Source organism: Trueperella sp. HMSC08H06, from assembly GCF_001808465.1.
Lineage (GTDB): Bacteria > Actinomycetota > Actinomycetes > Actinomycetales > Actinomycetaceae > Trueperella > Trueperella bernardiae.
In genome coordinates, this window is the sequence record NZ_KV793361.1 from 1 (window position 1) to 113,376 (window position 113,376).

110 protein-coding genes, 2 tRNA genes and 1 riboswitch (1 of these 113 only partly in view) are annotated in these 113,376 nt (G+C 61.4%); of the genes, 61 read left to right on the top strand and 51 right to left on the bottom strand.

What is annotated here, in order from left to right; translation table 11 throughout:
* The 6 genes from HMPREF3174_RS05750 to HMPREF3174_RS05775 all read left to right on the top strand — a co-directional run.
* Positions 1-330: 4Fe-4S dicluster domain-containing protein (locus HMPREF3174_RS05750; RefSeq protein WP_371440127.1), on the top strand; the 330-nt coding region annotated here is incomplete at its 5' end.
* Entirely contained in the window at positions 330-1,361 is a 1,032-nt protein-coding gene (locus HMPREF3174_RS05755) for a dimethyl sulfoxide reductase anchor subunit family protein (RefSeq protein ID WP_070448187.1), read from the top strand. The genes HMPREF3174_RS05750 and HMPREF3174_RS05755, both read left to right, overlap by 1 nt.
* 162 nt (positions 1,362-1,523) lie before the next feature.
* Positions 1,524-3,671: a prolyl oligopeptidase family serine peptidase gene (locus HMPREF3174_RS05760; RefSeq protein ID WP_210382936.1), complete on the top strand. Its 2,148-nt coding sequence runs from the start codon at positions 1,524-1,526 to the stop codon at positions 3,669-3,671.
* Between the two features lie 33 nt (positions 3,672-3,704).
* Positions 3,705-4,346 (top strand): TorD/DmsD family molecular chaperone, encoded by a 642-nt coding sequence (locus HMPREF3174_RS05765; protein ID WP_062614084.1) that lies wholly within the window; start codon positions 3,705-3,707, stop codon positions 4,344-4,346.
* A 69-nt stretch (positions 4,347-4,415) separates the two neighbouring features.
* Positions 4,416-5,471 (top strand): ABC transporter permease, encoded by a 1,056-nt coding sequence (locus HMPREF3174_RS05770; RefSeq protein ID WP_070448188.1) that lies wholly within the window; start codon positions 4,416-4,418, stop codon positions 5,469-5,471.
* A gap of 57 nt (positions 5,472-5,528) precedes the next feature.
* On the top strand, positions 5,529-6,467 hold the full coding sequence (locus HMPREF3174_RS05775; protein ID WP_070448189.1) for an ROK family glucokinase: 939 nt from the start codon (positions 5,529-5,531) through the stop codon (positions 6,465-6,467).
* Positions 6,468-6,759: 292 nt separating this feature from the next.
* Here HMPREF3174_RS05775 and HMPREF3174_RS05780 read toward each other — a convergent pair whose 3' ends face one another.
* From HMPREF3174_RS05780 to HMPREF3174_RS05790, 3 genes are all read right to left on the bottom strand, one after another.
* The gene (locus tag HMPREF3174_RS05780; protein ID WP_062614086.1) at positions 6,760-7,332 is read right to left on the bottom strand and encodes a molybdenum cofactor guanylyltransferase; all 573 of its coding nucleotides are present in this window, start codon (positions 7,330-7,332) and stop codon (positions 6,760-6,762) included.
* 237 nt (positions 7,333-7,569) lie between these two features.
* Complete coding sequence (locus HMPREF3174_RS05785; protein WP_062614087.1) at positions 7,570-7,998, bottom strand: cupin domain-containing protein; 429 nt, start codon at positions 7,996-7,998, stop codon at positions 7,570-7,572.
* Positions 7,999-8,088: 90 nt separating this feature from the next.
* On the bottom strand, positions 8,089-9,369 hold the full coding sequence (locus tag HMPREF3174_RS05790) for an MFS transporter (protein ID WP_062614088.1): 1,281 nt from the start codon (positions 9,367-9,369) through the stop codon (positions 8,089-8,091).
* 95 nt (positions 9,370-9,464) lie between these two features.
* On the opposite strand from HMPREF3174_RS05790, the gene HMPREF3174_RS05795 reads away from it, so the two are divergent.
* Complete coding sequence (locus tag HMPREF3174_RS05795) at positions 9,465-10,790, top strand: DUF4921 family protein (RefSeq protein ID WP_062614089.1); 1,326 nt, start codon at positions 9,465-9,467, stop codon at positions 10,788-10,790.
* A gap of 96 nt (positions 10,791-10,886) precedes the next feature.
* Here the strand turns inward: HMPREF3174_RS05795 and HMPREF3174_RS05800 are convergent, their stop codons facing one another.
* The 12 genes from HMPREF3174_RS05800 to dcd form a co-directional block, all read right to left on the bottom strand.
* Complete coding sequence (locus HMPREF3174_RS05800; protein WP_168160568.1) at positions 10,887-14,117, bottom strand: Cna B-type domain-containing protein; 3,231 nt, start codon at positions 14,115-14,117, stop codon at positions 10,887-10,889.
* A gap of 187 nt (positions 14,118-14,304) precedes the next feature.
* On the bottom strand, positions 14,305-15,009 hold the full coding sequence (locus HMPREF3174_RS05805) for an ABC transporter ATP-binding protein (protein WP_062614094.1): 705 nt from the start codon (positions 15,007-15,009) through the stop codon (positions 14,305-14,307).
* Between the two features lie 37 nt (positions 15,010-15,046).
* Entirely contained in the window at positions 15,047-16,669 is a 1,623-nt protein-coding gene (locus HMPREF3174_RS09265; protein WP_070448191.1) for an ABC transporter permease, read from the bottom strand.
* 3 nt (positions 16,670-16,672) lie between these two features.
* Positions 16,673-17,686, bottom strand: a complete 1,014-nt coding sequence (locus HMPREF3174_RS09270; RefSeq protein WP_062614096.1) for a thiamine ABC transporter substrate-binding protein — start codon at positions 17,684-17,686, stop codon at positions 16,673-16,675.
* 35 nt (positions 17,687-17,721) lie between these two features.
* Positions 17,722-17,822: riboswitch (TPP riboswitch) on the bottom strand.
* A 211-nt stretch (positions 17,823-18,033) separates the two neighbouring features.
* Complete coding sequence (locus tag HMPREF3174_RS05820; RefSeq protein ID WP_062614097.1) at positions 18,034-18,273, bottom strand: DUF4235 domain-containing protein; 240 nt, start codon at positions 18,271-18,273, stop codon at positions 18,034-18,036.
* 144 nt (positions 18,274-18,417) lie between these two features.
* Positions 18,418-18,777, bottom strand: a complete 360-nt coding sequence (gene mnhG, locus HMPREF3174_RS05825) for a monovalent cation/H(+) antiporter subunit G (RefSeq protein ID WP_068538540.1) — start codon at positions 18,775-18,777, stop codon at positions 18,418-18,420.
* Positions 18,774-19,211 (bottom strand): MrpF/PhaF family protein, encoded by a 438-nt coding sequence (locus tag HMPREF3174_RS05830; RefSeq protein ID WP_083200525.1) that lies wholly within the window; start codon positions 19,209-19,211, stop codon positions 18,774-18,776. Before HMPREF3174_RS05830 ends, mnhG begins: the two co-directional genes overlap by 4 nt.
* On the bottom strand, positions 19,208-19,873 hold the full coding sequence (locus HMPREF3174_RS05835; RefSeq protein WP_062614099.1) for a Na+/H+ antiporter subunit E: 666 nt from the start codon (positions 19,871-19,873) through the stop codon (positions 19,208-19,210). The genes HMPREF3174_RS05830 and HMPREF3174_RS05835 overlap by 4 nt, the downstream gene beginning before the upstream one ends.
* Complete coding sequence (locus HMPREF3174_RS05840; protein ID WP_062614100.1) at positions 19,866-21,446, bottom strand: Na+/H+ antiporter subunit D; 1,581 nt, start codon at positions 21,444-21,446, stop codon at positions 19,866-19,868. The genes HMPREF3174_RS05835 and HMPREF3174_RS05840 overlap by 8 nt, the downstream gene beginning before the upstream one ends.
* The gene (locus HMPREF3174_RS05845; RefSeq protein ID WP_062614101.1) at positions 21,443-21,970 is read right to left on the bottom strand and encodes a Na(+)/H(+) antiporter subunit C; all 528 of its coding nucleotides are present in this window, start codon (positions 21,968-21,970) and stop codon (positions 21,443-21,445) included. The genes HMPREF3174_RS05840 and HMPREF3174_RS05845 overlap by 4 nt, the downstream gene beginning before the upstream one ends.
* Positions 21,967-25,233 carry a Na+/H+ antiporter subunit A gene (locus tag HMPREF3174_RS05850; protein WP_070448192.1) on the bottom strand — a complete coding sequence of 1,089 codons (3,267 nt, stop codon included), beginning with the start codon at positions 25,231-25,233 and terminating at the stop codon, positions 21,967-21,969. The genes HMPREF3174_RS05845 and HMPREF3174_RS05850 overlap by 4 nt, the downstream gene beginning before the upstream one ends.
* Before the next feature lie 177 nt (positions 25,234-25,410).
* Positions 25,411-26,001: a dCTP deaminase gene (gene dcd / locus HMPREF3174_RS05855; protein ID WP_070448193.1), complete on the bottom strand. Its 591-nt coding sequence runs from the start codon at positions 25,999-26,001 to the stop codon at positions 25,411-25,413.
* Between the two features lie 199 nt (positions 26,002-26,200).
* Here dcd and HMPREF3174_RS05865 point away from each other — a divergent pair.
* The 4 genes from HMPREF3174_RS05865 (at position 26,201) to HMPREF3174_RS09030 (ending at position 29,902) form a co-directional block, all read left to right on the top strand.
* Positions 26,201-26,274 (top strand) — tRNA-Gly (locus tag HMPREF3174_RS05865).
* A gap of 275 nt (positions 26,275-26,549) precedes the next feature.
* Entirely contained in the window at positions 26,550-26,849 is a 300-nt protein-coding gene (locus HMPREF3174_RS05870; RefSeq protein WP_246783068.1) for a hypothetical protein, read from the top strand.
* A gap of 515 nt (positions 26,850-27,364) precedes the next feature.
* A complete protein-coding gene (locus HMPREF3174_RS05875; RefSeq protein ID WP_256359247.1) occupies positions 27,365-28,753 on the top strand; it encodes a helix-turn-helix domain-containing protein in 1,389 nt (462 codons plus the stop codon).
* Between the two features lie 3 nt (positions 28,754-28,756).
* Positions 28,757-29,902, top strand: coding sequence for a DNA methyltransferase (locus HMPREF3174_RS09030; RefSeq protein WP_083297697.1), 1,146 nt, complete (start codon positions 28,757-28,759; stop codon positions 29,900-29,902).
* On the opposite strand, the gene HMPREF3174_RS05885 is transcribed toward HMPREF3174_RS09030, so the two are convergent.
* The 4 genes from HMPREF3174_RS05885 to HMPREF3174_RS05900 all read right to left on the bottom strand — a co-directional run bounded on the left by HMPREF3174_RS05885 (position 29,872) and on the right by HMPREF3174_RS05900 (position 34,849).
* On the bottom strand, positions 29,872-31,191 hold the full coding sequence (locus HMPREF3174_RS05885) for an HNH endonuclease (RefSeq protein WP_148132180.1): 1,320 nt from the start codon (positions 31,189-31,191) through the stop codon (positions 29,872-29,874). The genes HMPREF3174_RS09030 and HMPREF3174_RS05885 overlap by 31 nt on opposite strands.
* A 244-nt stretch (positions 31,192-31,435) precedes the next feature.
* Positions 31,436-33,343 (bottom strand): ATP-binding protein, encoded by a 1,908-nt coding sequence (locus HMPREF3174_RS05890; protein WP_070448197.1) that lies wholly within the window; start codon positions 33,341-33,343, stop codon positions 31,436-31,438.
* A complete protein-coding gene (locus tag HMPREF3174_RS05895; RefSeq protein WP_270975971.1) occupies positions 33,340-33,801 on the bottom strand; it encodes an ABC-three component system middle component 2 in 462 nt (153 codons plus the stop codon). Before HMPREF3174_RS05895 ends, HMPREF3174_RS05890 begins: the two co-directional genes overlap by 4 nt.
* Positions 33,788-34,849, bottom strand: a complete 1,062-nt coding sequence (locus HMPREF3174_RS05900) for an ABC-three component system protein (RefSeq protein WP_070448199.1) — start codon at positions 34,847-34,849, stop codon at positions 33,788-33,790. Before HMPREF3174_RS05900 ends, HMPREF3174_RS05895 begins: the two co-directional genes overlap by 14 nt.
* A 398-nt stretch (positions 34,850-35,247) precedes the next feature.
* Between HMPREF3174_RS05900 and HMPREF3174_RS05905 the strand changes: the two genes are divergently transcribed.
* The 6 genes from HMPREF3174_RS05905 to HMPREF3174_RS05930 all read left to right on the top strand — a co-directional run bounded on the left by HMPREF3174_RS05905 (position 35,248) and on the right by HMPREF3174_RS05930 (position 40,362).
* Positions 35,248-35,910, top strand: coding sequence for an RNA polymerase sigma factor (locus tag HMPREF3174_RS05905; protein WP_246783069.1), 663 nt, complete (start codon positions 35,248-35,250; stop codon positions 35,908-35,910).
* A gap of 58 nt (positions 35,911-35,968) precedes the next feature.
* Positions 35,969-36,211, top strand: a complete 243-nt coding sequence (locus HMPREF3174_RS05910; protein ID WP_070448201.1) for a hypothetical protein — start codon at positions 35,969-35,971, stop codon at positions 36,209-36,211.
* Positions 36,208-36,627: a hypothetical protein gene (locus HMPREF3174_RS05915; protein WP_070448202.1), complete on the top strand. Its 420-nt coding sequence runs from the start codon at positions 36,208-36,210 to the stop codon at positions 36,625-36,627. The genes HMPREF3174_RS05910 and HMPREF3174_RS05915 overlap by 4 nt, the downstream gene beginning before the upstream one ends.
* Complete coding sequence (locus tag HMPREF3174_RS05920) at positions 36,614-37,750, top strand: DUF2800 domain-containing protein (protein ID WP_070448203.1); 1,137 nt, start codon at positions 36,614-36,616, stop codon at positions 37,748-37,750. The genes HMPREF3174_RS05915 and HMPREF3174_RS05920 overlap by 14 nt, the downstream gene beginning before the upstream one ends.
* 18 nt (positions 37,751-37,768) lie before the next feature.
* Positions 37,769-38,317, top strand: coding sequence for a DUF2815 family protein (locus HMPREF3174_RS05925; protein ID WP_070448204.1), 549 nt, complete (start codon positions 37,769-37,771; stop codon positions 38,315-38,317).
* A gap of 77 nt (positions 38,318-38,394) precedes the next feature.
* Positions 38,395-40,362 (top strand): DNA polymerase, encoded by a 1,968-nt coding sequence (locus HMPREF3174_RS05930; protein WP_070448205.1) that lies wholly within the window; start codon positions 38,395-38,397, stop codon positions 40,360-40,362.
* A gap of 3 nt (positions 40,363-40,365) precedes the next feature.
* On the opposite strand, the gene HMPREF3174_RS05935 is transcribed toward HMPREF3174_RS05930, so the two are convergent.
* Positions 40,366-40,548, bottom strand: coding sequence for a hypothetical protein (locus HMPREF3174_RS05935; RefSeq protein WP_246783070.1), 183 nt, complete (start codon positions 40,546-40,548; stop codon positions 40,366-40,368).
* Between the two features lie 250 nt (positions 40,549-40,798).
* Between HMPREF3174_RS05935 and HMPREF3174_RS05940 the strand changes: the two genes are divergently transcribed.
* The 8 genes from HMPREF3174_RS05940 to HMPREF3174_RS05965 all read left to right on the top strand — a co-directional run bounded on the left by HMPREF3174_RS05940 (position 40,799) and on the right by HMPREF3174_RS05965 (position 49,922).
* Entirely contained in the window at positions 40,799-41,581 is a 783-nt protein-coding gene (locus tag HMPREF3174_RS05940) for a phage antirepressor (protein WP_070448206.1), read from the top strand.
* On the top strand, positions 41,578-42,015 hold the full coding sequence (locus HMPREF3174_RS05945) for a DUF7768 domain-containing protein (protein WP_070448207.1): 438 nt from the start codon (positions 41,578-41,580) through the stop codon (positions 42,013-42,015). The genes HMPREF3174_RS05940 and HMPREF3174_RS05945 overlap by 4 nt, the downstream gene beginning before the upstream one ends.
* On the top strand, positions 42,012-44,273 hold the full coding sequence (locus HMPREF3174_RS05950) for a phage/plasmid primase, P4 family (RefSeq protein ID WP_070448208.1): 2,262 nt from the start codon (positions 42,012-42,014) through the stop codon (positions 44,271-44,273). The genes HMPREF3174_RS05945 and HMPREF3174_RS05950 overlap by 4 nt, the downstream gene beginning before the upstream one ends.
* Positions 44,274-44,407: 134 nt before the next feature.
* Positions 44,408-44,686 (top strand): VRR-NUC domain-containing protein, encoded by a 279-nt coding sequence (locus HMPREF3174_RS09035; RefSeq protein WP_083297698.1) that lies wholly within the window; start codon positions 44,408-44,410, stop codon positions 44,684-44,686.
* Positions 44,667-46,043: a DEAD/DEAH box helicase gene (locus HMPREF3174_RS05955; RefSeq protein WP_070448209.1), complete on the top strand. Its 1,377-nt coding sequence runs from the start codon at positions 44,667-44,669 to the stop codon at positions 46,041-46,043. Before HMPREF3174_RS09035 ends, HMPREF3174_RS05955 begins: the two co-directional genes overlap by 20 nt.
* Positions 46,034-46,492: a hypothetical protein gene (locus HMPREF3174_RS05960; protein WP_070448210.1), complete on the top strand. Its 459-nt coding sequence runs from the start codon at positions 46,034-46,036 to the stop codon at positions 46,490-46,492. Before HMPREF3174_RS05955 ends, HMPREF3174_RS05960 begins: the two co-directional genes overlap by 10 nt.
* Positions 46,493-46,647: 155 nt before the next feature.
* Positions 46,648-47,025, top strand: coding sequence for an HNH endonuclease (locus tag HMPREF3174_RS09040; protein WP_083297699.1), 378 nt, complete (start codon positions 46,648-46,650; stop codon positions 47,023-47,025).
* 407 nt (positions 47,026-47,432) lie between these two features.
* Entirely contained in the window at positions 47,433-49,922 is a 2,490-nt protein-coding gene (locus tag HMPREF3174_RS05965; protein WP_004007624.1) for a glycoside hydrolase domain-containing protein, read from the top strand.
* Here HMPREF3174_RS05965 and HMPREF3174_RS09050 read toward each other — a convergent pair.
* Positions 49,913-50,362: a hypothetical protein gene (locus tag HMPREF3174_RS09050; protein ID WP_004007623.1), complete on the bottom strand. Its 450-nt coding sequence runs from the start codon at positions 50,360-50,362 to the stop codon at positions 49,913-49,915. The genes HMPREF3174_RS05965 and HMPREF3174_RS09050 overlap by 10 nt on opposite strands.
* 222 nt (positions 50,363-50,584) lie before the next feature.
* Positions 50,585-51,151 carry a ClbS/DfsB family four-helix bundle protein gene (locus tag HMPREF3174_RS05970; RefSeq protein WP_004007622.1) on the bottom strand — a complete coding sequence of 189 codons (567 nt, stop codon included), beginning with the start codon at positions 51,149-51,151 and terminating at the stop codon, positions 50,585-50,587.
* 40 nt (positions 51,152-51,191) lie between these two features.
* Between HMPREF3174_RS05970 and HMPREF3174_RS05975 the strand changes: the two genes are divergently transcribed.
* The 9 genes from HMPREF3174_RS05975 to HMPREF3174_RS06010 all read left to right on the top strand — a co-directional run bounded on the left by HMPREF3174_RS05975 (position 51,192) and on the right by HMPREF3174_RS06010 (position 58,612).
* Positions 51,192-51,764, top strand: a complete 573-nt coding sequence (locus HMPREF3174_RS05975) for a P27 family phage terminase small subunit (RefSeq protein ID WP_004007621.1) — start codon at positions 51,192-51,194, stop codon at positions 51,762-51,764.
* A gap of 79 nt (positions 51,765-51,843) precedes the next feature.
* Positions 51,844-53,034 (top strand): methionine adenosyltransferase, encoded by a 1,191-nt coding sequence (gene metK, locus HMPREF3174_RS05980; protein WP_070448211.1) that lies wholly within the window; start codon positions 51,844-51,846, stop codon positions 53,032-53,034.
* The gene (locus tag HMPREF3174_RS05985; protein ID WP_070448212.1) at positions 53,006-54,256 is read left to right on the top strand and encodes a site-specific DNA-methyltransferase; all 1,251 of its coding nucleotides are present in this window, start codon (positions 53,006-53,008) and stop codon (positions 54,254-54,256) included. Before metK ends, HMPREF3174_RS05985 begins: the two co-directional genes overlap by 29 nt.
* On the top strand, positions 54,253-55,194 hold the full coding sequence (locus HMPREF3174_RS05990) for a DNA cytosine methyltransferase (protein WP_246783071.1): 942 nt from the start codon (positions 54,253-54,255) through the stop codon (positions 55,192-55,194). Before HMPREF3174_RS05985 ends, HMPREF3174_RS05990 begins: the two co-directional genes overlap by 4 nt.
* A 32-nt stretch (positions 55,195-55,226) precedes the next feature.
* Positions 55,227-55,658 (top strand): DNA cytosine methyltransferase, encoded by a 432-nt coding sequence (locus HMPREF3174_RS09570; protein WP_246783072.1) that lies wholly within the window; start codon positions 55,227-55,229, stop codon positions 55,656-55,658.
* A 75-nt stretch (positions 55,659-55,733) separates the two neighbouring features.
* Positions 55,734-55,922 (top strand): cell division protein, encoded by a 189-nt coding sequence (locus tag HMPREF3174_RS05995; RefSeq protein WP_070448258.1) that lies wholly within the window; start codon positions 55,734-55,736, stop codon positions 55,920-55,922.
* On the top strand, positions 55,919-56,566 hold the full coding sequence (locus HMPREF3174_RS06000) for a hypothetical protein (protein ID WP_070448213.1): 648 nt from the start codon (positions 55,919-55,921) through the stop codon (positions 56,564-56,566). The genes HMPREF3174_RS05995 and HMPREF3174_RS06000 overlap by 4 nt, the downstream gene beginning before the upstream one ends.
* Positions 56,567-56,654: 88 nt before the next feature.
* On the top strand, positions 56,655-56,978 hold the full coding sequence (locus HMPREF3174_RS06005; RefSeq protein ID WP_246783073.1) for an Nmad4 family putative nucleotide modification protein: 324 nt from the start codon (positions 56,655-56,657) through the stop codon (positions 56,976-56,978).
* Positions 56,979-57,007: 29 nt separating this feature from the next.
* Positions 57,008-58,612 (top strand): terminase large subunit, encoded by a 1,605-nt coding sequence (locus tag HMPREF3174_RS06010; protein ID WP_070448214.1) that lies wholly within the window; start codon positions 57,008-57,010, stop codon positions 58,610-58,612.
* Here the strand turns inward: HMPREF3174_RS06010 and HMPREF3174_RS09275 are convergent.
* Complete coding sequence (locus HMPREF3174_RS09275) at positions 58,609-59,154, bottom strand: hypothetical protein (RefSeq protein ID WP_148132182.1); 546 nt, start codon at positions 59,152-59,154, stop codon at positions 58,609-58,611. The two genes, HMPREF3174_RS06010 and HMPREF3174_RS09275, sit on opposite strands and share 4 nt — an antisense overlap.
* A gap of 48 nt (positions 59,155-59,202) precedes the next feature.
* Between HMPREF3174_RS09275 and HMPREF3174_RS06015 the strand changes: the two genes are divergently transcribed.
* The 10 genes from HMPREF3174_RS06015 to HMPREF3174_RS09405 are packed head-to-tail and all read left to right on the top strand — an operon-like array spanning position 59,203 to position 65,299.
* Positions 59,203-60,504: a phage portal protein gene (locus tag HMPREF3174_RS06015; RefSeq protein ID WP_070448260.1), complete on the top strand. Its 1,302-nt coding sequence runs from the start codon at positions 59,203-59,205 to the stop codon at positions 60,502-60,504.
* Positions 60,501-61,370, top strand: coding sequence for a head maturation protease, ClpP-related (locus HMPREF3174_RS06020; protein ID WP_070448215.1), 870 nt, complete (start codon positions 60,501-60,503; stop codon positions 61,368-61,370). Before HMPREF3174_RS06015 ends, HMPREF3174_RS06020 begins: the two co-directional genes overlap by 4 nt.
* Positions 61,371-61,395: 25 nt before the next feature.
* On the top strand, positions 61,396-62,610 hold the full coding sequence (locus tag HMPREF3174_RS06025) for a phage major capsid protein (protein ID WP_246783074.1): 1,215 nt from the start codon (positions 61,396-61,398) through the stop codon (positions 62,608-62,610).
* A 32-nt stretch (positions 62,611-62,642) separates the two neighbouring features.
* Positions 62,643-62,960, top strand: a complete 318-nt coding sequence (locus HMPREF3174_RS06030) for a head-tail connector protein (RefSeq protein WP_070448217.1) — start codon at positions 62,643-62,645, stop codon at positions 62,958-62,960.
* A gap of 3 nt (positions 62,961-62,963) precedes the next feature.
* Positions 62,964-63,302: a phage head completion protein gene (locus tag HMPREF3174_RS06035; protein WP_070448218.1), complete on the top strand. Its 339-nt coding sequence runs from the start codon at positions 62,964-62,966 to the stop codon at positions 63,300-63,302.
* The gene (locus HMPREF3174_RS06040) at positions 63,295-63,732 is read left to right on the top strand and encodes an HK97-gp10 family putative phage morphogenesis protein (RefSeq protein WP_070448219.1); all 438 of its coding nucleotides are present in this window, start codon (positions 63,295-63,297) and stop codon (positions 63,730-63,732) included. The genes HMPREF3174_RS06035 and HMPREF3174_RS06040 overlap by 8 nt, the downstream gene beginning before the upstream one ends.
* Positions 63,729-64,073 (top strand): hypothetical protein, encoded by a 345-nt coding sequence (locus tag HMPREF3174_RS06045; RefSeq protein ID WP_070448220.1) that lies wholly within the window; start codon positions 63,729-63,731, stop codon positions 64,071-64,073. Before HMPREF3174_RS06040 ends, HMPREF3174_RS06045 begins: the two co-directional genes overlap by 4 nt.
* A gap of 12 nt (positions 64,074-64,085) precedes the next feature.
* Complete coding sequence (locus tag HMPREF3174_RS06050) at positions 64,086-64,670, top strand: major tail protein (RefSeq protein WP_070448221.1); 585 nt, start codon at positions 64,086-64,088, stop codon at positions 64,668-64,670.
* An 18-nt stretch (positions 64,671-64,688) separates the two neighbouring features.
* Entirely contained in the window at positions 64,689-65,105 is a 417-nt protein-coding gene (locus tag HMPREF3174_RS06055; protein ID WP_070448222.1) for a hypothetical protein, read from the top strand.
* Between the two features lie 23 nt (positions 65,106-65,128).
* Complete coding sequence (locus tag HMPREF3174_RS09405; protein ID WP_155845676.1) at positions 65,129-65,299, top strand: hypothetical protein; 171 nt, start codon at positions 65,129-65,131, stop codon at positions 65,297-65,299.
* On the opposite strand, the gene HMPREF3174_RS09055 is transcribed toward HMPREF3174_RS09405, so the two are convergent.
* Entirely contained in the window at positions 65,296-65,913 is a 618-nt protein-coding gene (locus HMPREF3174_RS09055; protein ID WP_083297702.1) for an alpha/beta fold hydrolase, read from the bottom strand. The genes HMPREF3174_RS09405 and HMPREF3174_RS09055 overlap by 4 nt on opposite strands.
* 256 nt (positions 65,914-66,169) lie before the next feature.
* Between HMPREF3174_RS09055 and HMPREF3174_RS06060 the strand changes: the two genes are divergently transcribed.
* The 11 genes from HMPREF3174_RS06060 to HMPREF3174_RS06105 all read left to right on the top strand — a co-directional run bounded on the left by HMPREF3174_RS06060 (position 66,170) and on the right by HMPREF3174_RS06105 (position 78,149).
* The gene (locus HMPREF3174_RS06060) at positions 66,170-68,848 is read left to right on the top strand and encodes a phage tail protein (protein WP_070448223.1); all 2,679 of its coding nucleotides are present in this window, start codon (positions 66,170-66,172) and stop codon (positions 68,846-68,848) included.
* Positions 68,848-69,540 (top strand): hypothetical protein, encoded by a 693-nt coding sequence (locus tag HMPREF3174_RS06065; protein WP_070448224.1) that lies wholly within the window; start codon positions 68,848-68,850, stop codon positions 69,538-69,540. Before HMPREF3174_RS06060 ends, HMPREF3174_RS06065 begins: the two co-directional genes overlap by 1 nt.
* A 71-nt stretch (positions 69,541-69,611) precedes the next feature.
* The gene (locus tag HMPREF3174_RS06070) at positions 69,612-72,443 is read left to right on the top strand and encodes a phage tail spike protein (protein WP_070448225.1); all 2,832 of its coding nucleotides are present in this window, start codon (positions 69,612-69,614) and stop codon (positions 72,441-72,443) included.
* Positions 72,444-72,459: 16 nt separating this feature from the next.
* Entirely contained in the window at positions 72,460-72,882 is a 423-nt protein-coding gene (locus HMPREF3174_RS06075) for a DUF1617 family protein (protein WP_070448226.1), read from the top strand.
* Positions 72,879-73,100, top strand: coding sequence for an acetyl-CoA carboxylase (locus tag HMPREF3174_RS06080; RefSeq protein ID WP_070448227.1), 222 nt, complete (start codon positions 72,879-72,881; stop codon positions 73,098-73,100). The genes HMPREF3174_RS06075 and HMPREF3174_RS06080 overlap by 4 nt, the downstream gene beginning before the upstream one ends.
* 79 nt (positions 73,101-73,179) lie before the next feature.
* On the top strand, positions 73,180-73,644 hold the full coding sequence (locus tag HMPREF3174_RS06085) for a phage holin family protein (protein ID WP_070448228.1): 465 nt from the start codon (positions 73,180-73,182) through the stop codon (positions 73,642-73,644).
* Positions 73,644-74,465: an N-acetylmuramoyl-L-alanine amidase gene (locus HMPREF3174_RS06090; RefSeq protein WP_070448229.1), complete on the top strand. Its 822-nt coding sequence runs from the start codon at positions 73,644-73,646 to the stop codon at positions 74,463-74,465. The genes HMPREF3174_RS06085 and HMPREF3174_RS06090 overlap by 1 nt, the downstream gene beginning before the upstream one ends.
* 202 nt (positions 74,466-74,667) lie before the next feature.
* On the top strand, positions 74,668-75,081 hold the full coding sequence (locus HMPREF3174_RS09280; protein WP_148132183.1) for an RNA polymerase subunit sigma-70: 414 nt from the start codon (positions 74,668-74,670) through the stop codon (positions 75,079-75,081).
* Positions 75,078-75,266 carry a hypothetical protein gene (locus tag HMPREF3174_RS06095; protein ID WP_006680346.1) on the top strand — a complete coding sequence of 63 codons (189 nt, stop codon included), beginning with the start codon at positions 75,078-75,080 and terminating at the stop codon, positions 75,264-75,266. Before HMPREF3174_RS09280 ends, HMPREF3174_RS06095 begins: the two co-directional genes overlap by 4 nt.
* A gap of 82 nt (positions 75,267-75,348) precedes the next feature.
* Positions 75,349-76,587, top strand: coding sequence for a recombinase family protein (locus HMPREF3174_RS06100; protein WP_070448230.1), 1,239 nt, complete (start codon positions 75,349-75,351; stop codon positions 76,585-76,587).
* The gene (locus tag HMPREF3174_RS06105) at positions 76,584-78,149 is read left to right on the top strand and encodes a recombinase family protein (RefSeq protein ID WP_070448231.1); all 1,566 of its coding nucleotides are present in this window, start codon (positions 76,584-76,586) and stop codon (positions 78,147-78,149) included. The genes HMPREF3174_RS06100 and HMPREF3174_RS06105 overlap by 4 nt, the downstream gene beginning before the upstream one ends.
* A 254-nt stretch (positions 78,150-78,403) precedes the next feature.
* Here HMPREF3174_RS06105 and HMPREF3174_RS06110 read toward each other — a convergent pair whose 3' ends face one another.
* The 5 genes from HMPREF3174_RS06110 to HMPREF3174_RS06130 are packed head-to-tail and all read right to left on the bottom strand — an operon-like array spanning position 78,404 to position 84,635.
* Positions 78,404-79,795, bottom strand: a complete 1,392-nt coding sequence (locus HMPREF3174_RS06110) for an ABC transporter ATP-binding protein (RefSeq protein ID WP_070448232.1) — start codon at positions 79,793-79,795, stop codon at positions 78,404-78,406.
* Entirely contained in the window at positions 79,792-80,478 is a 687-nt protein-coding gene (locus tag HMPREF3174_RS06115) for an energy-coupling factor transporter transmembrane component T family protein (RefSeq protein WP_070448233.1), read from the bottom strand. Before HMPREF3174_RS06115 ends, HMPREF3174_RS06110 begins: the two co-directional genes overlap by 4 nt.
* On the bottom strand, positions 80,471-81,067 hold the full coding sequence (locus tag HMPREF3174_RS06120) for an MptD family putative ECF transporter S component (protein WP_016444300.1): 597 nt from the start codon (positions 81,065-81,067) through the stop codon (positions 80,471-80,473). The genes HMPREF3174_RS06115 and HMPREF3174_RS06120 overlap by 8 nt, the downstream gene beginning before the upstream one ends.
* Before the next feature lie 35 nt (positions 81,068-81,102).
* Positions 81,103-82,851, bottom strand: coding sequence for an ABC transporter ATP-binding protein (locus tag HMPREF3174_RS06125; protein ID WP_070448234.1), 1,749 nt, complete (start codon positions 82,849-82,851; stop codon positions 81,103-81,105).
* Complete coding sequence (locus HMPREF3174_RS06130) at positions 82,848-84,635, bottom strand: ABC transporter ATP-binding protein (protein ID WP_070448235.1); 1,788 nt, start codon at positions 84,633-84,635, stop codon at positions 82,848-82,850. Before HMPREF3174_RS06130 ends, HMPREF3174_RS06125 begins: the two co-directional genes overlap by 4 nt.
* An 89-nt stretch (positions 84,636-84,724) precedes the next feature.
* Here HMPREF3174_RS06130 and HMPREF3174_RS06140 point away from each other — a divergent pair.
* Positions 84,725-85,950 (top strand): IS3 family transposase gene (locus tag HMPREF3174_RS06140; RefSeq protein WP_101923944.1). Its coding sequence is split into 2 segments (ribosomal slippage): positions 84,725-85,004 and positions 85,004-85,950, totalling 1,227 coding nucleotides; the frame shifts between segments, so codons are not numbered across the junction.
* 799 nt (positions 85,951-86,749) lie between these two features.
* Here HMPREF3174_RS06140 and HMPREF3174_RS06145 read toward each other — a convergent pair.
* From HMPREF3174_RS06145 to cysS, 6 genes are all read right to left on the bottom strand, one after another.
* A complete protein-coding gene (locus HMPREF3174_RS06145) occupies positions 86,750-88,294 on the bottom strand; it encodes an ATP-binding protein (protein WP_070448237.1) in 1,545 nt (514 codons plus the stop codon).
* A 207-nt stretch (positions 88,295-88,501) separates the two neighbouring features.
* Positions 88,502-89,077: a LytR C-terminal domain-containing protein gene (locus HMPREF3174_RS06150; RefSeq protein WP_062613087.1), complete on the bottom strand. Its 576-nt coding sequence runs from the start codon at positions 89,075-89,077 to the stop codon at positions 88,502-88,504.
* 299 nt (positions 89,078-89,376) lie between these two features.
* Positions 89,377-90,738: a uracil-xanthine permease family protein gene (locus HMPREF3174_RS06155; RefSeq protein ID WP_062613177.1), complete on the bottom strand. Its 1,362-nt coding sequence runs from the start codon at positions 90,736-90,738 to the stop codon at positions 89,377-89,379.
* Between the two features lie 286 nt (positions 90,739-91,024).
* Positions 91,025-92,293, bottom strand: a complete 1,269-nt coding sequence (locus HMPREF3174_RS06160; protein WP_062613085.1) for a hypothetical protein — start codon at positions 92,291-92,293, stop codon at positions 91,025-91,027.
* A gap of 64 nt (positions 92,294-92,357) precedes the next feature.
* Positions 92,358-93,344 (bottom strand): 23S rRNA (guanosine(2251)-2'-O)-methyltransferase RlmB, encoded by a 987-nt coding sequence (gene rlmB, locus HMPREF3174_RS06165; RefSeq protein WP_236698648.1) that lies wholly within the window; start codon positions 93,342-93,344, stop codon positions 92,358-92,360.
* Positions 93,328-94,752 (bottom strand): cysteine--tRNA ligase, encoded by a 1,425-nt coding sequence (gene cysS, locus HMPREF3174_RS06170; RefSeq protein ID WP_070448238.1) that lies wholly within the window; start codon positions 94,750-94,752, stop codon positions 93,328-93,330. Before cysS ends, rlmB begins: the two co-directional genes overlap by 17 nt.
* 231 nt (positions 94,753-94,983) lie before the next feature.
* Here cysS and HMPREF3174_RS06175 point away from each other — a divergent pair, with 231 nt between their 5' ends.
* A complete protein-coding gene (locus HMPREF3174_RS06175; RefSeq protein ID WP_062613082.1) occupies positions 94,984-96,339 on the top strand; it encodes an MFS transporter in 1,356 nt (451 codons plus the stop codon).
* Between the two features lie 138 nt (positions 96,340-96,477).
* Here the strand turns inward: HMPREF3174_RS06175 and ispF are convergent, their stop codons facing one another.
* The 5 genes from ispF to HMPREF3174_RS06200 all read right to left on the bottom strand — a co-directional run bounded on the left by ispF (position 96,478) and on the right by HMPREF3174_RS06200 (position 100,199).
* The gene (gene ispF, locus HMPREF3174_RS06180; protein WP_062613080.1) at positions 96,478-96,945 is read right to left on the bottom strand and encodes a 2-C-methyl-D-erythritol 2,4-cyclodiphosphate synthase; all 468 of its coding nucleotides are present in this window, start codon (positions 96,943-96,945) and stop codon (positions 96,478-96,480) included.
* A 1-nt stretch (position 96,946) separates the two neighbouring features.
* Positions 96,947-97,708: an IspD/TarI family cytidylyltransferase gene (locus tag HMPREF3174_RS06185; protein WP_070448239.1), complete on the bottom strand. Its 762-nt coding sequence runs from the start codon at positions 97,706-97,708 to the stop codon at positions 96,947-96,949.
* Positions 97,708-98,244, bottom strand: coding sequence for a CarD family transcriptional regulator (locus tag HMPREF3174_RS06190; RefSeq protein WP_062613078.1), 537 nt, complete (start codon positions 98,242-98,244; stop codon positions 97,708-97,710). Before HMPREF3174_RS06190 ends, HMPREF3174_RS06185 begins: the two co-directional genes overlap by 1 nt.
* A gap of 90 nt (positions 98,245-98,334) precedes the next feature.
* Positions 98,335-99,033, bottom strand: coding sequence for a response regulator transcription factor (locus tag HMPREF3174_RS06195; protein ID WP_062613076.1), 699 nt, complete (start codon positions 99,031-99,033; stop codon positions 98,335-98,337).
* Positions 99,030-100,199: a sensor histidine kinase gene (locus HMPREF3174_RS06200; protein WP_062613075.1), complete on the bottom strand. Its 1,170-nt coding sequence runs from the start codon at positions 100,197-100,199 to the stop codon at positions 99,030-99,032. The genes HMPREF3174_RS06195 and HMPREF3174_RS06200 overlap by 4 nt, the downstream gene beginning before the upstream one ends.
* Positions 100,200-100,387: 188 nt before the next feature.
* Between HMPREF3174_RS06200 and phoU the strand changes: the two genes are divergently transcribed.
* A complete protein-coding gene (gene phoU / locus HMPREF3174_RS06205) occupies positions 100,388-101,062 on the top strand; it encodes a phosphate signaling complex protein PhoU (RefSeq protein WP_062613074.1) in 675 nt (224 codons plus the stop codon).
* 347 nt (positions 101,063-101,409) lie between these two features.
* Positions 101,410-102,438 (top strand): hypothetical protein, encoded by a 1,029-nt coding sequence (locus HMPREF3174_RS06210; protein WP_148132185.1) that lies wholly within the window; start codon positions 101,410-101,412, stop codon positions 102,436-102,438.
* A gap of 136 nt (positions 102,439-102,574) precedes the next feature.
* Here HMPREF3174_RS06210 and HMPREF3174_RS06215 read toward each other — a convergent pair whose 3' ends face one another.
* On the bottom strand, positions 102,575-103,315 hold the full coding sequence (locus HMPREF3174_RS06215; protein ID WP_062613072.1) for a phosphoglyceromutase: 741 nt from the start codon (positions 103,313-103,315) through the stop codon (positions 102,575-102,577).
* Between the two features lie 68 nt (positions 103,316-103,383).
* Positions 103,384-104,436: an FMN-binding negative transcriptional regulator gene (locus HMPREF3174_RS06220; protein ID WP_070448241.1), complete on the bottom strand. Its 1,053-nt coding sequence runs from the start codon at positions 104,434-104,436 to the stop codon at positions 103,384-103,386.
* 90 nt (positions 104,437-104,526) lie between these two features.
* Here HMPREF3174_RS06220 and HMPREF3174_RS09600 point away from each other — a divergent pair, with 90 nt between their 5' ends.
* Positions 104,527-104,649, top strand: a complete 123-nt coding sequence (locus tag HMPREF3174_RS09600) for a hypothetical protein (protein WP_256359245.1) — start codon at positions 104,527-104,529, stop codon at positions 104,647-104,649.
* A 50-nt stretch (positions 104,650-104,699) separates the two neighbouring features.
* On the opposite strand, the gene HMPREF3174_RS06225 is transcribed toward HMPREF3174_RS09600, so the two are convergent.
* The 7 genes from HMPREF3174_RS06225 to HMPREF3174_RS09410 all read right to left on the bottom strand — a co-directional run bounded on the left by HMPREF3174_RS06225 (position 104,700) and on the right by HMPREF3174_RS09410 (position 111,792).
* A tRNA-Thr gene (locus tag HMPREF3174_RS06225) sits at positions 104,700-104,772 on the bottom strand.
* A 63-nt stretch (positions 104,773-104,835) separates the two neighbouring features.
* Positions 104,836-106,389 carry an alpha/beta hydrolase gene (locus tag HMPREF3174_RS06230; RefSeq protein WP_148132186.1) on the bottom strand — a complete coding sequence of 518 codons (1,554 nt, stop codon included), beginning with the start codon at positions 106,387-106,389 and terminating at the stop codon, positions 104,836-104,838.
* 134 nt (positions 106,390-106,523) lie between these two features.
* Positions 106,524-107,708, bottom strand: coding sequence for a DNA polymerase III subunit delta' (locus HMPREF3174_RS06235; RefSeq protein WP_062613066.1), 1,185 nt, complete (start codon positions 107,706-107,708; stop codon positions 106,524-106,526).
* Positions 107,705-108,460, bottom strand: coding sequence for a dTMP kinase (tmk, locus tag HMPREF3174_RS06240; RefSeq protein ID WP_070448242.1), 756 nt, complete (start codon positions 108,458-108,460; stop codon positions 107,705-107,707). The genes HMPREF3174_RS06235 and tmk overlap by 4 nt, the downstream gene beginning before the upstream one ends.
* 69 nt (positions 108,461-108,529) lie before the next feature.
* Positions 108,530-111,259, bottom strand: a complete 2,730-nt coding sequence (gene topA / locus HMPREF3174_RS06245) for a type I DNA topoisomerase (protein ID WP_070448243.1) — start codon at positions 111,257-111,259, stop codon at positions 108,530-108,532.
* Positions 111,260-111,308: 49 nt separating this feature from the next.
* On the bottom strand, positions 111,309-111,569 hold the full coding sequence (locus HMPREF3174_RS06250; RefSeq protein WP_068539062.1) for a hypothetical protein: 261 nt from the start codon (positions 111,567-111,569) through the stop codon (positions 111,309-111,311).
* A 46-nt stretch (positions 111,570-111,615) separates the two neighbouring features.
* Positions 111,616-111,792, bottom strand: coding sequence for a hypothetical protein (locus HMPREF3174_RS09410; RefSeq protein WP_168160569.1), 177 nt, complete (start codon positions 111,790-111,792; stop codon positions 111,616-111,618).
* Between the two features lie 47 nt (positions 111,793-111,839).
* Between HMPREF3174_RS09410 and HMPREF3174_RS06255 the strand changes: the two genes are divergently transcribed.
* The gene (locus HMPREF3174_RS06255) at positions 111,840-112,187 is read left to right on the top strand and encodes a hypothetical protein (protein WP_068539061.1); all 348 of its coding nucleotides are present in this window, start codon (positions 111,840-111,842) and stop codon (positions 112,185-112,187) included.
* Between the two features lie 15 nt (positions 112,188-112,202).
* Here HMPREF3174_RS06255 and HMPREF3174_RS06260 read toward each other — a convergent pair whose 3' ends face one another.
* Together HMPREF3174_RS06260 and HMPREF3174_RS06265 are read right to left on the bottom strand one after the other, a co-directional pair.
* Complete coding sequence (locus HMPREF3174_RS06260; RefSeq protein ID WP_062613056.1) at positions 112,203-112,844, bottom strand: ABC transporter ATP-binding protein; 642 nt, start codon at positions 112,842-112,844, stop codon at positions 112,203-112,205.
* Positions 112,845-112,852: 8 nt separating this feature from the next.
* A protein-coding gene (locus HMPREF3174_RS06265; protein ID WP_210382937.1) for an FtsX-like permease family protein crosses the window boundary here: on the bottom strand, positions 112,853-113,376 show its final stretch. 763 nt of this gene lie beyond the right edge of the window; 524 of the gene's 1,287 nt are visible here — the last part of the coding sequence; the start codon falls outside the window, past its right edge — the gene reads right to left on this strand; its stop codon occupies positions 112,853-112,855.

Sequence of the window (113,376 nt, forward strand, 5' to 3'; positions counted from 1 at the left end):
TCCAAGTGCGTGGGCTGCCGCTACTGCGAGTGGGCCTGCGCCTATGGCGCCCCGCAGTTCAACGCGGAGCAAGGCCACATGTCCAAGTGCGACCTATGCTACGACTACCGCTCCACCGGGCAAGACCCGGCGTGCGTGGCGGCCTGCCCATCGCGCGCGCTCGGCTGGGGCCCGATCGACGAGCTACGTAGCGAGCACGGCACGAACGACGCCGTCGCCCCGCTCCCCGACCCCTCGATCACCAAGCCGCGCCTGGTCATCCACCCACACAAGGACGCCCAGCCGTGGACCTCCACCGCCGGCTCGATCGCTAACCCGAAGGAGATCTGATGAATCTTCACGAACTGCCGATGATCATCTTCACGGTCATCGCCCAGATGTGCGTGGGCATGTTTATCATCCTGGGTCTTGTGCAGATGTGGCTCGCTGCCCGCACCGACGATCGCACGGCCGACCGGCTGACCACCCCGATCGTCTACCTCATCGGCCCGGTGATGGTGTTCGGCCTGGTCGCCTCCATGTTCCACATGAACGACGTCACCCACACCCTCAACGTGATCCGCAACGTGGCCACGTCATGGCTGAGCCGCGAGATCGTGTTCGGCGTGGGCTTTGCGGGCCTGGGCTTCGTGTTTGCCTTCATGCAATGGTTCAAGATCGCCTCGTTCCGGCTGCGCCAGGGCGTGGCGGCGCTGGCCGCGCTATTCGGCGTCGCGCTCATCGTGTCGATGTCGATGATCTACGCGAGCCTGCCCACCGTGCCCGCCTGGTACACGTGGGTGGTGCCGTTCCAGTTCTTCGCCACCGCGATCGTGCTGGGCAGCGCCGGGGTGACCATGGCGCTCGTGCTCATGACGCTCGTGCGTCAGCGGCCCGCTAAGGACGCGCCCGTGGAGGTGCCGGTGCGCAATACCACCGACCCCGCCGCCGGCAAGACCTGGAAGGAGACCCTCGGGTTCACCCCCAACAAGCGCGAGATCAACGCCGCGCCCACCGCCGAGGAGTGGCGTTGGACCGTGTCGATCATCCGGCTGTGTGCCGCGCTCGCCGCGCTGGCGGCCGTGGGCGTGCTCATCTCCTACGTCGCTCACCTGCAGAACCTCGCGATGCACCCCGAGCCGGCCGCGGCAATCTCCGCCGCCACGTTCACGGGCGCGTTCTTCTGGACCCGGCTAATCCTGCTGGGCGTGGGCGCCGTGGCCGTCGGTTTCGTTGCCTACAAGATGGCCGACGACGCCGCCCTCGCTCGTCTCACACCCCTCGCGGCCTGGGTGACACTCGGGTTCGTGGTACTGCTCGCCGCCGAGTTCATGGGGCGCTCGCTCCACTATGACTCCCAGCAGCTGATCGGTATCGGATAAGGCTGAGCGGCCGCGCGCAGTCGGACGCTGGCCGAGCGGTCGTGAGTCGACTGGGCGGTCGTCGTCGGCAAAACGGCAAGACGTCAGCAGAGGTGCCCCCGGTTTTTCGCCGGGGGCACCGTGCGTTCGAAAACTGTCGGAGGGCGCTCGTAGGATGGAAGCATGAAGATGCCACAGGCTACGGCCACAGATTTTTCGGACCCTTACCTGCACTTGGAGGACATCGATGCCTCGCTGGAGTGGGTGAGCGAACAGTCCGGTCGCACCCTCGCCGAGTTTGACGGCGGGGCGTTTTCCGCGTACCGCGATGAGGTCGCGGGCATTCTCTCTGCCACGGACAAGCTCGATACCGGCACCAAGCGCGGGGAATGGATTTACAACTTTTATACGGACGGGGATCACCCACGCGGCCTGTGGCGGCGCGCCCGGCTTGAGGAGTACCTGAGCAAGGAGCAGGCGGAGATCGCGTGGGAGGTGTTGCTCGACATCGGGGCGCTCGGCGAGGCCGAGGGCGAATCGTGGGTGTTCGGCGGGGCCTCGTTGCTCTACCCCAGTTATGACAGGGCGCTGATCACGATGTCGAAGGGCGGGTCGGATGCGAACGTCGTGCGGGAGTTTGACGTGGAGGCGCATGCCTTTGTGGAGGGCGGCTTTGAGAAGTCGGAGTCGAAGGGCTCAATGAGCTGGGTGGATCGGGACACGGTGGTGATCGGCGCGGACTTCGGACCGGGCACGCTGACCGACTCGGGCTACCCCAAGAGCGCCCGGCTGTGGCGGCGCGGGCAGGATTTGGCCAGCGCGCCCGTCATCATCGAGGGTGCTGCTACCGACGTGCTGTCGGGGGCGTACTTCGACCACACGCCGGGGCATGAGCGGCTGGTTGCCTTCCGCTACCCGGACTTCCGCAGCACGATCTCGTTTGTTGCAGACCTGGAGGGCGTGCTGGCCGGTGGTGGCGGGGCCGTGGTGGGGCCGGAGGGCGAGGCGCTCGGGGCGGGCCTGCCGAGTGCGCTGACGCAGGTCAACATGCCGCTGTCGGCCGAGGTCGGCTTCGTACGGGACTGGCTGCTGGCCACCCTCCGCCATGATTGGGAGCTCGATGGGGCCACCTTCCCTGCGGGGGCTGTGGTGGTGATGCCAGCATCGTCGCTCACGGAGCCGCGGGCGCAGGACGTGCAAGTGCTGTACTCGCCCTCCCCCACGTCGTCGTTCCTGGACCTCACCGTCACCCGCACGGGCCTGGTGATGACCATCCTCGACAACGTCAAAACCAAGCTGTTCTTCTGTGCTGAGGGGCGGGCGGCCGCAGGCGTCGTCGAGCCGTGGCAGATCGCGGAAGTCACGCCGAAGGCGGCGGAGTTCGCCGCGGTGGGAATCGCGGCGGTGGATCGGCTGGAGTCGGACGAGGTGTGGCTGACGGTCGCGGGTTTCGTCACGCCCACCACGTTGTATATGGGTGAGATCGGGCGTGAGGAGCTGGCGGTGCGCAAGCTACGCTCGGCACCGGCGCGCTTTGAGGCCGCGGGGCTGGGGATCCGGCAGCTGTGGGCCACGTCGGCGGACGGCACGGAGATTCCCTACTTCGTGGTGGGGCCGGAGGAGGCGCTGCGGGGCGGGCGTCCCACCCGCGCGTTGCTTGACGGGTACGGAGGGTTCGAGGTCTCGCGCCTGCCGTCCTACCTGGCCACCTACGGAAAGGTGTGGTTGGAGCGGGGCGGGGTGTACGTCGTCGCGAACATCCGTGGCGGCGGCGAATTCGGGCCGGCCTGGCATCAGGCGGCGCTCAAGGAGCGCCGTCACAAGGCGTATGAGGACTTCGCGGCGGTGGCGGCGGACCTGGTGGAGCGCGGCATCACCACGGTGGCGCAGCTCGCGGCGATCGGCGGCTCGAACGGCGGGTTGCTCATGGGCAACATGTACACCACGTACCCTCACCTGTTCGGGGCGATCGTGTGTCGGGTGCCGCTGCTGGACATGAAACGCTACTCGCACCTGCTGGCGGGGGCGTCATGGATGGGGGAATACGGCGATCCGGACACGGAGGACTGGGCCTACATGGAGCAGTACTCGGCCTACCACAACGTAGGCGAAGAGCCGCACCCGCCAATCCTGCTCACCACCTCCACGCGCGATGACCGGGTGCACCCGGGCCACGCCCGCAAGTTCCACGCGCTGCTGAGCGCCATGGGCCACGAATCGTGGCTATACGAAAACACCGAGGGCGGGCACGCGGGTGCCGCTGACATCGAACAGGTGGCGCTCATGACCGCCCTCATCTTCTCCTTCCTTGACCACAAGCTCGCCAAGTAGAGCACAAAACACCAATAGAGCGGAAAGACCATCATGATGAACGAAGATCGTATCGACGCCCTCGCGGCCGCCTTCCTCACCCTGGGGCGCCTGCACCTCGACGCGCCGGATGAGGCCACACTCGGCCAGTTGCGCCAGATGTACACCGAGTGGCCGCTGGCCGGCACAAAGTCGCCGCACACGGCGGCCGGCCTGCTCGACTGGGCCGAGTCGTTCGAGAAAGGGGAGAGCACCGACCAGCTGCGCTCGGACATCAACGCCCTCTACGGCCGTACGGCCACCGCGCTGGTGCCGCCATTCGAATCAGTGCACCGCGGCAAGGACGGGCTGGTGTTCGACGAGGAGACGCTGCAGGTCCGCGCCGAATACCGCCAGCTGGGGCTCGAAGCCCCCTACCTGCACAAGGAGCCGGACGATCACGTGGGCCTCGAGTTCGACTTCGTAGCCCAGGGGCTCGTTCGCACGCTCGGTGCGCTCGAGGTCAGTGCGCTGACGGACGCGAACCGGTACATCGACGTCGTGGGCAGGTTCTACCGGGAGCACCTGGAGCTGTGGGCGCCGCAGATGCTCGCCGCCGCACGGGAGCACGCCGCCACGGCCTTCTACCGCGGGGTGCTGGCGCTCTCGCTCGGGGCGCTCGAAGAGCTCGGCGCGCTGCTGGCCGATCAGGAGTAGCAGCGATTTGTGGTGTGAAGGCGCGCGTCGGCGCGGCTGGCGTGGACTAGTGGGTGCGGGGAGGTCAGTGTGAACGAAACGGCGTGGCTGTTCGTCACCACCGGCATCGGGCTGGTGGTGACGGTGGCGGCGATCCTTGGCCTACAGCGATGGGCCGGTGTGAGGGCCGGGTGGCAGCCGATGGTGGCAACCATCCGAGCCGTGGTCCAGCTCGCGGTGCTCGCACTGGTGTTGCACGGGGTGTTCACGTATGCGTGGACAGCCGCGCTCATGCTGGCCGTGATGATGACCGTGGCCTCGCTGACCGCCGGGAAGCGACTCCACGAGCTGCCCTATGGCAGGCGGGCGGCGGCGATCGGGATCGTCGCCGCCGCGGGTACCACCATCGCCCTGGTGTTCGGGGTGCGGATGATGGAGTTGACGGTCTCGAACTTCATTGCCGTGGGTGGGATCATCACGGGCAATTCGATGTCGGCGGCCACGTTGACCGGGCGGCGCTTCCTTGCGAGCTCGCAGGCGCAACGCGGGGAGGTTGAGGGCTGGTTCGCGCTCGGGGCGCCGTCGAGCACGGCGTTTGGGCGGGTCAGCCGCACGGCGATCGAGGAGATGTTGCTACCCACAATCGACCAAACCAAGGCCACCGGCCTGGTGACCATGCCGGGCGCCTTCGTGGGCGCGCTAATCGGCGGGGCCTCGCCGCTGGAGGCCGCGCGCTTCCAGGTGGTGGTGCTGGTTTCCATCATGCTGGCGCAGACGATCTGCGGCATCATCGTCACGCGCGTGCTCTCGCGCGCCACGGTGATCGTCTCGGACGAGCAGCCGGCGGCTCCCACATCCGACCACAAGCGGGACAAGGCCACGCACGCGAAAGGCGAGGCGCCGAGGCAGGCCGATGCTGCCAACTCCGGGGCCGAGCCAGAGAAGTCCGGGGCCGAGTCGGACACCTCCGGGGCGTCCGTAGAGCCAGATTCCGGCGATTCCGACCCCGCCGGCCCTGCCGGCTCTCCTACGTCCGACACTCCCGAATCTCCCGAGCCGGCCGAGGCCGAGGGGGACGCGGAAGACGACGATCGTCGTCGTGCGGAGGACGCACTCCCGCGCCGGAAACGCAACCTGGGAAAGTAGCCCTTCCATCCGTCGTACTCGCCTGAATTCCGTGAATGATCATGCAAAAATAGAGGTATGAGCGAGATTATTGGCGTAGATGTTGGCGGCACGAAGATTGCTGCCGGTGTAGTCGACCAGCATGGCAACATCCTCAAGATGGCCCGCAAACCTACGGATACGCGCACGGCCGACTCCGTGGTTGCCACAATCCTAGAAGTGATTGAGGAGCTCGGCGCCCACGACGCCGACGCGATCGGCATCGGCGCTGCCGGCTTCATCGAGGAAGATCGCTCAACAGTCACGTTTGCGCCGAACGTCAACTGGCGAAACGAGCCGCTTGGCCAGCGTGTGGAGGAGGCGACCGGCCTACACACAGTGGTTGAGAACGACGCGAACGCGGCCGCCTGGGGCGAGTTCCGCTTCGGCGCGGCGCGAGAGTACAACTCGGCGGTGGTGGTCACGGTCGGCACCGGCATCGGCGGTGGCATCATTCTTGACGGCAAGCTGGTGCGCGGCTCGCGCGGGTTCGCGGGCGAGATCGGGCACATCAACATGGTCGAGGGTGGCATCCCGTGTGGCTGTGGCTTGCGCGGATGCTGGGAGGTTTACTCGTCGGGCGGTGCGCTGCTGCGTGCGGCACGCAAGATTGCCCGCCAGGATCGCGAGCGCTCCGCCGGCATGCTCGAGCTCGCCGCCGGGGACCCGGAGGCGATCACCGGCCTCATCATCACCGAGGCCGCAAAGAAGGGCTGCAAGGGAGCGAACGACGCGTTCGCGGAGATCGGGCGCTGGCTCGGCCAGGGCATGGCCGACCTGTCCGCGTTGCTCGACCCGGAGGTGTTCGTTCTGGCTGGCGGCGTGTCGGAGGCGGGCGGGGTCCTGCTTCGCCCGGCGCGTGAGGCCTTCCTTGAGCGCCTCACGGCCCGCGAGTACCGCCCCGAGCCCGCCGTGCTCCTGGCTTCCCTCGGCAACGACGCCGGCATTATCGGCGCGGCCGACCTGGCACGGGAGTAGTTCGGGCCGCGCGAGCGGGTGGGCTCGTGCGCATTTGAATTTCCTGGACGTTTTCGGGGCGATCTTCTATGTGGGAAGATCGCCCCGAAAACCTCCAATCTCTTTTAATCTCCGCGTGCAAGGGAGCCGATAATCCGGACTTCCATGGTTCCAGTATCAGTATGCGCCAACTGGTCACTGCCCCGAGCGCCGACACAACTCGTGAACCTAAGCCCTACCGGGCCCCTCTAGCAACCGGCAGCCAGCATATTCACGACTTCCGCCCACGCCTCGCCACGCTCGCCTTGCACTCTCACAGTCGTGCCAGTGTTGCCGCGAGCGCCTCCGCATCCTCGGGGGTGTCAACATCGATGCACCAGCCCTCGCGGTCCTCGACCCGCGCCACGTCAAGCCCGCCGAACGCGCCCCGGATCGAACCGTGCCGCTCGAAGGTCAGCGCGCGCAGGGCACTCAGCCGGTACACGCCATGCAGGTATTGCGGCCAACCCTCGCAGTTCGCGGGAACCACACCGTCACACTCGACGCGCTCGAGCAACCACGGGTAGAGCCGCGGCGCGAGGGGAGCATCGCACGTGGCCAGCCCGACCACGGCGTCGTCGCCGAGATCTAGTTCGGCAAGGCCGGCGGCGACTCCCGGTAGGGGGCCGCCGCCGGGCGGATCCTCCAACGTGCGCACGACTCCCTCCGGGACTTTCACGCCGTCCGGCGCGATCACCACCGCTTTGCCTGAGAAGCCGATTCCGGCGAGCTCGTCAAAAAAGATGTCAAGCAAGCGCCGGCCGCCCACCACATAGTCAGGTTTGGAAGCACCCCCGAGGCGCGCCCCCGTTCCCCCAGCTTGAACGATGACTGCGGCTAGTTCCATACCCTCCAGCCTACCCGGCCGCCGGGCTATCGGCGCCCCCCCCGACACAATTCGTGAACCTAAGACCCACCACGCGCCTATAGCAATCGCCAGCCGATATATTCACGACTTCCGTCGGCCAGGCCGGCCGGAACAGGTACCGGCGCCCGCGGGCACACAAATGGCGGGGAGCGCCCGCTCCCCGCCATTGCCATGCCTATGCGCTGAGGCGTACCCTAAGCCCTCGGTCTGTGAGTCTTAGTCCTCGTTCGGATCGGCCTCGGCATCGGCCTGAGTCTGGTGGACCGTGCCCGGTTCGTGGTCCGGCACCGCGTAGATGGTGTACAGCTTCAGCGGCTCGTCACCAATGTTGGTGACGTTGTGCCACACGCCGTCGGGCACGAAGATCGCGTCGTCATCCTCCACGATGCGCTCGAAGTTGAGGTCATCCTCCGCGGGACCCATCTGGCATTTGCCCTTGCCCTGCTCGATGCGCAGGAACTGGTCAATGCCGTGGTGGACCTCCAGGCCGATGTCACCACCCACCGGGATGGACATCACGGTCATCTGGAGGTGCTTGCCGGTCCACATGGTGGTGCGGAAGGTGTCGTTATTGAGGGTCTCGCCCTCCATGTCGATCACCCATGGCTTCTTACCCTGATCGTCGTAAACGCCTGCGTACTGCATTGTGCCCTCCTTAAAGGCTTGATTGCTTCCATTATCCCGCAGGCGCCGCTCCCCGGCCGCGCACTTCGCTAGCAAAGTAATTAGGTGAGCCTAAGGCTTCCGCCGCCCGACTTCCCTCACGCCCATGACCCACACCAACGCCACCACCAGCAAAATCGCCCCCGAAAAAGCGTAGGCGAGCAGGTATCCGGAGTGATCGATCATCACCCCGGCGGCGATCGGCCCGAGGATCTGCCCCAGGTCCGAGGACTGCTGGAAGAAGGACACCACCTTCGACCCCGGCCGCTCCCCAATAATGTCGGCAACGGCTCCCTGCTGCGAGGGCTGGATCGCCCCGGACCCGAAGCCTCCCATGAACGACGCCACCAGGATCAGCGCCGCCGAATCCCACACGCCCATGAGCACGGTGAACACGCCCGAGATCGTCAGCCCGGCCACCACCAGGTACTTGCGCCCGTACAGGTCAGACAGGTAGCCGGACCTGGTGAGGGCGAGCCCGTTGCCCGCCGCGAACGCCATGAGCGCGGCGCCCGGCAGCCACGTCGGCGCGCCGGGGATCGCGGCCGCCAGCAGCGGCACCACCGCCACCCGCACCCCGAAGTTCGTCCACCCCTGCGCGAACGCGGTCAGTAGCACGATCTTAAACCGCCGCAGTTGCAGCGCTTCGGCGATCGTCATCGGCTCCGGCGCACGCACGTTTTCTCCGACGACGCCGTCGCCCGGCTCGCGCAACACATCCCCGGCTGCGTCCGCCGCGGCTCCCGCGAGCGCCGCCCGCGCCTCGCCCTCAGACCCGCCAGCCCCTCGCTGCCCTTCCCTCGGGATCAGCACGAACACGATCGTTGCCGCGATCAACAACAGGACCGCGTAGATGGCGAACGGCCAGCGAAACCCGAGCGGTGCGAGCACCCCGCCCACAGCCGGCCCTAGGATCGAACCGAGCAAGAACCCGGAGCCATACGCCGCCGAGGCCCGCCCCCGTGCATGCACCGGCGAAAGCTTGATGATGAGCGACATCGCCGCCACACTGAACATCACCGAGCCAACACCGCCCGCCGCCCGCACTACCAGCAACTGCCAGTAATTCTGCGCCAACGCACTCGCCGCCGAAGACGCTGCCACAATCACGATCCCCACCATGTACATCGACCGCTCGCCGAACCGGGCCGCGAGCGCACCAGACACCGGCGCAAAACTGAGCCGCATGAAAGCGAAGGCGGACACGACAACGGTGGCGAGCGTCGTCGTGACACCAAAGCTCTTTGCGAACTGGGGAAGGACGGGGGCCACAATGCCGTATCCAAGCGAGACGACCACCGCGGCCGCCACCAAAACCCAGATTTCGCGGGGAAGTTGAACGCGCTCACTCACTCCGCCTTTCTACCACCTACCCGGGTAGGGTCAAGCCCGATGTGAAGACCGCCACCGCGCTGATAGAATAGGGCGGACGCTGAAAGGATATATGGATGCAGCCGTACGAAACCTTCGCTGAACCGCTGACCATCATGGCCGATGGCACAATCAAGCAGCTGAACCCATTTTCTGGGACGGAGGTATGGACTGTACCTGGGCGCGGCAACCGCCCGCTCGGGATCAAGTATCCGGACCCTCAACCGCTCGACCCGGCACACGACGGCCTCCACTGCGCCTTTTGCACCCAGCGCGTGCTCGAGACCCCGCCGGAAAAGTCACGCCTGATCCGCAAGGGCGACGACGCCGAGATCGTCCAGACCGACTCCGTGGACATGCTGTCGAAGCAGTGGGAGTTTCGGCGGGTGCCGAACCTGTTCGAGATCCTGTCCTTCGACTATTGGGCCGCGAACTACGACTACAAGCTGTCGCCGGCGGCCCAGCGCCGGATGGACCACTACATTGCCGACCCGGCCGGGCGCGCGCACGTCATGCGCGTGCTACGCAACAAGTATTGCTCGAGCATGACCCCGGAAGAGTTTGAGGAGCTACCGGAGGCCGACAAGATCAAGGGCGCCTACTCCTTCTTCGGGGGCGGCCACGACCTCATCCTCAGCCGTCGCCACTTCGTGGACGGGGCGACGGACGACACGCAGCTGGCGGCGTCGGGAACACTGACCCCGCAAGAACACGAGTGGTACATGCGCATGACCGTGGAGGCGATGCGCGACCTGTATGAGACGAACCGGTACGTTCGCTACGTGCAGGTGTTCCAAAACTGGCTCAAGCCCGCAGGCGCGTCCTTCGACCACTTGCACAAGCAGCTCGTGGCGATCGACCAGCGCACGGTCAATGGCCGGATGGAAGTGGCGAAGGTTCGCCGAAATCCGAACCTGTACAACGAGGCCGGGGTCAACTACGCCAGCTACCACAACCTGGTGATCGCGGAGAACAAGCACGCGGTGGCGATCGCAGGCTTCGGCCACCGCTACCCCACGCTGGAGATCTGGTCGAAGTCGCCGCGAATCCAGCCGTGGGAGCACACGCGCGAGGAGCAGCGCGCCATGTCGGACCTGGTCCACGCAATGCACGCCGCCACCGGCGCGCACGTGCCCACCAACGAAGAGTGGTACACGAAGCCCATGGATTCCGACGTCAACATGCCGTGGAGGATCCTCCTCAAGTGGCGCGTGTCCACCCTGGCCGGCTTCGAGGGCGGCTCGAAGATCTACGTCAACACGATCGACCCGTGGACCTTGCGCGACCGCGTGGTCCCCCGTCTGCTCGAACTTCGCGCGGAGGGCAAGCTCGCCGGCGGCATCTCGGTGGCTACCGAATGCTCCTGCGAGGTCAACTGCCTCAAGTACAACCCGACGCTGTAGCCACCGGGGCGCCCGGCGTGGCATGGACCCAGGCTGCACCTGTAGCAGTGGGCCCGGTTCTGCCGAACCGGGCCCACTATTTCTTGCTACCGCGTGCTACCGCCTGCGCGCGTAGCGCAGGAACGCCACACCGAGTGCCATCGCTCCCGCAGCAACGACCATGAGCGCGTACGTCTGCGCACCTGTCAGAGGCAGGGGCTTATCCGGCTTGGGTGTCGGCGTGGGAGTGGGCGTCGGGTCAGGCGTCGGGTCAGGTGTCGGGTCCAGCTCGGCCGTGTTCGTCACGATAACCGAGTAGTTCTCGCCAACCTTATCCACAGCCACCTCCGAGGTGAAGTCCTCCACCTCGTCCTCGGCGATCGTGTAGCTCACCGGCTCGCCGTCCACCATCGCGGGCAGCTTGGTGAAGGTGTACTTCCAGTCGTTCTCAGCCGATAGATCGACCTTCTCACCCACCGGCTCGATCTTCTCGCCCTGCGTCCGCATGAGCTGGACCTTCACCGCATCCGGAGTGTCGGTGAGTGCCTCACCCTCGGCATCCTTCCACACCTTCTTCACGGTGAGCTCGACCGGGGTGAGCACCACGAACTGGGCGGACGTGCGCATGCGCATCTTCGTATGGTCGGCGCGCCCCACGGCCTTGTTCACGACGACGTCTCCCCACTTCGCGTCCTTCAGCTCCGTCTTCACCGTGATGGTCTGGGTGTCGCCGTATGGGAAGTCGGCCTTCGTGACCACGCGGATCGCGGTCGCGTTCTCCTGCACGCCCTTGGTCCACATGTCCGAGGGCTCGCCGGTCTTGCCGTTCACCTTGGCGTTCGGGTCCTCATCGATCGTGAAGGCCTCGGCCGTCGTGCTGTAGACGGTCGCGCCTTCCCCTGCCTCGACACCCTTCACTACCAGCGTGCCGCTGAACTTCGAGCCCTTGTCGTCGCCGTCGTAGGGCAGCACATCGATGACGTCGGTGACGGTCGACTTCTCCGGGTCCTTTGAGGTCAGATCAATGGTCCAGGTGTTCGCCGCGACACCGTTGGTCAGGGTGTCGACAACCGGCTTCTCCACATGCTTCTTGATGGAAGTGTAGCCGGCTCGCGGCACCGTCACCTTGACCTCAGCGCGGCGCGAGTTGCCCTGGCTCGAAGCGACCACGGTGTTGGTGAACACGGCACCTGCCTTGGCGTCCTTCGGCATCGTGGCCTTGTAGTTGATGGTGTACGGGTTGTTCTTGAGCACGTCAATATTGGGCACGACGTCCTCAACCGTCCAGGTCAGCACCTGGCGGCCCTCCGCGTCCTTCGAGACCGTCGGCTCGGTGGCGGCACTACCTTCCACATAGGTCATGCCGGGCGCGAGGGTATCTTCGATCACCACGGTATCGTTCGGCATGTTCGCGATCTCGGACTCAAGGCCAAATCGGATGGTGTAGTCCGCCTCGTCGCCGGGGCCATATTCAGGCTGAGCGACATCCTTGGCGACCACCGGCAGCGAGCCGACCACGCGTAGCAGGTCACGGCCCGGGCCGGTGTAGGGGTAGCGGACGCCGTCGGTAAGGACGCCGGGCGAAGCGTACTGGGCATCAATCACGTCGCCGTCTTCAAAGGTGGTGCGGTCGTAGTAACGTTTCGCAGGCAGGTCTAACTCCCATCCCGCATCATAGATGCCCGTCCAGGGAACCGATGTCCAAGTCCACACGTCATCGCCGATCTGGACGTCATCGTGAATACGCTGCTCGACCACCAGGTAGAAAAACGACTGCGGCAGACTCGACAGATAACCATTCTCACGGGAAACACGGACTTTGACGGCTTTCACCGTCGACAGATCAGCGGGCCTTGTATAGGTCCACCCGTCCTTCTCATCCGTACCCTCGTCGCGTCTCGTCTCGACGGTACCGCATTCAAACAGGTTAGGATCTTTGACCTCGCCCGTGTAGTAGAGGATCTTGAGCTCCTCTACCGGATCACCGTAATACACATTCGGCTTGGCATCTACATCGGCCACGACGCGCGCATCCACAAAGTCGACACGCTCCGTATCGAGGGTGTTGCACACCCAGGCGTCCGCCGCTGCCTCGGTGCGTTGCGGCACAATGCCAGACACCGACATCACGGTCGCACCCTTGGGGGCCCGCGAAGTATCCGACCAACCGATGCCGGGGTAGGCCTTCGGGTACTGCGAGGCTACCACCCAGGCGCCTGTCCAGTTACCGCGGACGATCGGAGCGCGGTTCTGATTGTTCGACGCGTCCTCAACCGACTCGGAGCCATCTGCAGCGACGTAGGTGGGTGTCGACGCTTTCAGCGTCACATTCGTGTTGTCATTCGCGTTATTACCGCTCCGCACATAGGGCACCTTCACGCGAAGCTCGCCGGCGGCGATCACCGAGTTCGGATAGTTCGGCTTCACCTGCGGCAGGCGCACACCGTTCGAGTCGAAGTAAGGACGATCACCGGAGTAATCGAGGTCCGAGAGCGTCAGGCGGAAGGTATTGGTATTCGGGTCCACCAGTTCGAACTTACAGGTGGGGAAACGCGCGGTCTGATTCGCGGGGAAGCCGTCGGCCGAGTAAGGGTAGCCGGAGTGCACGCGGTCGATCGGAGCACACGCAACATCCTGCAGCGTCACGCGCTCGTTGCGCACACCGTTAATCGTGATGTCGTAGCTGACCTCCGACGGGCCCTTGGAGGACCCCGCCGAGTGCACCAGCGAGAAGGGGAAGTTCAGGTCCTGGAAGTTGGGGTCCACGGCCGTCAACGACGACGGGCCACCGCCGTCAAACTTCGCATCCATGATGAAAGGCGCGATGATCGGGATCTCGGGCAGTGTAGCCTCAAGGCCACGGAACTGCGCCTTGGCCTTCACGTTTGATCCTGCCGGGCCGTCCACCTCGACACCCGAGAGGACCATTTGGGCGGTGCCCTGGTCGCGCGTGCCGATGTCGCAGGTCAACGTGCGGGCGTCTTCAGACAGCGCCGACTTACCGGCATCGCCACTCAGACACTGGCTCGGGATCTCGCCAAAATGAGCATTCTCCACTGTCACAACCAGCAGGTTGTCGGTGGTCGGTTCGTTTCCAGGGGCGGGGGCAGAATCGTTGATGTCCATCCACCAGATCATCGACAACACGTCGAGCCCGGAGGTCACCTGTTCCGGTTGGTTTTTCCATTGGCCTGCGATTTCGTAGGCCTTCGTGCCGCCAGCGCTCTCTTCCTCGCCGTCGAGCGCGAAGCTCACCCGCGGGAACACCAGGAGCATACTGACCGTAAAGGCAAACAGGGCGAGCGCCCACAGGCGCACATGCGACCTCAACCAAGCTAGATCTATCACGACGATCACAAGTCCTTCCTTTTCCAACAATCAGAAACGCAAGCACTCATCGGTGACCTCATCGTTCTCACCGGGGCAATCCTACAGGTACTCGCCAGGTGCACGAAGCACAAGCCCATTAAACCACAGACCACCCCCGCGACGTTTCACACTAGCCAAACCGGACCTCACATTCGGCAGTTCCGGCCTAGGAAATCAGCCGGCGGACCGTGTCCGACGCCGGGCTCTCGCGTAGCTCGTCGGCCGTGCCGAGCTGGATGAGGCGGCCGTCCTCCATGACACCGATGAGGTCGGCGACGTTGAAGGCCTCGTCGCGGTCGTGGGTCACGTAGATCGCAGTGGCCCCCACGGCGGACAGGATCTCCCGCAGTTGGGTGGATAGGCGTGTGCGTAGGATGCGGTCGAGCGCGGAGAGCGGCTCGTCGAGCAAAATTAGGTCGGGGCGCGGGGCAAGCGAACGGGCGAGCGCCACGCGCTGGGCTTGGCCACCAGACAGCGTGGAGATCGGGCGGCCGCCATAGTCGGGCAGGCCCACCAGCTCGAGTAGCTCGGCCACGCGCTCGTGCCGCTCGGCCTTAGCCACCTTTTGCACTTCGAGCCCGTAGGCGATGTTGCCCTCAACCGACCGGTGCGGGAAAAGCTGGCCGTCTTGGAACACCATCCCGATGTTACGCAGATGGACCGGCACCCCGGCCAAATCGCGCCCGCCGAGCGACACCTCGCCCGTCGCCGGCTCCAGGCCCGCCACGGCGCGCAGCAACGAGGACTTCCCCGAGCCAGACTCACCCAGCAACGCCAGGATCTGGCCGGTCTGCAGCGTCAGCGACACGCCGTTGACCGCGTGCACCGGCGGCTGATCGTAGGACAGGTCAAGGTTGACGAGTCTCAGCATTCTCTCTCCTTCACTCGCACCTAGAAGGCACTTGCACCTAGAACGCACCCCGGGTGCCGCTTGGCCGCACCAGGTCGGTGACGAACATGATCACGCCCGTGAGCCCTGCCAGGATCACGGACCCGGCTAGCGCCATCCCATAGTTGTCGACGCCCGGCCGGCCCAGCAGCTTCGAAATGAGCACGGGCAGCGTCTGGTAGTCGGGGCTGGCCAGGAAGGATGTGGCCCCGAACTCCCCCAGCGAGATCGCGAACGCGAACCCGAAGGCGATCCCCAGCCCGCGCGCCATGATGGGCAGGTCGATGGTGGCGAGCACGCGCGCCGGGCTCGCGCCCAGCGTGGCGGCGGCCTCCCGCATCCGCGGGTCGATCGCGCGCAGGATCGGCACAAGCGAGCGCACCACCAGCGGCAACGCCACCACGGCCTGGGCTAGCGGCACGATCAGCCCGGTCGGCACGGACTGCACGCGCCCCCAGGTGACGAGGAAGCCAAAGCCCACGGTCACGGCCGAGATCCCGAGCGGCAGGAGCACGACGCCGTCCAGCACCCGCTGCCCCGTACGGACGAGGCGCGTGCGAGGCCGGCGTGACAGCGCGAAGGCGAGGATCACGCCGACCACCAGCGACAGCGTCGCCGCATCGAGCGCAATTTTCACCGAGTGGTCGAGCGCGTCAAGAATAGAGGTGCCACCGGCGAAGCCGGCGCCGGGCTGAGCCAACACCCGGTAGTTGTGCAGGGACCACTGGCCCTGCGAGCGCAACGACCCGGCCAACAAGCCCAGCAGCGGCGCCGCCAGGAAAACCAACACGGCCGCGGTCACCACGATCGCCGGAATGGCCGCGCGCGTGGGCCGCTTCGCCGGCCGTTGCGTCACGTCCAACGCGCGCTCCGTCCGCGCCGACAGCGCAGTGGACACGATCAGCGCCACCACCACAATCACCAGCTGCAACACGGATAGAACGGCCGCGTGCCCCAGGTCGAGGTAGGCGGTGGACTGGACGTAGATCTCCGACTCCAACGTGCCGTACCCGGGCCGGCCCAGGGTCTGGACGATACCGAAACTCGTGGAGCAAAACAGGAAGACGAGCCCACCACCCGCCGCGATCGACGGCCCAAGCTGTGGGAGCGTCACCGTGAAGAATGCGCGCGCAGGGCTCGCGCCGAGGGTGCGGGCGGCGTCGGTGAGATCGGCGATCCCCGCCCACATCGACCCCACCGTCCGCACCACCACGGCGTAATTGAAGAAGACCATCGCGGCCACCACGGCCGCCGTCGTCTGGCCAAGCCCAAGAAAGCCGAGCGGGCCGGCGTCGTCGAGCAGCGCACGGAAGGCCACGCCCACCACCACGGTCGGCAGCGCGAAGGGAGCCGTGGCGAACGCGCGCGCCACCCGCGCTCCCGGGATCTTCAGCCGGTAGAGCACGTAGGCGCCCGGCACGCCCAACACCACGGAGATCGCGGTAGCCGCGAGCGCCATGCCGAGCGTCTGCCCGACAATCCGCCACGTCCGCCCCTGGCCGAGGACCTCGCCAAACATGGCCGCGTCTCCCAGGCCCATGCTGAGCATGCGCCCCACGGGCCAGAGGAAAAAGAGGATGAGGAAGAGCGCTGGCACTGCCAGCGCTGCACCCCACCCCAGGTGGGCGACTCTTCCTCTCACGCGTTAGCGGCCTTCGCGCAACGCAGACCATTCCTTCTGCCAGGTCTCACGGTTCTCCGCCACTTTCTTCGGGTCGGGCGTGAGCGAGTTCGCGGGGCGCTGGGCGTAGGTCTCCCACTCGGCCGGCAAGGCGACGTCGGCCACGGGGTACATGTACATCGTCTCCGGGATCTCGGACTGGACCTGTTCGGAGAGCATGAAGTCGATGAACTTCTCTGCGCCCTCGGCATTCTTCGCGCCCTTCACGACGCCGGCGTACTCGGTCTGCGCCACGCAGGTGCCGGGCACGTTGACGAAGGCGCCCTCACCGTAAGCGGGCGAAGAGGCGTAGGACAGCACGAGCGGGAAGGCACCCTTGCCGTCGGCAGCGGAGAAGTCGGTGTAGAAGGCGTCCGACCAGGAGTCAACCACCTTGGTGCCGTTGTCGAGTAGGTCGGTCCAGTACTGCTTCCAGTCATTGCCCGCCTCCTCGATCGTGCCCACGAGGAACGCCAGGCCCGGGCTAGAGGTGACCGGGTTCGTCACCACCAGCAGGTCCTTGTACTCCGGCTTGGTCAGGTCCGCGAACGACGTCGGCAGCTCCAGTCCGTGCTCCTCGAAGTAGGCCGCGTCCGCATTGAGGCAGACGTCGCCGTAGTCGATCGCGGTGAAGTCGCCAATGCGGCGGTCCGCGCCCGGGTCCGAGGCCGGGGTATACGGCGCGATGACGCCCGCGTCCAGCGCGCTCTGCGCGGAGAAGTTATCGATGCCGAACACGGCGTCGACAGTGGGGTTGTCCTTGTTGAGGATGAGCTGGTTGAGCACCATGCCGGCGTCACCGGGGGCGGTGGTCTTCAGCGTCATGCCCGTCTCCTTCTCGAAGGCCGCCTTGGCCTCGTCGGAGATCGAGAACGAGTCGTGGGTGAGCACGGTGACCGTGTCGCCCGTCGTCTTTGCCTGGTCAACGGCCGAGCATGCGGCCATCGTCGCGGTGAGCGTGGCGCCAAGCGCCACAACGAAAAGGCTCTTCGTCTTCATTTTTCCTCCCATGTGTTCGGGAGGGCCCGGGCGCACCCGGGGAGAGCTCGACTTCCTTCGCCGGTGCTAACCGGAGCAGGTTCGAGGGTCTGCGTTTCCGCACTCTCAGCGCATGTGCGCTCCCCTGTCGTACGCCTTACCGTACCAAATCGCCCACGACGACGTCGACCACGCCCGCGCCGCCCCCGCGGGCGCCTGCTATCGCAAATGCGGCACTAAACTAACAGATGCGGCACTAAATAACGGTAAAGTAGTGCCGCATCTTGCCGAGTAGTGGCGCATCTTGCCGAGTAGTGCAGCATCTGCGTCCGAAGGCCCGAGAGGGCGAGGGCGCGAGAAGGGGAACGTTACGCCCCGTACCACTCCGCGGCTTTGCGCTTGAGCGCAGTGGACACCACGGCCGACACCACGGCGGTGACGGCGGTGAAGACCACGACGTCGCGCATCGGCATCTGCATCATCTCCGCCTCGTCAGTGGGACGCTGCTTGCCCAGTCCCTTCTCCCACACCTGGTTGACCACCAAGTTCGACGCCGCGCCGGCCGCGCCAGCGATTCCGACCGTGATCAGTTTCCAGCCGATGTTCATTGATCCTCCAAAAACCTAGTTGGTCTCATCCTAGTCTCTGGCCAGCGCGTTCGCCCGGGCAGGCGGAATTGTCTGCGGCCAGGACCATTCCAGCCACCAGATCCTGCGGTCAGATCCGGCAGCCAGATCCGTCGGGCGGCGGGCTCATCCGTGGTCGTCGCCAACAGTCATGTCCTCGCCGAGCTCGTCGATGATCAGCGCGCTCTTGTCGATCCGGTCCGTGCGATACCCCGCCCGCGACATCATGTGCGCCGAGATCGGCGCCGTAATCAGCTGGAAGCCGATCACCAGCATCATCGTCCACGTCATGGTCGCACTGCGCACGATGAGCGAGACCCCCACCATCAGCATGATGAGCGAGAACGTCTGCGGCTTGGTGGCCACGTGCTGGATCGCCAGCAGGTCGCGGAAGCGGAACACTCCGATCGCGGCGATGAGGGTAAACAGTGAGCCTGTGACGATGAGAGTGATCCCCACCCAGTCGGCGATTTGTGCCCAGTTCACGGCTGCCTCCCCTCTTCGACGACGCCCGAGCCGCCAGCCGCGCCATTTCGCCCAGTAGCGCCCTGCGCGGCGTCATTCAGCCCACCGACGCCGCTCGGCCCAGCCACGCCGCTCTGCCCGGGGGCGTTCGGGGCGGCACCCCGCCGGGCGTCGTCGCGGCGCTCGGGGTAGCGCTTGGCCACCCCGGGGGTGATGAAGCGGGCGAGCGTGGTCGAGCCGACGAAGCCGACCAGGGCCAGGGCCACGAACAGGGCGAGTAGGTCCTCGCGGCGGGTGAGCGCGGCGAGAAGGGCCACCGCGCCGATGACCACCGAGGTCATGACGTCAAGCGCCACCATCCGCTCCAGGGCCGTGGGCCCGCGGAAGATCCGCATGAGCACCAGCAGCGACGCGATAAATAGCAGCGCCATGCAGAATCCGAGAACGTACGTCATGAGCTCCCCTCCCGGACCTCGCGCGGCTCACCCGTGGCCGGCGCGTAGGGGACGGGCAGGCGCCCGTAGCGGCGGGTGGGGCCGGGCACGTAGCCGGCGTCGACAAGCTCGTCGTGCGAAGCGAAAGCCCGCAGCACCCGTTCCTCGAGCTCGAGCACGGTTCGGTGCACGCCCTCCACACCGCCAGCCAGCTCGGTGTCGAACACGTGGACGTAGAGCGTGCCGCTCACGCGGTGCGCCTCGACCACCACAGAACCCGGCACTAGCGCCGTCATGCCGGCGATCGTGGCGAGGTAGACGTCGGAGTGGGAGCGCAGGTGGACGCGAATGATCGCGGCCTGCGGGTGCTTGCCGCGCAGGATGAACGCGGCGATCTGCGCGGAGGAAATGACGATGTCGATGAGGAAGCGCGCGACCAGCACGACGACGGCGATGGGCCGTGAACGCCCGTCGAACGGCGTGTAGGGGAAGGGCGCAACGGTGGTGATCCCGAGCGCCACAATGAGGCCGGCCAGTACGTTGCCCGCCGAGAACTCGCCCCACAGCAACACCCACACCGCAGTCAGCCAGGCGAGCATGCCCACCGAGGCATGCGGGAAGCGGCCAGGGCGGCGGGCGACGCGGTAAATGGCGCGCGCGGATGGCGTGTAGTCGTTAGCCACGACGGCCTCCTTCCTCGGTGCTCGCGGGCGCGGGCTGCCTCACGGCTTCGGGAACCTTCGACTCCCCGCTGCCGCGCCCGCCCTCGGGCAGGACGGCCACGATGTAGGGCGAGCGGGCCTTGAGCTCGGTGGCGGCGCCTTCGGTGAAGTTGTAGATCGGGCCGGCGAAGAAGGAGATGATGAGCGAGAACGTCACGAGCGCGCCGGCGGCGCCGGTCATCCCCCACGGGATCGGCTTGGCGGAGAGCGGTTCGGGGGCGGTCTGCCAGAAGGCCATGTTCCACGCGCGCGACACGGCGTAGAGGGTGAGCAGCGAGCAGACGATGCCCGTGATGATGAGCCCCCAGTCGATGATCGCGCCGCGGTCGACGGAGGCCTGAATGAGCCCCACCTTGCCGAAGAATCCCGACCCCGGCGGGATGCCCGCCAGGTTCAGGGCCGGCACGATGTAGAGCGCGGAGATGATCGGGGAGAGCTTGGCAAGCGAGCCGAGGCGGATGAGCGAGGTGGTGCCGCCGCGTCGTTCGACCAGGCCCACCACCAGGAACAGGGCGGTCTGGACGGTGATGTGGTGGACGGCGTAGTAGATCGTGGCGCCCAGCCCGTGCACGGAGTACAGCGAGATGCCCCAGATCATGAAGCCGATGTGGGACACGAGGGTGAAGGACAACAGGCGCTTGATGTCCTGCTGGGCCACCGCGCCGAGGATGCCCATGAGCATCGTGAGGATCGCGACGACGCCGATCACCAGCGTGAGCCGGTTGTAGGGGAAGAGGAGGGTCTGGGTGCGGATGATCGCATACACGCCCACCTTCGTGAGCAGGCCGGCGAACACGGCGGTGACAGGCGCGGGGGCGGTGGGGTAGGAGTCGGGCAGCCAAGCCGACAGCGGAAAGACCGCCGCCTTGATACCGAAACCGACCAGCAGCATCACCTGGATCGCGATCCGTACGCCCGGGTCGATCTCGGGTAGGCGCAGCGCCAGCTGGGCGAGGTTGACCGTGCCCGCCGCGGCGTACGTCATCGCGATGGCAATGAGGAAGACCACCGAAGAAATGAGCGAGACCACCACGTACACCGTGCCTGAACGGATGCGGTCGCGCGTACCGCCCAGGGTGATGAGCACGAACGATGCCGTCAGTAGCAGCTCGAATCCCACGTAAATGTTGAACAGGTCCCCGCTGAGGAACGCGTTCGACACGCCCGCCGAGAGCAGGAGAAAGGCGGGGTGATAGACCGCGATGGGGGCGGCGTCGTCGCCGTCGGCCGCGCCCTGGGCCAGCGAATACAGCAGAACCGTGAGCGTGACCGTGACCGAGGTGAAGAGCATGATGGCGCTCAGGCGGTCGGCCACCAGCGAGATGCCGACGGGGGCCGCCCAGTTCGCGACGTCAAGCACAACCGGGCCCGACGCGGACATCACCAGTAGCGTGCCTGCGACCAGCCACACGATGCCAAGGATGCCGGCCGAGAGGATGCCCTGGAGGCGGCGCACAGAGGCAAACGCCAACGACAGGCCCGCGCCGAACAACGGCAGCACCACGGGCAGGGCCACGAGGAAGTCCCAGGTCATGAGCGCCTCCCCTCGTGAGGGCCGGGGTGGGCCGCGGGGGCGGCGTCGACGACGGCCGGGCCAGGCTCGTCGGGAGAGGCCGGGTCGTCGTCGGTCTCGTCGCGGATGTCGGGGGCGTCGAGCTCGAGGTCGGCGGGCTTGTCGGTGCGGGCCTCGAACTTGGCGTCCTCGGTGCGGTCGGCGATGCGGCGATCCTCGAGGTCGTCTTGGACCTCGTCGGAGGCGTTGAGCTGCCAGGAGCGGTAAGCGAGCGCGAGGAGGAAGCCGGTGAGGGCAAGGGAGATGACGATCGCGGTGAGCATCATGGCTTGGACCAGCGGGTCGGCCATGTCTTCTTGCGCGGCCTCCCCCACCATGGCCGGCGCGCCAGAGGGGCCGCCCGCGATGAGCATGAGGATATTGACCCCGTTGGTGAGGGCCGCGAGGCCCAGCACGATGCGCGACAGGGAGCGCTCAAGCACCAGATAAATACCGACGGCGACGAGCACGCCGGACACTATCGCGAGCGCAAGGGAGGAACTCATCGGGTTTCCTCCCGTCCGGTCAGGGCCGTGGAGGTGGTGGCCGGGTCGGAAGCGATGGTGGTCAGGCCCGTGGTGTCGATGTCGAACTCGCTCTCTGTGTGGGGCGGGTGTGCGGGGCCAGGCGCCGGGGCATACTGGGCCACAGCAGATTGGGCTGGGCCGGCCGTGGTGGGCTGGGCCGCGGGTGCCACTACCGGCGCACCCGCGGGAATCGGCGCGTCGGGCGCAACGCCTGGGACGGCGTCGTAGGAGCGGGCCTGCTCCGCGTCGGAGGTGTCCCGGCGGGAATCGGCGGAGGGGCGTAGCTGGTAGTGCGGCTCGTCGGCGGCTTCGACCTCGCCGTGGCGGTCGATTTCGGCGCCGAGGGAGCGCAAGACGTCGAGCACGAGGCCGACCACCACCAGGTAGACGCCGATGTCGAAGAAGATCGCGGTAGCGATTTTGACGTCACCGAAACCCCAGAGCATCAGCTCGATCTTCGCCGACTGTAGGATCGTGCCGCCGAGCGCCACCGGCACCAGCGCGGCCACGCCGGCGGTGGCTAGGCCCGCGCCCATGAGGTGACCCGGGTGGAGGGGGACGGCCGCGCCCAGCTCGTAGCGCCCGCCCGCCACGTAGCGCAGTACCAGCGCGATGCCCGCGAGCAGGCCGCCCGCGAATCCGCCGCCGGGGGCGTTGTGGCCTGCGAAGAGGAAGAAGACCGACACGGCCACGATCGTGTGGAAGACCAGGCGCGTGCCCACCTCTAAGATCACCGAGCGGCGCCCGAAGGGCACCTGGTCCGTGCCGACCAGCCAACGCCGGTTGCGGGCCGGCGCCACCACCGACGACTCGATCACTCGTGCCCGGGTCCGGCGCCAGGTGGGGCCGGCGTCGTCGCGCGCGGGGGCGATGAGCTGGCCGGCCACGTTCGTGCGCGGAGCTTGGAGGTTGCGGAAGCGGTCGATGCGCCCGCCGCGGTCGCGGATAAAGAGGAGGGAGGAAATGCCGATCGCGCAGGCCACTACCACGGCGATCTCGCTGAAGGTGTCCCACGCGCGGATGTCCACAAGCGTCACGTTGACGATGTTTTTGCCGTACCCGTAAGTGTAGGCCTCGTCGTGGAAGTTTACCGAGATCGGGGTGTGGATGCGGGCGCCGGCGGCGACGACGCCGAGGACCGCCGTCATCGCGCCGAACGCGGTGGCCACGATGATGCGCCACGTGCGCGAAAAGCGCAACGGGCGGTGGGAGAAATAAGCGGGCAGTCGGCGCAACACGAGGATGAACACCACCAACGACATGGTCTCCACCAGCACCTGGGTAAGCGCAAGATCCGGCGCGCCGTAGAGCTCGTAGAGGAGGGCCACCCCGTAGCCCGACGCGCCGATCAGCAGCACGGCCTTCATGCGGTGGCGGGCGCGGGCGCCGAGGATCGCGGCCACGATTGTCACGACGCCGACCAGGGCCTGGGACACCGAGTCGTACGGGCGCAAGCTGATGCTTCCCTGCCAGTCGCCCACACTGAAGACGAGCAGGACCGCGAAAGCGGTGAAGGTGAAGATCGTGGAAAGGTAAGCCGGGAGCGAGCCACGCTGGGTGAAGGCCGTGACCGAGCCCGACAGGTCCTCCAGGCCGGAAACGATCCTGTGGTAGACCCGGTCGGCTGAGACGGGGAAGTCGTGGGCGCGAAGGCTCGGCTCGATCGTGGTGCGCGCAGCAAACAGCACGACGCCGGCCGCGAGGATCACGGTCGTGACCAGGAACGGCGCGCCGATCCCCGGCCAGGACGCGAGGTGGCCCGAATCTCCCGGGAGGGCGCGGACGTAGGGCTGGAAGACGGCGTCGAGAAGCCCGCCCGCCAGGCCGAAAACGAGGCCGGCGAGGGAGAGGACCACGATGGGCGCGGTAAGCATGGGCGAGCGGCGCTTGACCGGGGTGCGGGCGCCGGGCTTGTCCGCGAAGGCGCCCCACCAGAAGCGCAGGGTGTAGGCGACCGTGAAGATCGAGCCGGCGGCGATCGCGAGCCAGGTGAGGGTATCGGCAGTGGTGCCGCCGATGAGCGCGTGGAGGGCGGCCTCCTTCGCCACGAAGCCCGCGAACCCGGGCACGCCCGCCATCGACAGGCCCGCGAGCGCGGCGGCCGACGCCGTGACCGGCATCTGGCGGCCGACCCCGGAGAGCTCGCGAAGGTCGCGGGTGCCGGTGGCCCAGTCGACCTGGCCGACCGCGAGGAAGAGCGTGGACTTGAACATCGCGTGGGCGACCAGCATGCCGAGACCCGCGAGCAGCATCGCCGGGGTGCCGTAGCCGACCATGAGGAGGATGAGGCCCAGCTGGGAGACGGTGCCGAAGGCGAGGACGAGCTTGAGGTCGTACTGCTTGAGCGCGCGGTAGCCGCCGAGGACCAGGGTGGCGATCCCGCCGGCAAGGATCATGTAGCGCCAGGCCGCGAGGTCGGAGAAGCCGGGGGCAAGGCGGGCCGCCAGGTAGACGCCGGCCTTCACCATCGCCGCCGCGTGCAGGTAGGCGGAGGTAGGCGTGGGGGCGGCCATCGCGGCGGGAAGCCAGAAGTGGAAGGGGATGATCGCGGATTTGGCCATCGCGCCGATGAGGACTGCCGCGACGGCGACGACGATGACGGCGTGCGGGGTCGACTCCGCGCCGATCGCCGCGACGCCGAGGGTGCCACTGCTGGCGGAGGCCACCAGCTCCGAGATCACATACGAGCCGCCCGGGATGTTACCCAGCGTGATGAGGCCAGCGAGCATGGCGAGGCCGCCCGCAGTGGTCACAATGAACGCCTGCATCGCGGCGCGGCGCGATGCCTGCTTGTCGAACTGGAAGCCAATGAGGAGGAAGGAGAAGACCGAGGTCAGCTCCCAGAAAAGGTAAAGGGCAAGCGTGTTGTCGGTGGTGACCAGGCCCAGCATCGCGCCCGCAAACGCCACGAAGACCCCCGCGAAACGGCCCATGCCGTGGGCCGAGGCGGAAAAATAGCGGGCGCAATAGAAAAGGACGGCTGTACCCACGCCCGTGACGATCAGGGACATCATCCACGAGAGGTGATCGAGGCGGAAGGTCAACTCCAGGCTCACTTGCGGCACCCACGCGTAATTCTCCGACGGGAAGTCACCGCGCATCACCGCCGGGCCCTGGGCGGCAAGGTAGACGAAAGAGAGCGCCGGAATCGCCGCGAGGTACACGTAGCCGCGTCGGCCCGCCTTCATGATCGCGGGCGCCGCGAGCGCACCCATCGCGAAAGCGGCCAACAAAATCAGCATACGTCTCCCCAGACCATGGCAACGAACAGGTGCTTTTCTCCCCTACTAATCCTAGAGAAAGAAATAAGAAATGTCGCGGTGCAGCCTGAGAGCAAAGCCGGAGTAGGGATGTGGGCGGCGGGTGCGGGCGGGCGTGAGTCCGCCCGCCGGTGCAGCAGGCCCGCTCTTGGGCTGGCCTTAAAAGTTGTGGTCCGAGACGTCGATCCTGTGGAAATTCAGGTCCGAGCGGGAGGCAGTCGGGCCGCGCTGGCCCTGGTAACGCGAGCCCCTCGCCCCTTGACCGTAGGGAGCCTCCGCCGCCGACAACAGCTGGAAGAAACAGAACTGCCCCACCTTCATCCCCGGCAGCAACATGATCGGCATGGTCGCCGTGTTCGACAGCTCCAGTGTCACGTGACCGGAAAAGCCCGGGTCGATGAACCCCGCCGTCGAGTGCGTCAGCAACCCGAGTCGCCCCAAACTCGACTTGCCCTCGAGCCGGGCGGCGACGTCGTCGGCAAGCGTGATCTGCTCGTAGGTGGAGCCGAGCACGAACTCGCCCGGATGCAGGACCAGGCTGCTGTCCGCCGAGACTTCCACCAGGCGCGTGAGCTCCGGCTGCGCTTGCGACGGGTCGATCATGGGGTACTTGTGGTTGTCGAAGAGGCGGAAGAAGCGGTCCAGGTGGATGTCCACCGACGACGGCTGAACCATCTCCGGATCCCACGGGTCGATGGCGATCCGCCCGTCAGCGACGTAGGCCCGGATGTCACGATCAGAAAGAAGCATGTCCCAATTCTTTCACGGCCCGCGGTGGCGGGCGGCGGATTTCACCAAGTGGGTGGGCGCGGTCTTGGGGCGGGCGACGGTCTGCGGTCCAGGATCGGCCCGTGCGGCGGTAGCAACGCGGCCGGAGGGCTTGGAGGCGGAGACGGGGATGGGCCGATTGGCGTCGGAGGCGATGGATGGATAAGATGGGGTCACCCTCGCGGGCGTAGTTCATCGGTAGAATGGCAGCTTCCCAAGCTGCAGAGGCGGGTTCGATTCCCGTCGCCCGCTCCACTAGGACGCTCATTTTGATACAAAAGTATGAGTGCGAACAGAACCCCTCGGGTTCCGAGTTTTACTAGGTAACACAAGGAATTCGAGGGGTTTGTTGTGCTTCTGGCACGGTTTGGATCGGGCGTGGAAGCGGGTGTCCGAGCAGGTTTTGGGTGCTTCGATTGGGTCGCGAATAGTGCTCTCAGGGGGTAGTGCCAAAAAGTGTGGGTTCCGCCGAAAAGTATGAGTGCCGCCGAAAGGTATCAGATAGACAGAGAAGTGCGGGATCCATCGGCGTGCTCGCTGGGCACAACAGCACGGCAGTCGACCAGGTCGTGGACAGCCTGCGCGCAACTGGTGCACGGCGACGTTCCTCGGCTCTACGTGCCGCGATCGACAAGCTCCTCACCGCGCCGCCGACGCAACTCGCCCTCCACATCCCGGACTTCCTTGCCGTGCTGGAGGGCGGGTGCATGCTCACCGATGGCAGGCTCGGATTCGTGTTCATCACCGGCGAGGCCGTCACCCTCAACCTGCCGCAACGCTGGAGCCCCGTGATGCGCGCCGGTAAACTCGCGGCCACAGAGCGTAGCTGACCGGAGACACACGCGATCCTCGTCATTACTTTGGAAAAAGTTCGACATGACAATAAGGGTGAGCAGGGACCTAATGCGGAGCGCTCACAGGCAAGACGGGCAAGGTGAAGCAGAAACCGGTTCACTTCTCGCAGGTTCCACCATTTGTACTCACTTTTGGATAAAAAGCGCGGGTACGTTGAGAACCCCTCGAGTTCCGAGTTTTACTAGGTAGAACGCGGAAAGCGAGGGGTTCCGTGCGTTCAGGGTGGGTTCGGGAGTAGAGGACGGGAGCCCAGTTGAGAGCCATTAGGGGTGTCTTACCGGCGGCCTGGCAGCCTGAGCGCCCGAGGGTGTCAAATAGTGCAGGTCGCCGACAAAAAGTACGGGGTGGGCGCCAAAAAGTGTCGGTGCGGCGTCATAAGGTGCGACATACAGCCAGACGCATCGGTTCCAGATGTGCTGAACTACCCCGCGTTTGGACTTGGTTGTGACCTACAAGTAACGGTAAATTTACTTCTGAGGTGATTCAGGTGGTGTCGTATCAGCCCCTTTGGGAGACGCTAGCGCGTCGAGGCATGAGCAAGACTTCACTGTCAGAGGCATCAGGCATCACCCCTTCCACGATGGCGAGGCTGGCTAGGAATGACAACGTCTCCCTAATAACAATTGAAAAGATTTGTAAAACCTTGAACGTTGAGATTGAAGATGTAGTGACTCGCGACGAGCAGCGCCCGTTGTCGGGTACTTTCAGGCCGAATAAGAATGAGCCGGTCCACCGTTGGTTTCCGTACTTGGAAGGGTATTCTCGGCAACTTGTCGAGTATGAGCTACGGAATCGCCAGGCCGGAGAGGTGGTCTACGACCCGTTTGGGGGTTCTGGTACCACTCCTCTGACTGCGGTAATGAATGGGCTTGACGGTCTGTATTCAGAGATCAACCCGGTGATGAGCCTCATTGCGCAAACAAAGATGAAATCCACGGCACTTGCGATGGATGGCGAGCTGGACTTGTCGAGGCTGCGCAACTGGCAAGAACGGTTCAGAGGGCTGGATGTGGTGGGACTAAAAGCTCATGAAAACCGCAGTCTTGGAGATTTCGACCGCTTTTTCGATGAAGATGCACTACTTGGAATTCACGTCATGCGGGAGTTCATCGAGGAAGAATCAGACGATCTTATCCGTGACTTACTGAAAGTTGTGCTTGCTTCGATCGTTGTTCCGGTATCACGCATGATCCGACGCGGCGATCTAAGGTTCGCAAACGACCGAGAGCGTGCGAAAAACGTCTATCCGTTTAAGGAGACGGCGATCGCCAAGTTCGGTGAACTGATTAACGATCTCTCTGGTGTACCTCGTGCACGGCCCGGATATTTCGCTTTTGTCTCAGAAGACGTACGAGATTCTGATCTAAGGGAGTGCGTAGATGTTGTGGTGACGTCGCCTCCGTATCTCAACGGCACGAATTACTTCCGCAACACTAAACTTGAGATGCGAGTTCTAAACATCATCGAATCAGAGAAGGAGCTCGGGGGCTTTTATCAACAGGGCATCACGGCAGGTATCAACAATGTGTCTTCGCGCCGTGAATATGAAACGGTTGAGTTTCCCGCTTTCGAGGAAATAGTCAGCGCACTTGAGGCAGATGCGTATGACTCCAGAATCCCCGTCATGGTGACCGGCTATTTCGCAGACATGCATAAGGCGATCAGCAAGATACATGAGGCGCTGAAATCCGGGGGAGTTTTGTCCTTTGACATTGGTGATTCACAGTTCGCTGGTGTTCATGTGCCGACCCATACGCTTCTGGATGTAATGATCCGTGAGGCCGGTTTTGAAGCATTGGATCAGACAGTTCTCCGAACGAGACGTTCGAGAAACGGGATGACTTTGACACAGCGTGTCATGAGATACGTCAAGGAGTGAAATATGGGTGACTATCTTGAGGGAGCTAAGGCACTTGCTGAGCTTCCGTACACAAGGTCTCCGTACTCGAGCCGAGCATGGGGAAACCCTCTACATTCGTTGTGTTCTTACCAGGGGAAGCTAAAGCCCTCAATCGCCCACTTTTTGGTCAAATTGTTCACGCAACCGGGAGACACAGTTCTCGACCCATTCTCCGGTTCCGGAACGATCCCGCTGGAAGCGAGGCTCCAGGGACGGATTGCCATTGCGAACGATTTGCAGGAACTCGCATATATCTTGTCGTTCGCCAAAGTCTCACCGATTGATAATGATGTCCTTAATGAGCGGACCGCTGAATTTCTGGAGTACGTCACTACTGCTACTCCGGATCCTGCGGTTCTCGAAGCTGCCTCGGGCTTCGGTTTGAATGGGACGCTCAGCGAGTATTTCCATCCACAGAATCTTGCCGAGATCGTGAATGCACGTACCTATATCAAGCAGCATATCCACGACCTTGACCGTGAGCATGCTCTCATTTTCTCTGCCTTTCTGCACATTCTGCACGGAAATCGCCCTTATGCGCTGTCGAGAACCTCGCATCCGGTTACGCCTCTCAAGCCGAAGGGCGAATTTGAATACCGGGAGATGTCTTCACGAATCGTGGCCAAACTGGACAAGTCCGTAGCTGCAGGGGGGCTGCCTATCGAGCTAGGTGGCGATTTACTAGACGGCAGGGCTTACTGGGGATCATACGAAGCCATCCCGGAAGTGGGGTCAGTTGATGCCGTCATCACTTCACCTCCCTTTGCAGGATCCACGAGGTTTCATTCATCCAATTGGATGAGGCTATGGGCAGCTGGATGGGATCCAGAGGACTTTCGTGCGAAGAAACCCGAGTTCTTGGAGGAACAGCAGAAAAAGGGGCTAGGGGTATACGGCGAATTCTATGACGCAGCACACCGATGGCTTAAACCGGGCGGACGGCTAATCCTTCATTTGGGCAAGACAGCCAAGATCGACATGCGAAGCGAACTCCAAGAACTGGCCGCCGAAAAGTTTGAGTACGTCTTTGGATTCGATGAATCAGTCGAAGGAGCAGAGAAGTTCGGCATCCGGGACCAAGGGGCGACAAAGTTCCATCAGTTCTTATTCTTAAGGAAAGCAGCGTAGGCACCGGAGAAGTCGTATCGATGGCCTTCAGGGGCACGCTGCGCAGCCTTGTCCAGAGCCTTGACGATCAGGTTCCGTGTGTCTTTCCCTTGACGGATCTTCGCGAAGTTGGAATCTTCGAAGAATTCTCCAAACACCCAGTCGCGTCGATTCCAAATTAAGTCCAGGATTTTCACATTGGGGTGCGGAGACTTGAGCTCATCAAGACTCAACCCCGTGATCTGGGCCAGCTTTTCTAGTTCCTTTGAGGTGTAAAACTCTGCGGGCACCCGATCTCGCTTGTCGGTGTTGCAGTCCTTACATAAAGCAGTCGCTGTTGCGTCGAGTGGCCAAAGAAGCGCTAGAGGACGTGTGTGGTCTAGATTCACGTCTTGGAGCTTCAATTGTTTCTGGCACTTGAAACATTTCTTGTCGAATCGCTTCCAAGTGTCATCCGAGAGTTCACGTCCCTGGTTCTCCTCGCGATACTGAACCACCGGGCTTCGACCGATTGCCTTGTTAACGAGCAATTCGAATGCTCGTCGCCGTTGGCCATCCTCTCGCATCTGGCCGACTGTCCTCTGTGGATTTAGAGCTGCGTTCACGTAGAACTTCTTGCAGAATCGGCACTCGAGTTGGAATCCATTACGGAGTATTAGAGAGGGGCTTTTCTCGCCGGGCCGCTTTAGTTTGCTGAACGTTGAATCCTGACACGGCACCTTGTGGAGTGCGGTGCAGTGATTGGAGAAAGACAAGTGCTGGCGTTCATTACTCGTGTTGATTGGGAGGTACCGACCGCAACGGTTGCAGTTCTTTAGGGTGATTTCCTTTGTGGCGTCAATCTCGGTCGCATCAATTTGAATGCTACCTTGTTCTACGACAAAGAGTGCTTCAGGTGCGAACATGTACATGTTCTTCGTAAGAGCTGAAGGTGCGACGTCGAGCTCTGGCTCGGAGACGGTTCCTGCAAGCGCCTCATACACGTAGAAGTTCGTTGGCTTGGCCGTTGTGAACTCGAATGTGATCTCTGCTGGATCTTCTGTATCGCCGAGCCACATCGACCCCAACTTGCTCCAATTTGGCTCTGGAAAGATCTTGTTCGTGAGTGGGTATTTTACACCAGAGATCTGGCGGATCTTGACCTCGCTAGGCTCCTCAGTATCGACCGCGTACCAGATTCCGAAACCCGAGAACACATCAATTCCTTGGGGTACCGAGAAGGTAATTCGAACTGGGCTTTCTGGGCTCAAAGCGTAGGCCGACATCGACTCCTCGACTTCGTAAAGACCTCCGGTGTTGCCCTCTTTCACGCCAAATCCAGATCTTCTAGTCGTGGGGCGTCGAGTAGTGATGATTGTGCGAGATTTACCGGAGAGTTTTCCTCCGCCTGAGAGAAGCGCCATAAGATACCACACCCACTTCGAACGTTGCGACCCTCTCTTTCTATCACTCCAGAACAAGGGGCACCACCGGTTGTCGTGGTCAACGGCCCAGCTTTGGAGGAACGAGTGTCGAGGAATGCGTATGTGTGGGCGGAGGGATGCTGGGAATCGGTTAGTCCGCGCGGGTCTCTAGATCATCAAGCAGGCTTGGCTGCTCGATGCCGTCGAGGTCTTGAACTTCGTCACCCTCGCGTAGGTCGACTAGTAGTCCGGAGCGGTCCGCTTCGTCGTGCTCTCCGAAGACGAGTTCTGTGGAGTCGATGCTGCCGAAGTCAGTCGTCGGGGTGACGTCGGTATTGTTGAGGATGATGAGTTGGCCGAATTCTCCTGTGTCGACCATGTGGTCGAACAGGTTTCGCAGTAGACCCAGCCTCGGGCGACCGTTCTCGTCTCTGCTTGTTACTAGGCCGTCGCCACTCTTTTGGTGTTCCAGGCCCAGGGTGGGGGTGTCGAGCACGACGACGTTGGGCTTGTGGAGTGCGTGCTCGTGAATGTACTGGCGTAGTGCGAGTACAAGGATGGTGTTGAAGAAAGCACGGTAGCCCTTGCCGTGTGAGCGCTTGGCTTTGTAGCCGATCTTGATGTCGAAGGTGTCCGGGTCGAAGAAGGCCTTGTCGGCATCGCCGAAGTGGGTCTCGGTGAGGATCTCGCGGATGTAGCGAGTCATCTCCGTGTAGAACTCGCGTGGGAAGTGCGCTGCGGGCTCGAACTCGGTGTCAAGTTCGACCGGATTGAGGATATCTGTGAGCTGCTCGCGGATGTCTTCATGCTCGTACTCGAGCATCTTGTACTCAGTGACGGCTGCCTGGTGGCTTTCGAGTGAGCGGATTTGGTCCCGAACTCGTGTGATCTGGGGGAGCACCGCCTGGGCGAGTTGACGTTCGATGTCGCGTTGCTTCTCACGGAGCGCTTCGAGACGCTGCTCGAGTACATGTACGTGCTGGTCGAGTGAAGCTCGAACAGTGCTGAGCTCCTCAAGGTCTTCAGCGATCGTTTCTGCTTCTGCTTGAGCTGCGTGCCGATAGTCAGTTTCTTGATGCGCTTCGAGTGGGCTATCGCAGAATGGGCAGGCCGCTGGTGGCTCGGTTCCTTCGATCGCGGTTTGAGCGTCGGCTATGAAGGTGAGGCGTTTGATGTTGCCGACGTAGACCGAGGCGAGGTCGTCGTAGTGTCGTGCCGACATAGACCGCACCGTTAGTTCCTGCTCGGCCTTGGCGATCTTGTCAGTGACATTAGCGAGTTCGAACCTCGCGGTGTCTTGGATCTGGTTGAGCTGCTGGAGCTGAGTGGTGAGGGACGTGATCTCTTGGCTGACGTCACGATCCCCAGTCTCCTGTAACTGATCCTGGAGAATACCGAGCCGGGTCTCGATCTCGCGGAGTCGTCGGTCCAGGTGCGGGGCGAGGATGTCTTTGCGGACCTTTTGATCTGCGGGGTCTTCATGTTCGGGGAGAAGGCTGAGATTTTGGTCGTAGAACAAAGTGAGGAACGCCGAGAGTGTTGCGAACTTGGCTGTGGAGAAGATGGATTCCTCGGAGGTGATGCGACCTTCGGAGCGGTGGAGGGTGTCGGAGAACGTCTTCCAGGTCAGGGGCTTGCGACTGCCATACTGGTTGGTCAGTACGACGCGGCGTTCCTTGATGCCCATGAGGCGTAGCAGAGCGTCGGAGACGGTGTATTCGTTCTCGTTGTTCTCGGTGGGCTGGGCGGCATACTCGTCAGTGACGATGCCGAAGACATGGTCTGCGGAGATGGTGGTTTTGGATGAGCCGATGGTTCGGGTGAGTTTGACCTTGCCCTCGTCGGTGCGCAGGGTCATCGTAATAACGGAGTAGCCGGTCTCGGTGGGGAAGGGCCTGGTTGATCCGGCGAGCATGTACTTGATGGTTTTGGCCAGGTAGGTCTTGCCGGTGTCGGAGGGGCCGTGGACGATGTTGACGCCGGGCTTGAACTCGACGGTGGTAGGAACAACTTTCTCGCCTGTGTAGTGGATGCTTTCGATCCAGAACCCGTTGGTCATGGGCGATCCTCCTTGATCGGCTCAATGCCGTGTTGCTCGATACGGCGCATCACTTCGCGGTCGGTTCGAGAATCAACGTATGCAAGCACTGGGTTGAGTGCCCGTTGGTAATCGGTCAGGTACTGGCTGGCCAGTTTGCTGACGAAGCTCTTGCCGTTGTCGTTGATTGTGAACCTGATGCCGTTATCGTCTTTGACTGGGGTGATGAGCTCGTGGGTGACAGCGTACCGGAGACCTTTGGTGATGTTCTTGCTTCGGGCTGCGAACTCGGTGGCGACGAAGATGGAGTCGCCATGAAGGTTGGCCGGGTAGAGGCCGAACTGGCCAGCGTTCGTAGTCAGCAGGTCGATTGCTGCCAGTCCTCGTTCGGTGCGCATCACTTGCGGACGTGCAGCGAGGATAACAGTGATTCTGGTGGCTATCGCCAAAGCGGAGTTGTAGGGGCTAGTTGTCATCATCGACCCACTTCAGTCGTTCATCGTTGACCAACATGTGGGTGATCCCGTGCCGGTGCTCGGTGTGGAACAGCCCGGTCGCCTCGGGCACGTGCGACTTGGTTAGCGGGACGTTCGCGGCCTGCTCGAGTGTTGCCTGCATCCTCTCGTAGGGGGATGCATGCTTCTTTCGATGTGTGGGCCGAACACCTGAGTAGGTGTCGTCCTTGATCTTTTCGAACTCGGCCTCACCATCGAGGCTGGAATCCTTCATGACCTCGCGCAGTCCGTCGGCGAGGTAGTAGTCCTGACGGGCAATGTTGAAGTCCTCGAGGTAGTCGCCGCCGTTCTCGCGAAGCGAGTCGATCGAGACCTCGATCCCGCATTCCTCGCACAACAGCCGGATTAGCTGGTTGGTGTACTTGCGCTCGAAGGCGCTCGGCTTTGTGGGAACCGTCTTCTGGGCGGGCATCTGCACACGATAGGCGCCCACGACAAGCTCGTTTCCTTCCACATAGATGTCAGCGGGCTTGAGGTCTGCAAATCGCTGTTTTTGAAGCACTTCTTTCACGGGCTCTTGGGAAGTCGCGTTGATCAAGGAAGTGTCCCACGGGCGATCGTCGATGAGGTCCCTTCCTTCTGCCAGGTTCGCCAATCCCGTTGTGAACAGGTCGGCCAGTGTTTCGGGCAGGGTTGTGATGGAAACGTCGTATCCGTTGGCTCGCAGGATCGGGAGCCAGTCCTGGCGAACTCCGATTTTGATCTGACGGTCCACGTAGCTCATGAAGCCTTCTCGGTCGAAGTTCGCGTGCCAGAACTTGGCGATGTAGGCGGGCATCGGGCGTGTGGTGGCTGTGTACCAACGTTGACGGCGCTCAGCGTAATGAGCGTAGGACTTCTCATCATTGTGGCCGAGGAGATCCTTTGGCTTCCCGTAGAGCAGGTTCAGCCCTGGACCTCGTTTGTCGTCTGTGAGGGATTCGTCGCTGAGCGTCAGAAGGAAGTGGCCACCGCCGTCATCGGCATCTGCTGCACCCACGTGAAGGAAATGGATCAGCTCAGACATCTGCATCGCTATCCTCCTTCACCATTTGGACGTTCATGGACGGTGTTCGGACGGATAGGGACGGTGCGATCGTTCAGCGTTCATCGAAATTAGAGAAGCTTTAGTCAGACCCGGTTGTACGCAGCCGTCCGACCCTTCGATTCTACTTCTGGGTTGAAGGATTGCGCGGTTGAACACGACCGGATCTGGGCAGAGCCAGAGCAAGACGTCAGCTCAGCACTACTCATACGCCGAGCTGTGATCGAGCACGGTGGTCCACCGTTCATCGGGAGATCCGTTCGAGGCGCGTCGGCGGGCATCTATTCGTAGGTGCCCGCCTTCGCTGTCCCTTGAACGCCTCCCTGCTGACCGGCACAACTTCATACCTCTGAACGGGTCTCCCTTCATTTCGAAGGGAGCCCACCGTGGCTACACCTACTTTCCAACCACAACCTCGCCCGTACGCCAGCCGTTGCAAGACCGACTCTCAGGGTCATAACCATTGGCAGGTTTACCTGCCATCCAAGCGCGGATACGCCTGGGTCGAACTCATCGACTTCCCAGACGATCAAGAGTTCCGCGACCAGATCCTTGACCCAGATTTCCTCCCGGCATGGAAGGTGATGTGGCTGGAGGACGCCTACCAGCGCTTTCGTGACCGTGAGAACGACCGCAAGCGTCGGGGCAAGGGCAAGCAAGCCGAGTTCGGGAACGAGGACGACCTCCTCGACCCTCAACTCCACGTTAAGCGGCTACGGCGTGACTACGTGCGGGCGATGGTGCGGGAGGGCGAGGTGTTCGACCCCGAATTCCAATTGATTTGCCAGACGGATATGGAGGACGCTGAGAAGCTGGTCGCCGAGATCCTGCTGCCGCTGACTGATCAGCAGCGCAAGTACCTCACGTTGTCGCTAGGTGAAGATCTCTCCTACGCCGACATCGCCCGCCTGGAGCATCCCGAAGCTGACCAGGCCGAGATCAACAAACTGGCTGATGCGGTGCGTAAGAGCGTCACCCGCGCGCTGAACCGGATCCATAAGAAGTTCGGGCACGCCCGTCCGGATTCACCCCGCCCCGAGGACGTATGAGTGCAAGCCCCACACGGCGGCAAGCACTGTTTCGAATCCTCCAGAAAGGGGAAAACTTATGGCAAAGCACAAGCTTCGCATCAACGTCACCGACGATGCGCCAGATGACTCGCTGGTTTCCGCCCGTACCGTCAGTCTGCGCGAACGCCTCGTGGCCAAGCTCCTGGGCCGCAAGCAACGGGTCACCGTGCTCGTGCCCGGCAACCAAGTCGGCTCCGTCGAGATCGTGGAGCCAGCCGATGACTTGATGGCGCTGGCCGAGGTGGTCGGTGTCATAGCTAAGGGCGGTGATGCGGCGTGAACGTCACCGACTCGAACAAATATATTCTCGCGCTGAATCGGATCGCCGAAGGCGTCACGATGCTGGCGGCTGCGATTGAGGAGACCGCGTGGGAAGGCTTTGAAGATCACGCCGGGATGCTAGGTAGCCGTCCAATCGCCGCCGCCGAGCTCGCACAGCCCGACTTGGAAGAAGCGTCTGCTGAGTACGAGGCTACCCATCAGCAGGCACCGGAACCGGTACCTGAGCTGGAGCTGGAGCCTGTGTCGTTGGAGGACGTGCGCGGCGTGCTTGCCGGGCTCTCCAGTCAGGGTCTGACCGAGCAGGTGCGCGAGCTGATTGTTGCCACCGGCGCGGACAAGCTCTCAGCGGTTGACCCGGCGAAGTACGGCTGGTTGCTCGATCGGGCGAAGGAGATTGCTGATGGCACCGTCTGATCACGCACTCCTCTCGGCGTCGGGTGCGCATCGGTGGCTGAACTGCACCCCCTCCGCTCGCCTCGAATCCGATGAGCCAGAATCTACGTCTGCTGCTGCCGAGCAAGGCACCACCGCCCATGCACTGGCTGAGCACAAGCTCCGTCGCACTTTGAAGCAGCGCTCGAAGCGGCCAGTCTCAACTTGGGTTGATGACGAGATGGAAAACCTCACGGACGACTATGTGGCGTTCGTCCAAGAACGCATCTCCATCGCCCAAGAATCCTGTGGTGATCCGCAGGTGCTGATCGAGCAACGCCTGGATTTCAGCCATGTGGTTCCGGGAGGTTTTGGCACCGGGGATTGCGTGATCATCGCCGAACCCACACTCCAGATCATCGACTTGAAGTACGGGCAAGGCGTGCTGGTCCAAGCCGAGCACAATCCGCAGCTCATGTTGTACGCGCTCGGAGCGCTCCACACCTTCGGCGACCTGTACGACATCGAGACGGTATCATTGACGATCTACCAGCCCCGGCGCGGCAACGTCGACACCTGGGAGGTGCCGGTCGCCGACCTCCTCGCGTGGGCCAAGACGGAGGTCAAGCCGAAAGCCGAACTGGCAGCGGCGGGTGGGGGCGAGTTCTGTCCCGGCTCGTGGTGCCAGTTCTGCCGTATTGCACCGACGTGTCGGGCACGAGCCGAAGCCAACCTCGCTCTCGCGAAGCACGAGTTCGCCCCACCAGCAGAACTGAGTGATGCAGAAATCGCTGACGTGCTGGCCCGGATTCCGCAGCTCAAAACATGGGCGTCGGATGTCGAAGCCTACGCACTCTCAAAAGCCGTCAACCAGGGCGTGGTCTTTGAGGGCTTCAAGCTCGTCGCAGGTCGGTCGGTACGCAAATACACCTCCGAAACCGACGTGGCTGCGGCGGCGGAGGCAGCAGGTTACAAGGACATCTATGACCGCAAGCTCATCACCCTCACAGCCATGGAAAAGCTCATGGGCAAATCCACCTTCAACGAGATCCTCGGCGATCTCGTGACCAAACCTGCAGGCAAACCCACATTGGTTCCTGCATCCGATAAACGGCCAGCACTCGAACTGGTGAGTGCGGCCACCGATTTCAGTAACGACAACTAGAAGAAAGAAGAAAGAAACATGACAACCGCTACTAATCCAACTCGCATTGTTACCGGCGAAGTACGCCTCAGTTATGCCCATATTTGGGAGCCGAACTCCATCCAGGGCGGCAAGCCCAAGTACTCCGTGTCGCTGATCATCCCGAAGACGGACACGGCCACCATCACCGCCATCGAGCGCGCGGTGGATGCGGCGATCGACGCCGGGACGGCCAAGTTTGGTGGCAAGCGACCCAACAAGGCCGCCCTCAAGTTGCCGCTGCGTGATGGGGATATCGAGCGTGACGACGAAGCCTACGCGAACGCCTACTTCCTCAACGCGAACTCCCTGACCGCTCCCCAGATCGTCGATCAGAGCGTCTCCCCGATCCTGGACCGCGCCAAAGTGTACTCGGGCTGCTACGCACGCGTATCCCTGTCCTTCTATGCGTTCAACACGAACGGCAACCGTGGTATCGCCTGCGGACTGGGCAATATCCAAAAGACCCGCGACGGCGAAACCCTTGGCGGTGGACGAGTTTCCGCTGAGACCGACTTCGGTGCACCGGCCGACGACTTCTTGAACTAACCATCCCCACACGTGGAGGGAATCAGCACATCTTGTTGGTTCCCTCCACTTTTCCTCTATGTGAAAGGAACCTCGTCATGCGCATGCTCTCTATCGATATTGAGACTTTCAGTCCAGTTCAGCTCGCTAAGACGGGTCTTTACCCGTATGCCGAGCACTCAGACTTCGAGCTGCTCCTGTTCGGCTATTCGATTGACGGCGGCCCGATCGAGGTGGTGGATCTCGCCAACGGACAATCTATACCCGACGAGGTTCTGGCGGCTTTAGTTGATCCGTCCGTCGTGAAGTGGGCGCATAACGCCGCCTTCGAACGTGTCTGCTTGTCCGCTTGGCTACGAGCGCATCATCCAGAGCTTCTCGCTGATGGGTTTCTTGGCCCAAGGCAGTGGCGGTGCACCATGATCTGGTCGGCCTATCTTGGTCTGCCGATGAGCCTCGATGCGGTGGCCACGGTCCTTAAACTCGACGTCCAAAAAGACACAGTAGGCAAGAAGCTGATCAAGCAGTTTTGCACGCCCGCCGCACCCTCCGTTCTCAACGGCGGTAAGCGTCGTAATCCGCCATCAGCGGATCCGACCGGCTGGGCACAGTTTATCGACTACAACCGGCGCGATGTCGAGGTTGAGCTCGCCATCTACGACAGACTGGCTTGTTTTCCGATGCCGGAGTCCGAATGGGACACCTACGCTCTTGACCAACGCATTAATGATGTCGGGATTCTTCTCGACCACACGCTCGTGGACAACGCTGTCGCCGTTGACGATTACCACCGCAACGCGACACTCGCTCGGGCACAGACATTGACTGGGTTGGAGAATCCGAACTCGCCCATCCAGCTCAAACAATGGCTCCACAACCACGGCTGCGAACTCGAATCACTAGCGAAAGCCGACGTCCATGCCGCCCACGATACCGTGACCGGTGAGGTGAAGGAAGTCCTCGAACTTCGCGGCGACTTGGCGAAATCTTCGGTGAAGAAATACCAGGCGATGCAAAATGTCGCAGGCAGTGACGGCCGGGCACGCGGGCTGATCCAGTTCTACGGAGCAGGGCGTACCGGGCGCTTCGCAGGACGCCTCGTCCAAGTACAAAACCTGCCAAGGAATTACCTGACAGATCTCGACCAAGCACGCACGCTCGTTAGAACGGGCAACCTGGACGCACTTGAGCTGCTCTACGAGTCCGTGCCCGACACCCTCAGCCAACTCATCCGCACCGCATTCATCCCCAGCACCGGCCACAGGTTTATCGTTGCGGACTTTTCCGCAATCGAAGCGCGCGTTATCGCATGGCTCGCCGGAGAAACAACCACCCTGGCCGCCTTCCGTGAGGGCAAAGACCTCTACTGCGAAACCGCATCGCGCATGTTCGGCGTCCCAGTAGAAAGACACGGCGTTAATGGCGAGCTACGCCAGAAGGGGAAAATTGCGGTGCTCGCCTGCGGTTATGGCGGCTCCGTCGGTGCTCTCAAAGCCATGGGAGCCCTCACCATGGGACTCGCTGAACACGAACTCAAACCAATCGTGGACGCATGGCGGCAAGCTAACCCACACATCGTCCAACTCTGGGCAGACGTCGGAGAAGCCGCGATCGCCGCGATCACGTCGCGCCAGCCGATCCGGCTGCGCAACCTGCGCTTTAGCGTTGAGTCTGGGATTCTCTTCATCGAATTGCCCTCCGGAAGACGACTTGCCTACGTCCAGCCGCGTCTAGGTGAGAACAGGTGGGGTGGAACGTCTATCACCTACACCGGCACCACCACTGCACGGCGCTGGGGACAGCTCGAAACCTACGGTGGAAAACTCGTCGAGAATATCGTCCAGGCGATCGCTCGTGACCTGCTCGTCACTGGCATGCACGCAGTCGCCAAGACGGGGCATCGGATTGTGATGCATGTTCACGACGAGATCGTCATCGACGAACCCGAAAATTCCGGCTTCACCGTGGCTGATGCTTGCGAGCTCATGTCCACGCTCCCGGCCTGGGCTGAAGGCCTGCCGCTGGATGCGGACGGGTACGAGTGTAATTACTATCGCAAGGACTAACTCCTACTCGTCGCCGAGCAGCAGCTTCGGGTCGGTTGTCATGAACTCTCGAAGATACTCGGCGATCTGCTGATTCACAGCCGAGGGTGCGGGGTCGTTGTCGAGGTCGCGCAGATATTCCATGAAGGCGAATAGGCGCATGTTTTTCGCCATCGTCCACACCTTTCCCTTATCAATCTCACTCATGCCATCCATGTTCACTCGCACCGCCCCGATTTGTCTGCGGGGTATACACGGCATCTCGTGTGAAGCAATTTTCATGGCACCCGTCCGGATTGAGTGGTGCTCAAGGACGTATGTGCGAGAGTCCCAAAGCTCAGTGACCACAAACCCGTCCAGGGGTTAACTCCTGGAAGGTTTGCGGCCTACCACTGAGAGCTGCTCGCACCAACCGGTGCACATTCGTCTATTTGGCTCTCAGAACAGGAGCCTTGTTATGGGCAACACCATCCAAACCTTCACCAACGACCGTTTCGGGCAGGTACGCAGCTTCACCGCTAATGATCAGACATGGTTCATCGCCGCCGATATCTGCCAGACCCTCGATCTCACGAACCCCTCGGTTGCCGTTTCTCGTCTCGATGCCGATGAGAAGGCTAAGTTCAACTTAGGGTTCTCTGGCGGTGCCACATGGTGCGTCAACGAACCCGGCCTCTACGCGCTGATCATGGCATCACGCAAACCAGAAGCCCGAGCATTCAAACGTTGGGTCATCCACGAGGTGCTGCCGTCAATCCGTCGCTATGGCCTGTATGCCACCGACGAGCTGGTCACTAATCCCGAAGCGCTCCTCAAAGTGCTCGATGCGTACGTCGCTGAACGCCGCAAAACCGCAGAGCTCACGTTGCAGAATCTTGCGCAAGCTCAAGCCCTGGCTGAAGCGAAACCGAAACTGTCTTACTACGACATGGTTCTCGAAGCCAAGGACGCTTTGCCAATCACGGTGATCGCGAAGGACTATGGGCTTTCTGGTCGCAAGCTCAACCAGCTCCTTCACGAACTCGGTATTCAGTACAAGCAATCGGGGGTGTGGCTGCTCTACGCACAGCACGCAGGCAACGGTTACACCGACACCAAGACCCACGTCATTGACGACGGGAACCGCACCCGGATCCACACCTACTGGACGCAGAAAGGTCGCCTGTTCATTTACGAGGTTCTCAAGAACCAGCTTGGCATCCTCCCAGTGATTGAGCGCGAAGGTCAGGTGCAAGCATGAGCGCCACGACACTCGATATTGGGTTTTCGAAGAAGAACACCGAAGGCTATCTGGACCTGACGAGTTACCACGCGCTTAAGAAGCTGCAGCGTGAACTGTTCGGTTACCGTCCGCTCGTTTACATCTGTTCGCCCTACTCGGGCGACGTGCAAGAGAACGTTGAGCTCGCCCGCCAATTCTGCGGGCTCGCAGTGAGCGCGGGCAAAATCCCATTCGCCCCGCATCTGTTATTTCCGCAGTTCATGGATGACGCCGACCCAGATCAGCGAGAGTTGGCGATGTTCTTCAATAGGGTGCTGCTCGCTAAGTGCGAAGCCCTGTGGGCATATGTCGGACGCGTGAGCCCTGGTATGCGCTTAGAGATCGGGTGGGCGCGCGACCTCGAGTTGCCGATTAAGTACTTCGATCAAGATTTTCAGGAGGTCACCCCATGACCGCGCCCTTCACCCTGTACGCCGCGACCGTTACCGGCGTACAGAATAACAACCACTACCCGAACAAGCACACCATCACGGACGCGGCTTCGCTGTCGGCGGTCGCCGGGTTTGATCATGTGGCAGCCACCTATGTGAATGACCGCCGCTCCAGCGCAGCCTTCATCTCCTCGAATTGCGTGGTCATGGATATCGACAACGATCACACCGAAACACACACCGACTGGATCACACCAGAGAAGCTCGGCGAGCTCATGTCCGGGGTGGAGTTCATGACCGCCACCTCCCGTAACCACATGAAGCCGAAGGGCGCGCTCTCAGCCCGACCGCGTTTCCACGTCTACTTCCCAATCCACGAAGTATGCGACGCAGACGAATACGCAGGATTGAAGCATCGTTTAGCGTCGCGGTTCGCGTTCTTTGACCGTAATGCCCTGGACGCAGGACGCTTCATCTACGGCACCACCAACCCACAAGTTACGGTGCACGAGGGCGATCAGCTCCTCGATGCGTGGCTCGATAACGCTGACGAGATCGACGTGTTCGCCGCCTTTGATGCCTCCACTTTCGTGATTGGCGAGGGTTCACGCAACGCCACGCTCTCTCGCTTTGCCGGGCGGGTCCTCATCCGCTACGGCGAGACCGACCAGGCCCGGGACTTGTTCGACCGTAAAGCGAATCTATGCGAGCCGCCGCTCAGTGACAGCGAGCTGACGACGATTTGGAACTCGGCGTGCCGGTTCGCAACGAAAGTTGCAGCCAACCCCGACTACCTGCCACCGGAGGCGTATGCGCAGTTGACGAGTCTGCGGCCTGACGACTTCACTGACGTAGGTCAGGCAGCGATGCTCGCCTCGGAGTACTCCGCCCGGTTGGCATATACGGAGGCGACCGACTGGCTCGTCTACACCGATGGTGTGTGGAGTGAGTCTGGGCCTGGTGCGCAAGGCATCGCCCAAGAACTCACCGACCGCCAGCTCGCTGAAGTCGCTGACCTGATCGCTGGGGCACGTGAGGAGATGAACGCCACTGGTGCGGACGTCGTTCTCGCTGCGGCATCGTCGAAAGCGAAAGCACAACGCACGTTCACACCCATGCAAGCAGCAGCGTATCGGCGGTTTGAGGAAGCGAAAGCATACGAGACCTTCGCGCTCAAACGCCGCGAATCACGAGCCATCAGCGCCGCCTTGAAAGAGGCACACCCGATGCTGCTCACCACGCCCGACCAGCTCGACGCCGACCCGTACCTGCTCAACACGCCATCTGGGACGTGGGATCTGCGGGATGGCACTCGTCGCGAGCACGACCCAGCCGATCTGCTCACGAAACAGACCGCCCTCGACCCCACAGAAAACGGAGCGCAGGTGTGGCAGGATGCCTTGGACGTATTCTTCCAAAGCGACCCTGAGTTGATCGCCTATGTACAGCGCATCGTCGGGCTAGCTGCGATCGGGCAGGTCTTCGTGGAAGCCCTCGTGATCGCCTACGGGGATGGACGAAACGGCAAATCCACGTTTTGGAACACCATCGCCAGAGTGCTCGGCACGTATGCGGGCAACATGTCCGCCGATGTCCTCACAATCGGTGGGAATCGCAACGTCAAACCTGAGCTTGCCGAAGCGAAAGGCAAGCGGCTCATCATCGCGGCCGAGTCTGAGGAAGGCGTAAGACTGTCGACTTCGACGGTTAAACAGCTCGCCTCGACCGATCAGATCTATGCGGAGAAAAAGTACAAGGCACCCTTCGCCTTCACTCCCTCCCACACCCTGATTCTCTACACGAATCACCTGCCGCGTGTAGGAGCCATGGACGCAGGAATCTGGCGCAGGCTCATCGTCATCCCGTTCAACGCCACTATCGAAGGTGATACGGATGTGAAGAACTACGCCGACTACCTCTACACCCACGCCGGTGGAGCGATCCTTTCGTGGATCATGGACGGCGCGCGCCTCATCCATGCCGAGGACTATAAGCTCACCCCACCAGCCCTAGTTCAGTCGGCTTCGCAGGCGTATCGGGAAGAGAATAACTGGTTTGGCCAGTTCCTCGAGGACCAGTGTGACGTCGGCCCTGCCCTGTCCGAGCGTGCGGGTGATTTGTATCAGGCCTACCGTGCGTGGGCGCAATCTACCTCCGGGTGGGCGCGACCCATGGTTGACTTCAACGCCACCTGCGAGCAGGTAGGTTTCACACGTAAGAAAACCAAGTCCGGCATCCGCGTCTACGGACTGGCATTGACCAGCGAATTCACCCTCTAAACCTGTGAGGGTGCAGACCGGTGCAGAGCGGTATTGAACTATTACTAAGGGCCGAAAAATAATCCCCTATAGAAAAGTCCATATGCACCCTGCACTGGTCTGCACCCCTTGAACAAACCACTCAAGGAAAGACCATGAACGAACACGCAATCGAAACGAAACTCAAGAAAGCCGTCGAAAACAACGGTGGCTTGTGTTGGAAGCTCGTCTGCCCTGGAACCAGCGGCGTACCGGACCGGATATGCCTGATGAGAAACCGGGCTGTCTTCGTCGAATTGAAAGCACCAGGACAGAAACCTAGGCCAATCCAATTACGTCGGATGAATCAACTGCGCCAGCAAGGCTTTGTCGCATTGGTTGTTGATTCGGTTGACGGTATCAAGGGGGTGCTTGATGCGCTATCAGCCGCATAACTACCAAACCACCGCAACCCAGTTCATCATCGACCATCACGAGGCGGCGATCTTCCTTGGCATGGGACTCGGCAAATCGGTGATCACCTTGAGCGCGATCTGGCAGCTCATGCTCGACTACTTCACCATCCACCGCGTCCTCGTCATCGCACCATTGCGGGTAGCCCGCGATACGTGGCCAACCGAAATAGCGAAGTGGGATCACCTGCGAGGTTTGACCGTATCGGTCGCTGTCGGCACCAAACAAGACCGGCTCAACGCTCTCGCGGCGTCTGCGATGGTGACCATCATCAATCGGGAAAACATCCCCTGGCTCGTGAACCAGATGGGCGGTAGCTGGCCGTTCGACATGGTCATCATCGACGAGCTCTCCAGCTTCAAAAACCACCGGGCAAAGCGGTTCACTGCGCTGGTGAAAATGCGGCCGCACGTTAAGCGCTGGGTCGGACTGACCGGCACGCCTGCAGCGAATGGACTGATGGATGTGTGGGCGCAATTCCGTCTTCTCGACGGCGGCGAGCGTTTGGGCCGTTTCATTACTCGTTATCGCGAGCGCTGGTTCGTGCCCGATAAGCGCAACGGGATGCAGGTGTTCACTTACAAGCCCCGTGTGGGTGCGGAGGATGAGATCTATGGAGCGATTGGGGACATGACGTTGTCGATGCGAACCACTGACCACTTGCAGCTACCAGAGCTGACGGTCACGACGATGCCTGTGAAGTTGGAGCCGGAAGAACGACGCGTGTATGAGCAGTTGAAATCTGATCTTGTCCTTCAACTTGGTGAGGCGACGATTGATGCTGCGAATGCTGCTGCGTTGTCGGGCAAGCTCCTGCAGTTAGCGTCGGGCGCGATCTACACCAGCGATGGTCAATGGACGGCGGTTCATGAGAGGAAGCTCGACGCTCTCGAAGACCTTGTTGAGGCAGCCAACGGCAACCCGTTGTTGGTGGCCTACTGGTTTACCCATGACCGCGAACGTATCACCGCGCGATTCCCACATGCTCGCGAGCTGAAAGCCTCGGTCGATATCGAGGCATGGAACAGAGGCGAGATTGCGCTTGGGCTGATTCACCCCGCGAGCGCTGGCCACGGATTGAACCTCCAGAGCGGTGGGCATCTGCTGGTGTGGTTCTCGCTCACGTGGAGTTTAGAGCTTTATCAGCAGACGAACGCCCGGCTTTATCGGCAAGGACAGTTAGAGCCGGTGACGATCACGCATCTTGTTGCTGAAGGGACGCTCGATGAAGCCGTCTTGCGTGCGCTTGATGCGAAGGATGCTACGCAGGCTGCGTTGATTGACGCGGTTGCACATGAAATCCACACAACCACTAGGAAGGAACGCTCATGCATGTGATGACCAAATACCTCGACACTCGTAAGGCAGCGATTGCTGCGTTGCAGGATTATGCGGTGATGGAACAAATAATCGAGAGTACCGACGACGCCATCAAAACCGCCTATGCGGATGCGGCTAGCCCCGCATCCCCACGTATGGATGGCACACCGCCCTCGGGTGATCTGCACGCGTCGGAGAACAGGATCGTTGCAACGATCGAGCGTATCGACACTTACAAGGCTCGGTATGCGGAAGCATGCCAGTACATGGACTGGTTCTTGCCCGCATGGGAGATACTCTCCGAGGATGACCGCTTGGTGTTGGAGGCGTTCTTCCTCGGCGGGGGTACCCAAGATGATGCAGTCCAGCAGGTCTGTAACCACTTCTATGTTGAGCGCACGACCGCCTACCAGAAGAAGTCGCGCGCGCTGGCTCGGTTAGCGACCGCTCTGTATGGTCGTTTGTGAGGGTTTTGCACCCTCGCGCCAAAAGGTGTCAGGAATAGCGGATGCATTTGCCCCGTTTCCTTTGAGATGATGTAAGTGGTTGAAAAGTAGGACAAGCCCCAAGAACCCACACGGGAACTTGGGGCTTCACCACATCCAGTGGGAAGGAGTCAGCGATGCCAGTCAAACCCGCCTCCCCGTGCTCCCATCCTGGTTGCCCTGAGCTTACCCACGAACGTTTCTGTGAGCAGCACGCGAAGGCGGAAGACGCGCGGTATCGGAAGTATCAACGGGATCCGAAGATTAACCGCCGCTACGGCGCGCGTTGGCGTAAGATCCGTGCCGCCTACATTGCACAACATCCTTTGTGCGAGGACTGCCTAGAGCAAGGCAGGTATACGCCTGTGCAAGAGGTTCACCACGTTCTCCCGCTCGAACACGGCGGCACCCACGACTTTGATAACCTCCGCTCGCTGTGTAAGCCCTGCCACTCGCGCCAGAGCGCGCTCGATGATGACCGATGGAGGCAACAACCTCGGGTCTACTCGTATTGACGAGCCCACACGTTGCCCGCTGTCGCGTCGATCATTTAGAACTTCAAAGATGCCCACCTCGATGGTGTTTGCCGAACACGAGCCACCGTCGAAAGCCTGACGAGGGGTAGGGCCGTCGAATCTCTACGACCTCGGGACAGGTCAGCGGGCGGGGCCAACCGTGCGCAAAGTCCCCGAATCAAACAAGGTATTAACACTTCGGGCTTCGTCGGCAGTACCAGTGAGGGGTGAAATCCCGCTGAGTGTTGCTCGGTTTTCTTGCGCTTTGTCCGTCCGGATTTGGGTTTCCCAGGGACGTACAGGTGAGGGCAAAAAACTCGGAGCTTCTCATCCGGTGTTCTGGATCCCTCTCTGGCAGGTGTTCGCCTGTCTTGAGTTAACAAACTGGTTTCTAAAAAGGAGGAATCATGACAGATCAAATGGTGCTAAAAACACAGCAATGGCTCAATCGCACCTATAGGAGCAAGGCTGGATTCGGTTCAGTCGTAGAGGACGGATATACCGGCTGGGGCACGGTCAACGCTTTGATTCGGGCCCTGCAAATCGAGCTGGGTATTACGACAACGGCGAACAATTTCGGACCGGGAACTATCAGTCGCTTCCAGTCTCGGTGGCCTAACGGCATCCACCAGCAGGATGACGGTGCGCAGGAGACTTCTAATGTGTACGGCATTATCCAAGGCGCTTTGTGGTGTAAGGGATATTCTGCTGGTGCCAGCGATATCACTACGCATTTCTATAGCGGAACTGGAAAGGCCATCAAACAGCTTAAGAGCGACATGGGCATTGGTGGAGATTCCACTGTGACGCTCGACGTCATGAAAGCGCTGTTGTCAATGCAGCAATTCGTCCTGCTTCGCTCTTATGGGGGCATTTCAGCGATTCGGCAAGCACAGCAACAAATCAACCAACAGTATCGCGCTTATACCGGAATCATCCCAACCGATGGACTCTACGGTCGGGAAATGAACACTGCTCTGATTCAGGTCTTGCAAGCCATTGAAGGATTTAGCCCTGCGGAAGCCACAGGTAATTTCGGCAATGGCACCAAAGCGCGTCTAACAATAGTTACACCCAGCAATGCGGCAAGTTTACCGAAGTGGGCTTGGCTAGCTCAGGTTGCTCTAGTGTGTAACCGGATTTCTCCCGATATCTATCCTTCTGCACAAACCGCACTGTCAACGTTCGTTCCGCAATTCCAAGCAAAGTATCAGCTCCCACGAAGCGGGGTGGTCGACTCGACTACATGGATGAGCCTGTTGACCTCGAAAGGTGATCCGAATCGCGCCTGCAAAGCATGCGATACACGCTTCGAGATTACGGCTGAGCGACTCAACCTACTTAAGGCGAACGGCTATGAGATTGTGGGGCGTTACCTGACTGAGCCGAATCAGGATTCAAAAGATCCGTCTGACTATTTCAAAGCAATTCGCCCCGGAGAACTTGAACGCATCACCAACGGAGGAATGAAGTTCTTCCCGATTTTCCAGGAGTACTCAACCAAGCTTCGACACTTCACGCGGGAAAACGGCGCTCGGCACGCGACGCTCGCAAGGCAAGCAGCCCAAAGACTTGGCATTCCGGGAACGTATATCTATTTCGCAGTTGATTTCGACGCGACCGACCCCGAGGTCACAAGTCACATTCTTCCGTATTTCCAGGGTGTGCGTGGAAGCCTGGGAGGCGGATACAAAGTAGGCATCTACGCCTCGCGTAACATTTGTAGCCGCATCATTAAAGCCGGCTACGCTGGAAGCGCGTTCGTCTCGGACATGTCTACAGGATTTTCTGGCAACCTTGGCTTCCCTATTCCTGACGATTGGAACTATGACCAGTTCACTGAAATCAGTGACTACAAGGGTGCTGGTTTTGACCTAGACAGGGTCGCCTATTCAGGACAAGCAGCGGCAGTTGATCATGTTGCTCCTTCGAGTGCCGGTGGCGCTGCGCCCGACACCAGCATTGATTACACCAAGCTGGCTCCGATTGATCTGATCTGGCATTTAGAGAAACGCTTCGAAGAACTTCGTGCCAGTGGCAAGGTTGGAAAAGACTACGTTGCGGGTTCTCATGGTGCGGGAACGCGGATTGCCGTTCCGACTTGGCGTTGCATCCTCAACTATTTAGCAAAAGCCTACCTGCGTGACGGTGGTAGTGGATCTGCGGTGAATTGGTCCGTGTCTGCCGAAAGTTTCAGGAGTGCTGACGCGAGCGTACTCGAGAAGGACGCTGTAGGCAAGAAGATCATCGCTGCCTTGAATCGCTATATTGATAACACGTGGCGGCAATCCATGACCGACAAGACCGGAGAATCGGTTGATCTGGCGCATCTGGCGGCAACAACACTTGGATACACCAACTGGAATGTTATCCCTGATGCGTGGACTGGCTGGGCCGGAGACCTAGCTACTGCCATGGAGAATATTCAGAAAACACTTGAGTGGAATCCCAGTGCGAACCTGGATCAGGTGGCCACAGCCCTAATCGGTCAAGGTAACGATTACCGTCAGCATCCTGGCTTGAAGGGGCTAGTACTTGACAAGAAAAACGACAAGGGAAAATGGGAATCGGTAGGAAACAACTGTAACCGTGACGATCTCTGCTGTGACGGAGATGCCATCGTTATCGCTAACACGCTAGAAAACGGCAACGACTCCAACGCTCATCTTCTGTCAGCAACATTGCGAGAGTACTACAACAATTCCAGCAAACTTGCCAACAGATTCAAGCAGATTGGCTGGAGCTTGGGGGCGAATAATTCCACTGAGGCATATCAGAAAATAAGTGAATATGCCGACTTGGATAGCGCCGTTTTAGGATGGTTCCTGGCTGGATACGTCAAGGAAGAGATTCGTTTGACAGCTTGCCGAAAGCTAGCTGAATTCATCTACCGATAATTGATTTGGTCTTTTCCTTGGTGTGGCGCTTGGGTAAAAACGCTAAACCCAAGCGCTACACCACCAGCAACAAGAGCGCCGATGGCGGGAACGGAAAACTGGCTCAGCAGTTGAGAAAAAGAATCACTATGAACTAACGAGCCGACACCATCGAGTGAAAAGAGAAAAGCTGAGAGTCCGATAAAGGCTCCTGCTGAAAGTTGCAACGCGCGGGCAGATTGAATACCGATGAAATGCTTATTAAAAAGCAGAAGAAGAATCGTGAAACACACATACATGAGTGGCATCAATAAGAAGACCACAAAAAATCTCTGATCCTGATCCTTGCACCGTAGAAAGATGGCGGCGAAAAGCCACGCGCCGACAAAATATGCCAGAGCGGATACAAGAAACACAGATATTTTTTTGATGACCAGTCCCTTCAACTTTTCGCTACACATTTTGATACGGCAACGGCATCAGGAGTTGTATGCCCCAATAAGTTCACATTCTACAAGAAGGGTTTCCCTGCATTGCTAAGGATAGCGCTGATCGGGCGGATGTTGCGTGAATGCAGGCACGAGGCCTGGTGCGTTGAACCCGACAGTCACGAAAAGGCGCACGGGAGCGCCTATACCAGAGGCTCCCGAGTATCTGTCTGTGGTGTACAGCGTGGTAAGAAGCTACTGGGGGGCGGCTTGGTTATGGGGTTGTTCTGGCGGCTTTCTGGTGAATGCACGGAGCTTTTTGATTGCCCATTCGTAGTGGCTTGATGTGGCTGACACGCAGTAGGAGCCGAGCGAGGTTGTGCCCGTCCACGGGAAATGCGCCTTGGTGAATAACTCCTCGTTGGTGAACTCGCCGATGAGAGCCACTACTGCGGTGTGGCTGTCAGCGAGGTTCTCGCGGATAGCCTCAAGCTCAGTGCCCTGATATTGAGTCCAAATCTCTTGGTTGAGCGTTGGCGTGGTTCGCCACGTGTGAGGAAACGGAAGAAACGGTCGAGGCTGACCCTGGCGGTTGGCGTCGACGAAGCCAAGCAACATGCGCTGCCACTCGTGCAGGTGGGCAAGGACGTCGCGCAGGTTTTTGTCCCGCGCCCAGTGGGCTTCTTTACCGATTTGAGTGATGCTGGGATCAAAATTCGTATGCTGATCGTCGGAACTCATGCCCTCAATGAGGCTGTCCAGTTTCGCATACTGCGCCTCGGCGGCATCCAATAGTTCAGTTTTCGTCTTCGGTCTCGGCACGCCACTAATTGTCTCACAGCAGGAAAGCAGATGAAAACCTATGGCGAAAGACGGAACGAACCGGGGTGGCCGCCGTGTGCGGGCAGGTGCGAAACCCGATCCGCTGAATGCGAAGCTCGCAGCTGGCCGCCCAGCCACGCGGCTTGATGATCCGCTGGGTGAGCCGTTTGACTTTGAAGGCTCAGATATCGGGGATGGTGCGGTGCTTGCTGGTGAGGTGATGCCGGAGCCTGCCGAGTATCTGTCGGAGATTCAGCGTGATGGTAAACCCCTCGGCGCTGACCTCGTCTACCGAGAAACATGGCAATGGCTCGATCAACGTGGCTGTTCCCAGTTCGTCGCACCGCGCTTGATCGAATCCTATGCGCAGGCGTTCGCGCGTTATGTGCAGTGTGAACAGGCGATCTCCAAGTTCGGCTTGCTCGGCAAACACCCAACCACAGGGGCTGCGATCGCATCCCCTTTCGTTGCTATGTCCCAGTCTTTCGGGAAGCAAGCGAACGTGTACTGGTACGAGATTTACGAGATAGTGCGCGCCACCTGCACCAGCGACTACTCAGGTTCGGCGCCGGGTGATGACGTGATGGAGCGCCTGCTGCAAGCCCGCTCCTAACACCCCTTTGATTCTCGTGTGCCTGCCCGAGATGGGTGGGCACTTTTCTATGTCCCGATTCTTTGGAAAGTGAGTGTGTATGTCTGTTACGAAGACTGCTGAGGCCGTGTGTATCGGCCATCCCGATAAGCTCTGTGATTTGATCGCTGACACGATCCTTGACGATATCCTCTACGAGGATCCTGCTGCCCGCGTTGCAGTAGAAGTGATGGCATCTGGCCGCAGGATCATTGTGACTGGCGAGATCACTTCGAAGGTTCGTCCGCGTATTCGTGAGTCGGTGCGTTACGCGCTGGTGAAGGCGGGTTATGTGCCGTGGAAGTTCCTCGTTTTCGTCTGGACACGCCGCCAATCCCCAGACATCAACGCAGGAGTTTCCAAGTCCTTGGAGGCTCGCTTCGGAGACACGAGTGAGTTTGCGTTGCAGGGCGCTGGCGATCAAGGCACCGTCTACGGATACGCCACCAACGAAACCCCGCAGCGTTTGCCATTGCCGCTCGTACTCTCGCATGAGATCTGTGGGCGTCTTGATGACGCCCGCAAGGACGGCACGATCAGCGGTATCAAGTCCGATGGTAAGGCGCAGGTGACGGTTCGCTACGACGCCGCCGGACAACCCGTAGCAGTCGAAACCGTGGTGGTGTCGATCCAACACGACGCTACGAAGACTCTGGACGAGCTTGCGGCTGAGGTCAAAACACTGATCGTCGCACCCGCGTGCAAACCGTACCTGCCGATTAGCGCTGATACCGAGATTCTCGTCAACCCCTCCGGATCTTTTACGGTTGGTGGGCCGAAGGCGGACACTGGACTGACGGGTCGCAAGCTCATGGTCGACACCTACGGTGGGCTCGCCCCTCACGGCGGCGGAGCATTCTCGGGCAAGGACGCCTCGAAGGTTGACCGTTCGGGTGCCTATATTACGCGCCTGATCGCCCGCACGATCGTCGACGCTCGTCTGGCTCATGAGTGTCAGGTGGCGATCAGTTATGCGATTGGGAAAGCTGATCCGGTCGCCTTCACCATCGACACCCTCGGCACCGGGGAATATTCTGACGAGATCCTCACTGCTGCTGCACGGGAAGTGTTTCCGCTGCGCCCCGGTGGAATCATCGATGCCTTGAATCTTCGCAAGCCTGGTTTTACACAGTATTCAACCTACGGTCACTTCGGCCATGACGGTTTGCGCTGGGAGAGCTCGTTCGCTCACGTTAATGCTTTAGGGAAGGCGGTGAAGAAGCATGCTCATGAAAACAATGCCAATAGCTGAGCTGAAGCCCGCTGACTACAACCCTCGTAAAGACCTCCAGCCCGGCGATCCCGAATACGAGAAGCTCAAGCGATCCCTGACCGAGTTTGGCTACGTCGAGCCCGTCATCTGGAACTCCACCACCGGGCATGTCATTGGTGGTCATCAGCGCTTGAAAGTGCTCGAAGAACTCGGCCACAACACCGTGGATGTGATCGTCGTGGAACTGGATGAGACGCGCGAGAAAGCACTCAACATCGCGCTCAACAAGATCAGCGGCGAATGGGACAACGACAAACTCGCCCTCCTCATCGCCGACCTCGACGCGAGTGATTTCGACGCCGAACTCACCGGTTTCGACGACGCCGAAATCCAGCAGTTGATCGGCTCCTTGGATGAGAACGAGGTTGAGGACGACGACTTCGACCTTACCGCCGCACTCGAAGCAGCCGCGTTCGTGGAGCGTGGGGATATCTGGACGCTTGGCCGCCACCGACTCGTGTGCGGCGACGCCACCAGCGCCGAGGACGTCGAGTTGTTGATGGATGGTAAGCGTGCGAATCTTGTGTTGACCGATCCGCCATATAACGTCGCCTTCGAATCAGGATCCGGATTGTCCATCAAGAACGACAAGATGGATGGCGATAAGTTCTACGATTTCCTGCTATCAGCGTTTTCGAACATGGTGGGCGTGTGTGAGAAGGGCGCATCCGCGTATGTGTTCCACGCTGACACTGAAGGATTGCACTTCCGTCGCGCTTTTCAAGATGCTGGTTTCTACCTGTCGGGCTGTTGTATTTGGGTTAAAGATTCCCTCGTATTGGGACGTTCCCCGTATCAGTGGCAGCACGAGCCGGTACTATTCGGGTGGGTGAAGACGGGTAAGCACAAGTGGTACGCCGACCGGAAACAAACCACGATCTGGAACTTCGCCAAGCCCCGCCGCAACGCTAACCACCCCACCTCCAAACCGCTGGATTTGTTGGCGTATCCGATCGGGAACTCCACCCAGGCGAACACGATCGTGCTCGACACCTTCGCAGGCTCAGGCTCCACACTCATGGCAGCTGAGGCAACCGACCGCATCGCCTACTGCATGGAACTCGACGAAAAATACGCCTCCGTGATCCTGCGCCGCTACGCCGACGCCACCGGAGACGCCGCAGGAATCACGTGTCTCCGCGACGGCCAGCAGCTCGCCTACCTGGATGTCGTGAAGGCAGTGGATCGAGGCACCACATGACCGCGTTGACGCTTGGCTCTCTGTTTGACGGGTCGGGCGGCTTCCCACTCGCCGCCCTCAACGTCGGTATCCGCCCCGTCTGGGCGTCCGAGGTGGAGCCGTTTCCGATCCTCGTCACCACCACCCGTCTGCCCGCGGTCACCCACCTCGGCGACGTCAACACTATCGACGGCACCGTGATCGAGCCGGTGGACATCATCTCGTTCGGGTCGCCGTGCCAAGACCTGTCGGTCGCAGGACGGCAGACCGGGCTGGCAGGTTCACGTTCCGGCCTGTTCTTTCAGGCTGTTCGCATCATCAAGGAAATGAGGGAGGCGACTAATGACCAATATCCCCGATTTGCTGTCTGGGAGAACGTGCCGGGAGCCTTCTCCTCCAACCAAGGGGTGGATTTCGCCGCCGTCCTCACGAGCCTCATCCAGGTCGTCGCGCCGTCCGTCCCTGACGTGCCTGTTCCTGACACGCGGTGGGCCGACGCTGGGACCGTCGTGGCAGGCGGATGCTCGGTTGCGTGGCGTGTACTCGATGCGCAACATTTCGGCCTCGCCCAACGCCGCCGCCGCATCTACCTTGTCGCAGATTTTGCAGGCCGATCCGCACCCGAGATTCTTTTTGAGCCCGAGAGCTTGCCAAGGAATCCTGAATCGGGCGGCACGCAAGAACAAGACCATGCCCACACCCCTGAAGCAAGCCTTGGAGGCCGTAGCAGCTCGGTGATGTTGTTGGATCATCATCCGCAGGACTCGAGGTTGACCGTCAACTCCTCGGGGGTGGTGCAGACGCTGACTGCCCGGATGGGCAACTTACCCACCAACGTCCCCATCCTCCTCGACGCCCCAGAGGAACGCAGGGTGTTTGGCCTGAATTCGATCCACCAGTCCCGCAGCGGTGGCGGCCACTACGGCTACGAAGCGGAAGTGTCGAAACCCTCGACCTGAAAGGCGGAGAGCCGACCTGCAACCAAGGCGGCATGGTCATCTTGGAACCCGTCTATGCCGCATCCAAGGCCGACTATTTCACCCGCACCACCAAGGATCAGGCAGGTGCGCTGCTGGCCACGGATTACACCGACCCGCCCATGGTCGCCAGCTCGTCGCTGCGCCCCAGGCGGTTGACGCCGGTCGAGTGCACCCGGTTGCAGGGGTTCCCTGACGACTGGTGCGACCAGCTCGCCATCACCGACCCCACCGATGCCCAGCTCGACTACTGGGTGGACGTGTGGGCCGAATGGAACCGCCTCCGAGGCGTTAGGCCGCGCTCCCGCAAGCAGGTCGCCAGCTGGCTCGCAGACCCGACGTCGGATTCGGCGCAATACAAGTTGTGGGGCAACGGGATCGCTTTGCCCGTGGCTCGCCACGTCCTTGAAAGACTGAAGAATTTTGCTCGCGCAAGGACTGGATAAGCGCTCGCACCTATGGCTGTATGTACATGACCAAACGACCCCCTAACTAGGGGAAAGAGGAGATGGAGGATGGGCATGAGTGATTTACATATTGAGATCAGCGAGATGCTCGAAGCGGGCATCAATATCTGGGACGTCGAGGAAGCCCTCGACATTGCACGAAAGTGGAACTTCCCGCTGGTTGCCGGGGCAATCGAACACGACGCAACCGGCTACCTGCAACTGGTCGAGTCTTGGTTTGACGGTGAGGGTGTGGCGGCATGAACCAAATTTCGTTCGTCCCGAACAAGAGCGGGCGTAAGAAACTCGCCAACACCATCGCCGCTCACCTTGGTCTCACGGCAGTTTATGCGGGAGCACCCACGTTCGACTACCAGATCGGAGATGCACGGTTGGACCGGGACTGGACCCTTCACCTCCCAGAGGACATCGACGCCGAAGCGCTCATTGAAGCCACACAGAAGGCCGGGTTCGCGCCCACGAGCGAGGAGTACGGGCTGACGCTTGCTTTCCCCACGACAGGTTGGGACGAAGCCACAGCCGCGAAGCTCGAAGCCCTGCTCGCCGCCAAGGGAGAACTCATCGCTAAGGCGCTGGGCATTCCGGCCACTCCGATGAATTTGAATGCGGTGGAGGGAACGGTTGAGTTTGCCTGGTTCGAACAACTTCCTGACGCGGAGGTGATCGAGGCGGCCAGTGTGCTCCTTCAGCTCATGATCGAGCAAGCCAAGACCTCCACCCGCATCTCACCGAAACCACCTGAACCAGGGAATGATAAGTATGCGATGCGCTGCTGGCTCCTACGCCTGGGCATGATCGGTGACAGCTACAAGCACGTGCGCCGAGTCCTGCTGACCAACTTGGAAGGGAATGCGGCGTGGAAAACCACGCCCACACAGGCCGAATAAACGGGAAATATGCAAGAGATCAGAATCTCTATTCTTCCTGTGTAAATACGCCGAAAACGGCTGGATAACCGCGCACACCTATGGCTGTATGTACATGACCGAACAAGAGGACAAGGAGAAAGTCATGAACAACGGCAAGACCACGATGGAGCAGCTGCAGATGGCGACCGACAGCTACGGCACGGTGATCACCTACGGAGACTTCGTCCTCGCCTCGGCATACCGGCACCTGGGCAAAGGCTGGATCGGAAACGACGCCCGCGTCTACAAGCTCGCCGAGCAGCCGATCGGCGGCTGGGGACCGGACGCTCGCAGTTTCATTGAATGCGAACTTACCCTGGTCACCGAGGCTGACGAACTGTTCGAAGACGCCGGCCACGCCATCGCCTGGGCGCTTGCCCACACCAACTAACCAGCACAGGAAGGAGCCTGAAGGGTGTGATGCGCACTCTCGACACCTACACGCCGACCCGATTCATGGCCACAGGCTCACGCTACGACAAGCGTAAAGCCGACTTCGCGGTCGCGTTCATCCAAGCCCTGAAACACACCAAAGGCCGCTGGTCAGGACAGCCCTTCCAGCTCATCGACTGGCAAGAGCAAATCATCCGCGACCTGTTCGGCACTGTCAAAGAAGACGGCTACCGTCAATTCACTACCGCTTACGTTGAGATTCCGAAGAAGATGGGCAAAAGTGAGCTCGCCGCCGCAGTTGCGCTCCTGCTCACCTGCGGGGATGGTGAAGAACGCGCTGAAGTGTATGGGTGCGCGGCTGATCGTCAGCAAGCCTCGATCGTGTTTGAGGTGGCAGCTGACATGATCCGCATGAGCCCGGCGTTATCTAAGCGTGTCAAGATTCTTGCCTCGCAGAAGCGGATCATCTACAAGCCCACCAACTCCTTCTACCAAGTCTTGAGTGCGGAGGCGTATTCGAAGCACGGGTTCAACATTTCTGGTGTTGTCTTCGACGAGCTGCATACCCAACCCAACCGTGCCTTGTTCGACGTCATGACGAAAGGCTCCGGCGATGCCCGCACCCAACCCCTGTACTTCCTCATCACCACCGCAGGAACCGACACGCACAGTATTTGTTATGAGCAGCATGAGAAAGCCGAAGACATCCTCGCAGGCAAAAAGTTTGATCCTACGTTCTATCCGGTCATTTACGGCGCGGACCGCGAGGATGACTGGACCGACGAGGCCGTGTGGCATAAGGCTAACCCGAGCTTAGGGATCACTGTTCCGATCGAGAAAGTCCGCCAAGCCTGCACGAGCGCGAAGCAAAACCCAGCCGAAGAAAACACATTCCGCCAACTACGACTCAACCAATGGGTCAAGCAGTCGGTGCGATGGATGCCCATGCACGTGTGGAACCAAAACAACGCACCCGTCGACCTGTCAGATTTGGAAGGACGCGTGTGTTACGGCGGGCTTGACCTTGCTTCGACGACGGATATCACCGCGTTCGTGCTCGTCTTTCCGCCCGAAACAGGTGATGAAGCGTATGTGATTGCCCCATGGTTCTGGATACCGCAAGACAACCTCAAACTGCGCGTGGCTCGTGACCACGTGCCCTACGACCTATGGCAGAGCCAAGGCTTCCTGCAGACCACCGAGGGCAACGTCGTCCACTACGGCGCAATCGAAGCCTTCATCGAAACCCTTGGTGAGCGGTTTGATATTCGGGAGATTGCTTTCGACCGGTGGGGCGCAGTCCAAATGAGCCAAAACCTCGAAGGACTCGGCTTCACCGTCGTTCCCTTCGGGCAGGGCTTCAAAGACATGAGCCCGCCGTCGAAGGAGCTGATGAAGCTCGCGCTTGAAGGACGCCTTGCTCATGGTGGGCACCCAGTCCTGTCATGGATGGTCGACAACATTCACATACGAACTGACCCAGCAGGAAACATCAAACCTGACAAACAAAAGAGCACCGAGAAAATCGACGGCGTGGTCGCCACCATCATGGCTCTCGATCGCGCCATTCGAAACGGAACCGGACATGTGAGCGGCAGCGTCTATGACGAGCGCGGATTATTCGTTATTTAGGCGTGACAGCATCGCGTTCGGATTATCTGCTCGAGCTTATGAAGTTTGATTTCATCCAGCGGGAGGTCAATATCCGTATGGAACTGATCGTTGAGAACTGCGTTCTTAACCCACTTATCGGCCTCGAGGTTGCATGTCGGGAATTTTAATTCTGAATGCGCACCTGGTCGAAGCTTCGGATGCGGAGCATCGCAAAAAGGAATAACGCCTAAACGATCAAACAGGGCATGCACATTTCTCGATGTATTTTTTAACTTGCCATCCTCCTCTTCCCAATCCCAGTCAAGGACTTGCAGTGTGACGAGAACCTGGATTGAACGATTGCTGAGTGACGTTCCTTCTACCCACATCCAGTTTCTTAGGTCTAGTTGTGGGCGAATGCGCGTTGATCTCTTTGGGTAGGAGAAAGGACCTTCTCCGGCTTGAGGGCCGTCGACTACTTCGAAATTCATGGATCGAAGCAAGTTACGGATTTTCTCGCGTTCAACGAGACGCGCTTTTCGATAGGCCTCTTTTGCTTGTTGGAACGAACTTTCGGTCATCGCTATCTCCTCCTTCTCTTACCGATTCTCTCATTGAAAGGTATGCACATGGGTTTTCTGAATTGGTTGCGTGGCGACACTGCCCGCTCCGTTGACGATCACGCGATCAGCTCTGGTTATAGCTTTTTCTTTGGGGCGACGTCTTCTGGTCGCCCGGTGACGGAACGCTCGGCGATGCAGATGACTGCGGTGTATTCGTGTGTGCGGATTTTGGCTGAAGCTATCGCGGGCCTGCCGTTGCATGTCTATCAGCAAGACGCTGATGGGGCGAAGGTGAAGGCGCTCGACCATCCGCTCTACAGGTTGTTGCATGATGAGCCGAATCCAGAGATGACGAGCTTCGTGTTCCGCGAAACGTTGATGACGCACCTACTGCTCTGGGGTAATGCGTTTGCTCAGGTGATCCGCAACGGGCGCGACGAAGTCATCGGCCTGTATCCACTCATGCCTAACCGGATGACCGTAGGCAGAGATGAGTTTGGGCGGCTGTATTACGAGTATCAGCGCACGTGGGACGAACCAGCAGGAAGGTTTGAAACCGTCACGTTGGCCGCGCGCGATGTGCTCCATATTCCAGGGCTCGGCTTTGACGGGCTGGTTGGTTATAGCCCGATTGCGATGGCGAAGAACGCCATCGGCTTGGCGCAGGCTACCGAGGACTACGGGGCGAGCTTTTTCGCTAATGGTGCGGCTCCTGGTGGGGTGTTGGAGCATCCGGGCACGATCAAAGACCCCGCCAGAGTTAGGGAGTCCTGGCAGTCCACGTTCGGCGGCGCTCGTAATGGGAACAAGATCGCGGTCCTCGAGGAGGGCATGAAATACACACCAATCGCCGTCTCACCAGAACAAGCCCAGTTTTTGGAGACGAGGAAGTTTCAGATCAACGAAATTGCTCGAATCTTCCGTATCCCGCCGCACATGATCGGCGACCTCGAAAAATCCTCGTTTTCCAATATTGAGCAGCAGTCGTTGGAGTTCGTGAAGTACACGCTTGATCCGTGGGTTATCCGCTTCGAACAAGCCATCACCAAAACCCTCCTCAGCCCGCGCGAGAAGCCACAGATCTACGTGAAGTTCAACCTCGAAGGCTTACTGCGAGGTGATTACGAATCCCGAATGAATGGGTATGCGGTGGCACGGCAGAACGGGTGGATGAGCGCCAACGATATCCGCGAACTAGAAAACCTCGACAAGATCCCTGCCGAAGCTGGCGGCGATCTCTACCTAGTCAACGGCAATATGCTCCCGCTCGGTCTCGCAGGAGCATACGCGCAGACAACCGAGTCTGAACCGGAGCCTGAACCGGCTGAGGAACCTACGAGTGAATCTTCTGTAAGGAGGAGGATATGAGACGTTTTTGGAACTGGCTCACACCCGAGCCACACAACACTGACCCGGACTCAGATGCTGTCAGGGTTTTGCGCATTAGCGGCACGATCGCCGAAGAATCCTGGTTCGATGACGATGTCACGCCGAGAATCTTCGCTAGTGAGCTCAATGCTGGGTCTGGGCCGGTGACGATCTGGCTCAACAGCCCGGGTGGTGATGTGGTGGCTGCGGCGCAGATCTACAACATGCTCATCGACTACCCAGGCACAGTCACCGTCAATATCGACGGGATCGCCGCATCCGCCGGGTCTGTGATTGCCATGGCCGCCACGAAGGTAGTCATGAGCCCGGTGTCGATGTTGATGATTCACAACCCGGCCACCATGGCGGTCGGCGATAAGGACGAACTCGCACGCGCCATGAACATGCTTGATTCGGTCAAAGAATCAATCCTGAATGCATATCAGGAGAAGACGAACCTGAGTCGGGCGAAGCTGTCCAAGCTCATGGACGCTGAGACGTGGATGGATGCTCGGGCCGCGATTGACATGGGTTTCGCCGACGAACTTCTCACCGGCGAACGCAACCCTGCCTTCAACGCTAAGCCGGACGAAGAGCCAGATGACGATGAGGATGAGGTCGAGTCTCACGACGAACCTGACAAGGACGACGGCGATGAGCCGAAGCACCCTCCGTTCCCGCCCAAGAACGCGGATCTTGGTGTGGTGTTCTCCCGCCGCGCATCCGAACAAAAGCTCGTCGCACACCTGAGCGCCACATCACCACCGAAACCGGTGCGACCACCACGTCCCACCACTAAACCCGCCGTGCCTGTTGGTCGGCGGGTTTGTGATTTGTACGCCGAATTGATCAATCAACCCCATTGAAAGGAACCCCACAATGACAACCTCTATGACTGTTTCTGACCTTCGTACCAAGCGCTCCGACGTATGGGAGCGCGCGAAGGCTTTCCTCGATGAGCGCCGCGACACCACCACCGGCTGTCTGTCAGCTGAAGACGATCAGGCTTACGCGAAGATGGAAGCCGAAATCGATCGTCTCTCCAATGAGATCGCACGCTCCGAACGAGCACTGCGCCGCGACGCCGACCTCGCCAAGGCAACCAACACGCCGCTCACCTCCATGCCCGGTATGAACCCTGACGATGAAGCCAAGCCGACTGCACCTCGAGCAACCGCCTCGTACAAACGGGCGTTTTGGGATGCCATGCGACTGAACATCTCACCGATGGAAGTACGCAACGCCCTCTCCGAAGGCGTAGACACTGAGGGCGGCTACTTGGTACCTGACGAGTTCGAACGCACACTGATCTCCTCACTGGAAGATCAAAACATCATGCGCTCCTTGACGAAGGTCATTCAAACCACTTCAGGGGATCGCAAGATCCCGGTCGTCTCCACCCATGGCACCGCAGGCTGGCTCGATGAGGGCAAGCCGTATACGGAGTCGGACGAGGCGTTCACGCAGGTGACGTTGTCGGCGTTTAAGCTCGGCACCTTCCTCAAAATCTCCGAAGAGCTGCTGAATGATGCGGCGTTTAATGTCGAGCAGTACTTGGCGGTGGAGTTTGCTCGCCGTATTGGAGCTGCTGAAGAAGAAGCCTTCCTCACTGGGGACGGTAAGGGCAAGCCCACCGGCATTTTCGCAGCCACTGGCGGTGGTGAGAAGGCAGTGACCACAGGCAAGGCGACCGATATTACGGCTGATGAACTCATCGACCTGCACTACGCCCTGCGCGCCCCGTATCGCAAGAACGCGGTGTGGCTGATGAACGACTCGACCGTAAAAACCATCCGCAAGCTCAAGGACGGCAACGGCCAGTATCTGTGGCAGCCAGCCCTGACAGCAGGAACACCAGACCTTGTCCTCGGCCGCCCCGTCCACACATCCACGTTTGTGCCTGAAATCAAGGCTGGTGCGTCGACGGTGGCCTTTGGTGACTTGTCGTATTACTGGATTGCCGATCGGCAGGGTCGCTCTTTCAAGCGGCTCAACGAACTGTTCGCCACCACCGGACAGGTCGGGTTCCTGGCTTCCCAGCGGCTGGACGGCAAGCTCGTCCTGCCCGAAGCAGTCAAGCTGCTAACCCAGAAGGCCGGAGCATAACAAACCCCGCACATGGAGAGGAGGTGGCCGCAATGACCACGGTTGATTTGGTTGCGCAGGTGAAGGCGAACCTGCTCATCACCTTCGACGATGACGACAAGCTGCTTGTCGCATTGGTCAATGCGGCCACCTCCTACGCCTGCTCCTTCCAGCACCTGCCCGAAAACCACTACGAAACACACGAGATGTCTGGGGCAACCAGGCAGGGCATTGTCATGCTCGCCTCCCATTTCTACGAGTCTCGTGATGGTTCCACGGCAGGCTTTTGGGCAGATAAGCCGGATGCGGCTCGGGCGGTGTGGAACGCCGTCAACAACCTGCTGCGTCTGGATCGGGACTGGAAGGTGTAACTGATGGCTTCTCTTGGATCCATGACCACCACCATCGACCTTATACAGCCAACGGTTATCCGCGATAAGGCGGGGTTCACCACCACGCGCGATGAAGTGCGAGCAACGGTGCGGGCGCAGGTCGAGGTCCGACACGCATCGAGCGCGTGGGTGAACCGGGCAGCGTACTTACAGGCCGATGTCCTCTTCCGCATCCGTACCATCCCCGGACTATTCGTGACCACGAATATGGAGATCAGTGAACCGGGCGGGCGGTATGTGATCGACGCAGTCGAGGTGATCGGCCGGTATGTCGAGATTCTTGCCCATCAGACCACGCCCGAAGGAGAGGCCCATGGCTAGAGTCCAGATTCGCCTTCCCAACGCGTTCATTGATTCTCTCGATGCTGCCAGCCGCGTGCTCGAAACCTCTGCTGATGAGGTGCTTGAGGCGGGAGCCGCCGTGGTCGAGCCGCGTATGCGAGCCAACCTCACCGGCGCGATCGGACGCGCCACCAAGAATCCCTCGCGGTCAACAGGACAACTACTGGCAGCGCTTGGTACGACCTCGGTGAAAGTAAACAACAAAGGTAATCACAACATTAAGGTCGGCTTTGCTGAGAACCGCCGCGACGGCAGAGCGAATGCGTTGATCGCCAACGTCTTCGAACACGGCCGCAGCGATCAGCCTGCACGCCCGTTCCTTGCACCCACAAGGTCGCAAACCCACAGGGGTGCGATCGAGGCCATGAAGGCGGCGTTGACGGCGCGGATTGAGCAGGTGGGGCCATGACCGCGTTATTGGAACAACTCACGATGATCGCTGACAAGCTTGGTTTGCCGTTCGAAGTCGGCCTCTACACAGCCACGACCGCGCCAGAAACGTATCTGGTGGCAACCCCGCTGACGGACGTGTTGGACGTGTTCGCAGACAATCAACCCAGTATCGAGGTTGAGGAAGTTCGCCTCGCACTTTTCACGAAATCTAACTATCTCGACCTGCGCAACCGGGTCACTCGCGCCCTGCTCGACACAGGATTAACGATTACTGGCCGTACCTATGTCGGCTTTGAAGCTGATACCGGATTTCACCATTACGCGATAGACGTCGCAACCCACCACACCTACAGATAAGGAGAATTTCTCATGGCAACGATTGGCTTAGACAAGCTCTACTATGCCACCATCACTGAAAATCCCGATACGGGTGAGGAGACCTACGCCAAACCCAAACCCCTCGCGAAAGCGATCTCCGCAGAACTTTCCGTCGAAGTGGCCGAAGCGATCCTGTATGCCGATGACGGCCCATCCGAGATCGTCAAGGAATTCAAATCCGGCACCCTCACTTTGGGGATTGATGATCTGGGTGGTGAAGCAGCCGCAGCCCTCACTGGGGCGACAGTGGACTCCAACGGCGTTCTCATCTCCGCCTCCGAGGACGGCGGCAGCCCGGTGGCGATTGGTTTCCGAGCCGCACGCTCCAACGGGAAGTATCAGTATTTCTGGCTCTACCGGGTCAAGTTCGCCCTCCCAACCGAAACGCTGGCCACCAAAGCCGACTCGATCACCTTCTCGACCCCGAGCATTGAGGGCACGATTTTGCGGCGTAACAAGCCAGATGCGAAGGGGCGTCATCCGTGGAAGGCCGAAGTGCTAGAGGGCGGCACCGGGGTCAAACCCGAGACGATCACCGGCTGGTACGCCCAAGTCTACGAACCCGCTACAAGCTAACAAGAGGAGTACCAAGCGATGACCAGCAAGAAGAAAACTGAATCTGTTGTGGAACCAGGGCGCTCCGCCACTGTCACCATTGGCGGGGAGGACTACGAGCTCGTGCTCACCACAAAAGCCACACGTCTGATCGCCGAGCGCTATGGCGGCCTCGAACACCTGGGCAACGCCCTCGAAACGTCTGACAACCTGGGCAAAACGCTCGGTGAGGTGATTTGGCTGATCACGCTGCTGGCCAACCAATCAGTCCAGATCCACAACCACCGCCACCCAGACGACAAGCGCCCAGAACTGAGCGAGGACGAGGTTGAACTACTCACTGTGCCTGCCGATCTGGCGGATTATCGTGGCGCGATCGCCGAAGCTCTCCAGCGCGGCACCCGCCGAGACATCCTCACCGAGCCAGCCCCAAAAGCACCAGCAGCGGACGCATAGTCGATAACGACAATTCTGTGTTCATGCGGCTGACGTATATCGGCATGGCCCACCTTCACCTATCGCGGGTGGAGGTGGGCCTGACCGTGTTCGGGGAACTGTTGGATCTGGTCGACTGCTGGCGGTTAGAAACCGGCAGAGCCCAGCCGCTACGTCAATGGTTCATCGACGACGTGATTCCTGCCGGGATTTAGATACTGTTCCAGTGGACTTTTAGTTCGTGAGCGAATTGTGTGGGCATTGATTGATGCCATTGATGACCCGCGTCTGGCACAACGATGAGGCGGGCATGTGGGATCTGTTGGCTGATGGTGCGGGCGGCAGGAAGATTCGCGCGGTCTTTCGAGCCGCACGCAATCGTCGTTGGAACCGTGATATTTCCAAGCTCTGGCTCGAAATCAATGGCTGATATTTGACGCAGGATTTCCAGCAACTGTTGCTTGGAAATCTGTGGTGGGCACACGAGACGCTCAGGCAAGACTCGCATGAGAACGCTTTGAATGCGCATCAATGCTTTAGGAGAGCGTGCCTGGGGAGCTGAAAGAAACAGCGACCGAACCATGTGCGGGTGCCGAATTGCCAGATCAAGACCCATCACCGCGCCAAGAGATAGCCCAACCACGTCGACTGGATCATTTAGTGATGCGGCGAGTTCGTCCGTGCGCTCATGTAACGACCATGGCGTTCCTGATGGCTGATCGAAAACAGTGGGCGTGAGCGCGTCAATGCTCTCGAACTCGTTGATGACGCCATTCCAGGCTTGCGGGGTCTCACCGAGTCCGTGGAGGAAAAGCACCGGAGTGCTCATCGCTGCAAACCACGAGTGGCAAGGTGCCACGCTGCAAGCCCGATCGCACATATTGCGAAACCTGCTGCATTAGCGATGCCCGTGACGGGATGCACGACACCGCTCATCCACAAAACAGCGAAAACGACCGTACCGATGAAGAGTAAAGCAAACAACGGCCATACCCACCGGCGATTAGTTACAACATTGGCCCACACGATTCCTCCTCATCCTCTAGCCAATTTTAACCCCCAGCAACGCGAAGGAATACAGACCTATGGCTGACTCCAGTTTTGGTTTGAAGATTGGGCTTGAGGGTGAGCGTGAGTTCAAGCGCGCGATCACGGATATTAACCGTGAGATGCGAGTGCTTGGCAGTGAGATGAAGCTCGTAGCCTCCTCGTTTGATAAGAACGACAAGTCCGCCGAAGCACTCACAGCCCGTAACCAAGTGCTGGGAAAAGAGATCGAGGCTCAGAAAGCCAAGATTGAGACCCTACACGCAGCCCTCGAAAACAGCGCTTCCTCGTTTGGGGAGAACGATAGCCGGACGAAGAACTGGCAGATCCAGCTTAATAACGCGGGTGCGGAGCTCAACCGGCTCGAAAGTGAACTCAAATCGAATAATGACGCCCTGTCGGATTTCGGGGACGAAGCAGACGGTGCCGGTGACGATGCTAAAGACGCCGCCAAGGACGCAGGACGTCTTGAGGGTGCGGTGGATGATCTCGGCGACGAGATGGCCTCGACTTCTGGTAAGACCCGCATTTTCGGTGACGTGTTGAAAGCCAACCTTGCCTCCGAAGCCATCATCGCGAGCGTGAAGGGTATCGGGCATGCGATCGCCTCGATCGGTCACAGCATGGCCAAAGCCTTGAAAGAGGGCGTGGAATACAACGCCCGTATGGAGCAATACTCCACGTCCTTTACGACGATGCTGGGTGACCAAGCCAAAGCCCAACAACTCGTTAACGACCTGAAGGTTGAAGCGGCGAAGACTCCGTTTGGTATGGAGGACCTCGCGGGCAACATGCAAACCCTCCTGAGCTTTGGCATGAGCCTGGAGGATGCGAAAAAGCACCTCAACGAAATCGGCGACATCTCCCAAGGTAACGCGGTGAAGATGGAATCGCTGACCCTTGCCTTCGCTCAAATGTCTTCGACCGGCAAGCTCACTGGTCAGGACTTGCTGCAGATGATCAACGCCGGATTCAACCCCCTCGAAGAAATCTCCCGCAAGACCGGCAAGAGTATTGGTGAGCTCAAGGAGGAAATGGCCAAGGGCGCGATCAGCGCTGACATGGTTGCGGACGCGTTTGCTTCTGCCACGGCCGAGGGCGGGCGTTTCTACGGGGCTATGGACGCCCAATCTAAGACCTTCTCTGGTCAGCTCGCGACAATGCAGGACGGGATCGAAAACCTCAAAGGCCTCCTCGCAGGAGGAGTCTCTGAGGCGTTGGCGGGTTCGGTGTTGCCGATGGTCAACGGCTGGATCGACGAACTCACGGCAGCGTTCGAAGAAGGCGGAACACCCGCCCTCATCGACACCCTCGGCACCGTCTTACAGGAAGCTCTCGCATTTATTGCCGAGCAACTACCCATGGTGGTCGAGACCGGCATGAGCATTTTGACCGCGCTCCTTGAAGGCATTATCAAGGTGTTGCCACAAGTAGCAGAAACAGCCGTGACGCTGATCATCGCTTTAGTAGAAGCAATCATCGAAACGTTGCCGTCTTTATTGGAGGCGGCGATTCAGATCATCGCCACCCTCGTCTCTGGGATTGGCGAAGCACTACCGGAGTTGATTCCAGCTGCGATGGAAATGCTCGTGGCTTTGGTGCAGGGCCTGGTCGATAACCTGCCATTGCTTCTTGATGCGGCGTTGCAGCTCATCACCGGTCTCGCCGAAGGCCTCATCGCAGCCATCCCCGTCATCATCGAAGCACTCCCGCAGATTATCACCGGCATAGTGACCTTCCTCGTCGGGGCGATCCCGCAAATCATCGAAGCAGGCATTCAATTGTTGACGGCCTTGATTGGTGCGCTGCCGCAGATCATCACAGCAATCGTCGCAGCACTCCCGCAGATTATTACCGCGATCGTGGGCGGTGTGGTCGGCGCGATCCCGCAACTCATCGACGCAGGGATCCAGCTGCTGACGGCGTTGATTGGTGCCTTGCCGCAAATCATTACAACGATTGTGGCCGCGTTGCCGCAGATTATCGCCAGTATTGTGTCGGCGATTGGTGGGGCGATCCCGCAACTCGTCCAAGCAGGAATCCAGTTACTCACCGCGTTGGTGCGGAATCTGCCGCAGATTATTTCCACGATTGTCGCCGCAATCCCATCGATTATTTCTGGGATTGTGTTTGCTGTTGGTCAGGGCGTGTGGCAGATGGCGGAGGCGGGCAAGAACCTCGTCTACGGCCTGTGGAACGGAATCCAATCCCTAGCGGGGTGGCTGTGGAATTCGATCTCGAATTGGGCACGCGGGATTTGGGACTCCATCACCGGTTTCTTCGGCATCCACAGCCCGTCTCGCAAGATGGCGTGGGCAGGACGGATGCTTGTCGAAGGCCTCGCAGGCTCCATCCGCACGGACGGCAACAAAGCCGTCACCGCTGCCACTGGTTTAGCTAGGGACACGATGGACGCCTTCAGCGAGCTTGAAGACGGGCTTCATGTACCGATCGAGGCGGTTGCAGACCTGCAAGTGCCGAACGTTGACCTCGCCCCACAACCCATAGCTATCAATCGCGATACGAGTGGCGGTGCTGATAGTGAGCGTGTGGATGTCGCGAGCATCGTCGACGCGACAGCGAAGCGGATCCTCGGGTCTTTGGATATTTCGGTGACGTTGTCGGATGGGACGCTGGTCGGCAAACTCGCACCCGCTCTCGACAAACAACTTGCTCGTCTTGATCGGCGGCAGACCGTGATGGCAGGAGGCTACTAATGTTTGGCTTCACCCTCAACAGCGCGGTGACGTCGGCGTCGCTTGGTCTGCGACTCACGGCACCGGTGGCGATTCCTGCAGCCGTCCGTGCGGTGGAGGATATTGAAGTCAAAGGCAGAGCAGGTACCCTCACGCGCTTCACGGGCTGGGAGGATACCGAGATCGAGCTCGATCTCGCCGTGCCTATCCGTGACGGGCTCGACCAGTACCGGCGAGCCACTCACGAGCTCACCAATGCCCAGACCATTGCACTCACGGCTGAGCCTGGTATTTACCGCAAGGTTAAGCACTGCGAAGTCTCGGAATTGCGCCGTGAGCTGTCGGGGTGGGGGTTCTTCACCGCACGCCTGACCTGCCAGCCCTTCACTTACCTGACCGAGGGTTTGAAGCCGTTAATAATGTCGGAGTCGGGGACGATCACCAACCCAGGACTTCTTGATGCGGATCCGATCATCACTGTTACAGGCACGGGCATGCTCTCGTTGACGGTGAACAAAACGGTACATCAGGTGAATTCGCCAGCAGGCTCCGTCACGCTCGACAGCGCGCGTCTCGTCGCACACGCCCACGGGAAAGTCCAGACCGATGCGCTCAGTGAAGCATTCCCATTCCTTCGGCCTGGGTTGAACAGGATCACGCTCGGTACCGGCATCTCGAAGATCGAGATTGTGCCGAACTGGCGCAACCCCTAACACCCAACTCACGCAAGTTCCGATGGCCATCCCTTCGTGGGGTGGCCACTGTTGTCTTTGGAAGGCCTCTCATGATTACGGTTCACGACCGCACCGCCACCACATTCACCACCACCGGGCTAGGAGTCTTGGATCGGGAGATCATCAACCCGATCGTGACGGAAGAACTAGGTGGCGAATTCTCCTTGACCTTCACCTACCCAGCAGATGGACCTGCAGCCCAGCACCTCGTACTTGAGAACATTGTGGCAGCGCCCGTGCCAGGGCTGGAGCAACGTCAGGGTTTCCGGATTAGCGAGGTCGTCACCACGATCGAAGGTTTGCTGGAAGTAACGGCGTTTCATGTCTTCTATGATCTGGCGGCGAACCTCATCGCCGACACCTACGTGGTCAACAAAACCGCGAAAGGCGCACTCACTCAAATCCTTGGGGCGGCAAACACGAGCCACGGGTTTACTGCTACCTCATCGGATACGGTGACCAGGTCGTCGGCGCGGTTGGTGCGCATACCCATCGCCGCCGCTCTCATGGATGCGGGCGAGAACAACACGTTCGCTGCGCGTTGGGGCGGCGAACTGACCCGCGATAATTTCCATATCCATCACGCGCCCATGCGCGGAGCCAACCACGGGGTGGTCATCCGTGACCGCAAGAACCTCACCGGCTTCGAATCATCCATTGACTTTTCAACAGTGGTGACACGGATTCTCCCGGTCGGCTACAACGGCCTACTCTTGCCTGAACTCTATGTGGATAGCCCGAAATTGGGAGATTATGTGGTGCCGCGTATCCGAGTCATCCGCTACGGACAAGTCAAAGCCATCACCGACACGGACAATCCGCGCGAAGGCGAGCTTCCGCTCGACCAAGCCCACTCTGAGCTGCGCCGTCTAGCGGCGGTAGAATTCAGCGCAGGACATGTGGATGAGCCGTCTGGGTCGTACAAGATCCGCTTCGCTGACCTTTCACAAACCCGTGAATACGCTGATCTCGCACGGCTAGAGACCGTGGAGATTGGCGATACCGTGACCGTCCGCCACGCTGATCTTGGTATTGCGCTGACGGCACGGGTGGTGGCATACGAGTACAACCCGCTCACGCTCCAGTACATCTCGGTCGAACTTGGAACCGTAGCTCGGAAGTTCACGTCTGTCACCCGACAGGTCAAGACCGCCATCAGCACGGCGGTGGCTGCGTCGGATGCGGCCGGGTTCGCGTTGGCTAGTGCGGATGGGAAGAACACCAACCACTACGGCAGTGCCCAACCCGAGAAGGCGCAGCTGGGTGACACCTGGTTCAAAAGCAACGGCGAAACCACCGAAATCTGGATATACCGGCTCACCGACACCGGGCAGCCTGGCTGGGTGGCACTCGCTACTGACCTGAACCATGCCCAGATCAGCGCGGAACTCGACGCCGCCCGTGCAGAGGTCGACCACGCCCTCGCCGCTGCACAAGACGCACAAACCGCCGCCAATGCTGTCGCCACTCAGATGGCTTCGGCGCAGGTGGAGATCGACCAGGCCAAGGCTGCTGCCGCTGGTGCTACCCAGTTGGCGCAAGACGCCCACGACGTTGCGGTTACCTCGGATGGGCGGCTCACGGTTGCCGTTGTTGACCCGAGCGTAGCGGACGCGGCTGGCAGGCCAGAAGGCGCACTGTGGCAAGTGCGTGTAGACGGCGTGATCGCCCGCCAATACATCCTCACCAACAACCAATGGGAACAGACACCGGTGGGTGCTGCGATGATCGGGCCGAAAGCGATCAGCCAAGCACACATCGCAGACGCCGCCATCGGCACCGCACACATCGCTGATGCCGCGATCACCAACGCGAAAATCGCCAACCTGTCAGCGAGCAAGATCACCACCGGCTACCTGGCAGCGGCACGCATTCAGGCTGGATCCATCACCTCAGACAAGCTCACCATCGCTAACGGGTTTATTACGAATGCGATGATCAAGGATGCGGCGATCACGGATGCGAAGGTTGGCAGCCTATCCGCGAACAAGATTACGACTGGCACTTTGTCGGCTGCACGCATCGCAGCAGGCAGCATTACCTCGGATAAGCTCACAATCGCCAACGGATACATCACTAACGCGATGATTAAAGACGCTGCGGTCACATCGGCCAAAATTGCTTCGCTGGATGCTGGGAAGATCACCACCGGGACGTTGTCGGCGGCTCGGATTGGGGCGCGGTCGATTACGGCCGACAAGCTCGCCACCAACGCCATCCAAGTAGGCCTGGCAGGCTGGACGCAATCGATCCGAATCACGCCCACGCAGATCGCCTGGTATGACGGGACCACCCTGGAAGGCAAGATCACGAGCGCTGGGATGCAGTTTTGGTACGGCAGCCGCTATATCGGCGAGTTCGCGCGGCGTGCCCATAAGGACAAGCCGAATGTGCAAGGAATCGTCAACCAACTTGCTTACAAAGGCGACTACGTCGCCTGGACCTACCAGAAGGCAGACGGCGGCACCTACTACACGTGTTTGACGTTGGATCCGAAAGGATTGTTTTACGGCAAAGCAGGTATCCACCTAGGCTCCGATCTGCGTACTGGTGGTTACAAGTTCTACACGACCGGCTCACGCTACGTCACCTTGCAAGACTGCACGCTGACGGGCAAGGGAACCTATTCGGGCTGGGTGGGACAAAGCGGGCTGTCGAAGATCGTATTCCACACCTACGACCTGATGGTGGTCACTAACGGCTCGTATTACAACATGACCCGCCTGTTCGACCGCACCAAGGATTTGATGTCGCGGATGAACGCAATCCTGAGCTTACTCAATCAGGGGTGGATCACATCCATCTCCGGGTCTGGGTCGAACATCACGTGGCGGTACTTCTCCAACACTGGCCTGTCGGCCATGTCCACCAACCTCGCATAAGTAAAAGGAAACACTGATGAAGATCATGCTCGCCAACCAGCACCTCCAACCCATCGCCGACCTACTCACCAATATGCCGCTCAAGGCCGCTCAGTCCCGGGCTCGCTCGAAACTCCTCACGCTAGTGAAGGAGGCGATCGCGCGATTCGGGGAAGATGAATACGACCTCGTCACCCACTATGCGAGCCTCGATGAACATGGTCGCCCAGTGTTCGCCGACGACGGCACCTTCATGCTCGCCGACCCCGGCAAAGCGAGTGAATTCCTCGAAGCCCGTCAAGCCCTGCTCGCGTCGATCGCTGAAGTGTCGGGGCCAACCTACGACGGCCACGACAAGGACGTGAAAGCACTTCTTGATGGCTATGAGGGTGAACTGTCCGGCGAAGCGGCCGAGGCCTATGACGTCCTCTACGACGCCATCACCAAGGACAATCAATGAAGGCCGAGGAAGAAAAGGACACAGAACTGACCGATGTTTCAGATGATGAGTCAACGCCTAGCGAAGAAGTGCAGCTACCGATCGTCCCGGTCGAATCCGATGCCACGCCCTCACCACCAGCAGAGGCTATCGAAGCCCAAGAACTCCCAGCGCCCAAGGCGGCGTCCTTCGACTTGAGCCTGCCAATTCTCGAGGTCCTCACCGACCCGACCATGTAGCCCAGTACTACACCAATTTTTGATGCCTGCACCCCAGATGGGTGTGGGCAATTTTTTATGCCCACGAAAGGAAACACCCATGTCTCTAAACGCCATCTGGCACGCCATCCAAACCGGGATCGCCGGTATTGGTGCCTGGCTCGCCGCCTACCTCGGAGGCTTAGACGGTTTGGTTTACGCGTTGATTGTCTTCGCTATCGCCGACTACATCACCGGGGTGCTCGCCGCCATCAACGAACGCCGCCTCAGCTCATCGGTTGGTTTCCGAGGAATCAGCCGAAAGATCCTCATCTTCACCCTCGTCGGCCTGGCCCACCTCATCGACGTCCACATCCTCGGCGCACCCGGAGTCCTACGCGCGGCGGTCATTTTCTTCTACCTGTCCAACGAAGGCATCTCCCTGGTGGAGAACGCCACCCGCCTCGGCCTACCCGTCCCATCCCAAATGCGCGGCGCGCTCGATGCGATCGCCAACCGCGCCGACACCAGGCCCTCACTGACCGAAACAACCTCTGAACACCCAACAGATAAGGAGATTCACTGATGAAGAATTGGCTCGCGCTTGAGGCCGACATCGACCTCATCATGAACACACACTACACACCCGGCCGCAACGGTAGACGGATTGATAAGGTCATCATCCACCACAACGCAGGCAACCTCACCATCAGGGGCTGCTACGACGTGTGGCAAACCCGTCCAGCATCCGCCCACTACCAAGTAGAAACCAGTGGCCGCATCGGCCAACTCGTCTGGGACCGGGACACTGCCTGGCACGCGGGAAATTGGGTAGCCAACACCACCAGTATTGGCATCGAACACGCCGACGTGAGCTCCAGCCCGTGGGCTGTATCGGAGGCGTGCCTCGATAACGGTGCACACCTCGTCGCGGCCGTTTGCAAGTTCTACGGCCTTGGCCGACCCCAGTGGGGCAAGAACGTGTTCGGGCACAAGGACTTCTCTGCTACGGCCTGCCCGGCATCTCTTGCTGGGTCCCAGCACGCCGCATACATGGCCCGCGCCCAGTCTTGGTATGACCAGATGACCGGCAACACCCCAGCACCAGCACCAGCACCAGCCACACCGGACATCGATGCCCTCGCTGATGCAGTGATTCGCGGCGAGTACGGGAACGGTGATGAGCGCAAGCGCCGCCTCGGAGCCAACTACGCGGCTGTCCAGGCTCGCGTGAACGAGAAGCTTTCCGGCAACGCATCCGCCCCGAAGCCCGCCGGGCCCAACATCGACGCATTGGCTGACGCCGTGATCCGTGGCGAGTACGGCAATGGCGAGGAGCGTAAGCGTCGCCTCGGGAACCTTTACGGCGCGGTGCAGGCGCGAGTCAATGCCAAGCTCGGCTACTAACCACACGCGCCACTACGGCGAAACTTAGCCCCGCTTCTACCCGTCATGGGTGGTGGCGGGGCTTTTCATCATTCTTGAGGCTTTCTTACCCGTCCGGATTCGCAGGTGCCCGAGGGCGTATGGGTAGAAGGCCCACACGCGACCTCCGGCGAGGGGTTAACTCGACACTCATTCGTGGCCTTCTACTGAGAGGAGGCCAGTGATGGCGTTAGATGAGAGAGAAAAACAAGCAGCCAGGCGCATGCGCTTGGACGGGCTTGGGTATAAAGCGATCGCTGCACGTCTTACGGTCAGCCGCGACCAGATCCGCGCCTATGTCACCCGTACTGGTATCGAACCAACAGCGAAAGCTGACCCTGATGGGCGGTGGTGCCGCTGGTGCGGAATCAAACTGTCGCAACGCGCGGATGGGAAGAAACCATCGTTCTGCTGTAGTAAGCATCGGCGAGCGTTTTGGCACACCCACCCAGACGCAGGCATCCGCAAAACCTTCTATGAGTTCACATGCGCAAACTGTGGCATGCCTTTTCAGGCATATGGGAACGCGGGGCGTAAATACTGCAGCCATGCCTGCTACATCCGCCACCGGTTCGGCACCAAGGGTGGCAATCGATGACCAAGGGCGTGTTTGATGCCGAGGTTGATCTAGCCAGGGTTGTGGGGTTCATTGATCGGCTCACTGACACTGGTGCACTGACGGACAGTGAAGCCCGCGTGGTGTTGACCCGTGTGGCGGGGGAGTTTCCTGCTGTTGTTGGTGGGCTGATTTTGCGGGTTCGACTGGATAAAACGCGGGTTTAGAGCGTAGATGGATACAACCAGCTGAACCCCTTATTTATTAGGGGAAACGAGCAGTGTAAGGAGATTGAGATACGTGGGTGAGATGAGGGTGATCTCGGCGAGACCGGCACGGCCGCAGCGGTTGAGGGTAGCGGCCTACGCGCGGGTGTCCACTGAGCACGAAAGGCAATTGTCGTCGATCGCCGCCCAGGTATCGTACTACTCCCATCTGATTCAATCCACCCCTGGGTGGGACTATGTCGGGGTATTTATCGACGAAGGTATTACCGGCACCTCCACCAAGCATCGCGATGGATTCAAGCACCTCATGGACACCGCTAAGGCAGGCGGCATTGACGTTATTTTGACGAAGTCGATCTCTCGCCTTGCCCGCAACACTGTCGACCTGCTCGCTACGGTCCGTGAGCTCAAAGACCTTGGTGTGGCGGTGCGGTTCGAGCGTGAACAGATCGACACCCTCAGCGCTGACGGGGAACTGCTGTTAACCTTGCTGGCCTCGTTCGCCCAAGAAGAATCCCGTTCACTATCCCACAACGTCAAATGGGCAATCCGGAACCGGTACAAGAATGGTGGCACAAATTCTTTCGTCGTCTACGGCTATCACTGGGCAAACGGCGAGTTCACGATCATTGACGAAGAAGCCAAGATTGTGCGCTTACTGTTTGCCAATTATCTCGATGGGATCAGCCCGGAAAAGACAGCTGGCATGCTCAATGATCAAGGTGTGCGTTCGCGCGGAGGGGGATGGTTCTACGGGTCCGTGTTTCGTCGCATGCTCGAAAACGAGCGCTACAAGGGCTGCCAGATGCTGCAGAAAATGTACCGCCCCACGATCCAAGCACCCACATGTGTCCTCAACGACGGGGAGCTGCCGCGATACTGGGTCGAGCAAGCCCTACCACCAATCATTGACGAGGTGATGTTTGACGCGGTGCAAGCAGAAATCGCGCACAGGCGTGAGGTGGGTCCGGCGGCGACCCCGTCAAAGAACACGGGCGTGTTCACCGGGCGGATCTGCTGCGGCGCGTGCGGGAAGAACTATCAACGCAAAACCCGCACCTACAAGTCTGGAACCTCGTATAAGTTTTGGCGCTGCTGGAGTGCCTGCACCGGGAACGGCAACCCTTGCGGCGGGCACAACTTGCGCGAAACGCTCCTCGAACAAGCCTGCGCAGACATGCTCGGCACCCAGGGTTTCGATCCTGTCCATGTTGCTGAGCAGGTCGTGATGATTGAGGCCTTCGAGCATCAGCTCACCTTCCACCTCGCGGATGGAACCATGGCACCAGTGGGGTTAACCAGTGAGGGGAGGATGGCATGAGTCGCACCGTCACTGCTATACCCGCGACAAAGAAGCTTCGATCTGCCGCAGTCTCATCTGGTGTACCGGCACGCAGGTGGGTGGCGGCGTATGCGCGAGTTTCCACTGAGATGGAAGAGCAAACCTCCTCGTATGAGGCTCAGATTGACTACTACACCACTTACATTCGCTCACGTTCTGATTGGCAGTTCGCGGGCATGTATTCCGATGAGGGCATCTCTGGCACTTCCATGAAGCGCCGTGAGGGATTCCAAACCATGATCGATGACGCCCTGGCAGGCAAAATCGACCTAATCCTCACCAAGAGTGTGTCCCGGTTTGCTCGCAACACCGTCGACTCCTTGACCACCGTGCGCAAGCTCAAAGACGCAGGCGTGGAAGTCTACTTCGAAAAAGAAAACATCTGGACATTCGATTCCAAAGGTGAACTACTCATCACCATCATGTCGAGCTTGGCGCAAGAAGAATCCCGCTCAATTTCCGAGAACGTCACCTGGGGCCACCGTAAACGCTTCGCCGACGGGAAAATCATGGTTCCCTACGCTTCACTGTTGGGCTACAAGAAAGGCGAGGAGGGAAACCTCGCCATCGACGAAACCCAAGCCCCGATCGTGCGGCGCATTTACGCCCGCTTCCTAGAAGGCGCAACCCCTCAAACCATCGCTAAAGAACTCACCGCTGATCAGATTCTTACACCGCGTGGCAAACAAATCTGGTCGCCCTCGACTGTGCGATCGATCCTGACCAACGAGAAATACAAAGGCGACGCGCTGCTCCAAAAGAGCTTCACTACCGACTTCCTGACCAAAACCATGAAAGTCAACGAAGGCGAAGTACCCCAGTACTACGTCACCGGCAACCACGAACCCATCATCACCCCAGCCACCTGGGACGTGGTCCAAGCAGAACTCGCCAGCCGCGCAGGCAAAGGCACCTCTAATACCCACCCCTTTGCCAACAAGATCACCTGCAGCGAGTGTGGTGGCTCGTTCGGGAGGAAAGTGTGGCACTCCACTAGCAAATACCGCCGCTATATCTGGCGCTGCAACAACAAATACAAGAAAATTCATCGTTGCGCGACACCCCACGTCACCGAGGAGCAGATCAAAAACGCCTTCGTCGCTGCCCTGGCTGAGCGCGTCACCAACACTGACGTTCTCGATGACACCATGTGCCTGCTCGACGAAACCGTCTACGACACCCATGAGTTGGAAACTCAGCAGGCCACACTAGGGGAGCGGATCGAAGAAACGATCACGCTGATGAACCAACTCATCACCACCGCAGCAGCCACAGCCCACGACCCCGACGACTACGACCGCCGCTACCACCAGCTCGAAACCCGACACCGCCAACTCGAGACCGAGCACCAGCACATCACCGACAAGATCGACGACCTGCGCCACCGCCGAGCACAAGCCATCAAAGTCCATGTCTACCTCGCCACCCTGCCACCACTCGCATACAGCGACCAAGCATGGAACACCCTCGTCGACCACGCCATTATCAACGCTAATGGGGCCATCAGCGTCATCTTCAAAGACGAACAATCGGCCAGCTAACTCGCTCACAGCAATAAAAACCAGCAATTCCTACCCCCGTCTTTGGAAAACACCCCCTACCGAATGAATCTGCCCCCAAGCCAGTCTTGTATCAAAATGAGCGTCTAAGTATCCACTTAGACGTCGGATTTGATAAGTACCCTTTTGCGTTAGCGAGTATCGCTTAGGGGGGTCAAAGCGTTAGCGAGTGTATAGCGCGTTTGCCCTGACCTGCGGAAACGCTTTCCTCTCTTTTGGTTGAGCGGGCGTCTGCGTTAGCAGGCGTTGATTTGGTCGAGGCGGACGCTATGGTCGGCGACCTCGGTAACGAGTTCAGCGTCGTGGGTGATGACGATGACGACGGCACCGGTGTCAGCGAGTTTACGCATTACTCGGGAAATCGCGACCAGGTGCTTGTAGCCAACACCGGACGTGGGCTCGTCGAAGATGTAAACTTTCTTGTTCGCAGCCAGTGCTGTAGCAATAACCAGGCGTTGGCGTTGCCCGCCAGAGAGTGCTTGCGGATGGTCAGCCTCGTGGTCGGCAAGGTCGAGTTCTGCAAGGATCGCGTGGGCATCGATGTGTTGCTTTTCGGTTTTGGTCGTGCCGAGCGTGACTTCGTCGATGACGGTATCTGAGAACAACTGTCGGGTAGGGTCTTGCATCACAAGGTAGGCGTCACGGCTGGTGAATTTTTGTCCGCCGAGTGTGATGGATGCTTGTTTGGCTTTTTCTAGTCCGCAAACAATGCGTGCCAGTGTTGATTTGCCTGACCCGCACGGGCCGAGGAGTGCCGTGATTTTCCCTGCCGGGAAGAGCAGATGGCTGATGTTGAGAACCGTGTTTCCGTGGCGGTAGGCGAAGGTGAGATTGCTGATCTCAAGCCCATCTTCTGCCGGTTCCGGAAGTTGTGGCATGGGCACGGGCACTAGGGATCGCAGCCCAAGCTGTTTGCGCTCCTCATCCGAGGTAGCGTAGAACTCTTCGCCGGTTGCGGTGAGGGCGATGTTGCCTTTATCGAAGCAGTAGACACGGTCAGCGATCCCGGAAAGGAAACTTAGCCGGTGTTCAGCAATGATGATGGTGTGTCCATCGGCTTTGAGCCTGGCGATGAGTGTGGCGAGTTGGTCGATAACGTCAGCGGACAAGTTCGCGGTTGGCTCGTCAAAGACGATTAGCGACGTGTTGTTGCACATGGCGACGGCGCAGGCCACGCGTTGCATTTGTCCGCCTGATAGTTGTGTGACGCGGGATTCCAACAGGTCGGCGATACCTAACTCGGCTGCGACCTCGTCAATGCGGGCACAGATCTCCTGCGGGTCGCGGCCGAGGTTTTCTGGGCCGAAGGCGAGTTCTTGGCGCACGTGGGTGGTGTAGAACTGGGTGCGCGGGTTTTGAAATACTGTCGAACAGTGGTGGGCAAGCTCTGATAGATCTACTCGTGCCACGTCAATACCGTCAACCGTGACGGTTCCGGTGAGGTCGCCGTCGTGAAAGTGTGGGATCAGCCCGTTAAATAGCCGTAGTGCGGTGGTTTTTCCTGACCCTGACGCGCCACACAGCAAGGTGACGGTTCCGGGTGTGATGGTGATGGTTGCGTCGTTGATTGAGGGGTGGTCTGCTCCTCGATAGGTGAAGGTGACCCCAGTTGCTTGGGCTATTGTCATAGGACGATTCTCCATATCGCGAAGCCGATAACGACGAGCAGAATGACTGCGTCGATCACACGGAATTTCACGACCGTGACTGAGGTGGGCTTTGCGGTTCCGCCCAGTCCGCGCACGAGGGCGGCCGATGCCAGTTCGTCCCCGCTGCGTACCACGGTCGATAGCAGCGGGATTGTGAAGTATTGCGCCGCACGCAGTGAGAGCACGGACATGCCGCGTAGTTTGATGGCATCTGAGATCGCTTTAACCTCGTGGCCGATCACGGGCAGCACACGTAAGGCAACCGAGATTGGGATCGTGAAACAGGTCGGGATCCGTGAGCTGGCGAGTGCTTTTTGCAAGGTGGCGGGTCGGATTACGCCGATCGCGTAGGCTCCCATTCCTGCGCTGACGCTGAATCGCCACATCCACTGCAGAAACAGCACGAGGAACGCGCTGGCCGTTGACTTCCAGACCAGGGGTATCACATAAACGAGTGTGCTGAGGACCGCAAACGTGGCGAGGTAGACGGCCACCCAGCTGGGGCGCACGAGCGTGTTGGGGTTGATCGCAGCGCTCGTCAGCATCACGGCGGCGAATCCGCCCAGAGTACACACGAACCACGGCGAGTAGGCACTGTAGATCGTGGTGGAGACGATGACGAGCGCTGCGATAATGGTGCGCGGGTCGGGAAGTTTAGACAAGACCGGCCCGTTCAAAGTGTTTGCGCGCGACCCTGGTTCCCAACAGACCAGCAAGCCAGCCCACGATGAGCATCACGCCGAAGAAGCCCAGCAGAATCGGAATCGTGACGACCTGTGCCATCTTGGCGGCATACTCGGCACCCATTTGTTCGGCGATTTGCGACATATATGCGTCTTGGTTCATAAATAGCGGCATCCACGGTGACACGTAGATCGGCAGAATAAACAGTGCGTATGCCAGCGGAACGCGAACCTTAACGTTCTTCGGTCCCTTGGTGATGACTAGGTCGGCGAGCAGGCCGAATACAGCGGCCACCGCGATGCCTCCCACCCAGTGGCCGGTCACGAAAAAGAGGATTTCGATGATAATCAGCATGATTGTCAACGCCCCCATCTTCGGAGTGCGTGCTGTGAACAGCGCAAAGACGATGCCGTTAACGAGGATAGAAAGCAGGAAACCGGCATACATGGCGGCGGGGATGAACCCGAGCATTCCGAATGCAAACACGATGACGAACATCAAGGCGGTGAAGACGCCAATGTTGATGAAGTCGCGCGCGTTGAGGCGCGAGGACGTGGGTGTGGACATAGTTTTTCCTTTCATGTGCTTATACGTGCTGTGTTTTAGACGAGTTGCCATCCGGCTGCGTTGATGCGTTCTTGCCAGAAATCGCGGTATTGACCTGGCTGGTTGACCAGCTCGTCGTGGCACCCGCGCTGAGCGATACGCCCACCGTGGGAGAGCACAATGATTTGGTCAGCTTGTCGAATGGTTTCAAGTTTGTGGGCGATGACAATCAGTGTGGAGTGTTTGCGTAGCTCATTCATCGCCGCAACAATATTGGCTTCATTTTCCGCGTCCAACGCGCTAGTGGCCTCATCGAAAAGCACGATCGGGGCCTTCTTCACCAAAGCGCGGGCGATAGAGACGCGTTGCCGTTCCCCACCCGACAGTGCACGCCCGCCAGAACCCGCCAATGAATTCCAGCCGTCTGGGAGGCGGTTGACGATTTCCGTCACGCCCGACAGGTCAGCGGCCCACCTGATTTCTTCATCGGTGGCTTCTGGGTTGCCAAGGCGAATGTTGGCTTCGAGAGTGTCATTGAATAAGTAGACGTCTTGGAAGACAAGAGACACCTGGCGCATCAAATCTTCGGTGGTCTGCTCGCGCACGTCCACTCCGCCAACGCGCACGCTGCCGGACTGCACATCCCAGAAACGTGCAACCAACCGGGCGATCGTCGTCTTCCCGCACCCAGATGGACCAACCAGGGCACACATGCCGCCTTGCGGGACATGGAAGGAAATATCACAAAGAACCGGGGTGTCCGGATCGTAGCTGAAGGTGACGTCCTCGAAACGAACATCACCAGGGGCGTTTATCGGTGTGGAGGCATCGGGTTCGGACAGTTCGGGGGCGTCCATGACCTTGTCGACGTGGTTCATCTGCTGGCGGCGTTCTTCCAGCCCGGTCATGCAGCCACCGATGTCTTGGAGCATGGTGGTGAACCGCAGGCACATGCCGATTGTGACCACGGCGTTCAGCGCATTCATTTGCCCGCCGAGGGCGAGTTGGGCGGTGAGCCAGATCATCACCACAATGAGCGCTTGGACGAACATCCCATTAATCAGGTTCGCTAATGTTTCGATCCACAATGCTTTGCGGCTTTTGCGGTCAGCCTGTTTGAATGCCCGATCAAGGGCCGGGTAGTCGTCGGCGACGTGGCAGGAGCGCAGCGCGCCTTGGCAGGTGGCGAATTCGACCATGCGAGCCGCCAACTCTGATTCGGCTGGTTCGGAAATCTGCTTACCTTTATCAAGAAGCACGCGGGAGATATGGAGGAAGGCGAGCATGATCGGGAAGGCGATCGTCAAGGTCAGTCCCAGTCGCCAATCCCAGAACCAGGTTCCCACAGTCACTACGAGCACGGCCGAGAGTTTTTGGACGAGGGAGAAAATGAAATGCGCCGCCGACTCGCCCAAGTTCATCATTTCCTGGGTGACCATGCGCGACAGCCGTCCAGAGCTACCCGAATCGAACACTCCCAACGGTAGGCGGGCTACTTTGTTACCTACTGCCTGGTGTACGTCGTGAATGAATCCGAGCGCGCCGATATAGCCGGTGCGCATGCCATAAAACTCCGTGCCCACGCCCAGCATCGCGATCACCGCCAAGGCGATGAGCCAGCCCGAAAACGATAACCCCCACACCGGCATTCCGGTCGCTAGGGCACTTGCTGCGGGAAGCAGAGTCAGCAGGGCAAAGCCGTGACACAGTCCTGAGACCGCACCCCACGCTTGACCGACCGAGAGGTCTCGCCACGAGGCGGGTTCCATCAAACGCTTAAAGCGTGGCAGCAATAGTTGATTCATCGTGTCATCTCCTCGCATGCACCTTGGGCAAGAAGTGCCTGATAGTGCGCATTACCCAACAGCTCGTCGTGTTTACCGACCACAGCAATGCGCCCGCGTTCCATGACGACGATTTGGTCTGCCCCTCTGATCGAGGCCAGTCGGTGGGCGATCACAATCACGGTTCTGCCTTTGGCAAGAGTCGAGAGAGCTTGTTGGATTTTCGATTCCGATTCCGGGTCCGCCATCGCCGTCGCCTCGTCCAGCACCAACACTGGAGCATCAACCATGAGCGCCCGGGCGATCGCGATACGGGCTGCCTGCCCGCCCGAAACGTGGGTGTCCTCCCCCAACACGGTGTCGTAACCATCTGGCAGGCTCATGATGAACTCGTCGATCTGCGCTGCCCGCGCCGCCTGCCGCACCTGATCCAAGGTTGCGTCTGGCGCGCCAAGAGCGATGTTGTTGTGGATGGTGTCGCGAATAAGCTGTGCATCTTGCAGGACGAATGCGACCGTCGAATACAACACGTCCTGGGAAATGCTCTTTAGATCAACCCCGCCGATGGTGATCGTGCCAGCGTCCGGGTCATCAAAGCGGGCAATCAAACTCGCCAACGTCGACTTCCCCGCACCCGACGGGCCAACCAGCGCGGTCACCGTGCCTGCCGGAATGCTCAGGCTCACCTCGTCTAATGCCTGGATGTCATCATAGGCATACGACACACCCCGAATCTCAATATCATGACCCTTTGGTGTCTGTGGCGCATCGGGCTGACTCAACGCCGGTAGCTCCATGACGTTCACCAGCCTCACTGCCGCAGACCCTGCGAGCTGGTACGACCAGGCGATGGTTGCGACTGCCATCAACGCTCCCGGCAGCACCAAGGCGATCAACGTCGTCGTTATCACCTCGTAGATGCTCACCCAACCGGCGTTCATCATCAACGCGCCACCGCCAAGGTTCACGATCAACAACACCGGGATCGACACCCACGAAAATGAGGCGACCGACATCGACACCAGCGGCATACACCACGCCCGGTAGAACTTAGAAAACTCGTTAGCTGCATCTAAATAGGCTTTATGTGCTTGGCCGACCTTGCCGAACGCTTTCACCACTGAGATACCGGCAACGAACTCGGCCATCGTTGCCGAAACCTGAGCGAGCTTGGTGTCCATTTGTGCGGTCTTCTCATTCATCCCACGCATCGACATGCCATACATGCCCACATAAATCGGAATCGTCGCAATCGACAGCAACGCGAGTCGCCAATCCACCACAAACGCATACATCAACAAGGCGAGCGGGGATACGATCGCGTTCAGTTTCTCGATCGGCCCGTGCGCGATCACTGTGTGCACCGTGGCCGTATCATCCTGAATGGTCTTGCGGATCTTCCCCTCACCCTCGCGGGTAAACCACGACAGCCGAGCAGTCGACATTCGGGCGGCAATTTGCCGACGCAGCTGATTACGCAACGACAGGTCAATAAAATGCGTCACGCCCAATGCAACAAAATATAAGGTCAACCGGGTCATGTATGCGCTGACGAGGAGTATGACGATCCAGTTCACCCGCGCCGGGTCCACCTGGTCTTGCATAAGTTCTCTGCCAAGCTCCACCAGAGCCACATACGGGGCAATAGCCAACACACCAGAGAGAAAAGCCAAAACCTGCGCGATAAACAGTTTGCCTTTCACCGGCTGCGATAGCTGACGGATCGCGTTCTGGCCAGCGACAGATTTTTCCTTCGCCGACTCATACTCGCCTTCAACAACCTGATCCGTTACACTATCGTCCATACAAACACCATCCTTATTAGGTAAGGCTAACCTTATCAAATGAAGCGTCCTGGGTTTAGTTCCTACCTCAGCTAAGGAAGGATTGAACTATGCCTAGAAAGTATTCCGTCGAGTTCAAGGAAAAGGCGGTCCATCAGATCATCGAAATGGTCCGCCTGGAGTCCTGCTCACTGCAATGCGCCTACACAGAGGTCGGCGAGCTCCTTGGAGTATCTCACCACACGTTGCGGGCTTGGTACCGTGACAGCGCTTCAGTACGTGATGACTCAGACGCTTCAGGTGGCGAAACAATGGAAGAAGAGCTCAAGCGTCTGCGCCGCGAAAACCGCGAACTGAAACGAGCAAACGGGATTCTTAAGACTGCTTCGGCTTTTTTCGCAGCGGAACTCGACCGACCCACGACCAAATGATCTCCTACATCGACGCGTACAAAGATCAGTTTGGGGTCGAGGCCATCTGCCGAGTCCTCAAACAAGCAGATCGTGGATTCATCACCTCACGCGGCTACCGCAAAGCCACCACACGCGTTCCCAGCGCAAGGGCCTTAAGCGATAGCCTTCTCATCCCAGAGATACAGCGTGTGCATGCGCAGAATTTCTCGGTCTACGGCATCCGCAAAATGTGGCACGCGATGAACCGTGAAGGCTTTCATATCGGCCGCGACAAGACCGCCCGATTAATGAAGCTAGCAGGTGTTTCCGGCCGCAGACGTGGGCGAACGCCCGTGACAACGATTAGCCCGAAGACACCGGATCATCGCCCGGACCTAGTGCAGCGAAACTTTCGTGCACAAGCGCCAGGCAGGTTGTGGGTTGCCGATATTACATACGTTCGTACCCTGTCAGGATTCGCCTACACCGCGTTTGTCGTGGATGTCTTCAGCCGAAAAATTGTTGGTGTTGCTACACGCTCGACGATGCGCACCGATGCGCTGCCCATGGAGGCCTTGGAGCATGCATTAACGACTGCCGGACGAATCCATGGTAACCAGCTGATTCACCACAGCGATCGGGGCAGCCAGTACGTGTCGCTGAAGTATTCCACCGCCCTAGCGGAATCAGGAATACGCCCGAGTGTGGGAACAGTCGGCGATTCTTATGACAATGCACTAGCCGAAACAGTCAATGGTCTCTACAAGGCGGAACTGATTCATGCCCAAGGCCCGTGGACATCGGTCGGAGAAGTCGAACTGGCCACCTTGCGGTGGGTGCATTGGTGGAACACCAAGCGGCTTCACGAAGCATTGGACTACGCCACCCCACAAGAAGTAGAAACCGAGTACTATCTCACCCAGCCCATCAACACAGGGCCGTAAAAGAAGCGGAACTAAACCCAGGACGCTTCAAAATTTCTGGGAGGCGTGCCTAGCCGTGCACGTCAACCGATACGAGCATCACCCTTTCAAGGCCATGCTCACCTGTTCACCGGTGCGGAATACAAACCGGATCGTATCCTCGCCTACGATGACGTGATAGATTAGGGCGTTCCAATCTACATCTGTAAGAACGAAGGTTCTTGGGCTGGAAGTTTGCTGCGCCCGCGAAATGAGTCCATACCGATCAAGCACTTCAGGACTGTCCAACACGAACTTGAAGCAAGTCCGTCTACTGCTCAAGAGTACGAAACACTCACAGAGTTAATCCTCGAAACGCTCAATCAAGCCGGTATTGAAACGCTCCGTGTCCTCCAACCACTAGCTGAAAGCGACGACACCCCCTAACCAGATACCCGCTAACACAAGCCCACCCGCAGACCCCCTTGGCTTCAAACGGACGCCACCCCCAGTGGGCGTTACAGCGATGACCGCCGGATCGCCGAACCTCCAGCAGCCCAGCGAACCGCTCCGAAAACAACAAAACCCCTGCCCAACAGGGGTTCAAAGGCTCAAGCGGCTTTTATCATTTTCGACGTCTTTTTCTCTCAGTTTCGTTCGCGGCACTTGTGCCCGCACCGCAGATCCCCATTCACGACATCGTTGCGCGGGCGCGAAACTTCGAACTCTGGAGCACCACTTTTCGCACTCTGGCACTTGCGCTGTCATACTCTGGATTTACACTGTAGAAACGGAGTTACACTGTGCCGCCCAATGCGGCGGCGCACTCGAATTCATCCTCTCACTCAGAGACAATGTGATACTTCGTATCACGGTTACCCCAACCGCCATACTGGCCCACGCTGCCGGCCTCCTTGAGCTTGTTGAGCGCGTATCGCAAACGCCCGGTATTCAACCCGGTGCGAGCGCGTAGCTCCTGGAACGAGAGCGGCCCACTGGCGGCGAGAGCTTCGAGCACGGCTTCCCCGTTTTTCGTCACGAAAGCGGTCAGCACGGGAACGGAAACGGGCCTTTCCGGACGATCCTGCTCCGCTTCCACATCCAAGATCGTCGGCGCGGGCATCGTCGTCGGCAGCTCGGCATATGCGACGGGGGTGCCGTAGAGAATGGCGGTGAAACGCACGCCGTTATCGGCGAAAGTGGCGGCCGGGAGGCCGGCCAAACCGAGCTGACGGTACACCTCGGACACGCCTCCACCCTCACCTTCGATCACGCTCGCACCGGAATCGGTTCGGAGGCGCTTTGCCATGTCGTACAGGCGGGGGTTCACGGCGTTCTTGGCGAGCGATGCGCTCGCGAGCTGCTCCTTCGAGATGCCTCGCAACCCGCCAGGATTGGTGACGATCAGGCGATCGCCCACGATGCGCACCTCCACCCACTGGCCTTCCGAGTTCGGGGAAAGATCGCGGTGGACCAGCGCGTTCGCGATGATCTCGCGAACTGCGACGAGCGGGAAGAGCGGCTCTTCGACCATGTTGCCGTCGTCGAGGTAACGGTTGTGGCGCGGCGCATTTTCCTCCACCCATCGCAGGGCAGAATTGAGGAGGTCGGGAAGTGGGCCGTCGAAGTCCTGCCGGCTGCGCGTGCGGACGCTGCCCGAGCGGTCGCGCGGCAGTTGCACCGCGGCTGTCACCCGAAGCTGCGGGGCCTTTGCCTGCGGGTAGCGTCCGAGCGAGTACAGGCCGGCGAGCGTAACTTCGCCGCCCGGAGCGAGCACGTTTGTCAGTTCCAGGAGTTCGGCGTCGTCCGTTACCTGGGCGAGGCGCCTGCTCGTCTTGCGAGCATTTGCGCAGAAATCAGCCGCCGCGTTCGGATCGAGATCGTCGATCGACGTGCTGGACACAGCGGCAGAATCGAAGCGGTAGAGCTCGGACTGCCCCAGCTTTTGGATCTCGATAAGTGCACGGTCGGCGTCGTTCATCACGTAGTCGCCGTCCGACTGGCGCAGGTAGGCGCGGCCGCGATGCAAGGCGGGGCGCTGCGACAGCGGCAACGGAGTCACCTCGACAACGAGGACCTCCCTCCCCTCCCAGGTCAGAACCGTCGGCAAAAGCTGCGGGGCCGGGGTGACGGACGAGCGGGTTTGATCCACGACTCGCGCCGCCAGCTCGTGTGCGTTATCCACGCCGACGACGGCGAAGTTGTCGCGCTCGTCAACACCGAGGATGACCGCGCCGCCACCCGGCATGTTCGCGAATGCGCACATGGTTTCAGGCAGGTTGCACGGGAGCTTCGAGGCGCGCTTGACCTCGACATCAGTCGCATCGCGCTTGATCTGACGAAACTCTTCAAGAGTGCGAAGGAGCCGCTCTGTCGTCCATTTCATACTCTACAGTATGAATAGTTTCACTCTAGAGCGCAACTGTTGCGCAGGCGAATATCACTCTGGCGGCGCGGAGTCGCACTCTGGAAGCAGCGTTACACTCTGCCGCCGACACCCTACTCACAACACCTTTCCGACATCCGCGCTAGCAATTTGCCGTCGCCAAAGTCAGAAAAGCATCGCAGGTGCAGCGGACGCCGCGGAACCGCGCTACTCCTGGAAGGTCTCCACCGGAACACAGTCCTCCACCGGCTCCATCGCGGCGACCAGCTGTTCCTCGGTGGGGGCGGCCACCAGGTCGGTGTAACCCTCGCCGAGCACCACGTCCACGATCTGGCTGGTGATGTTCGGGTCGATGTGCACGAGGGCGTCGGGGAAGTAGGCGCGCAGCGTGTAGGCGCTGGTCACGCCGTCCGGGCTGGCGTAGAGCCGCACGGGTTCGGTGAATTCCTCGCCACCCCAGTTCGCGGTCTCGGACACGACCACCCCGGCCGCAGACAGCGACGTCGCCACCGTTCCCGCCAGACCCGTGCGGGTGGTGGCGTTGTAGACGCTGACGGTGATGGTGGTGGGATCGACGTGCTGCGCGCCGTCAATCGGGCACACCACGGAGTTCGTGTCCGGTGCCTTGGAAAACTCCCTGTCGAAGGGTATGGGCAGCAGTCCCGACCACGTGAGCGTCCCCAGCACGAGCAACACCGCCATGACGGCGATGATCGAACCGAAGATGACGGTCTGGCGTTGCTGCGTGCGCTTGCGGTACTCGGCGCGGGCGTTGAAACTCACCCGTCCAATCTAGCGGATTTACGCCGGGTTGCGCAGGAATCTTGCGGTACTGGGGGATGACGTTCACGACGCCGACGACGCCCCCCTGCCCGCCGCACGCGGAGGTGGGCAGGGTGCTGGCAACTTGGCGGGCGCCGGCGGGCCGGCCGGCGCCCGCCCCGCATTCCCCGGTGTCCGATTAAAAAAACTTGGACGATTTCGGGGTCATAGGCCCATATAGCGAAGATGACCCCGAAATCGTCCAGTAAATTGAAATCAGCCAGCGCCAACATTAACAGGAGCCAGCGCCGCGCCCGCTCCTAGTGCTCCCGCGTCAGGGCACCCGGCTCGAGCTCCGCACCGGCAGGCGCGGAGGCCGGGGTGGCGGGCTCGATCGTCGTGCCACGCCAACGCGACAGGGCCCGCATCGCGTGGTAGATGATGATCGCGGCGAACGAGCCGAGCGCGATACCCTCGAAGGTCATCTCACCCCAGTGCCAGGTGTAGTTCGCGATCGCGATCACCATGGCCACGGCGGCCGTGTTGAGGTTAACGGGGTCGGAGAAGTCCACGCGATTCTGCACCCAGATGCGCACGCCCAGCATGCCGATCATGCCGTACAACACGGTGGCCGCGCCGCCGAGCACCCCCGGCGGGATGGTGGCGATCAGCTGGCCGAACTTCGGCAGCATTGACAGCCCGAGCGCAATAAACGCCGCGATCACGTAGGCCACGGTTGAGTACACGCGGGTCGCGGCCATCACGCCGATGTTCTCCGCGTACGTCGTGGTACCGGAACCGCCGCCCGAGCCGGCGAGCATGGTTGAGACACCGTCGGCGAAAAGCGCGCGGCCGGTCACGTCGTCAAGGTCCTGGCCGGTCATCGCGGACACGGACTTCACGTGCCCCACGTTCTCCGCGATGAGCACAAGCACCACGGGCACGAACAGGCCAAGCAGCGTCACGTCGAAGTCGGGGGCGCGGAACTGCGGCACGCCCACCCAGCCGGCGGACGAGATCGCATCGAAGCTAACCTCGCCGCGCACCACCGCCGTGATGTAACCAACCACCACGCCGATCAGGATCGACAGGCGCCCGATGATTCCCTTAAACAGCACCGTGACCAGCAGGATCGTCACAATCGTCACCACCGCGGTGACCGGCGCCTGCTGCACATTCCCCCACGCCGCCGGCGCCAGGTTAAACCCGATAAGCGACACGATCGCGCCCGTCACGATCGGCGGCATGAGCTTGTCAATCCACCGCGCGCCCGCAAAGTGCACAACGACGCCGACCAGCGCCAGCGCCGCACCCGCCGCGATCACCCCGCCCTGGGCGAGCGACGCCTTCGCCGCGTCGACCGAACCGCCCCCGCCGGCAACGTAGCCGGTCACCGCACCGATCGGCGCAATCAGCGCGAACGACGACCCGAGGTAGGACGGCAACCTCCCCGCCGTCATCAGCAGGAACAAGATCGTGCCCACGCCCGTGAAGAACAGGGTGGTTGCCGGGTCGAACCCCGTGAGCAGGGGCACTAAAAAGGTGGCCCCAAACATGGCCACCACGTGTTGCGCGCCGATGCCGAACGTAATCGGCCACGACAGTCTTTCGTTCGGAAGAACAACCTCCCCCGGCGCGATAGAATGCCCATCGCCATGGAGCTTCCAAGTAAAACCAGCCATACGAGCCTCCAGTGAGTAGACGTCAAGGTGCACGCGAACCCCGTTCACGACCCTGCACGATCGTACTCACCACCACCCCGCACGCGAAATCGTCTCACCATCCGACAAGACGCCCGCCCAAACCTCGGACTCGCGGCCCGGCTTCGCCTGCGCTGGCGGTCGCGCCCGCTTCACGGCGACGCCGCCTGGCTCCCCCCCATCCGCGATGGCACTCTAACAGGTGCGCTAGTGCTGTGCCGTCGCCGATGTCAGAAAAGCGTCGCAAACGCGGGTAAGGGCCACAAGCTCAGCCCTGGCCCTCCTGCCAGTTGTGCATCCGCTTCCAGGTGTCGATCTCGGTTTGCCGCTGGCGCACGAGCTCCGCCGCATACGCGCTGGTCAGAATGCGCGTGAGGCCCGACACCACGGTGCCGCCGCCCAGCAGCGCACGTATCCGCCACGACATTCCCCGCTCCGACCTGCCAAACGCCGAGGCCAGCATTGCCCCGCCGATAGCAGCCTGCGCGGCCGACATCAGCGCCACCGCCCACGGCCGCTCCAAGTACACCTTGCGGTAGGCGCCCGCCACAGTCGGCTCCACGAAGCCCTCGCCGGCGAGCTCAAACGCCAGCCGGTCCTCAAACGCCGCCCCCGCGCTACTGGGCTCGAAGAGTCGCGAGTTCGGGATGTCGGCCAGCTCGCCGTCGCCCTCCAGCACGTCGGCCACCTCGCTGGGCAACCCGAGCGCATCCACCAGCGCCCGCGGGCCGTCCTCACTGCACAGCGCCTCGCGGATGTCGCCAAACCGGGCCGCAATCACGTCGGCCACCATCTTGCGCGCCACCGCGCCCGCCCCCGTCTCATCGACCACGAACTCGTATTCCTCGGACCCCTGCTCGATCCAGGGGAACACGGGCAGCTCCCCGCTCCAATCCCAGGTTAGATACGAGTTGTCCCGCCGCACGTACAGCGTGGGGCTCTCCTCCGCGTTCCCCGCCGACACCGTGATCTGGAACGACGGCCGCGGGAAAAGCCGCCGCACCGAATCCATGCTCGACTTGGCCACCAGCACCAGGGTCTCCCCCAGCTTGGACACAGCCACCGCCTCGTCCTCCACCTTGACGATGCTGGGCACCTCGGACAGCGGCAGGTCCACGATCACCAGCATGGCGCCCTCGCGGTCAAATGCCGCGTCGTGGATATCGGCGTCGCTAACCGGCTCCTCCTCGGAGTCGTCAAACAGCACCTCATGCGAGATGTCCACCGCGCCCAGGTCAATCGGGCCGTGGGCAACCGTGCCGTCGAGCTCCACCTCCACCTTGCGCAGCCGCTCCGACAGCTCCTCCACCAGGTCATTCACCGAGCGCCCGCGGAACACCGTGCCCGTGTCATCCAGCGTGGCAACCCGACGACGCCGGCCGCCCACCGCCACCTCAAACGTGTAGCCGCCCGAACCGTCCGGACGCCCGCGCCCAAGGATGCGTTCATCGGCGAAGAACGCCTCGATGTCGCCATCAGTCACCAGCGTCTGATCGAGCCGATGGATGTGCCCGTGAACTGTTCGCCAAGATGCCATGTCGCCTCCTTTGCCGTCCGGCCTGCCGTCACCTTCCAGCCTATCGCAGGCCTCCGACACATTTTTAGCCCTGCACGTCTTTTCGGTCGGAATCAATTTGGTAGAGCGCAATCCCGGTGGCCACCGCCGCGTTCAGCGACTCCGTGGCCGAATCAATCGGGATCGACACGACGACGTCGCACGTCTCACGCACGAGCCGCGACAGCCCCGCGCCCTCAGACCCCGTCACGAGCACAACCGGAACGTCCGCCATGTCCGCGCCCGCGACGTCGACCTCGCCGTCGCCCGCCAACCCCAGCACGAAGTAGCCCTGCTCCTTGAGCCAGGACAGCGCCCGCACCAGGTTCGTCTCCCGCGCCACCGGCAACCGCGCCGCCGCACCCGCCGACACCTTCCACACCGTGGCATTCACCGACGCCGAGCGCCGCTCGGGAATAAGCACGCCGTCGGCCCGGAACGCCGCCGCCGAACGCATGACCGCACCCAGGTTGTGCGGGTCCGTCACCGAGTCCAGCGCCACGATGAGTCCCGTCCGCCCCGAGCGTTGCCCGAGCTCCACCAGCCGCTCCACGTCCACGTACTCATACGGCGGCACCTCGATCGCCACGCCCTGGTGGACCGCGCCACCCGTCATCATGTCGAGCTCCGTGCGCGTGACCTCCACGATCGCCGTGCCGGCGTCCATCGCGGCGCGGGCGACCTCAGCCACCCGCTCGTCGTGAGACATCGCCCCCACGAGGAACACGCGCTCGTACGGGATGCCGGACTGCACGGCCTCGTAAACCGGGTTGCGGCCCGCCACCAGCTCATACCCCTCCGGCTGGCGCAGATGCCCGCGCAGCTTCGGGCCCTCGGCGCGCTTGGCCGCGGCCTCGCGCTCCTGCTTCTTCTTATACGCCGGGTGGTAGGTGCGGTCCTCCGCCTTCGGGGTGGGGCCCTTGCCCTCGAGCCGCTTGCGGGAGTGCCCGCCCGTGCCCTTGCTCGAGCCCTTCTTCGCGTTCTTGCGCACCGCCCCCGGGCGCCCGCGGTGAGCGTTAGCCAAGGTCACCACCGACCTTCCAGCGCACGCCCTCCGCCGAATCCTCCACCGTGATGCCGGCGACCGTCAGCGAATCGCGCAGCGCGTCCGCCCGCGCCCAATCCTTGTTTGCCCGCGCCTCCGCGCGCTCCTCGAGCACCCGGTTGACCAGCGCGTCCAGCGCGTCATGCATCGACGACGACGCATCCGCATGCCGCCACGGCTCCGCCATCGGATCCAGGCCCAGCACGTCGAGCATCGCCCGCACCAGCACCTGCTCCGCGCGCGCCTCCACGTGATCATTGCTCGCCAGGGCGCTGTTGCCGGCCGTCACGTGCTCGTGAATCTGGGCCAGGGCGGCCGAGACGTTGAGGTCGTCGTCCATCGCCTCCGCAAAATCCTCCGGGAAATCATCGTGGCCGAGCGCCGCGATCTCCTCCGCCGGCACCTCGCCCACCGTGTCCACCGACCGCTGCACGAACCCAGTCAGGCGCTCCCAAATCGCGCCCGCCTCGGTGAGTGTGGACTCCGAATACGCCACAGTGGAACGGTAGTGGACCGTGCCCAGCGCCAGGCGCACCACCACCGCCGGGTGCTCCTTCACGATGTTCTCCACCGTGAGCGAGTTCCCCAACGACTTACTCATCTTCTCGCCCTCGATCGTCACCCAGGCGTTGTGCATCCAGTACTGCGCAAAATCCCGACCCGCGCCATGCGACTGCGCCTGCTCGTTCTCATGATGCGGGAAACGCAGGTCAATGCCGCCGGCGTGAATGTCGAACTCCGCGCCCAGGTAGCGTCCCGCCATCGCCGAGCACTCCAGGTGCCAGCCCGGCCGGCCGCGCCCCCAGGGTGTCTCCCACGACGCCGTCTCTGGCTCGTTTACCTTCGCCGCCTTCCACAGCGCGAAATCGTGCGGGCCGCGCTTGTCGGTAGCCGCCTCCTCGTCGTCGTGAAGATCGTCCACCGACTGATTCGTCAACGAGCCGTAATCCGGCAAGGACGTCACATCAAAGTACACGTTGCCCGGGTTGCCCACGTATGCATGCCCGCGCTCGATCAGCGTGGCGATCAGGTCAATCATCTCGGGCACGTGGCCCGTGGCGCGCGGCTCATACGTGGGATCCAGCACGCCCAGGTCCCGATACGCCTTGGAAAACTCCTTCTCAAAACGGTAGGCCCACTCCCACCACGGCCGGCCCGCCTCCGCGGACTTCGCCAAAATCTTGTCATCGATATCGGTCACGTTGCGCACCATCGTCACGTCATACCCGCAACGCCGCAGCCACCGCACCAACACATCAAAGGCCAGAGCGGAGCGCATGTGGCCAATATGCGGCGACCCCTGCACGGTCGCCCCGCACAAATAGATGCCCACCTTGCCCGGCTCGATCGGGGTGAACTCGCGCAATGACTTCGTTTTCGAATCAAAAATCTTCACCCCTCCAGACTACCGTCTCCCACCGACACTCGCCCATTTCATCCCCAGCCCTTCGGGCCGCCGACCACACGACGGTGCCCGGGCATCGTCACGCGATGGGTGCAGCTGGCCGGGTGGGCGGCCGTCGTCGGGAAAGCCGGGCGGCACGCGCTGGGCATCGGGCGTGAGAGGCGCGGACGGCGTCGTCGACCTATTTACCAGACAGTAACGAAAACGACGTATGTTAAGACTATGAACCACAACGCGGCGGGCGGCGCAGCCCCAACAACCAAAACACTGACCAAGGACGTCTGGGCCTGGGGGCTGTGGGACTGGGGGTCGGCCGCGTTCAACGCCGTGGTCACCACCTTCGTCTTCACCGTCTACCTCGCCAACGCCGACCTCTTCGGGCCCGACGCCAACCGCCTCCTCGGCTTCGCCCTCGCCATCGCCGGCATCCTCGTAGCGATCGTCGCCCCCGCACTCGGCCAAGCCGTGGACCGCAGCGGCAAACGCGCCACCGTCCTCCGCGTCACCACCACCGCCACCGCACTCATTATCGCCTGCCTCTACTTCGTTATCCCCGGCCAATCCGGGCTATGGCTCGGCCTATTCCTCGTGGCCGCCGGCAACATCCTGTTCGAAACCGGATCCGTCATCTACAACGCCATCATCTCCGACCTCGCAGAACCCCACAATGTCGGGCGCATCTCCGGCTTCGGGTGGGGCCTGGGGTACCTTGGCGGGATCGTCCTGCTACTGATCCTGTTCGTCGGCTTCATCAGCCCCGAGGTTGGCTGGTTCGGCGTCACCAGCAAAGACGGGCTCAACATCCGGGTGGCGATGCTCCTCTCCGCCGCCTGGCTCCTCCTCTTCTCCCTCCCCCTATTCTTCACCCTGTCCAACAAGCCCGCCCGCACAGGCGAACCTCGGCTCGGCGTCATCGACTCCTACCGGCAACTCTTCCACTCCATCGCCGAACTGTGGCGCTCCGACCGGCAGGTAGTGTGGTTCCTCCTGTCCTCCGCCATCTACCGCGACGGCCTCGCCGGCGTCTTCTCCTTCGGCGCCGTGCTCGCCAGCGCCGCGTTCGGCTTCAGCGCCGACGAAGTGATCGTGTTCGGCGTGGCCACCAACGTGGTAGCCGGCATCGCCACCATCGCCTTCGGCTGGCTTGACGACAAACTCGGCGCCCGCGCCGTCATCATCATCTCCCTGACCTCCATGGTCGCCATGGGACTGTGCGTGTTCTTCTTCCACGCCGGGGTGGGGCCGCTCTCACCGAAACAGGTCTACTGGATCTTCGGGCTCGTGCTGTGCATCTTCGTGGGGCCCATCCAGTCCGCCTCCCGCACCTACCTGGCCCGCATTGCCCCGGCCGGCGAGGAAGCAGAGATCTTCGGCCTGTACGCCACCACCGGCCGCGCCGTCTCCGCGCTGGCGCCCTTCATGTACTCCACCGCGATCACCGTGGGCGCCGGGTTGCTCGGCATCGGCGTGGACGAGGCCGCCTACTTCGGCATCCTCGGCATCACGATCGTGCTAGTCATGGGCCTGGTGGCGTTCCTGCCAGTCAAGGCACAGCCGAAGGTTAAGGCGGAGGCTTAGTTCCCGCCCCTGTAGCCAACTAGTGAATCTGAGAGCTCTCATCGCCAAAACCGGCCTTCCCGGCCTCAAACTCATCTGTTCGCTACGGCTTCACCACTGCCTACCCCGGCTCCCAGCTGCCCGCCACCAGTGGGCCGTCTAGACCCTGCTCACCAGCGCCGTGGCGATCGCCGCCAGCCCCTCGCCGCGCCCGGTGAAGCCCATCCGGTCGGACGTCGTGGCCGACACCGCCACCGGCACCCCCACCACCGCGCTCATCGCGGCCTCCGCCTCGGCCTTCCGCGGCGCGAACCTCGGCCGCTGCCCGATGATCTGCACCGAGATGTTCTCCACCTGCCAGCCCGCCTCGCGCACCAGCCGCACCGACTCCGCCAGCAGAGCCTCGCCCGACGCCCCCGCCCACTCCGGGCGGTCCGTCCCAAACACGGTCCCCAGCTCGCCAACTCCGCTCGCCATCAAGATCGCATCACAGGCTGCGTGCGCCGCGACGTCCGCGTCCGAGTGCCCCTCCAGCCCCCGCTCACCGTCCCAGCGCAGGCACGCCAAAAACAGCGGTCGCTCCTCCTCGGTAAACCGGTGGGCATCAAAGGCCGTGGCCACGCGCATGTTAGCGCCCCCTCTTCTCCAGCAACATCTCCGCCACCGCCAAATCCCAGGCCGTCGTCACCTTCATTGCCTCCGGCGAGCCCTCCACGAGCACCACCTCGTGCCCCATGGCCTCCACCAGCGCCGCGTCGTCCGGCGCCGCGCTCAGCTCGTCCGCCCCGCGCTCCCGCCCGGCCCGGTGCGCCTCCCGCACCAGCTCCGTGCGAAAACCCTGCGGCGTCTGCATCGCCCGCAACCGCGAGCGCTCAAGGGTCGCCACCACCGGCTCGACGACGACGCCGCTCCCAGCCGCGTCCCCACCTCCGGCCGCCTCCGGCCCGGCCACGCCAGCCCGCCGGTCCCCGACCTCCTTGATCGTGTCAGTCACCGGCAGCGCCGGCACCACGGCGTCATACCCCGCCTCCAACACGACGCGCACACGGTCAATGACAGCCACGGGCGTCAGCGCCCGTGCGGCGTCGTGAATAAGCACAAAATCGCTGGTCACGGCCGCGAGCCCGTTCGCCACGGACCCCTGCCGCGTCACCCCGCCGACCACCAGCCGCGCGCTCACCCCACCCGCGGCGAGCGCCTTGTCAAACTCCTCGCGCACCGCATTGCCGGCCGGGATGGTGACAACGACGTCGTCCACGCCCGCCGCGTTCATCCCGCGGATCGCGTGCACCAACAACGGCACGCCGCCAAGCGGCACCAACGCCTTGGGCATGTTGGCGCCAAGCCGCGTGCCCGAGCCGGCGCCCGCGATGACGGCGGCGATCGACATTAGTCCGCTGACTCAGCCGACTCCGGCGTGGCAGCCGTGGCCGCCGACTCCGCGTCGATCCCCATCACTTCATCAAGCAAAACTTCGGCCTCTTCATCCGAGATGTCGCGGGCAAGCGCCACCTCAGACCCCAGGATCGCGCGGGCCTGCGCCAGCATGCGTTTCTCCCCCGCCGACAGGCCACGGTCCACATTCCGACGCGACAAATCGCGCACGACCTCAGCCACCTTGTTCACGTCACCCGACGTCAGCTTCTCACCATTGGCCTTGTACCGGCGCGACCAGTTCGCAGGCTCCTCCACGTCCGTCTCACGCAACACATCAAACACGCGTTCCAGCTGCGCCTCATTCGACACATCGCGCACGCCCACCTGCTCCAGCGCCTCCTGCGGAACCTGAATGATCAGATCGCCCTGAAGGATCCGCAGCGTCAGATACGTGCGGGTCTCACCACGCATCGTCTTCTCTGAGATTTCCTCAATGTAAGCCGCACCGTGGTGCGGGTAAACGACGGTTTCGCCAACTTTGAAGCTCACTGGGGGATCACTCTTCTCTCAATCGATGTCCCCCTATTCTACCATTGCACTTTGCCCGCTCGAGCCCCCAAAGTTTCGCCGAAAAGAAAACTACTGCGCCTCCGGGTTCGACACCAGCTTGTAGCCCAAACCCCGCACCGTCACCAGCGCCTGCGGCCTGGCCGGCTCCACCTCAATCTTCGAGCGGATGCGCTTAACGTGAACGTCCAACGTCTTCGAATCGCCAATGTAGGCCATGCCCCAGACCCGGTCGAGGATCTGCCCGCGGGTCAGCACCCGATCCGGGTTCTCCATGAACAGCTCCAGCAACTCGAACTCGCGCAGCGGCATCGGGATCGGCTCCCCCGCCACACGGACCACATGCGCATCCAGGTCCATCTCGATCCGGCCCACCGTCAGCAACTCCGACGACTCCTCGCGCGCCGGCGCATCCGCCATGCGACGCAGGATCGCGTGCATGCGCGCCACCAACTCCCGGTACGAATAGGGCTTGGTCACGTAATCGTCCGCGCCGATCTCCAGGCCCACCACCTTGTCGATCTCCGCGTCCTTCGCCGTGACCATAATGATCGGCACCTGGGACTGGGCCCGGATCCGCCGGCACACCTCATTCCCCGACAGGCCCGGCAACATGAGGTCAAGCAGCACCAGGTCGATCTCCTCGGAGAACTTCTCTACCGCGGCCAGCCCGTCCGCCGCCGTCTCCACCTCAAAGCCGTCGCGTAACAGGTTAAATTCGAGCATGTCCCGATAGGTGGGCTCATCCTCCACCACAAGAATCCGCGTCATCTCGCGCCCTTCATGTCCACCACCACCTGGCCCTGCGCGCCTTCCGGCACGTAGGCCTCGGGCAGAATCATGGTGAACGTCGAACCCTGCCCCTTCTGACTCCACACCTTGACACGCCCGCCATGCTCGGCCACCACGTGCTTCACTATGGACAACCCTAGTCCGGTTCCACCCGTTTCGCGCGAGCGCGCCCGATCCCCCCGGTAAAAGCGCTCAAAAATCCGTTCACGGCTGCCCTCCGGGATGCCCTCGCCCTGGTCAATCACAGAAATGTGGACCTCCCCGGACTCCGCGCTCACCGCCACCGACACCTGCCCAAAATGGCGCGAGTACCGCACGGCGTTATCGAGAAGGTTCCGCACCGCCGTCGTGAGCAACGCCCGATCGCCATACACCTGCAGGTCCGGCGTGCCACCCGACACGAGCCGCACGTCCCGCGACTCCGCCTCCACCCGCACCCGGTCCAGGGCCTCGGCGACGACGCTGTCAACCTCCACGAACTCCGAATCCGCCAGCGCATTCGCATCCTGGAGGCGCGACAGCTGGATGATCTCCTGCACCAACTGGGACAGGCGCTCAGCCTCCTTCGTCAGCTGCGCCGAAAACCGCCGCACGTGCTCCGGTTCATCCGCCACCTTAGTCAACGTCTCCGACAGCAACCCAATCGCCCCCACCGGGGTCTTCAACTCATGCGACACATTCGCCACGAAATCCCGCCGCGTCTCCTCCAAACGACGCTTTTCCGTGTTGTCCTCAAACAAAATCAGCACCTTGTCACCCGAAATCGGAGTGGCCAGCACCGACAGGCGCAACTCCGGCGCATCCTCATCCAAGCGCGGCAGCCGCAAATCCAACGCCGACACCTCCCCTGCCGCACGCGCCTCCGCCGCCAAATTCCGCAACTCCTTGCGCAACTGCCCATTCCCGACCAGCCCGTAAGCGTAAGTGATCGACGAAGCCCGCACCACGGCGTCGTCAACATCAATGATGATATGCGACTGCGGCAACGCCGCCAGCACCGCCATCACATCCGAATCATCCACGACAGGCGACGGAACCTCCGCATTCCCGAGGAGCCGCTGCGAAATCTCATAGGCCGCAACCGCCACCACAACCACAAGGATGCCAAGGAAAAACCCCAGCCCGAAACCGAAACCGTCTGCCATGACTCCAAGCGTAAACCATCCCACCGACACTCTTACCCCAACACCCAAGCTTCCTCTCACCCGTCAATTCCCGTTAACCTTCGCGGTAAACTGTGTTCACCTGAACATGGTGGAATCTCCAAAGGGAGCGAAGCCGCGCCCCTCCACCCGCTCGGGTCACTCAACCGCGGCACACAAAAGGAGTACCGTTGCGCGAACAATTCCGTCAGCAGATGCAAGAACTGTCTGACACCCTCGTCTTGCAAGCAAAGGCCGCCGCGAAAGCCATGAATGGTGCCGCCGCTTCCCTCACGGACGCCAACCTCGCCCTCGCCGAGCGAGTCATCGACGCCGACCACTCCATCGACATGCTCGAGCGCAACATCGACGACATGGGCATCTCCCTGCTCGCCCGTCAGGCCCCGGTCGCCGGCGACCTGCGCACCGTCGTCTCCGCCCTGCGCCTGTCCGCCACCCTCGAGCGCATGGGCGACCTCGCCCGCCACGTCGCCTACGTCGCACGCGGCCGCTTCCCGCAGGCCGTGGTCAAGGGCGAAGTGCAACAGCTCTTCGAGAAGATGGCCACCAAGGCCGCCGAGGTGGGCAACCTCGTGGCGAAACTCGTCGAGACCCAGGACCTCTCCATCGCCGCCCAGATCATCGCCGACGACGACGTCCTCGATGACTTCCACTCCCGCACCTTCGACTACGTCCTCGACGATTCGCTCGACCTCACCCGCCAGGAGATCGTGGACATCATCCTGCTCGGCCGCTACCTTGAGCGGTTCGGCGACCACGGCGTGTCCGTGGCGCACCGCATGCGCTTCCTCGTGACCGGCATGGCGCTGGACGACGAGGAGATGGCCCAGATCGAGGAGTTCTAGGCCCGGCTGGCCAGCTGCCCGGGCTCGAGGGCCGGTTCAGCGCCGGTTCGCCCGCGTGCAGGCCCGGCTCAGCGCCCCGCCGCTGGGTCACCTCGCAAATGCTGTACTAAACCGCAAGATGCGGCACTAAATAACGGTAAAGTAGTGCCGCATCTTGCGGTTTAGTGCCGCATCTGTGGATCGGACCGCGCTCGACAGCCTCGGACACCCACCCCATCCACACGAACCCGTCGCAAAACCTGTCCACAGGCGCGCGATGTGCCGACCCTATCCACGTATGGGGGTTGGGCAGCATTCGTCGTCGTCGGAAAACAATATGCTCATGGGCAAACAGGGAAAGGACACCCATGAGCACGCGCCCCCGCCTCGTCTCGCAGCCCACGCCGAACACAGACATTGGGTTGCCCTCGTGGCTCAAGAATGCAGAGGTGCGCTTCTTGCGGATCCGCCAGCAGGGCGTACGGCTCGGCGACCTTCACACCGATGATCACCGCGAGCTTGGCCGGCATGCCACCGCTCACCGTTGGCATCGGCCTTTCCCCGGCTATGTTTGCCCCAGCCCAGATCCGGAAGCCCAGGCGTACGAGCGCGAGCGGACGGCAGCCCTCCACCTCATCGACTACGTCGACCGCCGGCGCACAGACCGAGCGCGCTCCAAACACGTGGCACTGGCCGGGCAGTCCGCCGCGATGCTGCTCGGGTTACCGCTGGTCCACGGGCATCCCAGCTACGTTGTGCGGCAAGTGGGGCCCGCGAGCTCTTCAGGACGCACGGCCAACACCCGCACCTTTCGCTCTCCCGCCGAGCCGGAGACGGTGGAGGTGGCGGGAATTGTGGTGTCGTCGCCGGCGCAGGTGGTGGTTGACCTGGCGCGTTTCGCCACGGTGGAGGATGCACTGGCCTGCGCAAACTTCGTCCTCCACCGCGAGCTCGCAACCCGCGAGCAAATCGAAACGATCGCAGGGCAGCTACAACGGGTCAAAGGGGTGGGGAACATTCGGCGGGTGCTACGGCTGATGGATGGAAGGATTGAGTCGGTGGGCGAATCGCTGACGCTGTTGCGCCTGGACGATTTCTCCCTCCTTCCGGTCAAGCCGCAAGTGTGGGTGCAGTTGCGGGATCGGACGTACCGGCTCGACTTCCTCGACCTCGCCCGCAAGATCGCCTACGAATTCGACGGCAGGGCGAAGATGTTCACACCTTCCATGCTCAAGGACGGCGACGTCCGCGCCGCCATCAGCCACGAAACCGACCGCGACCGCCATCTACGCGCGATCGGCATCGATCCGCTTCACTTGGTGTGGAGCGATGTGAAAACCCGGGAGGGGTTCGAGAACTGGCTCGCGGATGCCCGCGCGCGTGGCGTGAGGATCTAGCGTCGTCGCTACACCCGACCGGACACACTGCGCCCAGATGCAGGGGGGAGAACAGAGGGCGCGGGCAAAAGGGCGGGTGGCCTGGGCCGGCTTCTGCCGTGCTCAGGCCACCCGTGCACACCAGGTTGTAGACCTGCTACTTGCCCTGGTTGGCCACGGCCTCGATGGCGGCCTTGGCGGCCTCCGGGTCGAGGTAGGTGCCGCCCTTCTTGACGGGCTTGAGAGTCTCCTCGTCGAGCTCGTAGTAGAGCGGGATGCCGGTGGGGATGTTGAGGCCGGAGATATCCTCGTCGGAGATCTCATCGAGCATCTTGACGATGGCGCGTAGCGAGTTGCCGTGGGCAGCAATCATCACGGTCTTGCCCGTCTTCAGATCGGGGACGATGGCTTCCTCCCAGTAGGGGAGCAGGCGGGCGATGACGTCCTTGAGGCACTCGGACAGCGGGATCGGTTCGCCGGCGTAGCGCGGGTCCGAATCCTGGGAGTACTCGGAACCGACCTCGATCTCCGGCGGGGCGACATCGAACGAGCGCCGCCACTCCATGAACTTCTCATCCCCGTACTCGTCGCGAATTTCCTTCTTGTTCTTGCCCTGCAGGGCGCCGTAGTGGCGCTCGTTGAGGCGCCAGTTGCGGTGGACAGGAATCCAGTGGCGGTCGGCCGCGTCGAGTGCGAGGTTCGCGGTCATGATCGCGCGGCGCAGCAGCGACGTGTGGAGGATGTCGGGCAGCACACCCGCATCGGTGAGGAGCGTGCCGGCGTGGCTCGCCTCCTTCACGCCCTTCTCCGACAGCGGCACGTCAACCCAGCCGGTGAAGAGGTTCTTTGCGTTCCATTCGCTCTCGCCGTGGCGAACGAGCACCAACTTGTACACCATATTGTTCCTTCTCTTGGAGAGGTTACGCGTTTTCGCGCATCCCTTTCATTCTATCGTTTTGCGGGCCCCTATTTGTGGGACTCCTCGCGTGGGAGCTGTTCCCATCGCACGCCCAGGTCGGTACTGGCGATGAGATTCGCGAACGCGTCCTCGGCTGCGGCCGAGATCCCGTCCGCCACGTCTTCCCCGGCGGAGACCAGATCCAGCCCCACGGCTCCCGCGTGCTCGCATTCGACGACGCCGCCCTTCACGGCCCATCCTCCACGGCCCGGCATCCCGCCATCCTGGGGAAGCCCGGCGAGCCACTCCTCGGCAGCAGCCCTCGCCTTCGTCTCCGCCCCGTCGGTCAACACCAGTCGCAGCACGGCCGGCGTGCCGTCATTGTGCGGGGGTTCTTCCCACAGCCAGCCGTAGTCAACCACGTACCGCCGCGGATCCTCCTTCTTATCCCACGCGATCGGCAGCTTGCGCGCGCCTTCCACCCGGCCTTCCCGCTCCTTCGCCCAGGGGATGGCGATTTCCTCCATGAGGTCCGCCACCGGGCACGCCGACTCGTCGCGCTCCCGTAGGTGCCGCGCCGTTTCCGCGATCCCCTCCGCCGACAGGTTCTGGCTCAACTTCGCCTTCCCGATCACCTCGGCGACCTCCAGCTCCACGCCCACCATCGCCGCGAACGCCGCGTGCACGAGTTCATAGGACGTGTGCTGCCCCACCCGCCATTCACGCTCGAAGTGCTCCACCAGCGCGGTGAGATGAGCTTGCTTCCACGCCGTGTCGTCGTGAATCGAGAGCGAGCCCCTGAGGTGGACCGTGACGTAGTTGAGCGTGGGCACGGTGGGCAGCTTAGCGCCGGGGCGCTCGGCCGGGAGGTCCAGGCCCGACACGTGTGCGCTCGGCCCCTGGACGATCAGCATCGCCTCCCCCGCGTCCCGCCACTGCGGGTTGACCCGGTTCAGGTGGAACTGGGCCACCACCTTGCCCCCGCACTCCACAATATTGAACGGCAGATACGTGGCGTTGAGGCCCCCGGCCCCAACGGACACGAGCTGCCCCACGCCGATGCTCCCGGCAAACCCGAGGGCGGCGGCGCGATCCATGGCATGTTGCTGTGCGACGTACATGCCACCACTCTACAATCTCCCTCCGACAAATTTTCCCGACGCCGTCCGGCCCGGGCACAACGCCAGGCAGGGCGCCCCGGCTGCACCCTCATGAACCTGGAACTGATCCGCCACGGCTACCCGGCCATCACGATCGCCCTCGTCGCCGACCTCATCGGCCAGGAGGGAGTCCTCATCGCTGAGCTCCTCACCCGATCTTGCCCCGGTACGTAGAGCCGGACAAACAAAAGCCCGGCAACCACGAATGGTTGCCGGGCTAGCCGAGCCGCCTGAGAGAATCGAACTCTCGACCTTCTCATTACGAGTGAGACGCTCTGCCGACTGAGCTAAGGCGGCCTGCAGTTCAATTTATCGAACTGCTCCCCCGTTTACCAAATAGCCGGACGTGATCTATGCCGCCTATTCGGCCGGGCAGGTCAGCCCGTCCTCGGGGGCCTCGCCCGTGAGCAGATACTGATCGAGCGGCTGGGAGATGCACTCGCCCGCACGGCTGTAAGCCGTGTGCCCCTCGCCTTCCCAGGTCACGAACCGTGAATTTTCCAGGTTGTCGGCGAACGCCTTGCCCCACTCGTACGGGGTGGCCGGGTCGCCCGTCGTTCCAACTACCACGATCGGGTCCGACCCCGCCGCCACGAACGGCCCCAGCGACCCGTCCTCGCCGCCCGGCATGATCTGGCAGGCGTACTCGGAATAGCCCATCGCGGCGCCGAACACCGGGGAGATCTCCTTCAGCTCATCCGACATCCTGTCCCAGTCGGCCTCCGTGCCCTCCACGTGCGTGTCAGCGCAACTGATCGCGAAGTTCGCCTCGAACATGTTGTTGACGAACTTATCGCCCTCGCGGCCCATGTACTGGTCGAACAGGAGGGCGAAGATCGAGCCGTCGTCGTCGTGAATGAGGCTGTCAAAACCCGCGTCGAGCGCGAACCACAGCGAGTCGTCGTAGAGCGGGGTGATGATGCCGTAGAAAAAGCCCGTCTCGCCCAGCACCCGGCCCGAGCCGGCGGACACGGGCTTTTCCTTGATCTGGTCGGTCAGCTCGGCCAGCTTCGCCCAGCCCTCATCCACCGTGGCACCTAGCGCACACTTGCCGCCCTCCACACAGTGCTGCAGGTAGGCGTCAAACGCCTCGGTGAAGCCCACCACCTGGGCCTTCGCCTGGTCGAAGCTGGAGATCGAATCGTCCACCGCGCCGTCGAGGATCATGCGCCCCACGTTGCCCGGGAACAGCTCCGCATACATGCCGCCCAGGCTGGTGCCATACGAGAAACCCACGTAGTACAGCTTCGGATCGCCCACCACCTGGCGCAACACGTCCAAGTCTTTCGCGGCAGAGCGCGTGCCCACGAACTCCAACAAGTCCCCCGACTTATCCTTACACCCGGCCACGAGCTTCTCCGTGTCCACCTTGGCCTGCGCCTTGCCCTCGGGGGTGTCCGGGTAGGAGGTGTCGAGGTAGGCGGCCAGGTCGGCGTCGTCGAGGCAGTCAACCGGCGTCGACTCCCCCACCCCACGCGGGTCCGCACCCACGATGTCGAAGTTGGCCAGGATTTGGTCCGAGAAATAGAGATTCGCCTGGTCGACCATGTCCAGAGCCGACCCGCCCGGCCCACCCGGGTTGACGAACAGCGTGCCGATCGGATCACCCGTGGCCAGCATCTTCTTCATCGAGATCGTGATGGTCTTCCCGCCCGGGTTGTCGTAGTCGAGCGGCACGGTCGCCTCGGCGCACTCAAACCCGCTACCGCAGGCGCTCCACTCCACTTCCTGGTCGTAGAACTCCTCCAGGCCGGCCGGCGCCGCGGGCATCTCCGCCTGGATCGCCACCGCACCCGCAACGTTCGTGGGCTCCGGCGCAGGCGACGTTGACGGGCCAGCATTCTGACCACCGGACGAGCACGCCACGAGCAGGCTCGCCGCGGCACACAAGGACATCATCTGAAGCTTCTTCACACAGCCAATCTATCGCATGGCTCGCACCGCAGTCTTCGCCAACGGGCGCATTCGGGGGTTGCGGCCCCGCAAGCCCCGTTGTGGAAAACTTCTCGACGACGACGCCCGGCCCGCCCCACGCCGCTCGCCCGCGCCTACTGCCGCATCGCCGACAGCGCCGCCTCCATGAGCAGCTGCGGGGCCACGTTGGAGCGCAGGCGCTCGCGGGCCTCGCTCAGCGTGTCTATGCGGTACAGCGCCTCGGACGGGCCGATCCCCGCCGAGACCTTCTGGATCGCCTGCGCATAGTCGCCGTTAATGAGCGACACCTGGGCGCCCAGCTGCACGGCCACCACGTCACGGTAGAAGGAGATCATGTAGGTCAGCTCGCGGTCAATCATGTCGTGGAGCGTGCGCGTGGCGCGGCGCTTAGAATCGACGCTGGTCGCCTTCACCTGGCTCCGCACCGCCGCCGGCACCCGCGCTCCGGCCTCCAGGCCCAGTGCGGCGAGACGCTCAGCCTCCTCACGCTCCTCGGACTCCTTGTCCCGCTTCGTGTTGCTGACACCCATGAGTTCCGGGTCCACCAGCATCCACGCGGCCACGGCCGCATCCCCCACCCCGTGGATCGACGCCAGCGCGTCTAGGGTCTTCTTTCGCAGCCCCGCGGCCTCCGGGTCCGTGGCCAGCGCCTTCGCAACCCCAATGTGCGACTGCGCGGCCTGCGCCGCCACGAGCGCCGCCTCCGGCTCAACGCCCTCGCGCTCCACGAGCAGGCGCGCCACCTCGTCCACCGCCGGCGTCACCAGGTTGACGTTCCGACACCGGGAGCGGATCGTGGGCAGAACGTCGGCCACCGCCGCCGTACACAACAGCCAGACCGTGCGCGGGCCGGGCTCCTCAATCGCCTTGAGCAGGACGTTCGTGGTGCGCTCGACCATCCGGTCCGCGTCCTCAATGATGAACACCTTCCATGATCCACTCCCCGGCGCCTGATAAGAGCTAGCCACGTAGGCGCGCACCTCGTCGGCCTTGATTGTCACCAGGTCAGTCGACAACGAGCTCACATCCGGGTGCTGGCCCGCCATCACGGCCTTGCACTGGGAGCACTCCCCGCACCCCGGGGTAGGGCCCGTGCACTGGAGGGCGGCCGCGAACGCGCGAGCCGCGAGTGAGCGGCCCGACCCCGGCGGGCCCGTCATCAGCCAGGCGTGGCTCATCGCCGAGTTCCCCCGCGCCGAGCCAAATCCCGCACCCGCGATCTTCCGCGCCGCCTTAACGGCGCGCGTCAGGTCCGCCACCGCCTCCTGCTGTCCGACCAGCTCATCAAAGACGCTCACGCGCGCTCGCCTCCCGGCCCGCCAACGACGCCGTCCGCGCCCTCGTCGCCGCGCATGCCCCCAGCGCCGTCCGCCGTGGCTCCCGGCCTCTGCCGGCGTTCCTCGAACATCCCCACCACGACCTCGCGAATCTCCTCCGCCAAATCTTCCACCGGCCGACGGGCGTCTAACGTGTAAAACCTCTGCGGCTCGCGGGCGGCGAGCAGGCGGTACTGGGCGCGGACGGCGTCGTGAAACTCCTGGCCCGCGCGCTCGAGCCGGTCCAGTCCGGGGGACTCGCCGGCAACCGAGCCCTCACCCGCCGTTCCTCCAGCGCGCGCCGCGGCGCGCCGCGCGGCGTCCTCAGCGGGCAGGTCGAGCAGGAACGTCACATCGGGCAGCAACCCGCCCACAGCCCACAGCGACAGCTCACGCACCTCCTCAGTGCCCAGCTCCCGCGCCGCGCCCTGGTAGGCCACCGACGAATCCAAGTAGCGGTCGGTCACCACCACCGCCCCGCGCTCCAGCGCCGGGCGCACCTTCGACTGCACGTGATGCGAGCGGTCCGCCGCATACAGCAGCGCCTCCGCTCGCGGGCCCATGTCCTCCCCGTGCAACAGCAACTCACGGATCGCGTTGCCCATCTTCGTGCCGCCGGGCTCGCGCGTGACGACGACGTCGCGCCCCGTCTCCTCCAGCCAGGCTGCGAGCACGCGTACCTGCGTGGACTTACCGCTGCCGTCCCCGCCCTCGAAGGAAATGAACAGGCCCATCGCTTCCTACTTCCCGTCGACTACTTCCCGCCGCCATCATGAGCCGCGCCCAGCGCGGCCGCCAGCCGCCTACTTCTTCTTCGCTGCCGTCTTCTTCGCCGGTGCCTTCTTAGCCCCTGACTTGCTCACCGTCCGCCGCGTCTTATTGCGCGCCTTCGGCCCGCCCTGCTCGGCAATCTTCAGCCGGCGCTGAACCAGCAGCTCCTGGGCGCGCTCCGGGGTGATCTGGTTGATATCCTCCGAACGCGGCAGGGAGGCGTTGGTCTCCCCGTCGGTCACATACGGGCCGAAGCGCCCGTCCCTGAGCAGGATCTTTCCGCCCGACACCGGGTCAGTCCCCAGCTCTGCCAGCGGCGGGCGCGCCTGGCGCTGCCCGCGCACCTTCGGCTTGGAGAAGATCTCCTCCGCCTCCTCCAGCGTGATGGAGAAGATCTGGTCCTCGCTCTCCAACGACCGCGAGTCCGACCCGCGCTTCATGTACGGGCCGTACCGCCCGTTCGTGGCCACGATCATCTCCCCGTTCGACTCGCCCACCTCACGCGGCAAGGACAGCAGACGCAGCGCGTCGTCAATCGTCACCGTGTCCGGGCTCATCGAGGCGAACAGCGAGGCTGTCTTCGGCTTGGGCTTGACCTTCGATACCTTGCCCGTGGGCGTGTAGGCCACCGCGTCCTCCGGCAACACCTCCGACACGTAGGGCCCAAAGCGCCCGTCCTTGACCACGATCGAGTAGCCGGTGTCCGGATCCTTGCCCAGCTCCCGGTCCTCCTGCATCGCGGAGTCCAGCAGCTCCTTGGCCTTCTCGATCGTCAGCTCATCCGGCGTGACCTCCGGCGGGATGTTGGCCCGCCGCGTCACCGCGCCGTCCACGGTCTCCTCCAGGTAGGGCCCGTAGCGCCCCACGCGCACCGCCACCTGCTCCGACAAGTCGATCGTGTTGACCGCCCGGGCGTCAATATCGCCTAGCCCGTCCACCTGCCCGTGCAGACCGCCGCCAGCGCCACCACCAGCCGCGCCCTCGCCCGCGCCGCCCGTACCAAAGTAGAAGCCGCCTAGGTAGTCCACGCGGCTCTTGTGGCCTGCGGCGATGTCGTCCAGGTCGGATTCCATCTCCGCCGTGAAGTCGTAATCAATGAGCTCAGGCAGGTTGTCCTCCAGCAGGCGCACCACCGAGAACGCCGTCCACGTGGGCACCAACGCGCTGCCCTTCTTGTCCACGTACCCGCGGTCGATCACTGTGGAGATCGTGGAAGCGTACGTGGACGGGCGCCCGATTCCGCGTTCCTCCAGCGTTCGCACCAGCGAGGCCTCCGTGTAGCGCGGGGGTGGGGTGGTCTCATGGCCCTCGGCCGTGGCCTGCAGATTCGCCACCTCTTCGCCCTCGGCCAGGTCCGGCAGCCGCGCCTCCGACTCCTTGTCCTCATAGCGCTTCTTGTCCCGGCCCTCCTCGTACGCCGCGAGGAATCCGCGGAAGGTGATGATCGTTCCCGACGCCGCCAGCGTGGCTTCCTGCACGCCCCCGGCCTGCACGTCCACCACCAACCGCACCGACGCGGTGGAGCCCGTGGCATCCGCCATCTGGGAGGCGACCGTGCGCTTCCAGATCAGCTCGTACAGCTGAAACTCCCGCCCGCGCAGCTCGTTCGCCACCTGCTGGGGCGTGCGGAACGAATCGCCCGCCGGTCGGATCGCCTCATGCGCCTCCTGGGCGCCTTTCGCCTTCGACGTATAAAGCCGCGGCTTTTCCGGCAGGTAGTCCGCGCCGTACAGTTCCTGCACCTGGCGCCGCGCCGCCGAGATCGCCTCGGTGGACAGGTTGGTCGAATCCGTTCGCATGTAGGTGATAAAGCCGTTTTCGTACAGCGCCTGGGCCACCCGCATCGTGTCACGCGCCGAAAGGTGCAACTTGCGCGAGGCCTCCTGTTGCAGAGTGGAAGTGGTAAATGGCGCCGCCGGCCGCCTGCGGTACGGCTTCGTCTCCACCGAGGCCACGTACGCCGACGCCGCCTCGATCGCCTTCGCCACCTGCTCCGCCTGCTCGGCCGACAGCGTGGCCACGCCCGCCTTTTCCGACTTGGCGGTCAGCCGCCCGTCGTCGCCAAAATCCTTGCCCGACGCGATCCGCACGCCGTCCACCGCATACAGCTTCGACTCGAACGGCTGGCCTTCTTTGTCATGGCTGACCGTCACGTCCCAGTACGAGGCCGGCACGAACTTCATACGCTCCCGCTCGCGCTCCACCACCAGACGGGTGGTCACCGACTGCACGCGCCCCGCTGACAACCCCGGCGCCACCTTGCGCCACAGCAACGGCGAGACCTCATCCCCCACCAGCCGGTCAAGGATGCGGCGCGTTTCCTGGGCATCCACCAGCTGTGTGTCGATATCACGGGTGTTATCCAGCGCGCGGGTGATCGCTTCCTTCGTGATCTCGTGGAAGACCATGCGCTTGACCGGCACCTTCGGCTTCAGCACCTCGAGCAGGTGCCACGCGATCGCCTCACCCTCGCGGTCCTCATCGGTTGCGAGGTAGAGCGTGTCGGCATCCTTGAGCGCTTTCTTCAGCTCGGCGACCTTCTTTTTCTTGTCCGCATTCACCACGTAATAGGGCTCAAAATCGTGCTCCACGTCCACGGCAAACTTGCCGAAACTGCCTTTCTTCATCTCGGCTGGCAGCTCCGATGGGCGCGGGAGGTCACGAATATGCCCAATGGACGCCTCGACCACGAAATCGGAACCCACATAGTTCCCGATCGTGCGCGCCTTGGCAGGAGACTCGACGATGACAAGCTTCGTCATTGATTCCTCTTTCTATTCGCCCCGCGGCGAGATTGAACGTGAACGCCGGCTAAAGCGCCACCGGCTCGACGAAAGTCAGCATACCCAACTGTTTGAGCTGAACAACTTTCGATATCAACTTTTCCACCAGTGTATCCGGCGCCTCCGACAATATTTCCGCCAGCGCGGACACGATCTGCGCCGTGGTCAGCTCCCCGTGCGCCACTGGCGCCAACCTCGCCAAGTCCTCCTGCCGCAGCCCGGCCCAGATCCGCTCCATGTACTTGTGCAGGTTCGGCAGGACCATTCCGTGTAGCTCTTGCGCGATCACGACGCCGTCGCCCAGCCCACGGCCAGATATCCCATGCCGATGTGGGTCACCTTGCGCGCGCCGAAGTCCGCCAGCCACGCGCGGTACGAGAGGGCAGAGTCAGGGTGGCGTGGGTGAGCGCGCCGTCACGCAGCCACATCTCGATGTAGGACGTGACGGGCAACAGCTCGCGCATGACGAGGTCAACGTCCAGCCCAGCGTCCCGATAGTCAAGCTTGCCCACGCCCTCCCGCGCGGCGGCCGGCGTGATAACGAACGGCGGGTTACCGGGTGTTTGTTGATGGCACCTTGGTTCGACACCTGATGTCCGGCGATGCGGAATTGGACGGGGGCGAACCTATTGTTGACAAGTCTCGTTTTGCGTTCGTGGAGGATGGTCAGGACGAATCATTGGCCGAGGTGGGTGGGGACCTGGTCATTCAAGAACTTCAGCGTCCCGTTGGGGCCGTAGGCCGGGACGACGATGCGTTCACCGTGCGCGCACGGCACTTTGCCTACACCCACCCCGCCCCTGACGGTGTCAGAAATGGGCCGAACAGCGCCCAGGCAGCAAACGCCTGGACCGACGATCTGCCGAAGAAGACTTCGTTCTTCGGCAGATCATTCGGAAAGAAGTAACCCCACCTCGCCCGTCTAGGCCTTTTTGTGCTCGACGAGTTTACGCTGTTCGAGGCGGAGGGTGATGTCGGCTGCTCGTGCCAGCTGCTTCGAGTGCGTGACCACGATGACGCATTTGCCCTGCTGGTGGGCTGCGTCCCGCAGAATCTCGATGACGCCTTCGGCGGTTTCCTCATCGAGGTTGCCGGTGGGCTCATCAGCCAGGATGACAGGAGCTGAGGAAACCAGGGCCCGTCCGATCGCCACTCGCTGCTGCTGACCACCGGACAGGGCCAGCACGTTGCGCTTTGCAGCGGCCGCGTCGATGCCCAACCGCGTGAGGTCGTCAATGCTGGCTTTGCGGTTGACCAGGCGCAGGTTCTCCAAGGGTGTCAGATAGTCGATGAGGTTGTAGTTCTGGAACACCAGCGCAATCTGGTCCTTGCGGTGACGGGTGTACCCGGTTTCGGCAATGTCGTCGCCGCCAAACCGGACAGTCCCCTGAGTGGGTGTATCCAGCCCAGCCAGCAGGTTCAACATGGTTGTTTTGCCCGCACCGGACGAGCCCACGATTGCGTAGAACGTTCCTTCTTCGAAGTCGTAGCTGACGTTGCTGAGCACCCGCTTGGCGCGGCTGGCATAGCTGAAGTTGACGTGATCAAGCTGCATGATGGCCATGATGTTTCCTAACTGAGTTTTGCAAGAATTCGTTTGGGGCGCTGCATGACGAGCGGCAGGACTCCCACGGACACTCCGAAGAGCACGATGACGGCGCCCAGCACCAACGCTAGGACAACATCACCGGCTCCGGTGCTTAGCTGAATCGACGACAGCGCCTCCCCGCCTACCTGCGCGAAGACGGCCTGTCCCAGCCGGGTGGAAAGAGCTGTGCCGACCACCGCGGCGATGACTGCGGCCGCACCGGCGAAAATGCCGGCTTCGATCGCAAACTGCGACAGCACATTGGCTTTGCTTTTGCCCAAGGACAGAAGGACGCCGATTTCGTAAGTACGGCCGCGCGCCCAGAAGGTGCTCACCAGTGCCAGCACACACGCACCGGCCACCCCCAGACCCAACAGCAGGATTCCCAGCAGTCGGTCCACCCCGGAAATCGCCTGGAGTACGGGTGCGAACTGTGCGGAATTGTCCTCCAGTGTCAGCTCGGGCGCTATGCGCCCAGCAGCCGCGAGCGTCTCCGGCAGCTGCTGTG

What these genes read in the sequence shown, in the direction of transcription:
- HMPREF3174_RS05755 (WP_070448187.1), top strand. Translation starts at nt 330, where the DNA reads ATGAATCTTCACGAACTGCCGATGATCATCTTCACGGTCATCGCCCAG.
- HMPREF3174_RS05760 (WP_210382936.1), top strand. Translation starts at nt 1,524, where the DNA reads ATGAAGATGCCACAGGCTACGGCCACAGATTTTTCGGACCCTTACCTG.
- HMPREF3174_RS05765 (WP_062614084.1), top strand. Translation starts at nt 3,705, where the DNA reads ATGATGAACGAAGATCGTATCGACGCCCTCGCGGCCGCCTTCCTCACC.
- HMPREF3174_RS05775 (WP_070448189.1), top strand. Translation starts at nt 5,529, where the DNA reads ATGAGCGAGATTATTGGCGTAGATGTTGGCGGCACGAAGATTGCTGCC.
- HMPREF3174_RS05780 (WP_062614086.1), bottom strand. Translation starts at nt 7,332, where the DNA reads ATGGAACTAGCCGCAGTCATCGTTCAAGCTGGGGGAACGGGGGCGCGC.
- HMPREF3174_RS05785 (WP_062614087.1), bottom strand. Translation starts at nt 7,998, where the DNA reads ATGCAGTACGCAGGCGTTTACGACGATCAGGGTAAGAAGCCATGGGTG.
- HMPREF3174_RS05795 (WP_062614089.1), top strand. Translation starts at nt 9,465, where the DNA reads ATGCAGCCGTACGAAACCTTCGCTGAACCGCTGACCATCATGGCCGAT.
- HMPREF3174_RS05805 (WP_062614094.1), bottom strand. Translation starts at nt 15,009, where the DNA reads ATGCTGAGACTCGTCAACCTTGACCTGTCCTACGATCAGCCGCCGGTG.
- HMPREF3174_RS09270 (WP_062614096.1), bottom strand. Translation starts at nt 17,686, where the DNA reads ATGAAGACGAAGAGCCTTTTCGTTGTGGCGCTTGGCGCCACGCTCACC.
- HMPREF3174_RS05820 (WP_062614097.1), bottom strand. Translation starts at nt 18,273, where the DNA reads ATGAACATCGGCTGGAAACTGATCACGGTCGGAATCGCTGGCGCGGCC.
- HMPREF3174_RS05830 (WP_083200525.1), bottom strand. Translation starts at nt 19,211, where the DNA reads ATGACGTACGTTCTCGGATTCTGCATGGCGCTGCTATTTATCGCGTCG.
- HMPREF3174_RS05840 (WP_062614100.1), bottom strand. Translation starts at nt 21,446, where the DNA reads ATGACCTGGGACTTCCTCGTGGCCCTGCCCGTGGTGCTGCCGTTGTTC.
- HMPREF3174_RS05845 (WP_062614101.1), bottom strand. Translation starts at nt 21,970, where the DNA reads ATGAGTTCCTCCCTTGCGCTCGCGATAGTGTCCGGCGTGCTCGTCGCC.
- HMPREF3174_RS05850 (WP_070448192.1), bottom strand. Translation starts at nt 25,233, where the DNA reads ATGCTGATTTTGTTGGCCGCTTTCGCGATGGGTGCGCTCGCGGCGCCC.
- dcd (WP_070448193.1), bottom strand. Translation starts at nt 26,001, where the DNA reads ATGCTTCTTTCTGATCGTGACATCCGGGCCTACGTCGCTGACGGGCGG.
- HMPREF3174_RS09030 (WP_083297697.1), top strand. Translation starts at nt 28,757, where the DNA reads ATGGGTGACTATCTTGAGGGAGCTAAGGCACTTGCTGAGCTTCCGTAC.
- HMPREF3174_RS05890 (WP_070448197.1), bottom strand. Translation starts at nt 33,343, where the DNA reads ATGACCAACGGGTTCTGGATCGAAAGCATCCACTACACAGGCGAGAAA.
- HMPREF3174_RS05895 (WP_270975971.1), bottom strand. Translation starts at nt 33,801, where the DNA reads ATGATGACAACTAGCCCCTACAACTCCGCTTTGGCGATAGCCACCAGA.
- HMPREF3174_RS05900 (WP_070448199.1), bottom strand. Translation starts at nt 34,849, where the DNA reads ATGCAGATGTCTGAGCTGATCCATTTCCTTCACGTGGGTGCAGCAGAT.
- HMPREF3174_RS05910 (WP_070448201.1), top strand. Translation starts at nt 35,969, where the DNA reads ATGGCAAAGCACAAGCTTCGCATCAACGTCACCGACGATGCGCCAGAT.
- HMPREF3174_RS05920 (WP_070448203.1), top strand. Translation starts at nt 36,614, where the DNA reads ATGGCACCGTCTGATCACGCACTCCTCTCGGCGTCGGGTGCGCATCGG.
- HMPREF3174_RS05925 (WP_070448204.1), top strand. Translation starts at nt 37,769, where the DNA reads ATGACAACCGCTACTAATCCAACTCGCATTGTTACCGGCGAAGTACGC.
- HMPREF3174_RS05930 (WP_070448205.1), top strand. Translation starts at nt 38,395, where the DNA reads ATGCGCATGCTCTCTATCGATATTGAGACTTTCAGTCCAGTTCAGCTC.
- HMPREF3174_RS05935 (WP_246783070.1), bottom strand. Translation starts at nt 40,548, where the DNA reads ATGAGTGAGATTGATAAGGGAAAGGTGTGGACGATGGCGAAAAACATG.
- HMPREF3174_RS05940 (WP_070448206.1), top strand. Translation starts at nt 40,799, where the DNA reads ATGGGCAACACCATCCAAACCTTCACCAACGACCGTTTCGGGCAGGTA.
- HMPREF3174_RS05945 (WP_070448207.1), top strand. Translation starts at nt 41,578, where the DNA reads ATGAGCGCCACGACACTCGATATTGGGTTTTCGAAGAAGAACACCGAA.
- HMPREF3174_RS05950 (WP_070448208.1), top strand. Translation starts at nt 42,012, where the DNA reads ATGACCGCGCCCTTCACCCTGTACGCCGCGACCGTTACCGGCGTACAG.
- HMPREF3174_RS09035 (WP_083297698.1), top strand. Translation starts at nt 44,408, where the DNA reads ATGAACGAACACGCAATCGAAACGAAACTCAAGAAAGCCGTCGAAAAC.
- HMPREF3174_RS05955 (WP_070448209.1), top strand. Translation starts at nt 44,667, where the DNA reads ATGCGCTATCAGCCGCATAACTACCAAACCACCGCAACCCAGTTCATC.
- HMPREF3174_RS05960 (WP_070448210.1), top strand. Translation starts at nt 46,034, where the DNA reads ATGCATGTGATGACCAAATACCTCGACACTCGTAAGGCAGCGATTGCT.
- HMPREF3174_RS09040 (WP_083297699.1), top strand. Translation starts at nt 46,648, where the DNA reads ATGCCAGTCAAACCCGCCTCCCCGTGCTCCCATCCTGGTTGCCCTGAG.
- HMPREF3174_RS05965 (WP_004007624.1), top strand. Translation starts at nt 47,433, where the DNA reads ATGACAGATCAAATGGTGCTAAAAACACAGCAATGGCTCAATCGCACC.
- HMPREF3174_RS09050 (WP_004007623.1), bottom strand. Translation starts at nt 50,362, where the DNA reads ATGTGTAGCGAAAAGTTGAAGGGACTGGTCATCAAAAAAATATCTGTG.
- HMPREF3174_RS05975 (WP_004007621.1), top strand. Translation starts at nt 51,192, where the DNA reads ATGGCGAAAGACGGAACGAACCGGGGTGGCCGCCGTGTGCGGGCAGGT.
- metK (WP_070448211.1), top strand. Translation starts at nt 51,844, where the DNA reads ATGTCTGTTACGAAGACTGCTGAGGCCGTGTGTATCGGCCATCCCGAT.
- HMPREF3174_RS05985 (WP_070448212.1), top strand. Translation starts at nt 53,006, where the DNA reads ATGCTCATGAAAACAATGCCAATAGCTGAGCTGAAGCCCGCTGACTAC.
- HMPREF3174_RS05990 (WP_246783071.1), top strand. Translation starts at nt 54,253, where the DNA reads ATGACCGCGTTGACGCTTGGCTCTCTGTTTGACGGGTCGGGCGGCTTC.
- HMPREF3174_RS09570 (WP_246783072.1), top strand. Translation starts at nt 55,227, where the DNA reads ATGGTCATCTTGGAACCCGTCTATGCCGCATCCAAGGCCGACTATTTC.
- HMPREF3174_RS05995 (WP_070448258.1), top strand. Translation starts at nt 55,734, where the DNA reads ATGAGTGATTTACATATTGAGATCAGCGAGATGCTCGAAGCGGGCATC.
- HMPREF3174_RS06000 (WP_070448213.1), top strand. Translation starts at nt 55,919, where the DNA reads ATGAACCAAATTTCGTTCGTCCCGAACAAGAGCGGGCGTAAGAAACTC.
- HMPREF3174_RS06005 (WP_246783073.1), top strand. Translation starts at nt 56,655, where the DNA reads ATGTACATGACCGAACAAGAGGACAAGGAGAAAGTCATGAACAACGGC.
- HMPREF3174_RS06010 (WP_070448214.1), top strand. Translation starts at nt 57,008, where the DNA reads ATGCGCACTCTCGACACCTACACGCCGACCCGATTCATGGCCACAGGC.
- HMPREF3174_RS09275 (WP_148132182.1), bottom strand. Translation starts at nt 59,154, where the DNA reads ATGACCGAAAGTTCGTTCCAACAAGCAAAAGAGGCCTATCGAAAAGCG.
- HMPREF3174_RS06015 (WP_070448260.1), top strand. Translation starts at nt 59,203, where the DNA reads ATGGGTTTTCTGAATTGGTTGCGTGGCGACACTGCCCGCTCCGTTGAC.
- HMPREF3174_RS06020 (WP_070448215.1), top strand. Translation starts at nt 60,501, where the DNA reads ATGAGACGTTTTTGGAACTGGCTCACACCCGAGCCACACAACACTGAC.
- HMPREF3174_RS06025 (WP_246783074.1), top strand. Translation starts at nt 61,396, where the DNA reads ATGACTGTTTCTGACCTTCGTACCAAGCGCTCCGACGTATGGGAGCGC.
- HMPREF3174_RS06030 (WP_070448217.1), top strand. Translation starts at nt 62,643, where the DNA reads ATGACCACGGTTGATTTGGTTGCGCAGGTGAAGGCGAACCTGCTCATC.
- HMPREF3174_RS06035 (WP_070448218.1), top strand. Translation starts at nt 62,964, where the DNA reads ATGGCTTCTCTTGGATCCATGACCACCACCATCGACCTTATACAGCCA.
- HMPREF3174_RS06040 (WP_070448219.1), top strand. Translation starts at nt 63,295, where the DNA reads ATGGCTAGAGTCCAGATTCGCCTTCCCAACGCGTTCATTGATTCTCTC.
- HMPREF3174_RS06045 (WP_070448220.1), top strand. Translation starts at nt 63,729, where the DNA reads ATGACCGCGTTATTGGAACAACTCACGATGATCGCTGACAAGCTTGGT.
- HMPREF3174_RS06050 (WP_070448221.1), top strand. Translation starts at nt 64,086, where the DNA reads ATGGCAACGATTGGCTTAGACAAGCTCTACTATGCCACCATCACTGAA.
- HMPREF3174_RS06055 (WP_070448222.1), top strand. Translation starts at nt 64,689, where the DNA reads ATGACCAGCAAGAAGAAAACTGAATCTGTTGTGGAACCAGGGCGCTCC.
- HMPREF3174_RS09405 (WP_155845676.1), top strand. Translation starts at nt 65,129, where the DNA reads ATGCGGCTGACGTATATCGGCATGGCCCACCTTCACCTATCGCGGGTG.
- HMPREF3174_RS09055 (WP_083297702.1), bottom strand. Translation starts at nt 65,913, where the DNA reads ATGAGCACTCCGGTGCTTTTCCTCCACGGACTCGGTGAGACCCCGCAA.
- HMPREF3174_RS06060 (WP_070448223.1), top strand. Translation starts at nt 66,170, where the DNA reads ATGGCTGACTCCAGTTTTGGTTTGAAGATTGGGCTTGAGGGTGAGCGT.
- HMPREF3174_RS06065 (WP_070448224.1), top strand. Translation starts at nt 68,848, where the DNA reads ATGTTTGGCTTCACCCTCAACAGCGCGGTGACGTCGGCGTCGCTTGGT.
- HMPREF3174_RS06070 (WP_070448225.1), top strand. Translation starts at nt 69,612, where the DNA reads ATGATTACGGTTCACGACCGCACCGCCACCACATTCACCACCACCGGG.
- HMPREF3174_RS06075 (WP_070448226.1), top strand. Translation starts at nt 72,460, where the DNA reads ATGAAGATCATGCTCGCCAACCAGCACCTCCAACCCATCGCCGACCTA.
- HMPREF3174_RS06080 (WP_070448227.1), top strand. Translation starts at nt 72,879, where the DNA reads ATGAAGGCCGAGGAAGAAAAGGACACAGAACTGACCGATGTTTCAGAT.
- HMPREF3174_RS06085 (WP_070448228.1), top strand. Translation starts at nt 73,180, where the DNA reads ATGTCTCTAAACGCCATCTGGCACGCCATCCAAACCGGGATCGCCGGT.
- HMPREF3174_RS06090 (WP_070448229.1), top strand. Translation starts at nt 73,644, where the DNA reads ATGAAGAATTGGCTCGCGCTTGAGGCCGACATCGACCTCATCATGAAC.
- HMPREF3174_RS09280 (WP_148132183.1), top strand. Translation starts at nt 74,668, where the DNA reads ATGGCGTTAGATGAGAGAGAAAAACAAGCAGCCAGGCGCATGCGCTTG.
- HMPREF3174_RS06095 (WP_006680346.1), top strand. Translation starts at nt 75,078, where the DNA reads ATGACCAAGGGCGTGTTTGATGCCGAGGTTGATCTAGCCAGGGTTGTG.
- HMPREF3174_RS06100 (WP_070448230.1), top strand. Translation starts at nt 75,349, where the DNA reads ATGAGGGTGATCTCGGCGAGACCGGCACGGCCGCAGCGGTTGAGGGTA.
- HMPREF3174_RS06105 (WP_070448231.1), top strand. Translation starts at nt 76,584, where the DNA reads ATGAGTCGCACCGTCACTGCTATACCCGCGACAAAGAAGCTTCGATCT.
- HMPREF3174_RS06110 (WP_070448232.1), bottom strand. Translation starts at nt 79,795, where the DNA reads ATGACAATAGCCCAAGCAACTGGGGTCACCTTCACCTATCGAGGAGCA.
- HMPREF3174_RS06120 (WP_016444300.1), bottom strand. Translation starts at nt 81,067, where the DNA reads ATGTCCACACCCACGTCCTCGCGCCTCAACGCGCGCGACTTCATCAAC.
- HMPREF3174_RS06125 (WP_070448234.1), bottom strand. Translation starts at nt 82,851, where the DNA reads ATGAATCAACTATTGCTGCCACGCTTTAAGCGTTTGATGGAACCCGCC.
- HMPREF3174_RS06130 (WP_070448235.1), bottom strand. Translation starts at nt 84,635, where the DNA reads ATGGACGATAGTGTAACGGATCAGGTTGTTGAAGGCGAGTATGAGTCG.
- HMPREF3174_RS06145 (WP_070448237.1), bottom strand. Translation starts at nt 88,294, where the DNA reads ATGAAATGGACGACAGAGCGGCTCCTTCGCACTCTTGAAGAGTTTCGT.
- HMPREF3174_RS06155 (WP_062613177.1), bottom strand. Translation starts at nt 90,738, where the DNA reads ATGGCTGGTTTTACTTGGAAGCTCCATGGCGATGGGCATTCTATCGCG.
- HMPREF3174_RS06160 (WP_062613085.1), bottom strand. Translation starts at nt 92,293, where the DNA reads ATGGCATCTTGGCGAACAGTTCACGGGCACATCCATCGGCTCGATCAG.
- HMPREF3174_RS06175 (WP_062613082.1), top strand. Translation starts at nt 94,984, where the DNA reads ATGAACCACAACGCGGCGGGCGGCGCAGCCCCAACAACCAAAACACTG.
- ispF (WP_062613080.1), bottom strand. Translation starts at nt 96,945, where the DNA reads ATGCGCGTGGCCACGGCCTTTGATGCCCACCGGTTTACCGAGGAGGAG.
- HMPREF3174_RS06185 (WP_070448239.1), bottom strand. Translation starts at nt 97,708, where the DNA reads ATGTCGATCGCCGCCGTCATCGCGGGCGCCGGCTCGGGCACGCGGCTT.
- HMPREF3174_RS06195 (WP_062613076.1), bottom strand. Translation starts at nt 99,033, where the DNA reads ATGACGCGGATTCTTGTGGTGGAGGATGAGCCCACCTATCGGGACATG.
- HMPREF3174_RS06200 (WP_062613075.1), bottom strand. Translation starts at nt 100,199, where the DNA reads ATGGCAGACGGTTTCGGTTTCGGGCTGGGGTTTTTCCTTGGCATCCTT.
- HMPREF3174_RS06210 (WP_148132185.1), top strand. Translation starts at nt 101,410, where the DNA reads ATGAGCACGCGCCCCCGCCTCGTCTCGCAGCCCACGCCGAACACAGAC.
- HMPREF3174_RS06215 (WP_062613072.1), bottom strand. Translation starts at nt 103,315, where the DNA reads ATGGTGTACAAGTTGGTGCTCGTTCGCCACGGCGAGAGCGAATGGAAC.
- HMPREF3174_RS06220 (WP_070448241.1), bottom strand. Translation starts at nt 104,436, where the DNA reads ATGTACGTCGCACAGCAACATGCCATGGATCGCGCCGCCGCCCTCGGG.
- HMPREF3174_RS09600 (WP_256359245.1), top strand. Translation starts at nt 104,527, where the DNA reads ATGAACCTGGAACTGATCCGCCACGGCTACCCGGCCATCACGATCGCC.
- tmk (WP_070448242.1), bottom strand. Translation starts at nt 108,460, where the DNA reads ATGGGCCTGTTCATTTCCTTCGAGGGCGGGGACGGCAGCGGTAAGTCC.
- topA (WP_070448243.1), bottom strand. Translation starts at nt 111,259, where the DNA reads ATGACGAAGCTTGTCATCGTCGAGTCTCCTGCCAAGGCGCGCACGATC.
- HMPREF3174_RS06260 (WP_062613056.1), bottom strand. Translation starts at nt 112,844, where the DNA reads ATGGCCATCATGCAGCTTGATCACGTCAACTTCAGCTATGCCAGCCGC.